Below are 115343 nucleotides of genomic sequence, written 5' to 3'. Positions count from 1 at the left end.
GGCGATGTAGTCCGAGTAGTTTACGGCAGGCAGCTCCTCCGAATAGTGGATCATCTCGATGATGAGGTTTTTGATCTTTTCGATGATGATGCTTTTTTTGTCTTCCAGTAGGATCAGACCCGACTTTTTGAGGTTTGCTTTCAGCTTCGAACGCTGGTCCTGACTGATCTCCGCCACCTCGGCAACGCCAAGCTCTATCCCCATGTCGGTGATCCCGAGTTTTTGCAACTCTTGCTTTACCAGCATTTTGCAGCGCAGGCTGACCATATATTTGATGTAGAGTTTCATTGGGAGCGTTGGGTTCTGAGGCTCCGGCGCCAATGCCGATCCCCGTTGCCTTATACTAGTTGATCGGATTTGCCGGGATCTTGTTCGGTTTACTTTCAGATTACCTTCAAAAGCAGTCTGAGCACGCCTACTCTAAACACGTCGAAGCAAACCGATGAACGCAACGCTGGTTGTGATGGGCGAGGAGGGAAGCGGCAGCAGCGGACCGGCGTCTGGCATGCGTGCTAAGAACTTTGCCGCATCTTGTCCCGATATCCGATCGAATTCGTTCTTTTTTTTGAGAAAAGGACAATAAAAGGGGAGGGTCAAAAAGTTTGGGCAGAATAGAAGAGTAAACTATCCCATTCTTTTCGTAATCAGGAGGTTTTGGCTTGGGGTCAGGTCGTGAAAACAGGATAGCCAAGCACAATTGGCGTCCTGTGCAATCGAATTAATGAAAGAGACATTCCTTGAGCTTCAAATGAAAAAGCATCTCAAACTGGCAGTTGAGATGCTTTTTGACGGGCTGGTGTTTTTCTGTTGCCTCACTAGTTTGCCACGATCACGGACTTTGCCAGTAGCCACTCGCTGCCCACTTTCTTCAAGGTGTTGGTGTAGCTTCCCGAGCCTACGATCGCCTCTCCGGTCCCCGCAGTTCCGTTGATGCTGTAGGTTCCTTTTGCCGTGGCTGTGCCATCAGCATTCATTTCCGCAGATCCGTGCTGTAAACTGAGCTCGACGGTATTGGCGGAGAATTCCTGGGTCATTGCTTCTTGAATTTCTGCAGAACCCTCGTTCATGCGACCGTCGCTGTAAGACCTGACCGCATCGGAGGTGTACATGGACACCAGCGTTTTTACATCCTTTTTGTTGTAGGCCTTCTCGTAACGCTTTGTGAGCGCGATCATCTCTTTGTCCAAATTTTGGGCGAGGAGGGGGGTGGTGAGCCAAGTGCAAACCAGCATCATCAACAGACCAAATTGCTTTGCCTTTTTCATGAAAGTGGAAATTAGTGCTTATGCCTACTCTATACAGTTTTCGGCTTCCCTGTTTGTTTTCAAAAGCAAAATCACGCTAACTCTCAACCCCAAAATCCAATTCATAAGTGACAAGGGAAAAAATATTGGATTCTTAGGGGTACTGGATATGGGAATCGTCAAAAATATCTCAATAAATTACCATAAACAGCCGGCATTTGCAATTTATTGGAGGCTTAAGTAGAGGGTTTTAACGAGTAGAGTCGCTAACTAAGCCGAAATTTTTTTTTCATCGCCAGTATTTTTTAAAACCGGATCTTCTGCTGTTTGGTCGCAATAATCTGCTTTTTACCACCAATGGATTTTTTTGCGTTTGCCTTGAACTTCGGCGAGTCGGTTGAATCCAATCCTGTTTTATATATTAGTCTTCAACTATGTTTCTTTTTGTTCCTTCTGCCTTAAAATGAATTTTTGTTCTGGTCAATTTTCCGGGGATTCTATGTTTTCCCAAGAACAATCCTTGGACCTTTTATCCACGCAAGAACTTGATCGGGCCTGCCAACTGGCAAGAGCCATCAGTGGATGTCCCGCGGTGCTGATGTTTTTTTACGGTGAAAACCAACCCTCCATGCAATCCAGTCTGGGGATCGGACGACCTGAGGATTTTATCCCGTTTCTCGCCTCTCTGGACAGCTCAGTGGCCAATTTTGCCGCGGTTAGTGATTCAATACTGCTGCCAGAAGGCTTCTCCTTTGCTGGCTGCCTGTGGTTGAGGGATAGGGATGGAACTGCATGGGGAGGACTTGCGCTTTTCGGTGAAAAAGGCTCGGCGCTAAACGAGACCCAGAAAAAGGCCTTGGAACTGTTGGGAGAAAACCTCTACGATTCCTTCTGCCAGAAATCGGCGATAAAAGAAATCCGAAGCTTTGAGAAGATCTTCAACCACTCCAATGACTTGGTCTGCATCGTAGATTTTGATGGCAGATTTGAAAAGATCAACCCTTCGTTCTCCACCGTTTTGGGGTGGAGCTGGGAACAGATTGGAGGCAAAAACTTTGAGGCTTTTATTTTTCCTGATGATCTGGAACTCACCAAAAAGGTGTTTGGGCAACTCCTACAGGGAGAGAAGGGGCAGCAAGTGGTCCACCGATTCCTCACGGCAAGTGGGGGCCACCGCGTCATCCAGTGGAAACCAACTTCCGATCTCGATTCGAACAGGATCTATGCGATTGGCAGGGATGTGACTGAGGAGAGGATATTGGAAGACAAGCTGAAAGAAAGCAAGCAAAGAATGAGGGAGTTTTTCGAAAACTCTCAGGGGCTCATGTGCACACACGATCTGAATGGGCGGTTTTTGACGGTGAATGCTTCGGGTGCGGCCATGGTGGGATATTCCAAGGAAGAGATTCTGGAAATGACCCTCTTTGACCTGGTACCCCAAGAACATCACGTCGGCATCCGCTATTATCTCGATCAAATCCAATCCCAAGGGAAGGCCGAGGGCAATATGTTGGTCCGTCACAGGGATGGCACGATCCGCACCTGGCTATTTAACAATATTCTTAAAACTCCCGCAGACGGAAGCGAACCCTACATCATCGGCAATGCCATCGACATCACGATCAGGGCCCGCCTCGAAAAGGACCTGAGGCTTACCAAAGCGCTTCTGGAAGAAACCGGAAAGGTAGCGAGGGTAGGTGGCTGGGAAGTGGACCTCAAGACCTACAGGGTGTCCTGGACCCCCGTCACCAAGCTGATCCATGAGGTTCCCGAGGATTTTGTGCCCAATCTTGACGAGGGCATCAATTTTTACAAAGAAGGGGAAAGCAGGGAAAAAATCAGCCAGGCGGTGAAAGAGGCGATTGAGGAGGGGACACCGTGGAATCTGGACCTACAGATTGTTACCGCTAAAGGCAATACCCTCTGGGTGAGGGCAATCGGAAATCCCGTCAGGGAGAATGGAAAAACTGTCCGCCTCGTCGGCACTTTTCAGGACATAGACCTGGCAAAGGAAGCCGAACTCGAGGCCGCCCGTGCCAAAAAGCTGCTCGTTGATGTCTTTAATGCATCTTCGGAAGTTTCCATCATCGCTATGGACGAGTGGGGAGTGATCACAGTATTCAACAAAGGAGCGGAAAAGATGCTCGGTTACTCGGCAGCGGAAATGGTCGGGAAGCAGAGTCCAACGATCATCCATCTCCCTGAGGAGATAGCCATCCATTCCCAAAAGGTTTCGGAGGAGTTTGGCTATCCGGTCACCGGAAATGACGTATTCTTTGCTCGGGCTGAGAAATACGGTTCAGAAAAGAAAAATTGGACCTATGTCTGCAAGGACGGACAGAGACGATTGGTTGAGCTGGTTGTGACCCCAATTAGGGATCTGGACCAGTCTACCATCGGCTATTTGGGCATAGCGATAGATATCACGGACAAGCGGGAAACTGAAATCGAATTGAATAACGAGAGAAGCAGGCTGACCGCTTTTGTAAAGCATACCCCCGCGGCGGTAGCTATGCTCGACCGGGATCTGGTCTACTTGGCGGTCAGCAACCGCTGGACTCAAGAATTCAAGCTCGCGGAGTCGGAGGTGATAGGCCATTCACACTACAAGTTGTTTGCCGACATCATTACCGATGAATCCTACGTCTGGCATGAGCAAGTAATGAGAGGCGAAGTGATCGGCAAGCAAGAAGAGAAAGTCATGATTGCGGGAGTCGAGGATCCCCAGTATCTCTCGTGGGAGATGCGCCCTTGGTTTCTCTACGATGGGGAAATCGGCGGCATGATGGTCCTCTCCCAAAATGTCACTGGCATGGTCAAACGCAGGGAAGAGCTACAGATTGCAAAAAACCAAGCGGAGGAAGCGAGCCGCGCCAAGTCCGAGTTTTTGGCCAACATGAGCCATGAGATAAGAACTCCACTGAACGGGGTAATAGGATTTACCGACTTGGTGCTCAAGACCAAGCTTACCGATACGCAAAACCAATACCTGACCATCGTCAACCAGTCAGCAAATGCTCTCCTCAGCATCATCAACGACATCCTGGACTTTTCAAAAATCGAGGCAGGGAAGCTGGAGCTTGACCTCGAAAAGACCGACCTCTACGAACTTGCCTCCCAGGCGACGGATATCATCACTTACCAGATCCAGAAAAAGGGGCTCGAACTGCTCCTCAACGTGGCGACGGAGCTGCCCAGATTTATCTACGCTGACTCTGTGAGACTCAAGCAGGTGTTGGTCAACTTACTTGGGAATGCTTCCAAGTTTACCGAAAAGGGGGAAATAGAATTGAAGATAAGCCCACTGGAGGGTGAGGAAAGCCGGACAACGATTCGTTTTGAGGTTCGGGACACCGGTATCGGGATCCATCCCGACAAGCAGGCGAAGATATTCGAGGCCTTTTCCCAGGAGGACAGTTCCACCACCAAGAAGTATGGAGGCACAGGATTGGGTTTGACCATCTCAAACAAACTTCTCGGATTGATGGACAGCGGGCTACAGCTCCGTTCCAAACTGGGTAAGGGAAGTACATTTTACTTTGACGTGACTTTCCCTTCGGAAAAAGGGGAGCCCATCGAGTGGGTTGGACTGGAGACTATACAGCGTGTATTAGTGGTGGACGACAACGAAAATAACCGAACGATAGTCAGCCAGATGCTTCGTCTCAAAAACATCAAAACGACCGAGGCCACCAACGGATTCGAGGCCCTTCAGCTTTTGGCGAATGGAAAACGATTTGACGTAGTCTTGATGGATTACCACATGCCTTTCATGGATGGGATAGAGACCATCCGCAAGATCCGGGAAACCTTCGATGGGCATCTTGAGGACATGCCCATTCTGTTGCTGCACAGCTCCTCGGATGATCAACGGATCATACAAGCCTGTCGGGAGTTTGGCATCAAGTTTCGCCTGATCAAGCCACTGAAGATACAGGAGCTTTACCATGCCTTGTCGCACCTCTCCGAGAAGCAGGAGGCGGTCGAAACTACAGTGGAGATTCCCACACCCAACACGAGACTGGCCAAGATTCTCATCGCCGAAGACAATCCCATCAACATGCTTTTGGCGGAGACTATCCTGAATAAGTGCCTGCCCAACGTAGTCTTGTCCAAAGTCGAAAATGGCCGACAAGCGGTGGACTTTTGCCAGAGTGAAGCGCCAGACTTGATTTTGATGGATATTCAAATGCCGGTCATGAATGGCTACGAAGCTACCAAACATATTCGTCTGATCCCCGGCTGTGCGGAGGTGCCGATCGTAGCGCTGACTGCCGGCAATGTCAAAGGGGAAAAGGAAAAATGCCTGGAGGCTGGGATGGATGATTTTGTGGTGAAGCCCGTGGTAGAACAAACCCTGAGCCTTGTTTTGGACAGATGGCTCACGACTAGTAGTGTTTCTTTGGAAGAAGGGGTCTTTCCCAAGGAGAAATCCAAGCACTTTGATCCAGAAAAGCTGGCTGCCTATGCGGACGGAAACGTGGATTTTCTGAAGAAAATCCTCATTATCGTCAAGGATGAACTAAAAGGCTCCTACGAGGATCTGGAAAGGCAGCTGAAGATGAAAAACTTGAACGAGTCCAACGAAGCTGGCCATAAGCTATATGGAACTTCCGTGAGCTCGGGATTTGATGTCTTGGCCACCTTGGCCAAAGAACTGGAGCTTGCTGAAAAGTGGGAAGAACCCTTGATGCCGGATCTGATAGCCAAGATCCTCAGGGAAATTGAGATCGTTTCCCAACTTATCCAAGGAGAGTAGCGGGAGATATCCTAGATTAGATTCAGCTTTTCCATCAGTGCTTGGCGCTTGGCCCTGCTAATGGGGATCACCGACTTGTCTATGAGTATCGTGTTGTCCTGGATATCAATGATCTGGTTAAGGTTGATGAGAAAGGACCGATGCACCTGGAAAAACACATCTTTCGGGAGCTTCTGGAAAATGTTGGAAAGGGTAGTGTGTACCTTGTGGTCAATTCCTTCGCCTTTAATGCTGATGTAGTCACCCTTGGCTTCTATATAAGATATCTTCCGCGCTTCTAGCTTGATCAGCTTTTTGTCGATGTTGATGTAAAGGTGCTGTGGGGAGGTATCCGACTCTGGGGCTCTTTTGTCTTTAGGCTTCCTGTCGACTTCCATGATCTTCCGAGCCTTGCTTACCGCCTTTTTAAACTTTTCAGGCTGTATGGGTTTTCTCAGAAAATCAATGATGCTTTCGTAATCAAAAACCTCCGCTGCCTGCTCGATATCGGAGCTGGTGATGATTATCAGGGGAGGGGATTTCAGAGTTTGGATAAACTCAAAGCCCGAAAATCCAGGCATGTGGATATCCAAGAAGATGAGGTCTACACTTCTCTGGTTTAAAAACTTAAAGGCTTCAATTGGGGAAGAAAAACTCTCCAACAGTTTGATGTCGGACTCCTTTTCACACAAAAATCTCACAATCTCCCTCGAGACGCTTTCATCGTCCAAAACAATACAATCCATGTACTACTCTTGGCTATTTTCGAGGAATTTAAGGATTTTATTAACAATTTCATTGAACTCATTCAGATAAGTGGTTTTGCCTTCCCTCAGCAGGTTTTCGTGCTTGTCTGCAAGTTTCAGGGATTCAGCCATTTGCAGAAAAGCGATTTTTTGATTGATGCGGTGTACGATCTCTGCCGCCCAATGATAGTTCTTGAGCTCTGTCGCATAATGATACAGATCAAAATCCTTCGGAAGCTCGTTCAGGATGATTTTGATGATCCTCTTCTTAAACTCCGGGTTTCCTCCGGATAGCTGGTCAAGATAGCTGAACGTAGGCTGCATGGTTGCTGGGATTAGGCACATAGGTAGACTGATAAGAAGCGTTGCCAAAGACGGACTGAACGGATCCTTTATAAAAGGAAAGGCTGTGAACCGGAAGGATGTCAACTGTAGAACTGTGGATCTGCAGCGTAAATATCCAGTGTGTCCTAGACTTGGTATGGGAGATCTGTACTGACTGGCGTCCAACGAGGCTGGCCTTTGAGTACAGACAGGCTGAAATAAACTCGGAAAAAAGCCTTTGGACCAAAGGACGCTTGCCGTAGATCAGGGGCAACGTGGTATCAAGCTTTGGGATGTAGGAAAAGAGTACCCCCGATTCTTTAAAAATGCCAGCGAAAAGCTCATAGGTGTCGATGAGTTCTTCCCGAACATTAATCTCGGTATGTGGATGGGAAGGAGGACGGCTTGCTGGTTTCATGTGCTTAGAATCGGGGGGTTATTTCTGGTGATTGAACAACTTTTTTCCCTTTATGTACCCAAAATTAACACCCCCCAATTTTAGAAAAGACAATCTGCGCTAGATGCAGTTTACCTATAGACGAAATGCGGATAGCTTGCGACGAAGCCGGAGGGGAACGGCACAAGTGTAGGTTAGACGAAACCATGCTCCGGCAAAAAATCCTATCTTATAGCCATGAAGCCCAAGCCTTATATCCGTCCAAAGGTTGCCGTCCCGCAGTTTAGCGAGGCAAATGGCTTCTATACCACGGCCCAACGCTCGCGGACCATGTCCCGCATCCGATCCAAGGGGACGCGACCGGAAAAACTTTTGAAAAAGGCCCTGTGGCAAGCGGGAATTAGGTACAAGACTTCAAAGAAGTCCCTCTTTGGCAAGCCCGACATCAGTCTGAAAAAGTATAAGCTTGTCGTCTTTGTGGATGGTTCCTTTTGGCATGGACACGACTGGGAAAGCCGCAAAAATGCCATCAAGGCAAATCGGGAATTTTGGATTGCCAAGATAGAGCGCAATATTCAGCGGGATCAGGAAGTCAACGCCTACTACCGCTACCGAGGTTGGACGATATTGAGGTTTTGGGATTTTGAGGTGAAGGAAGAATTGGGTGCTTGCTTGAAAAGTGTGCTCAATTGTTTTAGGGTTGCAGGCATCTAATCCCATTTTTGGCCACCTGTGCCAATATCGCCAGCCAGCTCATCAAACCGTACTGGTGAGCTTGTCGAACCTTCGTCAAGCCCCTGAATGAGGTTTGTAGACTTTTATTCAACAGCAAATCGGATTAAATTGATACTAGAACCATCGCCGGACAAATCATGGAACCTGTCGAGTATCTCACAAAAATGCTGAACCCCTCCCTTTCCAACGAACAAAGGATTGTTATCGCAAACCGACAACTGGAGAACCTCATTGAGCATTTCGACCGAAAGGCCGACAAAGCCAAGCGCTGGTTTCATATCTATAAATACACTAGCATTGTTTTGGTAGGAGCCACCTCGGTGATCGCATCCTTGGAATTGATTCTGAAAGATCAATTTCCTCTCTGGCTACTACCGGTAGTCAGCGCTGCCGCTACTATAGTGGTTGCATTTCTGGGAGCCACCAATGCACAGCGCTTATGGGTAAATTCTAAAACCACGGGTCAACGCCTGGTGGTGGAGCGATTTCTTTTCAATCAAAAAGCAGGAAAGTACAAAAAGCTCATGGAGGATGCAGAAAGGATTCGTCTGTTTTCAGAGCAAATGATACAGATTTGGAATGAGGGGCACGGGAAATGGGAACAGACCGTAAATGAGGGCTAGGAAAGGCTTGCCTAGCTTTCTCTGGCTATACCACGATTGAATTATCAGATTTGCCGGGACATTGGAGCTCGAATGGAACTCCATAAATTCTATGAATTCCAGCTCGCCAGATTTCCATTTCCTCAAAAACCTACTTTTTCACCACCGGTTGAATCCAAGCTTCTTCCATGTCCCCCGGACGGTATGGGTTCTCCTTGGATTTGGTTGAAGTCACCTTGGCGCGCACATAGAGGTCGTCCGCAGTCAAGGCATAACTTGCCTTGGTGCCCGCCTCTTCCTCTAACAGAATTCCCGCAGCTTCCGGGTTGGATTTTTTGGTTCCAAAAAATCGGATGGTGTAGCTGATCCCCTCCTCGGCTTTAACCGAAAGGCTCAGTCTATCTCCGTCAAAGTCCAATTCCTCCAGCATAACACCCGTACTGGCGTAAAAATCCCCGGTCTCCATGGATTCGATCAGATCCTCCGGACTCAGAGATTTGGCCCGTACTTCCACCCAACCTCTGCCGGGATTGCTTTGCTTTTCCCCAAATATGTGGTAATTGTGGGCATCATCCACGGCCAGGCCGTAGAGTAGAGGCTTGCCCGCTTGCAGGTAGGCCACCTGCACCCGGTCCCAAAGCGCCTCCATGCTCGGACGGAGGCTGTCACCATAGTTATGCACCTCCGGATGGCCATTGTACACCTCAAAGAACCGCTCTCCAGTCAGGGCCATTATGTCCTCAGGGGTGATAGCCCAGACGAAATTTGGATGGTTGATGTGCAAAAACATGGGGTGCCCCGTGTCCTCCCGCTGTTTTTTGACCAAATCCAGATTCTTCTGCAAGACCTCTGTCACGGAATTTCCCGTTGCCGGCTCGATGTATTCTTGGATATTCGTGACGTTCATGTGGAGGGGCTTCTGCTCAAACCTTGCCGAGACCTCCTCGGAGCGGATGATCAGAAATTTTCCCTTCTCCTCAAACAGCGGACGATATTCCTCCAGCGTTTTCAGCCGAACTTCAATCCTCCCCGCCGAGTCGGTACGGGACTCCACCCAGTCTTTCCCGTATTTTTCGAGGTAATTTTCAAAGGCTATCTCATGCATGGGCGCTTTTGGAAGAAGCTTCCACTTTTCTCCGGTTTGCAGGATGTTGTGGTCAGAGAGTACCGCAAAATCATAGCCTTGGGTCTTATACCAATCCATGATCATCTCCGGATAGTTGTCCCCATCGCTCCAATAGGAGTGGGTGTGCAGGTTGCCTTTATACCACTCCTTGGAGGAAGAGCAGGAAAACAGACCAAAAACAAGAAGGCTGAGGGTGGGGATGGCATATTTCATGGCTTATCGCTTGATCAGGGTGGACAGACTGAAAGCGTCAATTGCGCTCTGGATTTCAAGTTGGAATTTATGAAAATCCTCAGGCTCTTGGGTTAAAAAAATATTATCCTATGGAGGCAAAGGCAATTTTGTTGGAATCGATGGTGACGTGAATGAAAACCGAAGTACAAAGTGAGGCTAAGAGCATAAGCATGGTGAAACGTATTTCGACCCGTACAGCCTTCCGTATGAATAGGCATATTTTCAAATCTGTCCATTGTTCTATGGAGAGAGCTGAGCTTGAGGTTAAGCTTTTGGGAGAGAAAATGGACCATCTTCTCGTCCACCAAAACAACCGACTACCGGAAATTGAGGAGGTCCAGATCGACTATCTCGAAGATTTGATGAGGGAAGTCAAGAAGAAATAAGGCCAAATGGGACACTAAATTGTCATTCTTGGAAGACAGCCACTCCTGCTACTCTTCATCCGCACCGGTTCCTTTGGGAATGAGTGCCTTTAGATCCTCCAGGGTATTGGCCTCCGAGATGGTTTTATCCTGTCTCCACCTCAAGATTCTAGGAAACCTCACTGCCACGCCGCTCTTATGGCGTTTGGAAAAGGCAACACCTTCAAATGCCAGCTCGAATACCAAGGTAGGTTCCACGCTGCGCACTGGACCGAAGCGTTCGAGCGTAGTTCTCTTGATGATGGCATCTACCTGTGCAAATTCCCTGTCCGTCAACCCGGAATAGGCCTTTGCGAAAGTAACGAGCTCCCGATCGCCTAGTTCGTTTTCCTGCCAGAGTGCAAACGTATAATCGGTAAAGAGATTAGTCCGTCGACCATGGCCGCGCATGGCATAAGTCAAGACGGCGTCGATGGTCAGGGGAGATGTCTTCCATTTCCACCAGTCGCCCTTCTTGCGTCCCACTTTATAGGTGGCAGATTTTCGCTTCAGCATTAGGCCTTCGCTTCGTTTTTCCCTAGCCAGATCCCGCTCAGCCCTGACTTCATCCCAAGATGCAGGCTCGACTCGCTCTGAAAGCTGTAGGCTCGGGTGGCGAAGGGATTTGACCAAATCTTCCAGCAACGCTCTTCGAGTGAGGTAATCCTCGCCTCTCAAATCTTTTCCACTATGCTCGAGCAGGTCGTAGGCTTTGAAGATGACCGGCACCGTCTTGAGTATATTTCCGCTGACCGTCTTCCTGCCGATGCGGGTCTGCAGCTCGTTGAACAAGCCGATTTGCCCGCCGACAAAGGCCATGATCTCACCATCGATGACTGTCCCACCAGGAAGAGCGGTACCCAAGGATGCGATTTCCGGATACCTATCCGTCACCAACTCTTCACCTCGTGTCCAGATGAAGAGCTCTCCTCGGCGGTGGATGACCTGACCGCGGATGCCGTCCCACTTGTGCTCTATGCACCATTCGGAGACATCTCCCAGTTCTTCCAGATCTGTTTCCAGGGCATAGGCTAGATAGAATGGATAAGGCTTTGAGACATAGGCCTGCTCATTTCTGCCGAAAACCAGTTCGTCAAAGGTTATGCTGTCCGGACTCCAATGGCCCATCAGTCGGTACGCCAGCTCGTCCTCCGGCACTTGGGTGACCTGGGAAAGTGCCTTGGTCATCAGTTTTTGGCTGATGCCTATCCGGAAGGAACCCGTGAGCAGTTTGGTAAAAACATATCGGGAATAGTAGTCCAGCTGCATCCATATGCCCTGCACATAGGCTTTTTTCTCTTCTTCAGTCTTGGGCTTTAAGTCAATCAGTTCAACTAAGATTTCCCACAGCTGTTTCTTGCTGAGTAGCTCATCTTGGGGTACGATCAAGGCAATGGCTTCGGCTAGGTCACCCACGATGTGGTAGCTTTCTTCAAAGAGCCAAAGTGGAATGCCGGCAAGTTCGGCTGCATACTGTCGGAGCAAGGTCGTGTTTACTGGTCGGGGAGGCCTGCGGTGGGAAAGTATCGCGACGGTCCAGAGGCGGTCCAGGTCACTGGCCTCTACAAAATAGGCTGCCAACGCAGCGACCTTTTGGTTGGTTTTGGTCGTGCTGTCCAGTTGCTCGATCAGCGCTGCGAAGTCTTTCATGTGGATTCCGCCGCGCTGGCGCTGTTTAGATCCTCTTTTTCTCCCTCGTAGTCGGTGTTTTCCACGCTGGCATCATAGCCGAGTTCCCGGAGATACTTGCTGAAGATATCCGTGTAGCCGTGGGTACAGATCACCCGGCTGGCTCCGCTCTCCCGGATACTGCGGAGCAGTCCCAGCCAGTCGCAGTGGTCCGACAGCACATATCCCCTGTCGGTGGAGCGTCTCGCCCGAGCTCCCCGGAAAGCCATCCACCCGCTGCATGTCCCCGTCTCAAAGGGCACAAACCTCCGCATCCACGGGGAGCCGTGTGCGCTGGGAGGGGCGACGACCATGCTGCCGCGGATATCGGCGGTAAGCGTCTCCCGAGTGACCATAAGGGTAGGGGGCAGCTTGACCTGCGGTCTCAGCACCTCGGTCATATTCTCCACCGCTCCATGCGTGTAGATCCGACCGATCGAAGGGTCGAGGTATCGAAGGATGCGCTGGGCCTTACCCAGTGTGTATCCAAAAAGCACCGAGGTTTTTCCCTCAGCCTGATTTTGCTGCCACCAGGAGTTGATTTCCCCAAAGACCTGCTGCTGGGGCTTCCACTTGAACGCCGGTATTCCAAAGGTACATTCGGTGATCATCGTATGGCACCGAATGGGCACATAAGGTGTACAGACTCCATCGTCCTCATCCTTGTAGTCTCCAGTAAAAACCCAAACCTCGCCTTGGTATTCTACCCGTACCTGGGAGGAGCCCAGGATATGCCCCGCTGGATGAAGGCTAAAATTCACGCCGTTGATTCGGAAAACCTCCCCCCAAGCTACGCCTTGGACTTGGATGTCGCCGAGTCGATGCCGCAAAATAGGGACGTTGGAATGGTGGGTCAGGTAGTGTCGGTGCCCAAATCGTGCATGGTCCGAATGCCCATGAGTGATAATCGCCCGGTGTACGGGTTTCCAAGGGTCTAGGTACACCTGTGCCTGGGGGCAATAAATGCCTTTGGAGTTAAAAGTCAATAGATCCCTTTGCGCCATGGCCTTTTTTCAGGTTTGATGTCTTGGTTAATTGGCTTCTCCCAAAACCAAACCAAGCCACTTCTGTTGTCCCAAACTTGATTTATTTCTAGTCCGGAGAAAATGAATGTAGCCATTCGGCTAGCTGATCTTGGTTTTAAAGCGTTTTCCTACAAGAAAAAGCCCATGCTTCTTTTTCTGTTAATGCTCTCATGGTTTCGGAGAAAACAGGGTCATTGTGGCGCAGTGCCCTAAAATAGGGAAAATCACCTCAGCTATGAGATTGAATAGTCAAAAGAGGCGGGCCGATCTCAGCCCGCCTCCTGGCATACTTTTTCGCTATCCAATCGCTTACCTCCAGCCTAAGCCGGGGGCTACATGCTCCAGTATGGAGGAAAGGACGTGGATATTGTAGGATACTCCCAACGTATTGGGTATGGTGAGCAGCAGGGTGTCCGCCTCTTTTATAGCTTCGTCCTGTGCCAATTCCCGGATCAACTGGTCGGGTTCCGCGGCATAACTCCTGCCGAATATGGCCCGTCGCTCGTTTTCAATAAATCCTACTTTGTCTCTTCTGTCTGCTTCACGGCCAAAGAGATAGCGATCTTCGTCATTCACCAGCGCAAAAATGGACCGACTCACCGACACCCTCGGTTCTCGGGCGTGCCCGGCCTCTTTCCATGCCTTTTTGAACAGGCGTATTTGCTCGGCCTGTTGAATGTGAAAAGGCTTGCCGCTTTCGTCGAATTTCAGCGTGGAACTCTGGAGGTTCATCCCCATCTTTCCCGCCCAAATCGCCGTGGCATCGGAGCCGGAACCCCACCAGATCCGCTCACGCAGCCCTTGGGAAAAGGGCTCCAGCCGCAATAGGCCGGGAGGGTTGGGAAACATCGGATTGGGGTTCGGTTTGGCAAAGCCTTCTCCCTTCAGCAATTCAAAAAAACGCTGACCCTTTTTGCGCCCCATATCGGCGTCGCTTTCTCCCGGGTCAGGCTCATAGCCGAAGTGCCTCCAGCCATCGATCACCTGCTCGGGCGATCCCCTGCTGATTCCCAGCTGCAAACGGCCACCGGAGATCAGGTCGGCTGCGCTGGCATCCTCTACCATATAATGGGGATTCTCATACCGCATGTCAATCACTCCGGTACCGATCTCGATCTTGCTGGTCTTGGCGCCAATGGCGGATAACAGCGGAAAGGGGGAGGCTAGTTGCCGGGCAAAATGGTGAACCCGGAAATAAGCCCCGTCCATGCCAATCTCCTCCGCGGCCACCGCCAAATCTATGGATTGCAGCAGCGTGTCGCCGGCGGTTTTAGTATCGTAGGATGGGTGGTCAGCCCAGTGGCCAAATGACAAAAAACCTATTTTTTTCATACTCTCTCCTCTCGTTTTGTTTCGATAGTGCCACAGCGTCCTTTTTGGACTCGCCGTCCCAAAGCAACGCGTGACACCTCAAAAAAACACCGGAATAGAAAGTAAGTTCATTGTGTGCCTATTGAATGGGCTAGCTAGCAGGTAGCCAGAGGGATGGCTAGATCCTTCAAGGGGTCGATAGGGGTGAAGAGACTACGCATGCAAACGCCGGGTAAAGCGCTTTAAAAAAACACGGTGTGCACGATCAGCAATCGGGATGCAGCTTTTGAGTTTTTTAATGGGAATGGAAATCTGGCCGGTGGTAATTTCAAATTTCAAAAGCCGATCCGATTTGATCCCTACCTTAGATTTGACTATCCATAGTATTGGTTTTGTGGCCAGCCCTCCGGGGAATCTTCCCAAGATTCCTGCCGTCCATAGGGAGTCATATCCAGATAGTTGAAATGTGTGGCCACCATTTCTGTTCCTCTGGCGAACGCAGAGTAGGTATGATAGACTTTGTCTGCAACGCGGAGAAAGACGCTTTTGGCGGGAAGGTCGCCAGCATAGTCTTTTAGAGATTTCAGCTCGATTCCTTGGTAGTTGTACTCCATGTTTCTTTTGGGATCCACGGTAGCCTGGAAGTCATAGTTGAAATCACTTTTTTGGGAAGAGTAGAAGGGAAAGTCCCAGTGGTTTTTTGCTTTTTCCTCTTCTATTCTCTTTAGAGGTGCACGGCTGACGGCCGCTAGCGTCACGCTTTTTTTGTGGAGTTTCTCCTGGAGTATGAGGCTGTAGTTTTGGCTGGCTTCCAAGGAGCATCCCGGGCAAAACTTGGATGTGTCGTCGAAGTACATGAAGTGGTGTACGATAAGTTGCCTTCGTCCCTTGAACATCTCCAAAAGCGATAGCTCGCCCTCTGGACCCTCAAAAAGGTATTCCTTCTCCACCTTCACCATGGGCATCCTTCGCCGCGCGGCACGGGTGGCGTCTAGCAGCTTGGTTGCAGCCTTCTCCTTTTCCAGAAGAGATTTTCTCTCATCCAGCCATTGCGAACGGCTTACGATCTTCGGAATTGCCCAGTTCTCCATAGTTTTTGATGTTTGATTTGATATTTCACAAGCTGGAAGGTCATTTGGTTTTGGGAGACCTTATTCAGGAGTAGCTCATCGCGCTTTTGCCCAGTGCCCGCCTCAGCATTCCGATTTGGCCTATGTGATAGGCTTGATGATGGCTGACAAAAGCCCACAGCTCGCCCAGTGAATCAGAGACTGTATCAAAGGGTTGCGGCGCCTTGCCACGGAGCTGATCTGCGGTAAGTCTCAAGAGCCCTTCCCTTGTAGGGATATAAAGCTTGTTCCACTCCCCGATGATCTCCTCAATACTGGGGTAGTCGATGTGGTCCTTTGCCTTGGACATTCCCATCACGGCAAAAAGCTCGTTCCATCTGACTTCCGGTTTCAATCCGGCGATCATGGCGATGCCATACTGGGAGTTGAGCAGATGTCCTGCCAGATATTTGACGTGGTTGACTTGGGGAAAACCTTCAAGGCGGCTATTGGTCTCCTCATCTGAATACCCATCCAAAACGTTGTTGAACAGCCTTTGGTGGAGGTCAAACTGAATCACAAGTGGGTTGAATCCTTCCATGCAAGTTTTTTTTGTTCATCCCAAGTTATTCCTGAATAGCAAAAGAGACATGGTCAGAAAACGACAATGTGTGGGGTGTATTCCGACAGGGTGAACTCTGCCTTTTGACTTTCTCTCAAAAAATCCAGCTTTTCCCCCAAGCTAAAAAAAATTCGCTCCTCCGGAGCTTTTTTCATCTAGTTCAGTACTCGTAAGCCTTTTGGAGGATTCCTCTGCCACCTTCCTCCAATTCTGTTTCAGTTATTTTTTCGTTGCGATTTATCGCTTCTTCAAAAAGAGAACAGTTGAGTTCTTGGGGTGCATTTTGCCCAAAAAAATAACAAGGCAAAGATGAGACTTCTGGTACCTTTAGATTCCCAGCCAGCCCCTTCCCCAAGAAACCCCATAGCTTAAAAAAGGAACCCGCCTCAATTACTGGTCTCTAGGCCAGTCTTTCGGAGGGCTAGCAACAATCGGTTTATCAGCTCCTTGGAATGAAGAAAGGACCCGAGAATGTGGGCCAGTGAACTGGATAGATCGGGAACAATCCCGATTAGCTCTTTGGTCAACACTTGCGCCGCAGCGATATCTTCCATTTCGGCATAGGCGGCAGCTTTCAGAATGGAATCCCATACTAAGCTCTGTCTTTGGATTTTCTCCGCCCAATAGACAGCATCCGCATATTCATATCTTTGGAAATAGTATAGGCTTAAGCCCGCGTTAAACCACCAGGGATAATAGGGGTTTAGCTGGATTGACTCAGTGAGAAGCGAGTAGCCACGGTCATACTCTCCAGCACAGACCAGGCAAAACCCCAATCCTCCCGCGACTCCCATCGACTTCGATTTTAATTTCTCCCATTGGTCGATCGTCTGTAGACACTCCTTCCACTTGTGTTGGAAAACGTAGCCCAGACATAGGGTTTGATAGGTATGCTGGCAATGGGGATCCATGGCAAGTGCCTTTCGCCCACACTTGATTGCCTCAGCCAGAGGGTCTTCCGCATTACAGGTAAATCCATAGAAAAATCCAGCTACATAGGTCTCTCCAAGAATTGCCCAGCCCAAGGCATAGTTGGGATGTCGATGAACGGTGTGCTTCATGACCTCCAGTCCTTTCTCAAAGATGTCCTCATTGATATCGTTGAGCAGTTGGTAGTACCAAAAAACAGCGTCATATACCTTCACATCCAGCGGATGCTTCATTGGAGTGGGTTTGGCTGCTTCCCTGAAGATAATTCCATGGCTGCCCCCAATTTGATTGACGACATGCTTCACGATGTCGTCCTGGATCGAAAAATCATCCATTGCGGATTTTTCCCTTTCATAGGAGCAGGCCCAAATTTGATGCTGGTTATCGCTCCGACTGAGCTGGACACGGATTCTCACCTGATCCCTGCTGGATTGTATACTTCCTGTCAGCAGATACGAGGCATCCACCAGAAAACCGGCTTTCCTTGGATCGACTTCCTGCGAGCTTACTTTTCTTGAAGTATAATAAGACACCACGGCCAGTTCGCTGAAGTTTGTGAGCTCCGTACAGATCTGGTCACAAAGCCCATCGGCCAAGACTTGCAGCTGCTTTTCTTCTGGACAATGGAAAGGGATTACCGCCAACTTAGGTTTGTAGATGCCCATTTCAGGTTGGATCGCAGTGCCGTTTGTTTTGGGGGAGATTGACTCAAAACCCGGCACGTAGGTCCCTTTTGGCACTGATATAAATATAGCATCCCCGCTTCCTGGCCCTTTGTAATAGTCAACCAGCGCTTTTCTAAGCCTTCCCGCGTGGATTCGAACCGACGCATCAGCCTGAGGGTCGTAACTGGCCTTCTTTGACAAGACCTGGGTTCCGACGGTATATTCTTTCAGCATACCCGCTCTGCCTTCCAAGGTCTCCTCCACGATAAACCTTAGAAACCCCGACAATATCATCGAATTTGCAAAAGCAGGAGATAATAGAATCCTGTTCAGCTGATCAAATATTTCCTCTTTTCTGACGATGGCGCTCAGTTCCATTTTACTGTTAATTAACCGGATCGATTGTAACGGGATTCTGCAAATCTATAGTTTCGTCCTACTTATCAAATGTAAAATGACGGTCTCCCGAAATTAACATCCGAGAAAGACAATTTTCGGACTCAGATACCAAGATCACCCGGATTAGGCTGAGCACTTCAATTCCGAATTTACCTGTGGATGGACCTGTTGGGTTCGACCATTTGCCCAGCCATTCGGAAAGGAGATCCATCAGACCCAAATTGGGAAAGGGGCAGGCACTTGCGGGACAATCACGGAAATAAACTGAAAAAATGAATTAAAGCATGTCCATGAAAAAAGTAAAAACCATCCTTATTCTATCCCTATTACTGATCTCCATTTCGCAGTCGAGAGCCCAAATCGACAAAGAGAAGCTTTCGCTCGATATCTCGAAAGCAGACGAGGCCAGCCAGCTCAAGTTAAGGGAGTATGTCTGGAAGAGAAGGTCGGATGTGTTTGTAGAAAGCCAATTGAAATTGACCACGGTCACCGAATTCAGCTATTCCTCCGAGGGAAAATTGCAGACTAAAGTAGTCGACTCCGAAACATCCCTGGAGAAGAAACCCGGACTGAGGGGAAGAGCCCAAGCCAATGCCGCGGAAACCAAGCTCGAATACATCGACAAGGCCCTTAAGTTGGCCCTAGAATACATTTTTATGACCAAAGGCGAACTGCTTGACTTTTTTGACAAGGCAACGGTAACTGAAAAAGATGGGCTCATCGAAGCCGTCGCCGACAACGTCCATGTAGATGGAGACCGCTTGCTCGTACGCATAGACCCTCAAAGCTATCTCTTCACCTACAAAGAATTTACGAGCTTGTTGGACAACTACAAGGTGGAAGGGAAACTAAACTTTGAGAACTTCAGCGGCGGTACCAACCACATGTCCTCCTCTACCTTGAATTTGCCTGGCCAAAAGATGACGATTGACTCCAAAAACCAAGATTACTCCATCCGAGTGAAGTAAACCCATGCATAAAAATGATATGCAACCAACGATGAAAAACTTATACCTCATTATTCTCGCAGTATCAATGGCCTGTAGCCCCGAGGAAGCACGTGAGGCTTCCCCGCAAAGGCCTAACATCCTGCTGATTGTGGCGGACGATTTGGGATATTCTGATATCGCTCCGTTTGGGGGCGATATCCATACACCCTTTTTGAGCCAGTTTAGCAGGGAGGCAATACTATTTTCGAATTTCCATGTTTTGCCCACCTGTTCGCCTACCCGATCATCCTTGCTCACCGGACAGGACAACCATGTGGCTGGTGTGGGAATTATGAGCGAAGTGAGCTACCCGGCCGTGGCTAATCTCCCGGGCTATTCCGGCCATCTAATCGACCAGGTTGTTACGATTCCGGAAATCTTGGGCGCAAATGGCTATCATACCTACATGGCAGGCAAATGGCATCTCGGAGACGATGAGGGCCAGACTCCTTTTGACCGCGGATTTGAAGAGTCCTTCACGCTCCTACAAGGTGGGGGAAGTCACTATGCCGACCAAAAACCTTTGTCACCACCCCAGGTGATGGATTATCGGCGAAACGGGGAGAAAGTAGGCGTGCTTCCCGCTGATTTCTATTCTTCCAAAAATTACACCGATACGCTGATCCACTACATCGACAAGCACAAGGCAGATCAAAAGCCCTTCTTCATCTACGCATCCTATACCGCGCCACACGATCCGCTACAAGCACCCAAGGAATACATCGACAAGTACAAAGGCAAGTTTGATATGGGTTGGGATTCCCTGCGTACGATCCGCCTGGATAATCTGAAAGCCCTCGGCCTTGTCTCCGAGGAAGTAAACTCCTTCGCCCCAAATGGTATCCCCTCCTGGTCAACATTGACTTCTTCGCAGAGGGAGGAATTTGCCAGGGATATGGAAGTATACGCCGCCATGGTGGAATACCTCGACATGAGCATTGGGCGTCTGCTTGACCATTTGAAACAAGAAGGGCTGTATGACAATACCCTCATTGTCTTCATGTCCGACAACGGACCCAACGGGGTCATGGCGACTACCTATCCCGGGAATGACGACGGCGTGTATTTAGGCGGATTTGACAATTCGCTGGGCAACCGCGGTTTACCCAACTCATTTGTGGAAATGGGGCCGGGCTGGGCACAAGCCTCCTCCGCACCCTTCCGGCTGTTCAAGAGCTTTACCTCCGAGGGCGGTATCAAAGCCCCGCTGATGGTCAAGTTGCCACAGGCAATGCCGAATCAGGGACAGTGGAACCGCAGCTTCGTACACGTTACCGACCTGATGCCTACCGTCTTGGAGCTTTCCGGTATTTCCTACCCTCAGCAGTTTAAGGGGAAGGAGCTAAGAAAGCCGCTGGGAAAATCCCTGTTGCCCGTACTGACAGGAGCGGCACAGCAAGTCCACTCTTCTGAGGAGGGCATGGGCTGGGAGCTCTTTGAGCGCAAAGCCTATATCAAGGGCAAGTGGAAGATTTTGAGGTTGCCGCAACCCTTCAGCACCGGAGAGTGGCAGCTTTACGACTTGGAAAAGGACCCCGGTGAAGCCAATGACCTGTCGGGGCAGTTTCCTTCCATAAGGGATTCATTGATCATGGACTGGATGCAGTACGCCAAAGCGAATGACGTATTTGACCACCAGGGTCATTATGACTCGCTATTGAGCAGGAGCTTGACTGGAGAGCATTGAGGATTGGGACACAGACATTACAATATTCGGGATTTGGCTATGAATAGGATTCTCCAACTTGCGGTTTTGATTGTCTCCGCTACCATGTTTGCAAATTTCCTCTTCACTGCCAGTGTCGGAGTTTACAAGACCTTTCATGCGTATTCCATCCTCTTTTCCGAGGGGATATCAGGCAAGCCGGGACTGGAAATCGTGGAGTCGCTCGACTTGTTTTTGGTTTCGCTGGTGTTTCTGATCCTTTCGATAGGATTCATGAAGTTGTTTTATCCCCAATTCAGCGGAGTCGACAAGATCGTGTTGCCATGGCTCAAGATCGATGATTTCTTCCAATTGAAATCCCTGACCTGGAATGCCATCTTGCTAACCCTGCTGATCACATTCGGGACGCATGTGTTGCGAGCGGCAGGACCGCTCGACTGGACCATGCTGATCATACCGGCATCGGTTCTGCTTTTTTCCATCAGTGCCAAAATGCTCAAGCATTGAAGCGATAAAAGCTTTTTTCCAGATTGCCCATTGCGCTTGGGGACGAATATGCCAAGAATTCCCGCTTCCTGTCTGCCGCAGTCCCAAGCCCCTGCAAAGCCGAAAGTATACCCTTAGCCAATGCTTCACAGGAATATCCTTGCAACCTTTTTTGTTCTCTTGTCCATTTCCGCCAAGGGGCAGGAGTCAAGCATGCAGCTTTGGAACGAGTACATGTTCAATATTCCCTTTGCCAAAAAGTATAATCTGGAACTGGCCGGGACATACAGTACCGTATTGGAATCGCCAAAGTGGCGTTCCCTAGAGTTTCAGGCCACACCCGAGTGGTCCGTTTCTCCGCATCTTGATCTCATGGGGGCGGTGCTGGTCGGCAGCACCGTCCAAAATGAATCATTGACCACCTTCGAGGTACGCGAAATGCTTGGCGCAAGGGTTCACTTTACGCCAAGTCACAGGATATGGTTGAGGTTGCTTTTGCGTTTGGAACAGCGAAATCAACTGGACAGGGAAATCGATACCTGGGAAACCAGCCATCGTGCGAGGATTCGGGCGGAGACGATCGTTCCGATCAACAAAAGCTCCATGTCCGCCGGGGATAAGTTGCTGTACTCAATCCTGGATGCGGAGGGGTTTATTGTAACGGATCAAAATGTGATGGAGAGGTTTGCCAACCGGTATAAGCTGAGGGGTGGAATGGGATATCGATTCAACGCTCGTTTCCGTGGGGAAGTCATATACACACTACAGGAATCCAGAAATACCCTTGAGGGGGACGGAATCACAACCGACCATATTGTAAGGCTTAGGCTCAAGCATTATTTCGTTGCAAGATGACTTGTTGGATGATGCCATCATCAAGAAACTTCCCTAATCCGTTTCCATACCTCGGCATCATCGTTCGGATTCCCCCTGCTGTTACTGCGCCGAGGTGGATTGCCTTACCCACTTTTCACCTGGGGTTGACACACCAAGCTACAAAGATGTCGCTCCTCCGGAACTTTATTACCAAGGTGAGTTCGTCTGTTTACCTGCTTCTTTCCCGATTTTTATCGGGGCAGGATCGTTGGCGAGGCTTTGGCGCACAAAGAATAATCAGCTAAACCTGCTGAGGATCAACAAAAAAATCTTTATTTCAATCCCCACGCAACCTCATCCTAATAATCCTTGTACGGTCTAATGCAACACCGGCATTGTGAAATCAGAAGCTACTGAAAAGGAAATCTTGCAAGGACTGGCAGATGGGGATCCCAAAAGCCAGGAGGTACTGTATAAGCGATTTTACAGTTATGGGATGAGTATATGCCTTCGCTATACCGACAGACGGGAAGAAGCGGTCGAAATTCTTCACGACGGGTTTATGACGGTCTTTACCCACTTTGAACAATTTGATCAGGATAGGCCATTTAAACCTTGGTTTAGACGAACGCTGATCAATCTGTGTATCAATCACTATAAAAAGCACCAAAAAGGTATTGTAGATCCGGGACCTGAATATCCCGTGGATTCTCAGGACCCCAGCCCCGGTGTGCTGGGCGAACTCGAATATGCAGACCTGATCCGGGCAATTCAAAAACTTCCGGATGCCTACCGTACCGTATTCAACCTATTTGTAATCGAGGGCTTTGGCCATGAGGAAATCGCCGAAATGCTCGGGATTCAGATCGGGACTTCCAAATCCAACCTAGCAAGGGCGAGAATCAAGCTGAGAGAAATGTTAAATCCAAAAAGTCATGAGCAGGAAATTTTCCGATATGGATGATAAGGAATTCGACGATTTCATCAGGAATCTCAGCGAATCCCCTGAAATCCCTTTCAGAGAGGAGGACTGGGGGAAGATGAAAGCTCGGTTGGCTGGTCCGGAGAAACCCCTCGTCTTGGGCAAATGGTCCAAAGCCCGATGGATCGGCCTTGGAACGGTATTGCTCTTGGGACTCTTTATGGGAGGAAAGACGCTTTTGGAGCTCAAGTCCGGAGATCCTGAACCTCTCGTGCCGGTTGAGGAAAACGTAGCTGAGCCTGAAATCTCCCTTGACGACAAGCAAGAAAAAACAGGGAAATCAGACTCTGAAAGCGGTCCGAGCTCTTTGAATTCTGCTGCAGCTATACTCGACTTTGAAGGGAATACCTCATCCAATCGGACTGTTCAAATAAGAAGTGGGCGTCTCCAGCATTCTCCCATTTTCCTTTCCGAAGAAGTAAGTGCGCGTAGCGTAGCTTCAAATGATCGAAGCCGGGACTTTCAGTTTACTCACTTGATTTCGAGGTCGGATAGTTTCCTTCTGTCAGCCCCTGAATTCAGTTCAAAAGGGGTAGAGGTAGGATCCGTCTCAAAAATGGATGGCATGATGCCTGGAAACAGCAAGGTCAAAAAGTGGTTTGCGGGAAGGCTAAATCTATCCGCACAGCTTGCTCCTGATTTGAGCGGAGTCAAACTCAACCAAATGGGCAAAGCGGGCCAGGCCGTTGGATTGGGTGTGGAGTACTTCCTTTCTCCGCGATTCAGCATCAATTCGGGCCTGTTCTATTCCCATAAGCCCTATGAATCGGAAGGGCCTTTCGAAGTAAGCTACGGAGAGCAGGTGAATGGGGTCATTGGAGATTGCGCAATCCTCGATATCCCGCTCAATCTTCGGTTTTACCCGCTTGAGGGTCGGGTCCAAAGGGCATTTGTGGGCATGGGTCTCTCCAGCTACCTGATGCTCTCTGAGACCTATGAGATTTCTTACAAAGACCCGGGAACGGGATATGACTATACCTACACCCTTGAGAAAAAAGGGGAAAATCAACACCCCTTCGGAATTGTAAATCTGAGCTTGGGCTACGAGCGCAAACTCGCAGACCGGCTTTCCATTCAGGTGGAACCTTATTTCAAAGTTCCTGTCGACGGTATCGGAGAAGGTAATATTTCACTCAAAAGCACCGGAATATTTCTAGGCCTCAAATTTTATCCAGGCCACTAAAATCCAGATCCCATCTATAAAAGCGAATCCCCGGCACACCTGCGATTTGGGTGTGGATGAAAAATATTGTCCCAATCAAAACAAACCAATCCGCTATGAACACTTCAAAAAACAGTAATCCAATCTCCTGGACAGGCGCTTTGGCATTGACCATTGCCCTTGCAGTCTTCATTGCCTGCTCCTCTGAAAGTGAGGACACACTTCCCCAACCCCCTCCACCTACTCAGGATTGCGAAAGCAAGAATATCTCCCTGACCCAGGATGTGCTGCCGATTATCCAACAAAACTGTGCGGTGTCCGGATGCCATGTTGCCGGCACGGGGCGGGTGGATTTCACGGTAAGGGCAAACATTATCCAAAATGCCGCCCTCATCAGAACCAATACCCAGAGTGGGTTCATGCCACTGGCAGGTTCGGGCTTTTCCCTCACAAATCAGCAGAAAGAAACCATAGCCTGTTGGGTGCAAAACGGCGCCAAAGACAATTGAAAAACCAATTGCCCGCTGGAAAATTTCTCATTTAGAGAAAGACTATCTAGGCAGTCCATGTGGCAGCTAAAAATCAATAATCAACACATGGAATCGAGCATTACTAAAACTCTCAGGCTTGTCCCGGACTGCTTTCTGGGAAAGGCATGTCCCCCTTGTCATTAGCAAACAGGAGTGGCAGATAAAAATAAAATTACAATCAGATGAAAAGGTTAATCCTGTTTCTGTTTCTGCTCACGTATTCCGGGATAGCGGTGGCTCAGCAGATCCGGTCCGCTAATGGATATGTACGCTTCTTCAGCTCTGCCCCCATCGAGGATATCACGGCTACCAATGACAAGGCGGTCGGTATGTTTGATCCCGGCAGTGTCGAAGTGGCATTTCTTGTTCCTATCAGTGAATTTGTGTTTCGAAAATCCCTGATGAGTCAGCATTTCAATGAAAACTACATGGAAACGGACCGCTTTCCGGAGGCCACCTTTGTGGGAAAAATTGTAGGCTATAAACCTGGAGAAGGCATGGGACAGGCGCAGGCAATAGGGGAATTGCAAATCCATGGTGTCAGGCGGCAGGTAAGTCTTCCCGGAACTATCCGGCAGGAGGGAAATAAACTCTCGATGGAATCTGTATTCAAGGTCCGACTGGAGGACTATGGGATTGAGATCCCTTCCATCCTGTTTCAAAACATAGCGGAAGTGGTGGAAGTCACCGTCAAGTTTGAATTTAACCTCTAAGCCACATGATCAGAGTTTGTCTTTGTTTTTTCTTCAGCATCCTGTCCTTCACCCTGAATGCCCAAGATCTATTGGATCAGCTCAAAGAACCCGACGGCAAGCCAGAACCTGTAGGATCCATTTTTAAGGGTACGCGGATTATCAACGGACAATCGGTGGAAACCAGGGGCCAGGGCAATTTGGACGTGCTGATTTCACATAGGTTTGGCAGGTTGAATTCCGGGGCTTACAACTTGTTTGGTCTGGATGATTCCAATGTGCGTCTGGGTTTGGAATACGCTTTTACAGATCGGATTTCCATGGGCTTTGGCCGCAACTCACTGAACAAAGTGTACGACAGCTACCTGAAATACCGCTTTCTGGACCAGAAGAAGAACGGATTTCCCCTGACACTCGCCTGGGTTTTCGATTTCTCCGTCAACTCCCTCAAACGCCCGGAGCTACCCATGAATTTCCAAAGGAGGCTTTCCTTTGTGAATCAGCTTTTGATCGCCCGAAAGCTGAGTCCTACTGTTTCCCTCCAGTTGATGCCCTCAGTGCTCCACCGGAATCTGGTGCCTACCGAGGATGTTCCCAACACCCTTTGGCTGCTTGGAGTCGGAGGACGGGTGATGGTGTCCAAGCGGGTGGGGATCACCGGAGAATATTATTACAGCAGTCAGGATCAACTGGAGGGACAAAATTCCCTGGGGCTGGGCGTGGAGATCGATACCGGAGGACATATTTTCCAACTCCATTTCACCAATACCGCGGCCATGACCCCTTCGGCCTTTTTACCTCCAGTCCAGGGAGATTTCTTTGACGGGGATATCCATTTTGGTTTCAATGTTTTCCGGTCCTTTCAAACCGGAAAAAGCCAAAAGAAGAAATAGACCGGTTGGACGTCTTGTCCCGATCCCAGCGGGATTGGCCCATTTGCGTCAATGACTGCCCCGAATAGTTAGTTTATAAGGATTTGAAAATAGCTGTCAAGGCTCTCAAGTCCTCACCCAAAACCTCCCTTTTTCCCGCTTCTCAGCAATCCGTCCACGCACCATTGAGTCGATACCTGGATAAAAGTTCAATTTTTCGGGGATTATCGGAACAATTGGCGGAGAAAACCCCTTACTTAATTATGTGCTACGCACTGTTTAGACCTGCCCGTACAGGTTCTGCATCGTGGACACTTTCCCTTTGCCAAAAAGGGTACGCGTGGAAAGTGTCACCAATATAATCTCAAATCGGCCTTTTTAGCTGGTTTGGCGCTCGCGCCACCAGAAGTTTTCTTTTGCCACTAAACCTATAAAACTCATGGAATCACTATTGGAACAAGAGTACTTTGGAAACAGTGTCCAGTCCTACCTTATCGTCTTGGGTGTTATTTTGTTCGGCCTGCTGCTGGTAGCAGCCTTCAAAAGATTTGTCCTCAAACGTGTCCATGCCTGGGTCGCTTCTACTGACAATGCCTATGACGACTTTGCTGTCGAGACGGTCAGCAAGTTTCTCGTACCGATGGTGGACTTTGTAATCGTCTACGCCGCGCTGAAAACCCTAGTCTGGCCGGAGCGCCTTGCCAACATTCTGGAAGTGGTCTTTGTCGTCGTGCTGACCTACTATGCGATCAGGCTGGTGTCCAGTGTGATCCTGATGCTACTGCGCACTTACATAAGCCGGCAGGAGGGTGGAGCCGAGAAAGTCAAGCAGATGGGCGGGATCATATTGATCGTCAATATCGTGATCTGGATCATAGGCTTGGTCTTCATGTTTGGCAACCTCGGATACGATGTCACGGCAATCATCGCCGGGATGGGGATAGGGGGTATCGCTATCGCCTTGGCTGCGCAAAACATTATCGGTGACTTGTTCAACTACTTTGTGATCTTCTTCGACCGACCATTTGAGGTAGGGGATTTTTTGGTCGTGGGGGATAAAAACGGCATCGTCGAGAAGATCGGCATCAAGACCACGCGGATCGCAACCCTCTCAGGCGAGCAGCTGGTCTTTTCCAACAGTGACCTTACGAGTTCGCGCATCCACAACTACAAGAAGATGCAGAGGCGTAGGATCGTCTTTGGGGTTGGGGTTACCTACGAGACTTCCCCCGAGGATCTCAGGGCCATTCCTTCACTTCTTCGGGAGATCGTGTCCTCCCAAAAGGACGTCACCTTTGATCGGGCCCACTTCAAGGCTTTTGGGGACTCCAGCCTGGATTTCGAGATCGTGTATTTCGTGGAAAATGCCGAATACAATACCTACATGGACGTCCAGCAAGAAATCAACCTGCAGATCTACGAGCAGTTGGGTGATCGGGGCATATCTATCGCTTTCCCTACGCGCACCCTGTACATTCGCAACGAAAACGGGATGAAGTTTCACGTCAACCGAAGCGAGGCTACGGCCTCGGAAAATGGTTCCAGCCAAAACTGAGCAGGGTAGGTGCGAAGCAACCGAGCTTGAAGGATTAGCCCGGTGGACTTATCGAGCGAGAACCTGTCCCGATAGCGCAGCATATCGGGAGGCCAGCTTACAGGGCTGGGAACGTCTTGTTTCGAAAGCTTTCAGGAGCGTTCTTTTTCAGTAAGAAAAAAGGACATTGAAAAACTGCGATGAAGGTTCCCAAGGCCTCTTTGAAAGCCCTTAGCCAAAGCCCTCTAGCTCCAAATATTCCATCTCGGTACCTTGGCATCGACTTCTCGTTACCCATGATACCTGTGGGCCAAGGTTGAAATCATTTTACCACTTTATACCCAGGGCTATTCACGGTTGGACCCCTCCCGAAATCACTCCGTTCACCGGGACTATCGCTTCAGGGTCAAAGGGAGATTTCCGGTGAGATCGTGTTCCCAATTCCCACACTTGCACTTAAAAAGATTAAAGCACCGGAAATCAGCAACCTGCGCTGAACCGGTAGAAGCATCCGAAGTCCGAAATCTCCTAATTCCTGTTCTCCATCTTTCCGAGTTTTCAGCTTTCTCGCTTAAGCTTTCTGACTTTACCCAGCCCCTCCAATATCCCGCCACATGTACGGAGCTCGGTTGTTGAGCTTGCCGGGATACGTCGAAGTATCCGTGGCAGCACCGCTGGTGATTTCAAACTCCCCACTCCAATTCCAAACATGTCCCACGGGGCTGGATCTATTGGACGGAGGCTGTTTTTAGCAAATTATAGCGGGGGTTTGACTCGTCCGTCAGGTCAAGGATGAGGTCATAGACGCCGGCTTCTATCTTGATGTTTTCTCCATGCATGTCCAACAGGCCGTCACCTTTGGTGTCGCCGTAGTTGATATTCCAGTCATTGTTTAGCCTGAATTTGATTTCTCCCTTCTTGAGAGCAATTTTTTTCAATACCCACAGCCCTTTTCTGACACTGTCTTCGGAAAATTTGAGGTCTGGCAAGTCATCAACCCATCCCTTCTTTGTCGCACTTCCCAGCAGACCCCATGACGATTCTATCCTTTTTGCGAGCATCTTTCGGGATCCCAGATTGATGGTGATCTCGGAAAAGACGCCATTTTCGTCCGAGGAAAATTCCAGAATCGCATTGGCTTCTTCATGGAAAAAGACGGTCTCACCCGTAGAAAGGACGGTTTGCTTTCCCTGCCCTGACACTTCTACCGCCAGCCTGCCGTCTACTATAGAAGTATAGATCATCATCTGCGGCTCCTGAACTGAAAATGCACCGACAAATTTCTTCAAATCGGCATCTGTCAGCTTCACCTCGCTGATCGGTTCGAAAACCTTGCCGTCCAGGATGTCAATGATCCTTCCGGTGAGGAAATCCGTATTGGCATTTTCATGGTTGTTTAAGACGATGACGCAGATATCGTCTTTGGGGATCATGGCAAAATTGCTCCTGAAACCTGCCGCCCCACCACTGTGGGAAATCACCTTTCTTTTGAGAGAGTCCTGTCTCAGCTGCCAGCCGTAACCATATCCTTTGTTTGTCTTGCTGGGGCTGAAGGCTATATCCTGTGAAGTTTTGCTGATAAGCTGAGATGACCTAATACCCCTGTAATATTTGTACAGGTCGCCGACAGTCGAATAGATCGATCCGGCAGCATATGGGCCCGTTGAGTCGTATAAGACGGCTTTTTCTTTCCGGTCGTCGGTGAAGATATGATATGCGGATACCTTTTCAGGGCTCGGCAAATTCTTGAAATCAAATCCGCTGGCTGACATCCCCAGTGGATTGAAGATGTGTTTTCTAACGGCTTCCTCGTAACTCATCCCGGTGACCTTCGCAATGATATATCCGAGCAATTGATACCCCCCGTTGCAATAGGACCAGCCTTCACCTGGTGCAAAATTCACTGGGTTTTTCCCAAATCGCTCCACCCGATAGGCTTCGGTCTCCTGGGCATTGGGATCATCGGTAGTATCATTGATACCGGAAGTGTGGGTAAGTAGGTGTTCGATGGTGATGTTATCCCCATTGGGAAAGGAGGGGTAAAATTTGCTCAGGCGATCATCCAGTGATAATTTCCCCTGTTCGATCAGAATAAAGACCATCGAAGACGTAAAAGTCTTGGTGATGGAATAGATCTGAAAAATGCCGCTGGAATCATTCGATTTCTTATTCTCAAAGTCAGCGTAGCCATAACCTTTCTTAAGCAGAATCTGACCCTTTTGGGCTACCAAAACGGTACCGTTAAACTTGTTCATACCTTCCTGGCGGGTTAGTAAATAATCTATGTTCTGGATCTTTGAAGCCATGTCTTTTTGGGCACAAGAGTATAGGGCCAGCCCGGAAGCCAGCAGCATCAGCAGTAGAAATTTCATGATTTTAGCGGTTTATAGGGGGATGATGGTCTTTTCTACCTCAGGCAGAAATAAGGGACCGATGGGTAACTCAGTGTTCGTGATCCAGAGACTTTTTTTGTCAAACTTCAAGATCCTGTTCTTGGCAACGATATAAGAACGGTGGATCCGCAAAAAGCCCCGCGCAGAAAGCAGCACTTCCGCTTCACTCATGGTTAGACGGGTGATGATCTTTCGGTCTTCCAAGACCAGCTGGACGTAATTGCCCAAGGCTTCGGCATACAGCAGATCCTTGAACTCAACCCTGACATTCTCATAGCCGCTTTTTACAAAGATGAAGGGCTGCAGCGCTGGGGTAGAGGGTGGTGAGTTCTCCCGAAGTGAATGTTGTTCATAGGCCTTGTTGCAGGCCTTAAGGAAACGGGTCAGTGAAAAAGGCTTAAGCAGATAGTCGATGGCATCATGTTCAAATCCTTCGATCGCGTGCTCACTATAGGCCGTGGTGAAAACGATCATGGGCGGATTGGGGAAAGCTTTCAGAAATTCCAGGCCTGACATATCCGGCATCTTGATGTCAAGGAAAATCAGGTCTACGGCATTGGGCTTCATAAATTGCATCGCTTCCAACCCGCTGGAAAAATATCCGACCATCTCGACAAACGTGACCTTGTCGGTAAGGCCCTGTATCACCTCCAGAGCTATGGGCTCGTCATCTATGGCTATTGCTTTCAACATTGCAGTGACAGTTTAACGATAAACTCCCGATCGGCTTCCTGAACATCCAAGATATGCCGGTTTGGATATATCAGTTCCAGTCTCCCTGTTACATTTTTCAGCCCAATCCCGGACATCTCCTTTTCCGGATCGCTTTCATCTTTGTGGATACTGTTTCTCACCTCAAATTGCACCACATCTTCCCGACACTGCAATTCGATCTTAACCCATGATCTTTCTTTCAGGCTGATCCCGTGTTTGAAGGCGTTTTCCACAAAGGGGATCAACAGCATAGGCGGGATCTCGTGGTTGCAGTTCCTCTCTTCGATCTCATCTTCGATGCTGATGAGGGGAGAGTCGACTATCCGTAGTTTTTGAAGGGAAATGTAGTTTTTTAAGTAGTCTATTTCTTTGTCCATCGGGATCCGGTCCAGTGTGTTTTCGTGAAGCATAAACCGCATCATGTCCCCCAACTTTTGGATGCCTTCGGCGGTCTTGTCCGAATCGCCCTTGAGCGCAGTTCCATAGAGTGTATTAAGTGCGTTGAACAAAAAGTGCGGATTGATCTGCGACTTCAGAAACTGGAGGGATGCATCCGACTTGGCCAAAGCGGTTTCCATCCTGATGGCTTGCAGAATCCGGTCTTTCCGTTGGTTGTAAATGATCCAAAACACCTGTGTGGCAACAAAAACCAAGGATAACCAATAGAGTACTGGAACGATTAGGCGATGGTTGAAAAGCAGCAAGAACCCGGGTATGGCACAGATGAATGTTGAAATTAGGATGCGTAGAAGAACGGGCCGGGACAAAACCGCTTTCCCCTCCATAAATGGAAAGAGCCAGAAGGTCATGTACAAGTAGAGTAAGATCATGGGCAACAGGAAAAAAAGGTATTTGAGGAAGTCCTGGTAAAGCGGGTTGCTTACGATCACAAAGCACAAAAACACAATGAGCAGAGGTGTCGCGTTGTTGACTACCATGATCCAGTAGTCTCTTTTTACCCGTTTTCGCTCTATAAGCCAGATGATCAACTCTCTTACCCCTGCCAGTACGGTGACCAGCGCTACGGCAGCTAAGGCCCGTCCAAAACCAAAGAATAAATTGGCCAGCGGATGATCATTGTAGCCGGTAATTGCCAAGAGCTGGTACCCTCCATAATTGAAGAAGTGCGGCTGGGTGTAGAATGAAATAGCATTGATCCCGATGGCAAGCAGAGAGCCTACGCATAGTAGGGAAAAGAGCGCCAGCAAGATTCTTTTGGAAAGTAGCCGCTCAATGTCTTCCCCCTTTATTTTTTTGAAACAAGGTAGGACCCAAAGGTTAATCAGGAGGTAGACGGTAAATACCAATAGGGGAGCGCTCAACTGGGGGATCAGGACGTTTCTCCAAATGGAAAAAGGAATGCCATGCGCTCTGAATGGCGTTGAATAGTGCTCTTCCAATTCTGGGATCGGACGATCATTTACCGTCATCACCAAAAGGATGAGTTGCCACAGGACTAAGATGGCAATGCCTATCATTTCATGTTGTCTCCATCTGACTTTCATAGCGGGGATTTTCAGTAATATTAGACAGGGGCAGGGACTCTTTCCCCGATAAGTGACTAACCCTTTAAAAAATGTGACAAAAGTGCCTGGTCGAAAAAAGGCAGGGATCAACGAGGCTTGGAAAGGGTTGGTTTCATGCCTGACCGATTTGGCACGCTTTACTCCCCTATGATTTCCAAAAAACCATTATTTTGAAAGAAAAAGAATGCGCAACCTGATCACGAGATGGACTTTCAAAATCATGATGTCTAAAATTCCTCTCAAATGATTGACAAAAAAATCACTTCTCTGATAGGGAAAGCCATCCGGGAAGGGAAATTTCTAAACATTACCTACAAAAACAAGGAAGGGGAGATCACACCTTTTTGGATCAGCATTCTTGATATAAATGCAAAAGATGAACTGTGGGTCAACATGTTCAACGTGACAAAGGATGAACCCCTCCTAAACAGGAAAATCTCTATCTCAGCCATTCAGTCCGCCGAAATCCTGAAGTTTTCGCATTTTGAACCCTCCGAGAAACTGATCCATAAACTGGATGAGGATGATAGCCTGCAGGTCTATGAATTTGACCAGTATGATAATAATATCTTGAATTATTACCTGGAATGCTACAAAGCCAATAAAGACCCATTTTTGCACAAAGCCCATTTGATTCAGGGAGTGGATTTGACGGAGCTGGCAAAGGAAAATCCCTATTCCTTAAAAGACGATCAGCTGAAACAAATCATAAAAGAGATCTATCATAACGATTACCGCAGGTTTTATGAATATGAGCTCGCGATAAGTGAGTTTTCAATTGACCTACCCTCCAAGGGCAAATTTGTCATTGCCTACAGAAAGCTCACCCTTGATCCCGTAAACAAAAAATTACATGTAGGGACCAAAACACAGTTCAATTCCAATTTCTATATAAAAGATGTAAAGCACTCTTTGGCTTATTACACTGATTTAAATCCTACTGATTTTGAAGCGGTTTACACAAAGGATCAGTCGGAAGCGATTGAATTGTTGAGGGGCAATTTCAGAACCGGCGAATTAATCAATACAAGGCCGGAACTTGTAGTCTTAGGATATGCGCAGATCGATATAGCCGGGATTTATGACAACATCCATGCAGAATATAAGAGGGATGAAATGGAAGTTCCGCTAAAGGCCTTCTTTCAAAAACTGTCATTGCTGGATAGGAAAGACCGGAAGGAACCGCACATCGTGCTTTATGATCAGAATATAAATATCGATCAGATCCAAACCATCTATAATGCGCTGAAATACCCCATCACCTATGTGCAAGGACCACCGGGAACGGGCAAAACCCAAACCATATTAAATATCATTGTCAATTGTCTTACCAATGGCAAAACACTATTGATCTCCTCAAACAACAATGTGCCTATTGACGGGATTAAAGACAAGTTGTACCTGGGCAAATACCTGAATAAGGAAATAATGCTTCCGGTACTCAGGCTTGGGAACAACGAGTGCGTAGCACAGGCCATCCAGACGATAAAAGAACGGTATGCTTTTGAGACCAAGGATGTGCCCAAGGAAAAACTGCTGTACAATCTCAAAGAAAAATCGAAAGAGAAAAACCGACAATTGCTTGAGAAAATAAAAAATCATGAGACCAGAATAGAACAGACCCAAAACCTCGAGTTTGTAAGCAGCCTGCTGTCAAAAGCCGGGAATCACTTACTGGAAAAGGAAAAACTTGCCATTGAGGAGAAACTGAGTCAGATACCGGAGACCAGCAATGGCGATCTGGACAATTTGTATGAAGTCATCAAAGGCAATCACCAGCTTTTGCAGTTTTTCTACTATGAATCCCTAAGGTATGTAAAACGCCTCAAGTCCAAGGAATATGCTGATCTGATTGGAATACTTGACATTGAAGAATCCGAAAAACAAGTAAGAGAATTCAATAAGTGGCTTACCATTGATGAAAACTTGGAAAAGCTCACCAAAGTATTTCCCATTATCCTGACTACCAATATTTCGAGCCGCAAACTGGGCAGCAAGTATAAGTTCGATCTACTGGTGATCGATGAAGCTGGTCAATGCGATATTGCCACAGGCTTGATTCCCATTTCTAAGTGCAAAAGCATGGTTCTTATCGGTGACACCAACCAGCTAAAGCCGATCGTTGTCTTTGAAGAGAGTACAGGCCTTCAACTGATGCGGATGTTCAGTATGGATAGGACTTATGATTATCATACTAATTCTATCCTGTCACTATATAAAAGGATTGACAATATTTCCAGGGATATTTTGCTGAGCTATCATTATCGCTGTGGAGAAAAGATCATCAACTATTCAAACATGCGGTTTTATGAAAACAAGCTGAATCTTTCGAAGATTAAAACAAAAGGGGAACTGAAGCTGATTGATGTGAATAACGTAAATCAACCAAGTAGAAATGCCACGATTGAAGAAGCGATAGAGATTGTAAAATACATTGCAGACCATCAATTAAAGGATGTTTTCATCATCACTCCCTTCCGCAACCAGGAAGCGGTTTTGAATCAATACCTGGGAAGGGCAAAAGCAAATAATGAAATAGACAATTCGGTAAGCTGTGGAACGATTCACAAAATTCAAGGGCAGGAGAACAAAACCATTATCATATCCACATCCCTGTCAAGAAACACTTCTCCCAGAACGTATGATTGGATCAAGAACAACAGCCAGTTGATCAATGTCGGAGTCACCAGGGCCCAGGAGAATTTGATTGTGGTTGCCGATAAAAAAGCGATTGATATCCTGTCGAGAAAAGATGATGATCTATACGCCTTGGTTGATTATGTTCAAAAAAACGGCACCACAAAGATCCCGCAAAGCACCGCAAATCGATTTACCATAGGGTTTTCGAATGACTCAAAATTTGAGGACGAATTTTACAAAACGATGAGCCATTATTGCTCCGTCCAGGGAAGCCGGTTCGAACGAAATGTGAAGGTTTTGGATGTCTTGCCGGAAGAAATCGAAAATCATGCGGTCAACAAGAAGGAATTTGATGGGGTGATTTATCAGGGCCGGGTACCAAAGGTTGTCTTTGAAATCAACGGCACGGAACATTACAGAAACAAAAAACGGATTGAATCTGATAAAATCAAGATGCAGCTCCTCCGATCCAAAGGAATCAGCATGATAAGCATTCCCAATCCCTATGTCAAACATTACGAGTTCATCCGGGAATTGATGAACAAGATCAAAGGAGGTGTATACCAAAAATCATTGTTTGATGGATAGGATTTCGTTGTCCTTACTTGGCAATACAATCGAAACCAAAAATCTACATTCGGTCTACTGTTGGCGTCACCAAATTCTGCGAGGATAATGGCTCTCTGGAATTATTGGTCTAATAACTTTCCAGGCTAGAAACCCGGTTGCTATAGCGATTCGACCCCTGCAGGGTCTTTTTCACTATTACAATGTACTCTCAGATAAACGAGATTGCTTCGCTATGCTAGCAACGACGGTGATTATTGCCCACTGATAACAGCCCACTGCCACTTCAGCTTTCTACCCTCGGAATTCTGCTTTCCTACGCCAACTCCCTTAAATCCACCGGCACCACCCTCGAGACGCCCGCTTCGATCATGGTGACCCCATACATGATATCGGTACTGGCCATGGTGCGCTTGTTGTGCGTGACGATGATAAACTGGCTCTCGGAGCTGAACTTTTGGATGATCTGGTTGAACTTGTCGATGTTGGCATCGTCAAGCGGGGCGTCCACCTCGTCAAAAATACAGAAGGGGGCCGGCTTTAGCAGGTAGATGGAGAAGAGTAGGGAAGTGGCCGTGAGGGTCTTTTCCCCACCGCTGAGCTGGTTGATGGTGAGTGGACGCTTGCCCTTGGGCTTTGCCATGATCTCGATGGGGGACTCCAGGGGGTTCTCCGGATCCACCAAGGTTAGGTCGCAGTCGTCCTGCTCGGTAAAGAGGGAGCGGAAGACCTTGATGAAGTTTTCCTTGATCTTGGCAAAGGCATCCAAGAAGGTGTCTTTGGCTACCTGGTCGATCTCGGAGATGGTACTGAGCAGGCTTTCCTTGGCCTTGATCAGGTCTTCTTTCTGCGTGGTGATAAAGTCGTAGCGCACCTTGATCTCGTCGTAGGCCTCCATGGCCATGGGGTTGATGGGGCCGATCTTTTCCAGTCTTTCCTTTTGCTTGCGCACCAGCTCCCGGAGTTGATCCTCCGCAAAGTCCAGGAATTCGGGGTCCAGGTTGGGATTTTCCTCCATCAGCGCATCCAGATCCAGCTCAAACTCCACGCTCAGACGCTCCTTCATCCCACTCATCTTGAGCTTGATGTCGTTGATCGCATTTTGGAGTTCATGGAGTAGGGTATCGAAGCCTTCTTTGGACTTTTGAAGGCTACGGATCTTGGTGTCGGTCTCGTCGATCAAGCCACGTGCGCCGTAGTAGTCCTTTTCAGCCTCGGTCACGCCTTTTTCTATGCTTTCCTTTTCGGCATAGAGCTCGATCAGCTCGTCGTCCTTCACCTCGTTGTTGTCCAAGAGGGTTTTTACTTCGGCGTCCAGCTGGGAGAGCTCGGCCTGGGACTTTTCGATGCGCTCTCGAGAGCTGTCGAAGGCGTTTTGCTTAAACTCGATCTCCTGCTCCAGGCTGTTGACCCGGTTGACCTGTTGGATGTAGGTGATGTTTTCCTGGTTGAAGGTCTGGGACTTTTCCGCCAGTTTTTTGTTTTCAGATTCCAGTTCCTCGCTGAGTTGCGCGACCTGCTCAGACAGTCCCTCAAAGACGGCTTTTTCCTCGCCCAGCTGGGGCAGGATATCGGCCAAGCTTTCCTCCAAGTTGGCGATGCGCTCGAGGATGTCGTCCCGTTTGTTGGCATTGGAGCTGAGGAGCTCGGCCAGCTGTTCCTTCTTGGTGCGGACGGAGACGTAGCCCGAATTGAGCTCGTTGATTTGGGCTTGGCTTTCTTCCAGGGCCTTCTTGTGGCTGACTTCCTTGAGCTTAATCAGGTCGCCCAGCTTTTGGTCGAGGTTGGCGCGGGTAGTGCTGACCTTTTTGCCCAAGTCCTTGATTTCCTTGTCCAGCTTTTCGAGGTTTTTGGCCCGCCCGATACGCTTCCCTTCGAAGAGTCCTACGGAACCGCCCGAGATGGAAAACTTGCGCTTGGTGTACTTGCCCGACTCGGAAAGGAAGATGCAGTCCGGATCGGCGGGAAAGTCCCGGTGTTCGCCCTGCACGAGATAGACATTGTCCAGGACAAAGTTGATCAGGCGGCTGTACTTGAGGTCAAACTCGATGATCTCGGTGGCGGCGATGGCGTTGGCAAACAGCTTGCTCTGGCTGGGCTTGAAGCGCTCGAAGTGCTCCAACACAAAGAAGTTGGCCTTGCCTCGAGCGGCATCGCTGAGGAGCTGTATGGCGGCGATGGCCTGGGCCTCGGTGTCCACCACATAGTAGTTCATGTAGCTCTCCAGATAGTTTTCTATGGTCACTCGGTACTTTTCGTCCGTGGTGAGCAGGTCGGAGAGGAGGGGGATGTCCTTGCCCCAGCTTTGGTTTTTGCGGAGAAACTTGATGGCTTCGGGGAAGCCTTCCAGGTTTTCCACCAGGGACTTCGTCAAGTTATATTCGTTGGTCTTGGAGTCCAGCTTGCGCGCGGAGCTGGTGAGCTCTTCGCGGATCATCTCGATCACGCGGTTGGTCTCCTCGATCTTTTGGTCTTGGTCTTCCTGCTTGGACTTGAGCGCTGCATAGGCAGCCGTGGCCTCGTCCAGTTCGGCCTTCAATTCCACAAGCTTATCCTCAAAGTCCGCCAGGCTGGCCTCCTGGGAGGAGTCGTCAGAGGAGGTACGCTCCAGCTCCTGCTTCAAGGTGGAGAGCTGGATCTGTTTGATTTCGGCTTCCTTGCTTAGTTGGTAGACCCTTTCCTTCAGGCTGTCGTAGCGCAGGCTGAGTTCTTTTTGGCTCTGCTGCCTTTCGCCCGCCAGTAGCTTTTGGGAGTCGTACTGCTCCCGGAGTTCGGAGACGATGGCCTCCTTTTCGAGGAGGATCTTCTCGGCGGACTCCTTTTCCTGATGCAAAGAACGGATGGAGAATCCCGCCCGGTCGTTGGACTTGCGGTCGGTGTCAATCTGTTCACGCAGGGTACGGGACCTGTCCTCCAGGAAGCGCATGCGCTCATTTTTGATCTTCTTTTCCGACTCGAAAGCCCGGATCTTGTTCACGTGCTCGTTGAGGGTCTTTTGTCGGGAGGCAAGTAGTTTTTCCTTGTTGATTAGGTCGGCTTTGAGCTGGCTGAGTTGAGCTTCCCGATCGCTGATCTGCGCGGTGATCTCCAGCTTGCGGTCGGATTCGGACTGGATTCTGGCATTGGCGGCGATGAGCTCTTGCGCGTATTTTTCTATGGACTTTTTGGCCAGGTTGATGCTGGCCAATTTGTAGTCCTTTTTGATGGCAAAGTACTGGGCGGCCTGCTTGGCCTGCTTTTCCAGGGACTTGAGGTTTTTTTCGATCTCAAATAGCAGATCTTTCACCCGGTCCAGGTCGGCGTCGGTATCCTCCAGTTTGCGGAGCGTTTCCTTTTTACGGGTCTTAAACTTGGAGATGCCCGCAGCTTCCTCGAAGAGCTCACGACGGGAGTTGTTTTTGTCGTTGAGCAGCTCGTCGATCATCTTGAGCTCGATGATCGCGTAGGAGTTGGAGTTGATCCCCGTGTCCATGAATAGGTTGGTGATGTCCTTCAGGCGGCAGGTGACTCCGTTGATTTGGTATTCACTTTCCCCGCTGCGGTAGTAGCGCCGGGTGACGGTGACGTGCGTGTACTCGGTGGGGAGGAGGTTTTTGGTGTTTTCAAAAGTCAGGGACACCTCGGCCATGTTGGTTGGCTTGCGGTTTTTGGTGCCGTTGAAGATCACATTCTCCATCTTGTCTGAGCGGAGCATCCGGGTCTTTTGTTCCCCCAACACCCAGCGTATGGCGTCCACGACATTGGACTTTCCACAGCCATTGGGCCCCACGACACCAGTGATTCCCTTGTCGAAGTGGATGACCATCTTATCTCCAAAACTCTTAAAGCCCTTGATCTCCAGTTTACTGAGCAGCATGTACTATTTTCCTCCTTGTAAAGGGAACAAAATAAGCGCAATTGGGGGATTTGGCAAGGGGTATTGAAGTTTACAGTGTTCAGTAGGCAGACTGTAAGGTGTAAGGGTCTAAAATAGCTTGACCGTTTTTGGGAGGCTCGTCAATCCCAAATCAAAAACCGTAAATCCATTTCCCTGACTTCCAAAGCTAGTCCCTTTTTCAGCCTTGAAGGTATTCTACACAAAAGACCAGAGCATGACCCCAAAAATCCTCCCCATCCTTTTGACCGGAATGACACTCGGAACCGCCTGGGCTATACGCGGGCAGTTTGGACATGAGCAGGGAGCGGCTTGGGCTGGAGGCATTGCTTGTGTGTTGCTGCTGGTCTTTGCGAGGAAGAAGGAGTGGATATCTGGCGGCCTCAAGGCGGCTCTCCTCGGCGCCATAGGTTGGGGACTTGGAGGAATGATGAGCTACGGACAGCTCGTGGGCTATGGGCGGATGGATGACTTTCCCAATGTCGCCTATGCCATGCTCATGATGTTTATTGTCGGTGGGTTGTATGGGTTCCTTGGCGGGGGGCTTTTTGGTCTCGGTCTGCAGGAATCATGCACTGGTAAAAAGATTGCATGGCACCAGCTTTTGGTGGAGATGTTTGCCGGGGCGGTGATCTTCTACTATTTCGTAGTGGAGCAGTTGGGTGTCCTGATGACTCCTCCGCGATCGGAAGCTTGGGCGCTTTGCGCGGGAGCAGCGATTGCTTTGGCTTATTTTTGCAGCCGAAATGGCTTCCAGGGCCCACTCAAAGTGGCTGCCTACACCGGTCTCGGTGCGGGTTTTGGCTTTGGTTTTGGAGAGTTTCTGCTTGTAGTGGGCAATGTATCCGGCCTGAAATTCAACTTCTGGAATATGATGGAGTATTCCCTGGGCTTCTTCGGGGGGATAGGGATGGCCTATAGCGCTTTGAGAGCAGACTTCGGAATTCCAAAAACCGAATTCAATTCCCAGCCTTCGGGTATCTCCTGGCCGGTTTTCGGATTGCTGGGTTTGATACCCCTTATCGTCTGGCATCAGTCATTTTGGGAAAAAGACCTGCTTCCTGCTTACAGCAATGCCGCCCCCGGTAATCCCGAATATTGGGCGAGCTTGGCGGTTTTGTTGGCCTTTGTCGTTTTAATTGGCTTGGCTACGTTTGGTTTTTTTGCTTCGAAAAAATGGAAAAACAGCGCTATCGGGCAACAGGAGGTGATCCTGAAGCAGATAGGATTGACGCTGTTTGCGGGATACTTGGTGTATACTTTCCTGATAACCGGTTCATACCTGAGCTTCTACAGGCCTGAGCAGTTTTTGTACATAGTGAATTTCGTTCTCATCCTGGCTTTGCTACCCTACAGTAGGGCAAATTATGCCACTTCGCACTTTGCGGTCAAAAGATCCCTCTACCTTTTGTTTGGGATAGTTGCGGTGCTGGTGCTCCTCTCCGTCCTTGCAATCTCCACGCATGACGGACTGAAGGGTGCCAAAGGAAGGTTTGGTACCGACGCGGAATTAGTGACCGAATAGGTGGCTCAACAATCCCGGGCGGTGAAATGTCTTAAATCCGAAATTTTGTAACATAGCTATATTGGGTAAAAGAGCCTTCCATCTTGGAAGGTTTTTTTTGCGCTTATCGATGTGCCCAGCCGGGACTTTATGGGTCGGTTTGGATTGCCTGGATCTGGCGAAAGAAAACCCAGCCACTTATTGGCTGGGTTTTTACCTTTTTCTTTAGGCTCTTTGTCCGGCGTGTTTGCCCTCCCGGAATTCTTCGACCAATTTTTTATTGAAGGCGGGCAGGTCTTTGGGACTTCTTGATGTCACCAATCCCTGATCTACGACTACTTCCTCGTCCACCCATTTGGCTCCGCTGTTTTCCAGATCTTTCCTGATGGATTCGAAGGAAGTCAGTGTCCGTCCCTTAGTCACCTCTGCGTTGATCAACAACTGGGGGCCGTGGCAGATTGCTCCGACGGGTTTTTGCTCTTCGAAAAAAGCCCGTACAAACTCTATCGCCCCAATGTCGCGTCTGAGCAGATCGGGATTGATGACACCTCCGGGAATCAACAAAGCGTCGAAGTCCACGGGGCTTACTTGATCGATTCGGGCATTCACCGTGACGGGATCTGACCAATTGCCATCCTTCCAGCCTTTAATTTCTCCGTCCTGCGGCGAGATGATAAACGTTTCCGCACCTTCCTTTTCCAATGCCCTTTTTGGTTCAAGCAACTCGGATTCTTCAAATCCATTGGTGGCCAAAATTGCGACTCTGACATCTTTTAGTAAACTCATAATAAATAGTGGTTTAGTGAAAATTCGCCTGCTATGGCAGCTTTCTTTTGAAAACTGACCAATACTTTTCCAAAACCATTCCATCCGAGTAAAGTGGACAAGCAAGCACCCAAAGCGGCTTTCCATGAAAAGCGGGTAGGGACGGGAGTCCACAGACTGTGACACATCCTACATTCGAAGCTGAGCTTCAAAATTGGTGCGAGCTTCGGGATCGAGATTTTGAAGGCCGATGCTGGGATCGGTAAACGCATCGGGGGCGTTCCCCTCCAGCGCCGACAAAGCAGTCCTTCGTGCGACTCTTGTGATTGACAGTCTTAATGATTTGATAATACCGACTACAACCCTTTGTATTTCAGGTAGAAATGGAATCTTCAGCATTGTTTTCGGCCATTTTGTCCCAAAAAAACCGCATAGGGCCAACAAAAAAAAACAGGGACTAGTCTCTTTTTTCTACTCCGAGGTATTACCTGTGAATGAGCAAGCTATGGAAAATCCAACTGCATCCGAATTGATCAAAAAGCTGGCGGAAGGGAAGATCAGCCGAAAGGAATTTGACCTCTTTCTGTCTATGCTTGACGACAAGAAACAGACCGAAAACCTGGATGAGGGCTTCTGGACGGTGTTTGCTCAACTGGTAGACGGGAACGGCTCAGACCCGGACAAAGGCAATAACCTGAAGGAGTAAAAATCGGCGAAATCCCACATCGTGCATCCAAAATCAAGAATTCACTTTACCTAACCTAAAATGCTTATGAAACAAGTCATCTACTTAATCAGGCCCAAGATCTTCCGGGGAGCGTCCCTCGCATTGATTTTGGGTGCTGTGGCGCTTTCACCCATGGAGGGGAGAGCCTTGCCTGCCAGTTCCAATCTCCCCCTGGAGGAGCTTTTCCAAAGCCAGGTGGTGGTGAAGGGAAAGGTCACTTCCGAGACCGATGGCCTCGGTTTGCCAGGAGTCACCATTTTGGAAAAGGGGACTACCAACGGAACCGTCACCGACATCAATGGTGATTTTTCGCTTTCCGTCAATTCGGGCAGTGCCGTGTTGGTGTTTTCCTACATTGGTTTCAACACTGTGGAGATGCCTGTCAACAACCAGGCTACGCTTAATCTTGCCATGGTCGAGGACATCCAGTCGATGAACGAAGTGGTGGTGACCGCCTTAGGCATCGAGCGGGAAAAAAGATCCCTAGGATACTCTGTGGGCGAGGTGAAAGGGGATGACATGAGAACGGTAACCCAAGAAAACGCCTTGGGTTCTTTGGCGGGCCGAGTGGCCGGTGTGCAGATCAACCAGACCTCTGGCGTGGGTTCTTCTACCAGCGTAGTGATCCGCGGTGCTACCTCCCTGAGCAGCGACAACCAGCCCCTTTTCGTGATCGACGGGGTGCCGGTGGCAAACTCTCTCGGCAACGTGCGTACTATGGGCGACAGAAATCAAGTCGACTACGGTAACCCGATTGCCGACCTTAGCCCAGACGACATCGAAGACATGACCGTGCTGAAAGGCCCAAGTGCCGCAGCACTGTACGGCTCTAGAGCGGGCAACGGGGTAATCCTCATCACTACCAAAAAGGGGAAAAAGGGAGAGGCCATGCGAGTGAACTTCTCGACTTCAAACGTCTTCGAAACGCCAACCCGATTCTTGGACATGCACTATGACTATGCCAATGGCTCCAGAACAGATCTCTTGGATGAGCGCTCTGCCTATTGGGTAGGCCCTAAGCTGGACGTTGGCAACAAGGCGGTGCAATGGAATAGCCCACGAGACGAAAATGGAAACCAGATTGCTACGGAGCTCAGATCCTACCAGGACAACATGAAAAACTTTCTGGAGACTGGCATCACGTCGACCAACGCAATTTCTGTATCTGGAGCTACCGACAAAGCCGTGTACCGTTTGTCTTACTCCAACATGATCAACAAGGGCATGATCCCCAACACGGATCTCAATCGCCACAGCATCAATATTTCCAATACCTACAACCTGAACTCAAAGTTGGCGGTAAGCGCGGACATCAACATCTCACGCAACAAGTCTGACAATCGTCCGGCTACCGGTAACAGAGGTGCCAACCCACTCCAGGCAGTGTACGCCTGGTCCCATGTGGACGTTCGCGAGCTGAAGGACTACTGGGTGCCGGGCCAAGAGGAAATCCAGCAGCGCTCTGTCTCCACCAACGACGACAACCCGTACTTCATCGCCTACGGCATCAACAATGGCTTTGTCCGTGACCGAATCTTCGGTAACATCAAGGCGGAATACAAATTCTCCGACGCGATCAAGTCCCACGTGAAGATGACGATGGATACCTACAGCGAAAACCGGGAGACTAAGATTCCATACTCTTACACCAGAGAGCGTAAAGGTGCCTATCACCTGCAGAACCTCGGCGGCACAGAGACCAACGTGGAATTCCTGACTTCCTACAATAAGCGTTGGGAAGGTATCACTTTGAATGTAAGTGCCGGTGGTAATGTGATGCAGCAGCGCTTTGCCGACGACTACATCGGCAGCAAGACCAACGCTGGTCTGATCGTTCCGGGCCTTTATAGAGTGAGCAATATCCCGAACACCGGATTGAACTACAGCAACTACTCCTCTGAGAAGGCGATTTACTCTGTGTTTGGTGTGGCATCCTTGGGCTTCAAAGACCAATTGTATGCTGACATCACAGCCAGAAATGACTGGTCAAGTACTTTGCCTGCGGAAAACAGATCCTATTTCTATCCTTCTTTGTCCTTGAGCTGGCTGGCCAACTATACCTTCAACCTTCCAGAAAGCATCTCCATGCTGAAGTTGAGAGCGGGTATCGCCCAGGCGGGTAATGATACCTATCCTTACGCACTGGAGCAGCAGCTGGGTACTGGTAGCTGGGGTAGCTTGATTACCACCAACTATCCAGGCACGCTGCTCAACCCCAACCTGAAACCGGAGATCAACACTTCAAAGGAATTGGGCTTGGACATGAATTTCATGGACAACAGAATCCGTTTCGAGGCGACCTACTACTATCAGAAAAACGAGAACCAAATCCTGAACATCCCGACTCCTGAGTCCTCCGGATATTCTCAGAGACAGGTCAACGCAGGTTTAATCTCCAGCCAGGGCTGGGAAGTGCAGATCGGCGCTACGCCCATCCAAAAACCAAATGGTTTGACTTGGGATTTGAATTTGAACATCACCCGCAACAGAACCAAGCTGGAGTCTCTGACTGAAGGTATGGAGTACATCACCCTTTGGGAAGATAACGGCGGTGGTGCCAGCACTTATGTCGGTGGGCAGATCGGAGACCTTTGGAGCCGCGGCTTTGCCACAGTGGAAGACAAAAACTCTCCTTACTACGGATGGCCCATCCTTTCCAACAATGGGGAATGGATCAGCCAAAACGGAAGGGAGGACAGAAGAAAGGTGGGTAACTTCAACCCTGACGCCATGCTGGGTTTCCAAACCAGCCTGAGCTATGGCAGATTCGTGCTCTCCGCTAGCGTGGATACCCGTATCGGCGGCGACTTCATGTCCTTCACCTACCGATATGCGGAGTCTGACTGGAAGTCAGGAAGACAAAAGGATATGCTGATCCCTGGCGGAATGTACAGCGAGCAGGAATTGATCAACCTCCTGAAATCCAATCCAGGCAAATACATCATTCCACAAAACGGCATGTTCCCAAGAGTGGGCGGCTACTCCCAGGAAGAGGGCGGTATGCCGGTCAACCAAGGTCCAGATGGATACGACGGAGCCTTTGTTCCCGGGGTGATCATGGGTGAAAACGGCGAATACATCGAGCACCTCGGTGGAGAGGGAACCAACATCTATCCGATCTCCGACACTTATCCTTGGAGCTACAATGAGGCCATTACTTTCGATGCCTCATTCGTAAAACTACGCGAGCTTTCCCTGTCCTACACTTTGCCCAAACTGAAAGGTTTCCAGAATGCCAGCGTATCGGTGTTTACCCGTAACCTGATGCTTTGGACAAAAGCAGACATCGGTATCGACCCTGAGCGAGCGTTCCAGTTGCAGGCTTCCAAGCAGGGTGATTCTGCCAACCTGTTTAGACAGGGGATCGAGTTGCAAAACGTGAACCCTTGGACTATGCCTTTGGGCTTTAAGTTCAACGCCAACTTCTAATCCACCCGCTCAATTAAACAAAAGAGATTATGAAAAATTGGATAAAACATACCAAAGTACTTTCCCTGGTTGCCGTGTTTGCATTCGGTAGCTGCGAAAGCCTAGATGAAGTCAATACCAACCCCAATGGGGTGTCTCCGAGCGATGCCAACGTGAACATGCTCATGCCTACCGTGATGGTGGGTGCAGCCAAAAACATGCTCAACCTGGGTTATCAGGACGTTGCCGGGGTGGTACAGCACACGCAAAAGGACGGCTGGTTCAGCGGTCACAACAGCTACGACTGGGGACCCAGCGATTGGAGTGGGTACTACGCACTGCTGAGAACCAACGAGTTTCTGATCAAGAGATCGGAAGAAGTGGGATCGGAATTCCACAAGGCAATCGGCCTGACCATGAAGTCTTTCCTGTTTGGCATGGTGACCGACCTTTGGGGTGATGCGCCCTATACCTATGCGTTGCAGGGTTCCAAGGATGATTTGGACTATCAGTTTCCTGTCTACGATTCCCAAGAAATAATCTACAAAGGTGTCATTGAAGACTTGAAGACTGCCGCCACGATTTTTGGCAGCTCTTCCTCTTCCAACGTGATTCCCCAGTATGACATTTATTTCGCCGGTAATGCGACCCGCTGGCAGAAATTTGCCAACTCGCTTCTGTTGAGATATTACATGAGAATTTCGGATAAGCTTCCGGAGATCGCCAAGCCCGGCATCGAGGCCATTTACAATTCAGGCAACTACCTGACTGACGCTTCCGATGATGTGGTGATGGCTTACTTGGGCGCTTCGGCTGACGATTCTTGGCCTTCGGCAGCATCCTATGACGCGGGTTCCAACTTTAGACGATTGAAGCCAGCCAACACGCTGCTGGATCCTATGTTGGAGACCAATGACCCTCGTGTGACGGTTTGGTTCAGACCAGTGCACTGCCAGTGGGTAGAGGATAAGAGCCTTACGGTAGCCTATGATCCTTACATCCGTAAAAATGGCGTAATCCAGGACGGGATTGTTTCTCTTGGCGATGAGCAGTATTTGCAGGAAATTGCTGCGGGCAACAAGTTTACCCGTCACTACAATCCTGATTTGCTCGGCTACGAGTTGGATACCCGGGAATATGTGGGATTGCCAACCGGCCTGATCAACCCATCCGCGCACAACCTCAATCCGACTCCGGGTCAGCAGCTGGAAAACCAGCACGTTTCCCAAATCGGTGATGTGTACCGACTGGCCAAGCATGATCTACTGAAAGCAAGACTGATTTCCACTGCCGAAGTGAGCTTTATCCTAGCCGAAGCGGCGATCAAAGGATACGCGGTCGGAAGTGCCCAGACCCATTACGAAAACGGAATCAAGGCTTCGCTAAAGACTTGGGGCGTTTCCGACGGTTTCGATGACTTCATCGCCCAGCCAGGAGTAGCCTTCGACGGCACCGCCGAGCAGGTACTCACTCAAAAGTGGATCGCCAACTGGACTTCTGCTACCGAGGCTTGGTTTGACTACAAGCGAACCGGTCTACCGGACTTCCAGGTAGGACCTGCTTCCAGAGAGCCAGTGATGCCGGTAAGGTTCCCTTATGGCAACAACGAACTCAACTTCAATGCAGAGGAAGTGGAGACAGCCGTGGGCCGATTGGAGACTTCCCAGTACGGAGTCGAGATCGGACCAAACAACCAATGGTCCAAGCCTTGGATTATCCAGGGTACCAACAAGCCTTGGTAAAACCAGGATAAATTGGGACTAGCAACAGCCGGGGAGGACTTCTTCCCCGGTTTTTTTATTTCCGGGATTATCGGCCCACGGTGTATTCGTTCCGGCTTTTTCTGCGCCTGGCAGCTATTTTTTCCCCTGGCCATGTCTGGATATCTTCGGTTTTCGACCGATAAAAAGTGATCTGTCCACTCTATGGGTGTTTACGATTGACCAATTCCCCTTGAAAATTCCTTAAATTGAAAGTAATTGACTATCAATCAGAAGATCCAAGAACACGGGCTGAAATATGCCTCCTTCTGAGCGCCACACCAAAGGAAAACTCATACCAACTCATAGGCTTTTTCCAACCCAAAATCTATCCGTATGAGAGCTGTTGTTGTTTTATCGTTGGTATTCTCCTTTGCTTTTCAAGGTAAGGGACAGGCAAAGGAAGATCTTTCCCCCATCATTTTCATCTACGACGCCAGCGGATCGATGTGGGGCCAGTTGCAGGGGAAAAGCAAGATGGAGATCGCCGTGGAGGTATTGTCCTCTTCGGTCAATGCTCTGCCTGACGCCCAGAAAATCGGTTTGGTAGCCTATGGACACCGGAATAAAAGCGACTGTAAGGATGTGGAGTTTTTGGTGGAGGCCTCCCAGGGGACAAAAGGCGCTATCACCACCGCCCTGCAAACCATCAAACCGCTGGGTATGACGCCCTTGGCCTATTCGGCGACCCAGGTAATCGAGCAGTTGAGAACTTCGAAGACCAAGGCCACGATCATCCTGCTCACGGATGGGATAGAATCCTGCGACGGGGACATCTGTCGGGTGGTGGCTGAGGCCAAGGAAGAAGGTATTGATTTTCGGATGCACATCATCGGCTTTGGCTTGAAAGCCGACGAAACGGAGCAATTGAAATGCGCTGCCAATGCCGGAGAGGGACAGTATTACGATGCTTCGGACGCCGGAGCTTTGGGAACAGTCCTCAGCGAAGCAACTTCGGAAACGGTCGATAAGCCTAAAGGAAACGTGTCGGTATATGCCGTGAAAAACGGAGTGCCAATAGACGCTTTGGTGACAGCCTACGACCAAGTCGCCAAGCGGGAGCCGATCAGCGTGAGAACCTATCGGGACACCGCATTTTTCTACCTGCCTCCCAGCAAGTACAACCTGGAGGCAAAACCCCTGGAGGGAAGTGATGTGAATATGATTACCGTCTCCGGTGTCCAAAGTTTTGATGAAAAAATCATCCATCAAGATCTTGGTTTTGACGGGGGAAAGGTCAGGCTTACTACGACCAACAACGGAGCCAATTGGGACTGTCTGGTCAAAGTATTGGATCAAAGCGGAAAGGTGGCTGCAACCTTTCGGACCTACGATGCCCCCAAGGAAGCCGAAGTGAATCCCGGTATCTATAAGGTCACGATCCAGGCCATGAGGATCGAAGGAGTCAATACCTATGCGGAGATTGACAGCGTACAGATTGGAGGGGCGGCAGTTACGCCACTCGCCTATGAGTTTGATTCCGGGACGGCTTTTATCGATGCTCAAGTCAACGGTGGGTCCATCGATGCGGTGGTGACCGTGTCCGAAGTCAAGTCCGGGAAGAATGTCGCAGGCGGGCGAACCTACGACCGGGGTAAGGAATTCCTCCTCAATCCCGGTACCTATTCGGTGAAGATAGCACCGGTCGGAGTGCACAAGGACAAAAGTGCGCAGACGATCACCATTGAGGTCAAAAAGGGCGAGTCCACTTCCAAAACTTTGAACTTTTAGCCATGTCAAAGCTGCTAAAACCTGCCAGCATTGCCTTTTTCCTGCTGATGCCGCTGACCTTTCTAGTTGTGGGTTTGTTTCTTGGTGGCATGATCGAATCGGGAAAGGATCATGGGCTTGCCGGAGGTGCCGTCGTTCTGGGCTGGGGAATTTTGCTTGGAGGCATTGCTTTTTTGGCTTCGCTTTTTATCGCCTACTACTTGCCCGTAAAGACCCTCAGCAAAGCAAATTGGATACTCTTGATTTTGTTTTTGGCGGCTTGTGGCTATATCTACCTGGAGGCTCAGAGGAAACTTGAAATGCAGCAGGAAAAAGAACGGCAGTTTCAACCTGTACCCTCTAAGCCGACAGCGCTGCGATTCCAAGGCTATGCGACACTCGAAAGTTTTCAGTAAACTCCCGCCTGAGAAGCAAGACGGCTCATTTACCAAGCGAGCTGTGGACCTTTTTCCGATAGCTCGGACTGTGGACTGTGGACTTTTTTTACCTACCCTTTCAAAAACTAAAGCCTTTCCCTATTTTCGGAAATCACCTTCACCGAGCGCACTCTCGATCTTCAAAAGTGTTATGAAGAATCCACGCCCAAAGGGAGTATATTTTACCTTCAGAAGCTACACCTGTACCAAAATTAGGTGCCTGACTACCCTCGAAAGGTACAGCTGTACCAAAAAAGGCTCGACCTGTCTCTAAAAAAGGTACCGCTGTCACCAAAAAGGCTAAAGCTGTATCTAAAAAAGGTACCCGACTACCCTCAGAAGGTACAGCTGTCTCCAAAAAGGCTCGACCTGTCTCTAAAAAAGCTACCGCTGTCTCTAAATAAGCTCGACGGGTACCCAAATAAGGTACAGCACTACCTTCAGAAGCTACACCTGTACCAAAATTAGGTGTCTGACTACCCTCGGAAGGTACAGCTGTACCAAAATAAGGTACCTGACTAACCTCAGAAGGGGCAAGACGGCTCATTGACCAAGCGAGCTGTGGACCTTTGTCCGATAGCTCGGACTGTGGACTGTGGACTTTTTTTACCTACCTCTTTCAAAAACTAAAGCCTTTCCCTATTTTCAGAAATCAATGCGCACAGGATCGTACTAAAATCAGTTTATGAAGTGAGACGGATTTTTCTTGTTTTGGAAGGTGGGGGAGATCGGGATTAATCTCGGGGAATAGGAGAAGGAATAAAAAATAAAAGGAGACAAAACCTCCTCTATCGAACCGAATCTAGAGGTAACAGGTGTAAAAAGTGAAGCAATAAGCGAGTTGTGCGTCATACTGAAAGACATGAAAGTTAAATTAGATAATCAAAACATTTTTATACTTTTTTGGACATTGTTATTAGCTATAACTATCTCTTGCAATAGTCAAATTCAATCAAACAAAGAAAATAAGATAGTAAAAGCTAAAACGGACAACGAATTACTGAAATACACAAGCGGAATTCGTTCAATTTTAGAAGATAGTAAAGGAAATATCTGGTTTGGCAGTTACAACGAAGGAGCTTGTTTGCTGCAAAATGGAAAATTCCAATACTTTACCACAGAAAACGGATTAAGTGGTAACTCAGTGTGGAACATTTATGAAGATAAAAATGGTATCATTTGGTTTGAATGTGGACAAGGATTAAGTAGTTATAATGGTCAAAAAATGACTGTGTACAAAGAAAGAAATTACGGTGCAACGACACAATGGAAATTAACTGACGATGACCTTTGGTTTAAGGGTGATGAAGCAATGGGCTTCAACAAACTTGAACAGAATCCTGGAGTGTATCAGTATGACGGGAAAAACCTTTTTTATCGCTCATTTCCTGTTAAGGTAAAACAAGAGTTAGAGAAAGGCTATTCAATTTCAACAAATTTTGTCAGAAGCAAAAATGGGGCGGTTTGGTTTGGAACTTATAGCGCATTGATTGGGTATGATGGTTCAGATTTTAAAATAATGAACGACTCTTTAATGGGGTTAAATGGCGAGACAGGATATTTACACATCCGTAGCATTATGGAAGATAGTAAAGGAAATATTTGGATTGGTAATAATGGAATAGGCGTCCTTAAATATGACGGGAAAAAAGTAGTCAATTTTACAGACGAGCAAAATCTGAAAAAGGAGGATACCAAAGGTAATTCTCTTGAGCAAGTTTTTTCCATTGGAGAGGATGCTTTAGGGAATATTTGGTTCGGTACTGTATATGGTTCTGGTGTATGGAGATATGACGGTAATTCCATTAAAAATTTTACCAAAAAGGATGGACTTAAGAGTGAACAAATTTGGTTTATATATAAAAGCAAACAAGGAGTATTGTGGTTTGGGGGAAAAGACCCCAGTGGTGTATATAGTTTCAATGACCAGTCTTTTGAACGAAAATATTGAATAAAAGTACGAACGCACAACAATAGCTATAAGTAATTGCTTGATCTCGCCTACTTCTGAAAATCCTCGCGGATTTTCAGTTTGGTGTGTACTTGCAAAGTTAAGTGCTAACCCACGCAACTACTCATAGCCGAGACCGTTAGCTGCAACCTTAAGACGAAGCCTAAATAAATGAAATCGAAAGAAATAAAAGAGATAATAAGCCTTGAATTGCAAGTTGAACAAGACTTAAAAAATGTTTTTGGACTTGACTTGACAAAATGTTTAATCGAGCCAACAAAACAGAAGTATAAAAACTCAAATGACTCTACAGATATTTACGAACTATGGACAGTATTAGAAGAGACCGAAGACGGAAATGGTTATAAGATTTATTTTGACGAGGAAACCAATATTTTCGGACTTGCTATAAAATCAGACAAGGATGAGCTTATTGACATAGGAAACTATGGTACATTTTTGAAAACACTTTACTCAATGTAGGTCAATCTAATAACAATAAAATATGAAAGAAGTAGTACCAGAAAAAATAATTGAAGAATCGGGAAAGATTGATTGGGACGGTTGGGTTTTGTTAGTTGCGACCTTGACACTTATAGCTTCTGTAATTATTCCATTTGCACAAAAAAAATATGAGGAATTTCGCACCAAACGAAACTTTCAATATTATCTAAAAAAACAAATCGGCTTAGTTTTAAATCTATTGACATCTGTAAAGCTTGAATATATTGAACCAAGTGTTAAGAACGAACCTCAAAAAGAATTTTTATTAATTAAGGATTACATTACTAAACTGAAATTAGATTTTAAAGAACATAAGAACTCTGTTCAACCAAGGGTTATTTTTATGCTGTTAATGAATGTGCAGAAATTATGTCAATATTCTTTTCAATTAAGACAGACTATTTCAACAATCAATCTTCAATCGATTTCTGATAAAACTTTAGAACACGGAAGAGAATTATCAAAACAAGAACTAAACAAAATTTACGGACTTACACTTATCTATGAAAGCTTTTTAAGCATAAGTTCATTTCACGACAAGTTTGGCGAAATACAATCAATCAAAAGAATAATTGAAGGCAATCTGTGGGTTGGATTGTCTGTTGAAAAAGACTTACTTACCAATCAGAATAGACTAAATGATGACTTGTTAGTTTTAAATGATAATGAGAATAGTTTAGAAGAACTGCAAAATATAATTCTGATATTAAACCAAGAGACAAAAAAATATTTTGACTTTGACAAACTACAAGCAAAAAGGAAGAAAGGCAGCAGCTAACAGCACCTACAAGAAATTGGCGTTTCAGTGGTTATATGAAGCTTTGAGCTTCTTATCAAGTGCAGTGCTGGCGGACAGTTTTCGTCTCCGTAATCGCCAACTTCTTGTAGCTGCGAAACGTTGTGTGCGAAGCACAGCTTGCCCGCCGGCGGCGGGAACAATGAAAGCGCCGTTGCACTGCCTGTCCCGATTTTTTCGAGAAAACCAGTGAGGTGCCTATGGGGATTGAGTCGGGATTTCAGTTGGATTTTTAGGTCCTTTCAGCTGAAAAAGTTTCTTCAGAATTGTTCATTACGTTTAAAAGTCATCCAATCAAAGCATTTTCTGCCCTTCCAGACCTGTTTTGGATGGGCTTTTTCGTGGCATGGACATAGCTTCGTAAGGTCTAGTCCACCATAGCCATCGGGAGCATCTACACTTTTCTATTTTTTGAAATTGTAACTCAAGATATCTCGTTTAGCTATTGGTATTTTTCTCTCATCGCGCTGTAGTCTGTCTTCATAACCTTTGGGGTATCCTTCTGGTATCTTCCCGCATTTCCCCACAATACCCGACACCCCATGTGGGATAATACCTGAATTTCCAGTAGTTTGAGTTCAGATTGAGTCCCCGATGAAGTCCCGAGTCCTGTCCTTGCTTTGCCTGCTTTTCCTCTTTTTTTCCTGCAGCCCTGAGTTGCCGGAGGAGGTGCAGCTGGCCTATGAGGAACTCCCCGAAGCCCTTGATTTCAACATTCACGTCAAGCCGATCTTGTCCGACAAGTGCTTTGCCTGCCATGGTCCTGACCTCGCTGCACAGAAAGCGGGACTCAGCCTCCATGACCCCGAGATGGCTTTTGCCGGACTCAAGGAATCCCCGGGCAAGTTTGCCATCAAACCCGGTAACCTGAACAAAAGCGAACTCTTTCACCGGATTATTTCTGAAGATCCAGAATATAGGATGCCTTCCATTGAATCCAATCTGACCCTAAGTCCAAGGGAAAAGGCCATCCTGATCAAGTGGATCGAAGACGGGGCCGAATACAAACCACACTGGGCCTTTATCCCTCCCCAAGCGCGGGATTTGCCGAAAGTGAAGGCTCAGGCCTGGGCTAAGAATCCCATCGACCGCTTTGTACTCGCCAAACTGGAGGGGGAAAAAATCCAGCCTTCTCCCGAAGCAGACAAGGAAATCCTCTTGAGAAGACTGAGTCTGGATCTGACCGGTTTGCCACCGACATTGGCTGAAATGGACGCCTTTCTGGCTGACGCCTCTCCGGATGCCTACGAAAAGCAGGTGAATCGACTGCTCGATTCCCCGCACTATGGGGAAAAGATGGCGATGCATTGGATGGATATTGCGCGATTTGCAGATACCCATGGCTATACCGTGGACCGCTACCGGGATGCTTCCCCGTATCGGGACTGGATGATCAATGCCTATAACCAAAACCTGCCCTACGACCAGTTTATCAGGGATCAGTTGGCGGGCGACCTGCTTCCCAATCCAACCAAAGACCAGCTGATCGCCACGGCTTTCAACCGCATCCATCCCCAAAACATGGAAGGAGGGATCGTGGAGGAGGAGTTTCGGGTGGAGTATGTGGTGGACCGTACCAGTACCATGGGGCAGGCTTTTATGGCTTTGACCTTGGGTTGTGCCAGATGTCACGACCATAAGTATGACCCGATTTCCCAGAAGAATTTCTTTGAGTTGAGCAGCTTTTTCAACCAGGTGGATGAGGCCGGGCAGATTTCCTGGGACGATGCCATGCCTGCGCCGACGATGTTGTTGACCGATGCCGAAAAGGACAGGATGCTGGCTTATCTGCTTTCCCAGAAAGAAAGCCAAGAGGCAGCTTTGGAGCAAGTGGCAAAGGAACAAGAAGCGGCCTTTCAAGCTTGGCTGGATGCCAAAGCCTACCAAAAGGAAGCCAATCGGGAGTTTCCGGCAAGCCGCGTGGCCTTTTATTCTTTTGACCAAAACTCCATCCAAAACCAGCTCAATCCTGCTCAAAAGGGAACCATGGAAAGCAGCGAGGTAAAAAACCAAGTTCCAAGGTATGTGGAAGGGCTCAGGGGAAAGGGAGTGCGGCTCAACGGGGATATGTGGCTGGACTTGGGCGGAAGCGGGGTTTTCTCCAAAAGCGAACCCTTTTCTGTGAGCATTTGGGTGAATATTCCCGAAGCCCTGACCCACGGGGCGATCTTCCACAAGGGTTCGGGAGCGGTCCTCTACAACTGGCGGGGCTATCACCTCAGCCTGAAGGACAGCCGGCTGGAGTTGCTGATGGCCCATACCGCTCCCTACAATGCCATCACCAAAGTCACCGAGCAGGACATTCCACGGGATCAATGGGTGAATCTGGTCATGACCTATGACGGATCATCCAAAGCCAAAGGCCTGAAAGTCTACCTGAATGGCACCGAGATGCCCACCCAAACGACATACGACAACCTGTACAAGGACATCCTTTTCAAAGGAGCACAACCCGGTTTGCAGGTCGGTGCGGTCTGGAGGGGAAAAGGCCTGAAAGATGCGCTCGTGGATGAAGTCAGTGTGTACAATATGGAGCTTTCACCCTTGGAAATCCGGCAGATTTCCAGTCCGGAAGTTTACAAATCCACCCTCGGCAAGGGGGCGGATCAATTTACAGCCTCCGAAAAGCAGGACCTGAAAAAGCTGTTTCTCAACAACCATTCCTCGGCTTATCGGGAAAAGCTCAAAGCCGTTATTGCCCAGAGAAAGACCTATTCTGATTCGGTTGAAGTGATTCCTGAGATGATGATCATGCAGGACAAAGCCGAAAAGCGCCCCACCTATATCCTGACCCGGGGAGAATATAACCTGCACGGGGAGGAGGTTTTCCCGAATACCCCGGAAAGTGTCCTTCCCATGAAGGCGGAGCTTCCAAGAAACCGACTGGGCCTAGCTAAATGGCTGACTTCGCCGGAAAATCCCCTGACCGCGAGAGTGGCGGTCAACCGATTTTGGCAGAATTACTTTGGAAAAGGGCTGGTGGCTACTTCGGGAGATTTTGGGAATCAGGGCCAACTGCCTTCCCATCCGGAATTGCTGGATTGGCTGGCGCTGGAGTTTCAGCGATCGGGTTGGGATGTGAAAGCCATGCAAAGGCTGATCGTGACCTCGGCGACCTATCGCCAAGCTTCGAACAAAAGGCCGGAACTTGAGGAAAGAGATGCGGACAATACGCTCTTGGCCAGGGGACCGGCGGTTCGTTTGCCCGCCGAATTGATCCGCGACAATGCCCTGGCTGCTTCCGGTTTGTTGAATCCCGAGATCGGCGGTAAAAGTGTGTTTCCCTATCAGCCGGAGGGACTTTGGAGAGTGAACGGAGGAAATTACGTGCAAAGCAAGGGTGAAAATCTCTATCGCCGGAGCCTGTACACGATCTGGAAACGTTCGGTACATCATCCCACCATGGCTATTTTCGATGCTCCGGATCACAGTGTTTCGGTCAGCAAGCGTCAGGAAACCAATACACCACTCCAAGCTTTGGCTTTACTCAACGACCCGACTTTCGTGGAAGCTTCGAAGGTTTTGGGCGAGCAGATGATGGCCTATCCTGAAATTTCGGAAGCGATAAAGACGACCTTCCGAAAGCTGATCGGAAGAAATCCTCATCCGAAAGAACTTGAAATCCTGCTGGATTTGAGAGAAAATGAGTTTCGGAAATTCACGGCAGACGGCGAAAAACTGAAAGGTTGGCTGGAAACCGGAGAGTACACGATCAGCCCTGACCTTGATCCTGTGCAGGTAGCCGCCAATGCGGTCACTGCCAGTGTAATTATCAATTCGGACGCAGCCCTAACCAAGAGATAAGATGAATCCTCACCACGACGCCCCGCTGAGATCCGCGAATCGGGACCTTCAGGAGATCGAAAAGAAAATGGACCGAAGGCGTTTCCTGACCAAAACTTCCCTGGGGATTGGTTCCCTGGCTTTGGGTTCGCTGATGGGGATGGAGAAGATTTTCCCGGGAAATCCCCAAACTCCACCCCAGCTCAGCGAGTCGGCCAATGGCTTGGCGGGATTGCCCCATTTTATGCCCAAGGCCAAGCGGGTGATCTACCTGTTCCAGGCAGGTGGACCCTCTCAGCTGGACCTTTTTGATTACAAGCCCAAACTGGTCGATTTGCATGGACAGGAACTTCCGGAATCGGTGCGTGATGGGCAGCGACTGACGGGAATGAGTGCGGACCAGAGTTCTTTCCCGATGACTTCGTCTGCTTTCAAATTCCAGCAATATGGCCAAAGCAGGGCTTGGGTAAGCGAACTGATGCCGCATACGGCAGAGTTGGTGGATGAGCTTTGCTTCATCAAAAGCATGCAAACCGGGCAGATCAACCATGATCCGGCCATTACTTTTTTCCAAACCGGACATCAGCTTCCCGGCAGACCTTCGATGGGTGCCTGGCTGAGTTATGGTTTGGGTTCGGATAATCAAAATCTCCCCTCTTTTATTGTGTTGGTTTCTAAAGATGCCGTGTTGGATCAGCCGCTTTATGCGAGACTTTGGGGAAATGGCTTTTTGCCTTCCCAGCATCAGGGAATCCAGTTTCGGTCCGGAAAAGACCCCGTCCTTTACTTAGGAAATCCTGAAAACTACGAGGGAGAGGACCGAAGGGAGATGCTCGACTACCTGAAATCCCTGAATGAAGTGCAGCTGGATACTTATGGAGACCCGGAAATCAATGCCCGGATTACGCAGTATGAGATGGCTTTTCGCATGCAGACTTCCGTTCCGGAAGTGACGGACATGTCTTCCGAACCGGACTGGGTGTATGAGATGTATGGAGAAGAAAGCCGGGATCCGGGCACCTATGCGGCCAATTGCCTGATGGCGAGAAAGCTCATCGAGAAAGATGTGAAGTTTGTGCAGCTCTACCACCAGGGTTGGGATCAGCACGGCAACCTTCCCGGTGCTATCAAAAATCAATGCAAAAAGACCGATCAGGCGACTGCCGCACTGATCAAAGACCTAAAGCAGCGTGGACTTTTGGAGGATACCTTGGTCGTCTGGGGAGGGGAATTTGGCAGGACGGTTTACAGTCAAGGCACGCTTTCACCGGACAATTACGGCCGCGACCATCACCCACGCTGCTTCACCAAGTGGATGTGCGGGGCAGGAGTGAAGCCCGGAATTACCTATGGGGAAACGGATGAATTTGGCTACAACGTGGTCAAAGATACGGTTCATGTCCATGACCTGCAGGCGACGATTTTGCATCTGTTTGGCATCGATCACGAAAAACTCACCTACAAGCATCAGGGCCGCCGGTTTAGATTGACCGATGTGGAAGGTCATGTGGTCAAGGGGATTTTGACTTAGCAGCAAAGAGCATGAACCAGGATTTGATCACATTCATCGGCCGTTTTCACCCGCTTTGGGTGCATTTGCCCATCGGGTTTTTGATGATTGGCGTGTTGTTGAAAACCTATGTGGTTTTACTCAAAAAGCCGACGCTCCAGGAAGCGGTAAATTTCATTCTGTTTTTGGGAGCGGCCAGTGCTTTGATTGCAGCCTTGCTTGGATTTCTGCTTTCCCAAAGTGGGGGCTATGAAGGGAGTTTGCTGGATATCCATTTGGCTGCGGGATGGCTCACGGTCGTACTTTCCGTTGTGGCTTGGTGGGTGAATAAACACGAGGATCGCTTTTCCAAAAAAGTCAACTATTCAGTGTTGGGAACGCTCATGCTCAGCCTTTTTGTCACGGGACATTTTGGGGGAAGCCTTACCCATGGAGAGGACTATCTGACTGCTTATGCGCCTTTCGGGGAGAGGCAGGAGGATGGCAAGGGCAGGATTTTGGCGAGTGTGGAAGAAGCCGAGGTTTTCACGGATGTGGTTCAGCCGATTTTAAAGAGTAAGTGCCAAAGCTGCCACCGGGCCGGGAAATCCAAAGGGGAATTGGATATGAGTTCCTACGAATCCCTGCTGAAAGGTGGTGAAAACGGCCCGGTGATTTTGGCTGCAAATGCTGAAAAAAGCGAAGTTGTCCGTCGGGTGACTTTGCCATCAGATCATGAGGATTTTATGCCCGCCGAGGGAAAGAAGCCACTTTCAGAAGAGGAGATCCAGCTGATCACTTGGTGGATTGAAAAAGAAAATGCGGATCCGAAAGTTTTTTTAACCGAAGCCGATGAGGAATTGATCGAATGGGCAAAACCCAGACTGAACATCCTGGTATCCGAAAATGTGGCAGCAATCCAAATCGATACAGCCCAACTTCAGGGATTGGAGAAAATGGGATTTAGGGTCAGGGTATTGACCCGGGAAAACGGGGCTTTGGATGTGGTGTTGCCGGAAGAAGCCACCAATGGAAATGCTTCCGAACTTCTGAAAGCCCTGCTGCCCCTCAAGGATCAGATTTTATGGCTGACTTTGGCAGGAGCTGGTATTCAGGATTCTGATCTCAGTCTGATCGCCCAATTTTCCAATTTGCAGAGGCTTCGAATCGAAAACAACCCTATCACCGACCGTGGTATTTCGGATTTGAAAAGCCTTTCCCGGCTTGAAGTTCTAAATCTGAATGGGACAAAAGTAAGCGGTGAGGGCTTGGAACCCCTTTCTGAAATGAAGACTTTGAAATCCCTTTACCTCTGGAATACTGCCATTAACGAACAGAATGCCTGGGTGAAAAAGATGGCTTCAGCTGAGATCAAAGTGGTTTTTGGGAGTTGAGTTGGGAAGAGTTGCGAATGGAAAGCCAAGTCTAGTAGGTGGCAAAGTGCCAACGGCACGTCCTGTTACAGCGCAGCATGAAATGCTGGGTACTGATCGAACCGATTTAGGGTCCAGAGTGCTGAAGGCACGATCTGTATTAATCTTCACAATTTGAACAGATCGCCCCTTCAGGGCTCAGGATTTGTAATCCTTTTCAAAACCCCAAATTTCATTTGGGGCTGATACAGGACGCACTTTCAGTGCTATTCAGCCGGACGTTTGTGGCAAAGTACCAACGGCGCGTCCTGTGACAGTCTAGCATGAAATGCTGGGTTTTTGTTTGAAATCGTTATTTTTAAGAGTGCCAACGGCGCAATTAGTACTCCTTTTTTCAACCCAAAATTTTTCAAATCATGCCACAGTCACTAGCAAGAATATACCTCCACATCATTTTTTCAACCAAAAACCGCAAGCCGTTGATTTCAGAGGAGATTCGATCAAATGCCCAATCCTATTTTGTGGAAGTGGGAGCAACTTTAGGAAGTTTTACCGAAGAGATCTATTTGATGCCAGACCATCTTCATTGGCTTTGCACCTTGCCTAGAACTAGCTCGATTGCGTATTTGGTTAAAAATGTGAAAATCCCTTGCTCAGCAAGGATCAAAGAAATGGGTGTTCGGGGCTTTTCTTGGCAAAAAGGATATGGCGCATTTTCAGTTAGCCCATCCAAAATGGAAACTGTAAGAAAATACATTCAAAATCAGCCCGAGCATCATAGAAAATTTGATTTCCAGACGGAGTACCGGAGGTTTTTAAACGAATACCAAATTGAATTTGACGAACAATATGTCTGGGATTAGCATGATCTGGGATACAGATCGCCCCTTCAGTGCTCAGGATTTGTAATCCGTTTCAAAACCCCAAATTGCATTTGGAGCTGATACAGGACGCACCTTCAGTGCTTTTCAGCCGGACGTTTGTGGCAAAGTACCAACGGCACGTCCCGTGACAGTCTAGCATGAAATGCTGGGCAGTGATAGGAATTGTTAGTAAGTTATATTCAAACGCTATTGTATAGTTTATGTCCACTGACCGAAGAGAATTTCTAAAAAAATCCGGCCTGGCGGGCCTCGGAGTAATGGGTGGAAATCTCCTGAATCTGCAAGCGAACCCTCAATCAATAAACCCCGCGCTACCTGTGAACAATCAACAAGAACTCAATCTGATCGGAGCCTATGGCCCTTGGGCCAAAAGCCTGAATCTTGAAAAGTTGCCTAGTTATTCCTTTCGAAACTCAGAAATTACCGATCCCGATTCTTGGAGAGATGCTACCAGGAAACTTGTTGCCGAGCGTATGGGAGCGGTGGATTTGGGCTCGATTCCAAAAGTGACAGTCCATCAAACGGGGACCTTTGAGGGGGTGGATTTTGAAGAGATTACCTATCAGTTGCCAAGTGGAAATCCCACCAAAGCGGTGATCTTGAAACCCGAAAATGTCCAGGGAAAACTTCCTGCAATTCTGGGTTTGCATTGCCATGGGGGAAATAAATTCCTGGGTTTGGAAAAAATCAGCCGAACCAAGGATGACATTCCACCCTACGTCCAAGCCCATCACAACACCTATTACGAAGGAAGAGCTTGGGCCAATGAGGCCGCCAAACAGGGCTATGTGGTGATGGTGCACGATGCCTTTGCCTTTGGCAGCAGGAGAGTGAAAATTGAGGATGTACCAACTTCCATACGAAAGGGGATTACAGATTTCAGCCTGGAAACAGAAGAACAGATTGATGTCTACAACGACTGGGCATCCAACCACGAGCATATCCTAGCCAAGTCCCTGTTCTCCGCGGGCACTAGCTGGCCGGCTGTTTTTTTAGCTGAGGATCAAATGGCCTTGAACATTTTGGCGGATAGAGAAGATGTTGACGCATCCCGTCTCGGATGCGCTGGACTTTCAGGTGGTGGGCTCAGGACGGTGATGCTGGGCGGACTCGATCCGAGGATAGCCTGTGCGGTGGCTGTTGGTTTCATGACCACCTGGGCCGATCTGCTTTTGTACAAATCTTACACCCATACCTGGATGAGCTATGTGCCTATTTTGCCTCAGGAACTGGATTTTCCCGAAATATTGGGTTTGAGAGCACCTTTGCCGACTTTGGTGCTGAATGACATCGAAGACCAGCTCTTTACCCTCTCGGAAATGGAGAAGGCAGACAAAATTCTCCAGGAAGTCTATGCCAAAGCCAATGCCTCGGATCGATACAAATGCACCTTTCATCCCGGGCCGCACAAGTTTGACCAAGCGATGCAGGTGGAGGCTTTTGGGTGGTTTGACAGGTGGTTGAAGGGGTGATTTAGTAAGCAGTCGGCAGTAGCCGGACTGCCGCCCATTGCCCACTGCCAACTGAATAACTGAACACTGCTCACTGAAATCTTCACTCCACCCGCTTATTCGTCTTCAGATATCCCATCAGATTCACAATTTCCTCTTGGCTCAGGTTTTCAAACAGGCCGGAAGGCATCATGGATACGTCAGTCACTTCACGGGACAGAATGCCGGATTTGTTGATCAGCACCTGATCCTGACCCACGATCCTCAGGGTGACTTGGCGTTCGTTTTCTGAGATGACATTTCCGGAGTAGGTTCGTCCGTCCCGGGTATTGATCACGACCATCTTGTAGTCGTCCTGGATTTCTGCTGTGGGTTCGAGTACGTTCATCAGGACGTACTCCGGATCGGTTCGGTTTGAACCGGTTAGGTCTGGGCCGATGATCCCCCCTTCGCCATACATTTTGTGGCAGCTGCCGCAGGTTTTGGTAAAGACCGCTTTTCCGGTTTTGAGATTGGCCGAGGCCAAGGACTCAGGCTTGAGCATCGCGCGGTACTTGTCGTAAGCTGCTTTGTCTTTGGGCACGGATTCGATCGGCCCCCAAACTTCAATAAATCCGCTTCCCACCACCCGCAGGAGTTGGCGGGCGACGCTTGCCGGAACTTCTGATTTGGCGATTTTCTTACTCTTGAGTTCATTAGTCAGCATATTTCCATATCTCGCCCGGGAGGAGAGGGTCTGCATTGCTTCGAGTTTTTCCTCTGGGGAAAATTTGGGATAGCTTTCCAGCAGCAACTTGCCAAGGGATTCGTTGTCAAATGCTGCTATGGACCGGATGGCATCTTTTCGCATGGCAGGCTCCTGAAGCAACGCAGGGATTTCGGCGGGCAATCCTTTTTGCTGCTGGGCGGTGAGGGTTTGGAGGGATTTTTTTCGCTGGTCTAGGGGTAGGCCTTTATTTTTGAGCGTTGCAAAAGCCCGTTGGGTCGCCTCCGTGTCTCCGAAAAGTCCGGAGATTTCCATTGCCAGGGTTTGACTCTTTCCACCGGATTTTTGGAGTTTTTCGGCTACCATTTTCCAATTGGAAGGAGTTTTCAGATCTGTTCGTCCTTCCATTCCGCTCAGCATTCCCGACATCAGTAATTCTGTATTTGGGCCTTCATTGCCGATCAAGGCAACAAGTTTTTCCAACTGATTTCCATCTACCGCCCGTCTGGCTATATTTTGGGTGACAAAGCTGAGCTTGCAAGTAGGGGCAAGTTCGAGAACTTGATCCGGGTTACCGGCAAACCAAGGTTCGATTCCGTACCAAAGCATCTTCGGCAGGTTGTGATCTTTTTCGTCTTCGGTATGCTGGATCAGACTGGATGCGATGGCCCATCGGTCTGCGGTTGGAATCCGCTGCAAGGCCGCAGCGAGATATAAGCGGACCACCGGGGAAGGGTCGGATTTTGCCAGGGATTTAAATTTAGCCAAAGCCTCAGGAGTGGGTTTCATGTCCTCGCAGAGGAGTTGGATCGCCCAAGCCCGGACGTAGGGATCCTTGTCGGAAAGTGAGGCGACCAGTTCTTTCTCTGTAAATCCTCCGATCTGATGGAGCGTCCACATGGCCCGAAGCCTCCAGTCCGGGTTTTTGTCTGAGGAGAAAATTGCCTTCAAAGAGGGATTGGTTTGAGTGGCAAGCGTCTTGTTTACAGCCCGCTTGTGCAGGATTCCACGGGCCCGGCGCGCATGCCAATCGGAGGGATTGGTCTGCAGTGCGACAAGTTGCGCATCGGTCATTTTATTCAGGTCCGAGTATCTGCCGGGAAAGTTTTGGGCGAGTGATTTTTCAGGCATGATCCGAAAGATCCTTCCTGTTTCCTCATTCAGAACCTCCTTGCCGCAGATGTCCGCATCGTGCCAATCAAGAGCGTAGAGCCCTCCATCAGGACCGATTTCCATACTGAAACCCACCCATTGGGCATTGTTGGCCATCATAAATTCGTCTCCATGTTTGCCTTCAAAGCCCGAACCTTTGGGGATCAAAATATCAGAAAGAACTCCGTGTTCGTGGATATTGGCCATGAAGATGCGGCCTTTTTCCTCCTCAGGAAAAGCGTCAGACTGGTAGACCCTAGCTCCGCCGTGGGCCGATCGGTGGCTGTGGTTGGCGATGGTTTTGATGTCTTCGTAGACATAGGGGTTGAAGTGCTGCCCGCCCTGGCGATGGTAGATTCCTCCCGGGATCACATGCCACAGGTGCGGAATCACGCAGGCACTCATGAACAGCTGACCTTTGGCATCGTAGTCAATTCCCCAAGGATTGCTAAAGCCGTGAGCCACCACTTCAAACCTGTCCTTGACCGGATGGTAGCGCCAAACTCCTCCGTTAATATCCACCCCTTCTTTTTCCAGCAGATCCTCGGGAAAAGGATCCTTGTGATAGTATAGCTTGCTGGCTTCTTCACCCTTGGGTTTACGGATCTTCGATGGGGTGGCAAAACCCTGCAAACCATAGAGCCATCCGTCCGGGCCCCAATGGAGACTGTTCAGAGTTTCGTGTCGATCCCGGATTCCCCAACCGGTAAGGAGAATTTGGATGTCGTCCGAATCGGCCCTGTCGTCTCCGTCTTTGTCAGGGACGAAGATCAGGTTGGGTGGCGCGCCGATGAAAACTCCATCAAAGCCTACCGCGAGGGCAGCAGGAAAGGCCAACCCTTCCATGAAGACGGATTGTTTGTCCGCGGCTCCGTCTCCGTCGGTATCTTCCAAGATCAGGATTCGGCTGTCTCCAGAATTGGAAAATCCGTCGCCCCTGGACTCATAATCCTTGTTTTCGGCAATCCAAAGCCTTCCCCGGTCATCCCAGCAAAAAGCCATGGGTTGGGTCATCATGGGTTCGGAAGCCCAGACATTCACTTGGTAGCCGGGTTTGATGGTCATCGCATCAACGGCTTCCTGAGCAGTTAAGAATTTGGCGTTTCGGCCCTCTTCCTGAGCCAGTCCCCAGAGTTCGGTGGTATTGTACATTCCCTCCCGACCTGAAAATTTCCCCCAGGATTCGGTGATTTTGAGGTCGTTTGCTTCTCCGGTATAGACCAGCAAGCGGAGTTTGATCGTCTCGGTTTTCCCTTTTTCGATTACCCAGTCTCCATCCCTCGTAAATGCCGGACCCAAGCCCAATTGCCCATCCACGCGCCATTTGTTGGGATAGCCCCGGTTTTCGGGATGATCGAAGATTGCCACATTCGCTCGGTCGGTTCTGCCTTCAACCGTCATTCCGACATTGATCCACATGGCAGGTTGGCCTTCGGCCTGTTCGTTCTTCTGCCGGGCCGCGTTGACGATTTCCCCGTCAATTCCCTCTTTCCAGGGCATTCGGAGGAACAGGCTGCCATAGTCGTATTGCCCGATGGTTACCTCGGTTTTTGCCTCGCCTTTCCACTCCAGGTCCAGTGCATATTCTCCGTTCACCTCACTCAATGTCCAGTTTTGGGTCTCTTCCAAAACCGGATTTCCCAAGGAATCCAACAGCTGATAGATGGTCTGCCACTTCACCTGCTCTCCGGTTTCTTCGACAATGTTGAGGGCAACTTTTTTCCAATAGTCTCCTTCTGGATGGTGAAAGTAATCCCGACCATTGACTCTCGTCAGGCCCCAATATAGGCCGGTCTGATGCTTATGGTGGCCGGGGCTGTATTCGGTCAGTATCCCTTTTCTGTCAGGAGCGAGGATGGGGTGAAGGTAGGGGCGGAAGTCTTCCTTGGCGCTCTGCACGAGGAAAGGTTCGGTTTCTCCTTGCCGTATCACCGAGATGGTGCTTTCCGAGTTGTTTTGAACGAGTGTCAGGATCGTAGTCTGTGGAAGAGAGGTTTCGTCCTTCGATGACCTGGATTTGCACGCGAGGAAAACCAGAAGGATACATAGCCAAATTTGGCTGGAGGTTCTAAAAATCTGCATCATGTTGGGTTATTTGGGTGGGAGACCGTTTTGCAACGATTCTTTCCCATAATATAATAAAAGTGGTTTGGTAACCCGCAGTATACGAGGTAGGAATGAGTGGGAGCGGCTTTAGTAGACTATACTGCACCCCAAAGGTGGGTTTTCCCGGAGGATCTAAAGCTGCCGATCTGGGTAGTCAATCGGCCCTTGATGATTTTTAACAATTTTTTGCCACAAGGAGATTTGGATCGATTTTATTTTTTGTAATATTCCTTTGATTTTGAGCATATGAACAAGCGGATTCCCACCGGTATTCTACTGACCACTTGGATGGTTAGCTTGTTTTGTCTCCTGTTGCTCCCACGGACAGTTGAAGGAGCGACGATCTCCGATGGAAGATCGCATCTCCAGATTTCCAAAGTCTTCGTTTCCGACTTGGGAAACCTTCCGGAAAGCCCTTCACTGGAATTTGACCTTAAATATTTTGCCACTCCAGCCTTAACGTCGAGTCCATTCCTGTTTTGGAAGTCGTCGGTGGCAGGAGCCTGCGAAAGCAGGTATAGTACAGCTCCACTTTTCGACGTGAAGCAAACCTTCCGTCACTTCTTCTTCACGTGGTAGTTTGGGCGCACCCGGGACCAATTCCCGCTTCGTTCAAAAATTTTCACCACTAAAATCCTTTACCATGGAAATGAATTTCCCCGGAGGCCTTTGGCTTCCCTTAGTTGCTATGTTCGTAGTAAGCCTACCGTTTTTATTTCATCTTATCAATTCCCGTCGACAGGAAAAAAGTGGGCTGGAGTCCTTTCAGGAGTTTGCATCAACCCGAAAACTAGTCTTGGACAAAGTTCAGCGCTGGAGAAACCACTATATGCTTGGATTGGACCTCAAGCAAAACATATTGGTTTATTGCCGCTTTGGATACTATCCTGCCCAGATGACAATCCCGCTCGACGAGGTAGACCATACTTCGCTTGATGCACACTACGAAGAGGTGCCTGTTGGCAAGACCAAATTGAAAAAGCTGGATTACCTCGATATTTTGCTGCACTTCAAAGATCGAAGCAAGCCCGCAAAGAGCATCACCATCTTTGACCAAAGGCAGATCAGGACGATGACGGATGAGCATTTTATTGCGGAAAACTGGGTCTTGACACTGAATAGGCACCTGAAATCTTCCGAAGACAATTCTGGTCTCAGGCTTGCGATGTAGGATCTGATTCGTTTTTTGGTTGATATTGGCTTTGACTAAGTCCAATACCAAATTCTGATTGTAAAAAAAAAGGCCAATCCATCATGGATTGGCCCCCTTACAATAACTTGCCAGCACTTAGAGCAAAGGATCTCCTCCTCTGCGGTAGTCTGACTGTCTTTCGCCTCGATGATCTTTTTCCAGGAATCCATCTCCGTAAGAGCGGTCACGGATACGGTCTGTCTCTAGATCAAAGCGATCCTCGTCATTGTAATACCTTCTGTTTGCATGGTCATATCGTCCGAAAAGACTTCGAGGCTCTTCGCTATAATACGTTCGCATGGTATGGATAAACTCCGCCTGCGGTCCTGAAGGCCAATTGTCGCTGTCGAAGCCTGGCGCATTTTCAAGTGTTTCCTTCGTCTCCTTGACAATAACCACATCGTCTTGGGCGGTTTCAAAATTGAAAGACTCGAAGGGCAAAGCCAGAAGCTTTGAACCAAGGTTCAGAAAGCCTTCGTCCACTTTCAACACAACATAGTCCACCTGTCCTGTGACGGTGTTGATCATAAATTCCTTGATGGAGCCGACGGATTCGTCTCTTGCGGTTTTCACTTTGCTGGACATGGCCGTCGAGCAACTGATTTGATGTGAATTAATCATGGTAGTAGTTGGTTAAGTGAGTAAATTATTTGAATCATCTTTTACCAGTACCATGCCAAGGGCCAAATCACCGATAGGAGGGAGTTAGGATAGTTTTGAAATCCTCCCATTGTGTCAAGCTTCCACTATCCGTGGAAATGCATTCCGATAGCGGTCTTGTTGCCGTATTTAAACTGTTGACAATTTGGTCGTTTGGATGATCCGTTTCCCATGATAGACTATAGAACTTGCGGTGTTGATTCTTTTCGGTGAAGGGATATCGAATTTGCACGATAACAATCGAAACGGTTTCCTCAGTTTAATGGAGTCCTTCAAGGGCTTTCCTTCCCAAGGGGCTGAACGCCCCAACTTTATTTATAGCCGGTCTTAAGTTTAAAGGGTTTGGGCTGGAGTTTTGTTGACCGCGGAAAATCACAGTGGAGCGATTGGGAGCTAAACATTTTTTGGCAATTCGACTTTTTCTAAATGGACAACAATTTCCCCGCTTTGGTTTTTTCAAATGGGCACAGCAGAATTCATGACCGCAGTAGAATTGGATAGGATAATCGAAATGGCCTGGGAGGATCATACGCCGTTCGAAGCCATTAAATCCCAGTTTGGGATTTCTGAGGCCCAGGTGATCAGGTTGATGCGCAATGAGCTGAGGGAAAGTTCCTTCAAAATGTGGAGAAAGAGGGTGAATTCGGGAGTCAGCCAAAAGCACTCAAAGAAACGGGGCTTTGCAATTTCCCGCTTCAAAAGTCCTAGGCAAAAAAACATCTCCCAAAACAAAATATCCTGATGCACACCTTCCCAACGGATATCATTTCGATCGAGGAAAGGGTTCGGAATATCCAGCCTGCTGAATATGCCTCAACCAGAAATTTCAGAAATGGAATGGTCACCCGCTTGAGTCCCTACATCTCCCGTGGTCTGATTTCGACGCGACGTGTTTTGGAACACATTCTTTCTTTACAGTTGCCTTTTCACAAAATCGAAAAATTGGTTCAGGAATTGGCTTGGAGGGACTATTGGCAGCAAATCTGGATTTCAAAAAAGGGGGAAATTTTTCAGGACTTAAGGCAGCCTCAAGCTCCGGTATCAAATTTTGGAATACCCAAGGCGATCCTCGCCGCGCATACGGGAATTGCCGCGGTGGACGAGGCCATTCTTGAGTTGTATGAGACGGGATACATGCACAACCACATGCGGATGTATGTGGCTTCTATCTGCTGCAATATTGCCAATTCCCATTGGCGCGAGCCCGCCCGATGGATGTATAGCCATTTGTTGGATGGAGATCTTGGAAGCAACCATCTGAGCTGGCAATGGGTGGCTGGTACCAATTCCCACAAGAAATACTACGCCAACCAGCGCAATATCAACTACTACTTTCAAAATGATCAGGAGCATACTTTTTTGGATGCAGAGTACGAGCAGTTGGAGCATTTAGAGACTCCAAGCATCCTCAAGGAGAACATTCCACTCCGGGTCGATCTGACATTACCAAAAACTGAAGCTCCCCGGTTGGCAAATTCGAAAACCACGCTTGTTTACAATTACTACAATTTGGATCCCTATTGGCATCCAGGCGAGGACGTGCAGCGCGTATTCCTTTTGGAACCGTCATTTTTCGAAAAGTACCCGGTACAACAAAGATGCCTAGACTTTGCGGTGGCTTTAAGTCAAAATATCCAAGGAATCCAGCTCTTTGTGGGAGAGTTTTCGGATTTGATGGCCCAAATGGATCCCCAATTCCTGGTGTTTAAGGAGCATCCAACCAATTCCCACTACCGGGGCAGGGAAGAGGCGAGAGAATGGATGAGTGCTGTCCAGGGATATTATCCTTCTTTTTTTGCTTTTTGGAAAAAGTGCGAAAAGGACATTGTCAAAGCCTATGAACTTGCCATTTGACATTTCACCAAGCGACCTGAAACATGCGATTGCAAAAAGAAGAACTTGAAATTGGACCGGAAATACCGCTTGAATTTGATCAACTCTTTATTTGGGATAAAGCTAGTCAACTTTATTGCGACCAAACCCTTAGCTCAACAAGAGAACGTCGCGACCTTTTCCACTGTGGGCAATCTGGGTTCATTCCCGCCCAGCTGGGATTTGTCATGAGGCCACAGACCGAAACTCCCCTGGACACCTCTGGGCCATTCACAATCTGATCAGGAATGAAGAAAATCGAACTTCCCCAAAAAACCTGTCCAGTTTGCAACAGGACGTTTTCCTGGAGAAAAAAATGGGAAAAAAACTGGGATGGGGTGAAATATTGCAGCGAACGGTGTAAAAGAAACAAGCCACATGACAAAAGCCGTTAATCTTATTTTTCCCCATCAGCTTTTCTCAGTAAGCCCCCTGCTGGATAACGGGCATGAAATTTACCTGGTGGAAGAGCATTTGTTTTTTAGGCAATACCGCTTTCACAAACAAAAACTGGCCTTTCACAGAGCGTCGATGAAAGCCTATCAAGGGTTTTTGGAGGAAAAGGGGAGAACGGTCCGATACATAGAAAGCATGTCCGGGCTTTCCGATATCCGGAAATTCAGACAGGTAATTGATCAGGAAGGGATTACCGAGATCCATTGCGTAGACCCGGTCGATGATTGGTTGGAAAAAAGGCTCAGGGAAATGGCGGTTTCCCTTGAATTGAAATTCTATGACAGTCCCGCCTTCCTAAATAGCCGAGCTGAGCTTTCCGATTTTTTCAAGCCGGACAGAAAGTCTTTTTTTCAGACCACATTCTATAAGCAGGAGCGAATAAAAAGGAAGATTTTGTTGACTCGGCAAGGGGAGCCGGAAGGTGGGAACTGGACATTTGATTCTGAGAACAGGAAGAAATATCCTAAGGGGAAAACTCCTCCTTCTATCCGGTTTCCCGATTCTACACCCTATTGGGAGGAAGCGCTGGCCTATACAAAAAAACATTTTGGGGTCAATCCAGGTGAACTGACCAAAGGGCCCATCTATCCCATCGACCAGCTTCAAGCCAAGGCTTGGTTGGATCAGTTTTTTGAGCACAGGTTTCATCAGTTTGGTGACTATGAGGATGCCATAGTCAAAAACGCGTCTTTTTTACACCACAGCTTGCTTTCACCTTTACTCAACGTTGGCTTACTGGTCCCCGAATACGTTTTGAAAGAGTGTCTGGATTTTGCCAGAAGAGAGAAGGTTCCGATCAATTCCACGGAAGGCTTTGTTCGCCAAATCACCGGTTGGCGGGAGTTTATCCGGGGAGTTTACGTGTATAGGGGGAGCTATTCCCGCACCAAGAATTTTTGGGGTTTCAAAAGAAGGATTCCAGCCTGTTTTTATGACGGTACCACCGGCATACCACCGGTGGACCAGACGATCAAAAAGGTATTGAATACAGGGTATTGCCACCATATCGAAAGGCTGATGATACTTGGGAATTTCATGCTGCTATGCGAGTTTGATCCAGATGAGGTGTACCGCTGGTTTATGGAACTGTTTATTGATGCCTACGACTGGGTGATGGTGCCCAACGTGTATGGGATGAGCCAGTTTGCCGATGGGGGATTGTTTGCCACCAAACCCTATATCGGGGGATCCAATTACCTCAGGAAAATGAGCGACTACCCAAAAGGTGAATGGGAAGATGTTTGGGATGGTCTCTTCTGGAGATTTGTGGACAAACATTCCGATTTTTTCAAATCAAACCCCAGGCTCTCCATGATGCACCACACATGGAATCGAATGGAAAAGGGGAAGAAGCACGCTCACCTCAGCAATGCAAATAAGTTTCTCGAAAAGTGTATTTAAAGGAGGGATAGATTGCCTTTGGTGGTTGCCTCTTATCCAAGTCTGTGATATAGAACAACTGGTTCAATTTTTATGAATCATGGACAAAACCGCATTTACTTTTTTCAATGGCTGTTATCCGAATTTGCCTGTAACAGGTTTGTTACAAATTCACTAAACCACTCAATTCTGGAAGCCCAGGGGTTTGGGAAGCCCAGAATGAAATTCTTTTCGAGGATAATTATCGTCGTATGCATCATCCGGTTTTCGATGATGCCCCAAGCATTGCAGCTCCGCCTCAGCGATGATGTACTGTCCTAAAAAGAGGGGTATGATTAGAATTGAACAACGTCCCTCGGGCAGCAAGAATTGAGTTGGCTGTTTCATTATCAATGGTGAGTTCAAAAACGCTTATACCAGAAAGCCAAACATTCATCCACCAGAATACCACCTTTGTGATTGTATTTTTTGGACAAGACTCGTGGATTCTTTTTTCGATAAAAAAAGAAAAAGCATGGAAGTGTCCAATGAGAGAAATAGCCGAGTTCTCAGCGAGAAGATCGGCAAATTTGAAGAGCTAGATCGATGGCTGCCGGGTGTCAAAGTCATCCAGCGTATCGAACCGGCGGAAAATCTCTATCTCTGCCAAAGAGGAAGAGATCGATACGGTCTCAGTCAGTCTTTTTTCAAGCATTTGCCTATGGTGGAATTCCGTAGGCAGATCTTCGATGCTCAAGATCCCCACACTTGTCTTATTGGGACTTACAGCAGCCATGAGTTGTACATAAGATACAGCTCCGCCGACTCTCCGGGGGAGGCTGAGTTGATATCGGTTGAAATAGTGAAAGAAACAGAGGCAGGCCTAGGCCCTCTTCGAGTGATCCAGATATTTCCTTCCAGCCTGATGGGGTGGGTGCCGGCCAAGACAGCCAGGATAGTCAGCGAGATGGCCTTCTCTAAGATCCACAGGAGGAAGTTTCAGCAGCTGACCCGAAGAGGCAGGGAAGTACTTGCTTTTATGGTAAAGGGAATGAGTGCCGAAGAAATCGCCGATCGGCTGTTTATAGGTGTTAATACGGTCAATACCCACAAACGTCGGGTTCGGGAGGTTTTGGAAATCAAGAGCAACTACGAACTCTTGCAGTATGGATTGGCTTTTGATTTGATGTGATCTGGCACCTGGTGGCTCATTCAGTTTGCATCTGTCAATTTTATCGTCGAACTGAAATAGTCAAACTTGACAACAATTCTAACATACTAATGAAGAGTGAGTATACTCATCTGATAGATTTCGACTACTCCACCAAAATAATACTAAAAGAGTTTGTATAGTTTAGTGCAAGGCATGTACCATCTACAATCACCGAGGATCCTTTTCTTGTTAATACATTGGCGTCGGAATTTGTATATCTTTTTACATAAAATTTGCTTTGATCACCACTTACAAATTCAACCGAAATGGCATAGTTTTCCAAGTATTCATAGTCAAATTCCTTAGAGTTGTTTTTGGAGAGTTCCACAAATGATAGTTTCCATTTTACCGGTCGGTCTTTAATGAAATTTTCAAACCAGCGATCACCGGCAACTTTTGTAGCCGTATCAAAAAACAATGCGTTCACATTTAGATCTGTATAAAACCTACTTTGTGCTTTTCTTATTATAGCAGGATCTTGGAGGTTTTTCCTCAACTCCTCTGTAAATTGAGCCACTATCGCGCGCTCTCTTTTTTCTACCATGTAATCCATCCATCCTCCGTCTGCACTTGTGGTTTGAACATTGCTTGCATACACATCCAAAACGTTGTCGGAATCTATAGTGATCAGAAATTTGAACCTAAACTCTCCAAGAACCTTTCTGTAATTGTAGTTCATCGAAGTGATTTCCTTTTTGCCCCAATCCAATCCTGAAATAGATACACCGTAGTTGTCTTCCAGAATCATTAGCGCAACTGGAAATGCTTCTTCCACATTAGCCAGGGGTATTGGCTGATATTGCAATTCATCTTTTTTCTTCTGGGAAAATCCGTCCAAACAGTATGATAGCGAGATTACTATGACTAATGGTATTTTGAGTATAAATCTCATACTTAATTCAAATTGATTGTTTTATATGCTAGTTTAAATTGCTGATTACTTCAATTTACTTCGTTGTTGTAGAACCGAAATCACCAGATTGATCTTATGTAGAATTCCCGCTTCTTTAGTATTTAATTGCTGCGATTGGAATTTTTTGAAGCGTTTTTGCATGTTGGTAATTTTGGAACACATGGGGCTTACTACTTTCCACGAAGTAATCTATTTGTGATATAGACTAGTCGTTCCAATCATGCCAGTAATCGCAGTTGAAACTCTCCCAAGGGGAGGCAGTTGCTATGATCTCTAATTCGTCCGCGCAGCCTTTAGAGTTCGCCAAAAGCTTGGTAGCAGCCGCTTGGAGTCTGAAACAATCTTGCTTACTGGAAAGCACATCGAATGACTTGACCATAACTTCAAAATCTTTGAATTCCTTTCTCTCCTGGCATTGATCTCCGCCGGAAAGGGAGTCGCATCCGCTGGACAGAAGCATCACGACACCTATCAATACTAGGCTGGATAAATGAGGTGTGGTTTTTATTGTCGGCATATCCATTAGTTTACATTGATTTTGTTTTAAATACTTTGGTTGGCGAGAAGTGATGGGAGGAAACGTTCAGTGTCAGTTCAGAATACACCATTTACCGTAGTGCCGTTTCGGAGCTTTTTCTGGTTTCTGTTTTTGAGACTGCTATCGCCCGATAGCGGACTTACGCGAACTTTCCAATCCGGGAGCCAACCTGCCAGATGGAATAGAAAGAGTGGTTTTCTCGGCGATGTTGTCCAATTCTTTAAATACCCTCCCTGTATTGTTAGCTATATATTGACTGTCTCCTTTGTTGTCCAGCATGAAAAGCGCCCATTGAAAGTCTCTTATCCCCTCAGAAGTCATCTTTCCCGATATAACCATCACTAATTGTGCAGTGGCCGATCCGGTGCCGTGCGTTCCTTCGACCTTTAGTATGGCAGAAAACGAATCTTGGCTTCCAGCGATCAAAGCTCCTATACCCGTTCCTGATTCAATGGTTTGAGCATAGGAGAAGGTGACGGATAGGTCTTTGTTGTTCTGATTTTCAAATTTCATGACCGCATCTAAGAATCTTTTTCCCGGGACGTCACCTGCAACACTTGACGACATCAATACAGCCTCTGCCAAGTAATTTCCTTCGATGTTTGGAGGTGTGTTTCCTGTGTTGATTTCCAATCCTAGGTCTGTCATGATTTCAGTAAGCTCAGGAGTTAGAAACTCCTCTATTTCTTCCTGACTGCCTGTAAATTGATTTGGTTCCTCATCTTTTTGGCAGCTGCTGAAGAGGATTCCGAAAACTAGGGCGAGAATCGGATATGCTGCTGAAATTGGTTGACTTTTCATATCTTGTTTTGTTTATAAAGCTGGATCGTGGGATCGCCCTTACATTAGGATAAAAAGATTGTTGTTTATGGCGCTTATTGCCTTTTTGCTTTTTGGGGTGGGCAGGAAGGAGTTGGATAAGGTTTCATTATAAATGGTATAATCCCATGTTCCTTGTCCAAAGAGATGCCGCATGTCATTTAGACTGACTTTTGTCGTATACCTCGACACATACCCCCTTTTGCTCTTTTCATTGAATAACAGTTCAATTCTTTTGGTTGCGAAGGCGACCGAACTGCTGGAAATCACCAGACTGTCGATTTTTTTGTGAAGATCATCTCCTTCAATACTAAAATTCACCGTGACGGAATCAGTGGCTTCATTTTGGTGTCGGAAGGTGAAATCTGCCATCAGGTACTCCTCCTTCTCGATGTTTTTCAACAGAATGGGCTTTATGAAATACTGCATGCCATTTTCGCCAGCATAGAAAGACTCAAAATAGTTTTTACCTGAGTTCGTACTTGATTGCCTAGTCGGAACACAGCCTCCAAAAAAAAATGAAATCAAGAATAGGAGGCTCAGCTTCCGAATTGATATTGTTTTTGAAAATGGTTGAGACTTCATCTTATTGTTTGCTGAGATTCGTGAGATTCCATTGAATAGTCCCCCGTTGGTTGAAGTTCAATGGCTTTGGGTTTCGCTTTGCCCATAGTCTGGATTGGCGCGTTTTTCCTAGGCGTGTTTCTACCTAGGGGCCAACTAGTCGGGATTAGCTAATGCCAAGGTTCAAACCCTTGGCATTAGTGAAGCTTAGTCACCAGTGACAATAGCCTCATAGGTGACAATCAAGCCTAGGATACTTGTGTGCTTGATATCTACGGTTGAAATTTTGGTTATCCCTCCATTTTTTGCAGCCGTCCTGATGCTGGCGTCCCCGTCAAAGAAAATGATCCCCAAAAAGCCGGTGGCCTTTGCAGTTCCAACCTTGGGGCCTAATGGATTGCTTGTCGCATTGATTGGTGTGGTCAAAGCGCAGCCGGACATCATTGCAACTACTGCAAGCGATGCGAAAACAGTGTTGAGTTTTCTGTTCATATTGTTTTGGTTTGATTGTCCTACTCGTAAGGCTTTTCGGACACGCCCCGTTTTTGGTGGTTTCTGGACTCCACTGATTGATGTTGAAATGGATTGGACTTTTCTAGCAAACCCACATCTAAGCTTGGGCCTGCTAAGTCCAATGGCAATTGCCCCAGGGGGTTATGAGCAGGATTACTTGCTAGAGGTCTAAAAAATCTCCCCACACTTGTTGCAATGCCACTTTTTGGACTAGGCTTGCATCAAAACAGGATATTCGTTTTTGTTGTAGCTAAATCCCTTGTAGCCAAAGTAGACTGCTCCCCCGATTAAGCCTAAAATTGCCAGAGAGGCAATCCCTGCCATATCCATTTGAGCCAAGCCGTCAAATAAGAGAATTGCAGCGAGTGCAAATACAACCATAAGTGTAGGAGCTTTGAAGTTGTACTTATCCGGTGGAGCACATCGCTTGGCTAGGTCCGAGGATGTGGTGGTATTGACAGTTGATCTGGAGGTTCCGACACCGCCAAATCCACCAATACCTCCCGATCCGAAGCCTATCCCGCCTCCCGAGTGCGAAGAGTGGATGTTACCGATAGTTTTTGAGGTGCCGTTTTGATAAATGACACTGAGTTTTTGTACGTTGTCCGATTCGCAGGTTCCGCATTTCATGCCGTTGATGGTCTATGGTTTTGACAAAGTTCTGAGTAGAAATGGAGTCTGAAATCCAATTCTCTATACACCAAAACTATTCCGTGGAAGGAACTCCAGTCTCATTAGAATTGGTGATATTCAGTTCGATACGAAAAAAAGTTTACTAGTAAGCGGCTTGTTAGGACTGGCTTCCAGAAAGTATTTCCAACAGATTTTTTTTGCTGTCGCTATTTGCAGGGAAGGGGATTTTGAATTCGGCCTTTGTGCCGGATGGGGAGGTTTTTTGAATGAATATGTGGTTGTCCTTGATTCGGGATATCTGTGAAATGTTGACCACATGCTTGCGACTTACTTGGAAGAATCGCTCTTTGAAAAATGTCTGATGCTCCTCGAAAAAATTTTTTAGCCCGGGTGAGGTAAATACAATAGGGTAGGGGATGTGCTGGCAATGAGCCTTAATTACCTTGCCGTCTGCTTCCAGAAGCAGGAGCTGGTCCAGGTGAAGAGGAACCATTTCTCCCCGGTTGACGGTGACAAAAAGGGTATTTCTACCGTTTGATTTTGGTGTGGTTTCAGGCTCGAATTTCAGTCGACTTTCCATGCTATGTCGGACCATCAGCAGCTCGAGCTGGTCGGCCAAGTCTTGTTTGCGGTAGGGTTTTCTCAGAAAGGCGACGGGGAGAGTGTATTTCGCCCGATCAAAGCCCTGTGGCAGTCCCGAGATGAAAATGATCGGAATGGGATGGGTTCGGTTGAGAAATTCTGCGATGCGGATTCCCGACAAGTCGTTTGTTGAGCCAAGATTGATATCCAGCAGGGCCATATCTGGCTTTTCGGATTGGATCAGGGTGATGGCGTCCTGAAAGTTCTCGGCCGGGCCGATCAGTTTGAGTTCGCCATGGGGAAAAAGATCGCGGAGGTCAGACAACAACAGGTCGGCAAAAAATGGGTCGTCTTCTACTAACAGTAACTTGGTCATAAGCCGGACTAGATTGTTCTATCAAACCAAGCCGAGTTAGGGAAAGATGTGCTCATAGTATCGAGGGGCCGATGGTCAGGTTCAATTTACCAAGCGAAGGCTTTTGCTCAGTTGTTTTAGGAAAGTTTTTTTGGGAAAGGATTGAAAATACTTTTAGAAGCAGGCAAAACTTGGAGCTTTTTTTATGCCCAGAGAATCCATTCGTCGGAAAAGAATGCCCGACAAGGGGACAAGCTAGTCCAATTCCATTTTTAGCAAGCCTTGTCCCGTCACGGCCCAAATCGCGCCGACTTGATCATAGGAAATCCCTTCCACCTCAGTTTTTCCCACCCTTAGTGTCCTAGTCCATGTGATGCCACCATCTTTGGTCTCAAAAACCTCCCGGCCGTAGTTGGTGAAACCTCTCGACTGGTCTACCATGACAATTTTTTTGTTCAGGTAGTAGGTCTCTTGGAGCTCGGCGTTGTGTGGGAGTAGGATCTTTGACCAATTCTCCCCTCCGTCAGCGGTACGATACATGACATTGGAGTTGGTGAGCGCAAATCCCAACTCTGTGTTATAGAAAAACAATTCGACAAACTCCAGATCGTCCGGATCCTGCAAAATGCTTTCCCATGAATTGTTTCGGTCGCGGGTCATCAGAAGCTCCCCTTCATCTGAACCGACAAATCCAACCGAGTCCGAGGCAAAAACGAGGGTTTCAAATCGGGAATACCTATTTAGATTGTACTCTACCCAATCTTTCTTTCCTTTGATTGTGATTTTGCTTGACAAGTTGAGCGCATAGACATCGTCACCTCTTGATCCTACGTCCGCGATATAGCCATACCAGCCCTCGTAGTAAAAATTCCGATAGGTAGAATTGGGTAGGTCGTTGAAGTTTAGATTGTAGATAATGGCATTGTAGTTAGACTGGGAAAGCATAGGTGCATATCGACCGTAGAGGAATATGTTGTCATGGTCAATTACGTGCATCCAGTTGAATCCTCTAATGATGTTGTACTGGCTTGCATTCGGCAGCCAGGTATTTCCTCCATCATAGCTGACCTTGAATCCGGGAAAAGGGAAGAATATCCTGTTGATTAAATATACTGTGTCCGGGCTGGCGAATACAATTTCGTCACCGGCCAATTCCACCTCTCCAAAATCCACCCAAGTCCAGTTGCCAAGCGTATCCAAGCCTCCGTCGACTACTTCGATTATGGGGTCTTCAATAACAGGATCTGTATCTCCTTCTGACTCCAGTTCGCAGGAAAAAACTAAGGCGCTCAACAGAGGAAAAAGATACCAGAAAGGTTGGGAGCGGGGTTTCATGGCAGTTTATTAGAAGTGTTTTCCGACCAAGTTAGAATACTGGATTTTGATCACTATCACCAATACTGGTGATTCTTTCCCCAAAGGAGATGCCCGGTAGAAGGTTAGCTGAATTCTAAGGGTGTTCTGCCACCTTCAGCGCAATCAAGTATTGGGTTCCTGCCCCCGAATCCACCGAAAGCTCGGCTTTGATGTATTTGGCCAAGCGTTGGATCAGTACCGAACCCATTCCCTTCTTTTGGAGGTCGGCGATGCCTACGCCGTTGTCGCCGACCTGGATGGTGAGGATGTTTTCGGACTTTCGCACAGATATTCCAACTATGGGATCTGGGATATTTGAAGGGAAGGCATATTTCATGGAGTTGGTAATGATTTCCGAGATCATTAGTCCTAGATTCAATGCTGTCTGAACAGGCAATTTTGCGTCCTCCTTGACGAAAATCTGAAGTTTGGCAGTACTGCCGGTGAGTTCAAACATCTCCCGAAGCCGGTGGGTGAGCCCCTCCAGATACTTGCCCACTAGTATTTCCTCATTCTCGGTTTCCGAGTAGGTGAGCTGCTCCTGCAGTGCCGCTGCTGAGATAATTGCTGCCTCGGAATTTAGAAGGATCTCTCGAGAAGTCTGGTCCGGCACGTTTTCGGAAGCGGTGCGCAGCAGGCCTTGCAGGCGGGACAGGAAGTTGTAGATCCGGTGTTCGTTGTCCCGCTTTTGGTCTTGGATGATCGCGTTTTTGGTCTTGAGCTGTTTGTTGAGCCGGAAGAGCTGCATTCCGAAGATCAAGGACAACAATACAATGACGCCAAACAGCACTAGAAACTGCCTGGCAGCTTTCGCGTCGGCCTCAGCCAAGCCTGCCTGCTGCTCGGCTGCTTCCCGTAGCAGCGATTCTTCTCTGATCCGGTAGCTGGCTTCCACCTCCTGCACGTTCAGCTTTTCTTCTTGAAAGATCCGCTCGTTGATGGCTGTCAGATCCCGGTACACCGGTAAGGCGCGTTCATAGTCTTTCTTTCGCTCCAGAACAGCCAGTCGCAGCTCCAGATTGTCCCGCTTGAAAACCAGATCACTGACTTTCGGAAAGAGAAAAGCTCCCGAGTCGAGATAAGCTTGGGAATTTTCCAACTGGTTTCTTCTCAAGGCCAGGTCCCCGAGATTGTTATAGCTGGCCAAAAGACCGGGGATGTCCTTGATTTGCTTATACAGGCCATTGGACTCGATGAAATACTTTTCGGCTTCTGGGTAGTTTCCCTTCGCTAGATAGGAGGTTCCAATATTATTCAGCGTCGAGACCACAGTGTTAGGTTTATTTCCCATTCGCCTTTTTAGCTCTAGACTTTTCAGGTTGTAGTAAAGGCTGCTGTCCAACGCTTCCAAAGCTTTGTGGCTGATAGCTATATTGTTGAGAGCGACAGCAGCCGCTGTGGAGTCTTTTGCTTCTGTGGCCACTGCCCAAGATTTGTGATGGTAAGCAAGTGCCTCTTCTTTTCGTCCTAGATTTTGGTATACCAAGCCCAAATTGGTCAGTATTTGAGCCAAAATGTCCAGATTACCTTGTCGGAGAGCCAAATCATGGGCTTTTTGATAGTTTTCTAATGAGAGACCATATTGACCTAGTTTTCTATAATTCAATGCAACGGAGTTGAATGCAGAGACGATCTTAGCCGTGTCTTTTAGTAAGACCGAATAGTCATAGCTCTTTTTGTAGTAAAATACGCTGGAATCAAATTGATCGAGCTTGTAATAGGCAAAGCCAAGATTATTATAGGTCTTCCTCAGGTTTACTGCTTCTTCGGACCAGGCTCTGTTTTGTTCCAATGACTTTAAGTTAATGATCGCTTTTTGGTAATCACCTTGATCAAGGTAGCGGGATGCCTGTTTGTAGAGTGAGTCAGGAATAGGGTCAGACTTGCTACTAGCCGGAGAAGTAGTTCCAAAAACCAGCAGAGAGGCCAAGAGTAAAACAATCATAGTATATCAGTGAAAAATCAGCATGGAAAGGCCAATATCAAGCAGGAAAATGAACTCACCACTAATCATGTACTTAAAGTTTTCATAGCTAACCTGATGTGGACTTGTAACTTATCAAGTATAATTTAATTTGGCCGAAGCAAAAAGCCGTCGAAACAACTTATCGGAATTCCATGTCGAAAAATAGTAACGAAGAGGAATCAGAGTCAAAATACCATCGGTGCAGGAACTCGCCTACACCGATGGGAAAGTGGATATAGATTAAAGCAGATTCATTTGATTACCTTGATTGAACAAGTACCGTGGATGTGTCAGTCGTCTCGGCCAGGATCCTCCTCATCAGGATCTTCGGTTTCCATTACGACTTGGCTTTTTGAGGGTTTTAGATCATCTTTATCGTGTGAAAGCAGTCCACAGCCACTTACGGCTACACACACGAATACTCCAAGCAGGAAGATTTTTACCAGGTTTTTAAGAGAAGTTCTCATTTGGATGAGGGTTTAGGTTCATCGAAATTTCAAAACTCCTTATACCTTAGTTATACTGCTTGACGTCAAGCAAAACGTCAAGCAAAATTTTGCTCTACGCCTTAGTTTATGTTCATGGATTATTATTGATAAAGGGCCAAACAGACTTATCCAAGGCATCCAATTGGTGGTGACTTGCAGAAGTTCTTTTTTGGTTTTTTTTTGATTTTTTTTTCGTCAAGCAAGGGGATACCCTACTATTTTAAAAAAATAGACGAAAGAGGGGGGAGGAATACCAAGACCAGTAACCTGGATTCAGGTTTACTTCAGCTCTTCGCCGGGACCGGACAAGTCAGATTTTCGGTAAGAGCTAGCGGAGCGAATCAAAATTTAAAAAGTCAAAGCGGGTGCAGGTAATTGATTTTGGTGATTTTCTCCTGAAGCAAAAAAAAAAACCATCCAAAAAATCAGTTCAGTGTCGATTTCTATAAGAGTTAAGACAACCCAATGTCGTTGTCCTCCGCATCCTAAAAAAGGTTGAGGCGCTATAGGGTGATCAAGCGTTTCAGCCAAGTATCCATGATTGAGGGTTCTTATTCTTCCCTATTTCCATAGGCATCCTTCACTGCTGCTTCCCAGTCTGCCTTATCCTGATCATTAAAGATGGCACCGTATTTTCGCATGCGTTCTTTTTCTTCTTCGGTAAATACTGAATCGGGGTGGAGGTTGCGAAGGTCGAGTCCTTGAACGTAGAGGCCTGGATCATAGTCGAAACTAATCGTCTTCCTATGGAAAAAAGCACTATACTCAGTTAATGTCCCTTTATTATCAGCTTCAATAAATCTCTCATCTGACGAATTAAATGGATTAACTCTTAATGGGAGAAAGGTGTTACTTGCTTCAATAGCCCATAACTTAATTATTTTTTCAGATGCTAAATCCAATTCGATATTTTCGTTTTTTAACTTAATAATATCAACGCATTTTCCATTTTTTGCCGACCAAACATTAACTATATTATTATTCCAAATTGGAGATATTACCAGATTACTTTCCCTATTGTATAAAGAATCACTGCAAGACCTGTTATATATATCAAAAATCAAATCACTGTAACCTTTATCCAAATCAAGTATGGTTACACTTCCTAGTGAATTGGTTAATAGTAAATTTCTTCCAAAAGCAGCAAATTGTATTGATTTTACCTCATTTCCTAATATTTTTATTTTATTTTTGCAAGTTGTTTCACCTCTTTTCCATTCTCTAATAACTTTATCACTCGAATAAGTAATTATAGCTGTTTTAGAAATATCTGAAGAAACTATTTTATATTTTCCTGTAGAATACCTATTTACAATTTTATTTTTTTTGATTGACCATTCAATAATAGAATTTCCATTTACTACTAATGTAATCTTATTATTATCGTAAGAAAGAATTTTATCAATTGATACTTTTTCTAATTTCTTTTTAAATAATAATGCAAAATTAGTGACAGAGCGTATTTCAATTTCCTGGCTAGTATTAACCGATAAAATTGCTGTTTCATCATGGTTGAAAATCACGTTATTTGCCCCGCTCAGCTTATTCACTTCTTCAAAATCAAACAGTAATAACTTTTCTATATTTGAGTATACACTCACCAAGTTGTTTATTTTTGAATTAATTTTAGATTCTCTCTTCGGTTTATTTTCCTCTTCATTCAATTTATATTTTCTTTCTTTTTCTTTAAAATCTGGTTCCAAATAATAATTATTTGATTTTTGTGTGAAAGCGCCAAACCTAGTTATTAATTTTTCTTTTATTTGGACGTTTGACGGGTTGTCACCTAATCTTTTTTTTTCTTCTCGATCGAGCTTATATGTGTTTTCTGATTCTTCTGCTTCTATTAGGATCAAGCTCCCACTTAGATTAAATTTAGCGTTTTTAAATTTCTTAAATTTACTTTTTACTAAAATTACTACACTATCACTATTGACTTCCCATTCTCTTATTGTTCCATCATCAGATGCAGAAATAATTTTTCTGTTGTCACTATTATATTTTGCGGAATTCACTCTGTCATGGTGGCCTCTATACGTTTTGATACACTGCTTTGTGTCAATCAACCACTCCTTTATCGTCATGTCGTAGGATGAAGAGAGAATTTTTTTTCCATCCGAACTGTATGATATACAGCTAACTTTGTCAGAATGACCCATAAAAACAAACTGTTTCCCAGATACTTTTGCATGGTGAAAGTTAGTTTTACGATAATTCGAACTAATTTTCTGGGAAAACTGAATATTGTTGAAATTCAACCCAAATAGATCTAATTTGCTAAAATCCATATCTACAAGATTCCTTTTTTGCTCATAAATTAATGTAACCAAGTTCCAAACAGTATTATCTAACCCCATGCTTTTCCCTCGACAAGATTCCAATAGGGCCCTCAATTTGCCTTTGTTCGGTGAACTAGATTTTAAAAATGAATCACTCTGTCCCGCATTCGCATTAAATTCATGCTCTCCTTGCAATTGTCCTATCATTTTCCGTAAATAAATAGGTAATGCCCGCTCCTTCCACTCTTCGGGTCGTCTCTCTTCTGCTATGGAAACCTTGATACAATTAAGCAGATGACAGGCAGCATAAAAGTCCCGAAAGTTCTGATGTAGGAAACGAAGTTCTTTCCCTTCTTGAATTAACAGATGAAGCTGCTCTTTCAGAAAGTTGAGGATATGTTCAGTCGCTTTCCTCTTCTCTTTGGCCGTAATATCTTTTCCTCTATTCTTTGCAACTGCAAGTTCCATATCAGGCAATTCCCCAAAAGCATCCTTCACAACGCTGTCAAAGCTGAGTTCTTTATCGATATTTGATTCTAGGGAAATAAAAAACAATCCTTCTTTTTCCATCCTCCAAGCCAGATAGGGAAACAGTTTCCGCACTATGTATTTTTTTAGACTGTTTTTCTCATTCTCATTTTGGTCATCGGCATCTCCCGCATTATCCATTGCTTTGGCCAACAAGGCCTCATTAAAATTCCATAAGATTTCAGCCTCAGTTTTCGCTTCGTAGAAGAAGTATGGACTGTGTTCCCCTCCATAGATTTTCGCTAAATGTTCTGTTTTGGCGTAGCTTGCCAGCATCATCGGATTAGTAAGAACTGACTTCAGCCGTCTGTCTTCGGGATAGTCCAAGTGGATAGTAGCCAAATATTGCCTTATTAGATCTTCCTCCAAAGGAAGGAGTCGGACTTCCTCCATATGCTGCACCCAGATAAACCGCTGGGTCTCCACATAACGTGAAGTCAATACTATCTGAACGTTCTTAGCTTTACTCGCCCAAGACAACTCCTCAAGCAGCTCGGTTTGGTCGGAAGAAACCTCGTTAAACCCATCCAACAGGAGAATTATTTCCGGTTGCTCACCAGTTGGATTTACTTGAAGCAGTTTCCACAACTGATCTTCGACTAAATAGGGGTCAGGGTCTTTGACACCCAAATAGTGCCTTGCGATATACCAAGTAAGGTAGTTTTTTTGTTCCCCTTTTCTGGCATGGTTGTATTCGTTTAACGCTATAAAAACTGGGATTGGGTCCTCTTGGCAGGTCAGCATGCTTTCCCAGAGATGTAACAAAGAGGTTGTTTTTCCCATACCGCCGTCGCCAAGTAACAGGACGTGCGGCTTACCCGTATCTTTTCTTTTTTCTCTGACCGCCGTTGTCAACAGCATTCTCTTTTTCGCTACTTCCACTTCTGTTGACATGAGTTTTCCGGAGTCGGTGCCCGGTAAGAGTTCCTCTATCCGTGCGTAGCAGAATCGTTCCTGGCTCAATTTCTCCAGATATTTGGATGATCCCTCCCGAAGCGCTTCCAAAAACTCCAAATGGCTTTTTTTCGGATAGGGCTCCGGCATTTTTCTAGAAAAAACAAAGTCTCCAGTTAGTTTGTCGTCCGTTACAAGGTCCTTGGACATAGGAAGATCTTGCTTGAAATTCTGTAAATCCGTCGATAGTTCTCCATCCAATTTCTTTAGAAGTAGCTGCTCTTCCTCATTCCTGTCCAGCAACCCGGCAATCCCCCGCATAAAACGGCTGTAATCCGGTGCCTCCCCATCCCGAGAAGAACTCAGAGTCCAGCGACCCGGCCTGAATTCCTTTTTAAGGGTGAGCTTCCCAGAATCAGGCAGGCTATCTACCTGTACTTTAGAAAACTGTAGTCCATAGCAGGTATCAACTATAAGCAATATTCGCCAAGCAGACATTTGCTTAAACTGGTTAAAGAGCCAAGTCGGATTGATCATCTTATCTCGTTCCTGAGGTTTGTCTGCATCTCCCGAGTCGTGCATCACAAAACCTCCAACACCGTGGTCGGAACGGTAGCTATGACCTGAAAACAGAATAATCAGGTCATCTTCTGGCCCCAATTCTTTAGCTCCTCCTGTAGTGAGTTCTAAAATATCCCTTTTAACTTTTTCGAATGTCGCATCCTTATCGTATAGCTCGACGACGCATTCTGCGCCATACCGATCTTTCAGCACAACGAGCAGCCGCTCACAATCGGTAACTGGATATTCCAGTTTAGGCCAATAATTGGCGTGTTCGTACTCATCAATTGCTACTGCAAAAATCTTCAGATTTTGCCGCGGAAGCGCAGTAATTTCGTCTTGAATACCTTTTTCAACTCCCGGCCCTCTTTTTCCATCTTTACCTTTTTGCATATACTATCTTTTTTGTTTTCGAACAGAAAATCAAACTTTTTCCTGCTCTCTGCGACATAGTCGGATTGGAAAATGAAATATTGCGAACGATTCCAGGAAGATTATAGGTTTGGATTCTTTCGTTTCCTTACTAGATATCCTGTCTTTTCCAGCGCGCATTGCTTCGCTTTTGTCGAGTGGTAAGTCGGGCTGACTTATTGTACTCAAGTCAATAGGTCTGTCTGCGACAATAATCTTCAAGTATTCGTCAACACATTCGATTTCCTTTTTCGAAAAAGTGGGGTGAACTTTTAGTGGAATAGCGTGGATCAATGAATTTTCAGTCTTATGGTAATTTAGATGAGCCCGTGGGTTTTCTGCAGAAAGACGGACATTGGTTAAAAAATTGTCATAGATCCCAAACTCACTTCCAAAATAAAGTGCGGCTACATAGCATTCTTCCTGGTTCAGGTTTTTGCACATCCTGATCGAAAATCGGAATGCCGGCTGATGGTTATTGACGTAGTTTAGGTAGATACTCGTGTTAGGACTAATAGTAGTGATTTTTCCTCGAACCCAGTCTAGTGATTTCGAATTGCTGATCGGCTGTCCCTCAATCCTCTCGACTGTAAATTCAAAATCCTCAGCCTTGAAGTAGGACGGCTTGCCATCTAAGCTCTTGAAATAGGTCCAGCGGGCCACAGATTCAATATCGTCAAGGAATTCTTCGGCGTTTTTCTTAGAAGGTAGAAAAGGATATCCCTCCAAGGAAAATTCTTTTTCTTTTTCGATCGCTTGAAAGCTGAAAAATCTGGAATCGTCAATAATGTTCAGGTAGAGACACCTTTTTTTATCGTAAGCTTGGATTAATTCCCTCTTCATGTCCTTATCCAATCGTGATATATCCATTGTCATCGGTTCGGCAGCCAACTCGACCAATGTCACAGCGTAGGAATCATTGCCTACATCCAGTAGCTTCAGATCATCACCTACGACCAATGATCGAATCAATTCGACCGTTGCTAATTCTATTTCGATTCTTGTACCGTCCACTCTGACTATCGACCTACCAAATTCTCCGGAAGGCACCAATCCATGAATGGATCCTGCATTTAGTTGCCAGCGGCTTCTTTCCCTGTTATATACGAGCTGGTAAGACCGTTTGAGGGGAGCTAATCCCTCTCCTAGAAATTTCCGGTCGAGCTTCCAATCTTCTCGACAAAGTGCAAGTGGTGTTTGCCTATAATGGGACACCGTCATGGCATCACTTAGGCGCCCGGCAATTTGACGGTAACTTGTTCTGCCTTCCTTTCGCAACAGATCCACCAGACCTTTGGTAAAGTATCCTCCAGCTTCAGAGTCTATGGCTTTTTGGTCTGCGGTACAAGCAGCGAGGTGCACATAGTCGGCAAAGGGATAAACTAGCTGGCCGCCGAAGTCTTTATAGAAACCTTTCCCGTAACCTAAGTATTCTTGGAGTGTTGCACCGGAGTCTTCATTCTCTATCGATCGATAGCCTAGATAAGCCGCTCTAGTTAGCCCTCCGGCGTGACAACAATCTGTAATCACCAGACAATGTATGTTGGGTTTTGTGTCCAGAACTTTATGGAGCAAAAAAGCGATTTCTTTGTCCCGGAGGTCTCTAGCTCCATATCTACTGTCTTTGCAGACCAGAGTTTCCAGTTTTTTAGTCCCAAACCCGATGGGGACATCTGAGGTAATGGCTCCATGGCCGCTGAAATAAAATAAACAGATGTCTTTCCGGCTATTATCAGCTTGTTCCAAATGTGAAAATGCCGAATGAGACACGTTTTGAAATGTCGGTGAACGATGATTAAGCGGTGTACCCAGGCTTTTTTGATAGATTTCCACCTCCTTGCTATTTTCTTTTGGTGAAAGCAGAAAAAGTGGCTTGTATTCAATCGGAGGGTGTTGCTGGTCACAAAAATCCCGAAGAAAAGCATCGACAAGCAGGACATCCTTCACACATCCCTTCAAAGGTTTTACGTTTCCGTCATATTCGTTGATACCGATCAAAGAAGCGTAAAGTGTCCGGCCACATTCTGGCATTTGAAGTATAAAATTGAAAGGTGGATGATATCGGCCCCTGTGTGGGAATCACTTCCTTTTAAACATACTCGATACGTTGAAAAAGTACAAGTGGTATTTTCGGATATAAAGACCGTGAGGGATTTTTGAATGCAGAGTAAAGCTTTTTGATGCCTTTATTAAGTAATTCAAGAAAATCAAGTCAGCTTCGATCCGAAAGGTTTTCTCTCTTATATTGGAAAGAAAACTGGTCCTGGAACAAACTGATCTGCTCATGCCCGCTCAAAAAATCGATATTAGCATTGAAGAGAATTTTAAGTATTGCTATGTCCTAATTCGCAGTTTGTTTGCCAAATATTTCCCTGATGGATACCTGTCTAAGCGAGGAATCGGGGCTATTCTGGAGACGTTTCTTGAAGGCAGGACAGAAGTTTCCATTCAAAAATTTGCAGATTGGATCGCTGCAAAATCTCTGGAGCAATCCAATTCTCAGGCTGAGAGTGTGGGGTCGTCTACGGTCAAAGACCTAGTCAATAGGCTCTCTGGACAGGTCATCGATAACAGTAGCAAGGAAGATCCTAATAATTTCTACGAGTTGAAATTTGATGCAATGTGCCAATTAATTGGCCATACGTCCTGGAAGGATTTTACCTTGAACTCCAATGTCAAAGCAGAATCAAAGAAAATCCCCAAATCACAGCTTGATAAAATCAATGCCATAACGAGCTCAAAAAAAACAAAGATTCTAATCAGTATTAGTACTCACGATTACAAGAATGGTGATCCAAATCAATTAAAAAGTCAAATTGAAGATGAGTTTCGTTGGCGTCTAGCCCAAATTAAGCCACGAGACCAATTCATTTTGGAATTTGACGAAATTGAAGAAGGAATAACCGACGAATCCGAAGCCAAGGAAAGAGCACTAAAAAAGAATGCAGATTTGATTATTTGGGGACATTTCAGTAATGAGCATAGTAGGCTTTTGGCCGTAATGAATTATCTGGTAACCAGAGTCAAACTAAATAAAAGAATAGCCAGAAGTAGTCATGGGTATGATCGGATGCCTTTAGAGATGATAGACCTTCGATTTGGTAAAGTGTACCAAAAAATTGAATATTTGATTTTTTTAATTTTGGCTATATCCGCGCTGATCGAGGACGAGATAGAGGTAGCTGACAACTATTTGACTAAAATTCCATTTGAAGAAAGATGTGATGAAACCTACTTTGTTTTGGGGAATTGCCGATACCTGGCCGGAGAATATTCGGAAGGTCTGGAATTGTGGCAAGAGGCTGCAGAAAGGAACCAAAAACACCTTCGAGCAAAAATCAACCTAACTAGACATGATCTGTCTATTAGACTTCGTAAGGGAGAAAGCTTGAAAGGCAAAACCTTGAAGGAGGCCAAAGAGCGTCTGGCAGATTATGATCCTCAAGATGCTTCGATAGAAGAGTCGGCACTCATAGGTGTCCTTTTTGCCGAATTGGGTGAAAAGGAGATGGCGATAAAGGCGCTTGAGGCCGCATTGAAAGGGAAGAAGAAGCTGGAAGAAGGTTCCTACTATCACATTCGGCTGGGGCAGCTGAAAAATGATCCCAGAGAGTACGCTAAAGCGGCCCTAGCTACAGAACATTTTGCAATCCACAAGCTTTGTATCAGACTCATTACCAACAGTGGTTTGTCGGAGGAGGAAAAAGTTAAGCTGCGTGCAAAGGTTCATGAAAATGTAAAGTCAAATCCCGAACTAAGGCGATTGTACAGTGAGAATGCGGGATCTATTAAAGAGGATAATTTAACTAAAACGACTGATTTTACTGTTTATGATATCAGCGGTCTTTTAAGAAAACTCAAAACAGAAGACCTGCTGAAAAATGGGGATGGACTGAACTTTGATGATTGGGTATTCGCGGATAACAAGGCAGCAAAAGCGGTGCTCTTGAAATGGGATAGGAATGGAGGAGATTTGGCCCTTAGAAGATTATACCTGCCCAAACCGAATGTGCCTACAAAGATCGAAGAGTCGATTTATGAGTATGCAGAATCCTTGCGAAGCTCCAATTCCGATGATAAAATCCTTTTACTGTGTTTGCGGGAGTTGAAACTCAACAAAAGAGTTGAGTCGAAAAAGGTAGGGCTCGTCTGTCAGGAGATCGGCCTAAAACTCAGTTTGGTCTATGATAATGTTGGACGATTAATGCTGGATAGGAGGATGTTTGATCCATTTTCCGAACAAATGGCCGGAAAGCATACCACGATCGAGATTCAACAAGATACTGGAGACTTCACGACTATCCAGAAGCTTCGAATATTGATTCCGGATGATGATGAGGTCATGGATCGTGTCGACAAATTTTCTGAATTGATCGACTATTCCGATGATAAGTACTACGCCAAACTTGCGACTTATCTAAGTGACTTCTACGCCCCAGCTGATGAAACGGATGTTGAGCTTTGGTCAGTGGCCCAACATCTGAATCGGATGGAATTATTGTGATTTTATCACAGCCTCTTACACTTCATCCCATCGGTGTCTTCGGCTACTCTCAGATCGTCTCCGCAGAGCTCGCCGATGTAGTCTCCGTCGAGGGAGCAGTTTTTACAATCAGAATCTCCGCAGGAGACCAGTAGGAGGGTGAGAGCCACAAGGGCAAAAATGGATTTGATGGTTTTCATAGAAGCTTGAATTTTATGTGATTTGATTTTATGTCAGCTGCCAAATTAGGGTTCAGATGCTGGAGCAGAGCCATAAGTATTGGTGATATTAAGACTGACCATTGACTTCTTCTGGCGGCGAGGAGGCAGTCCGGTTTGATCCCAGCTACCGTTGCCTCGCTTACCGTTCAAAATAGATCGTGTCTCTGGAGAACATCTCTTTGACTACCAGTATCATTTCGTCTGAGGTCAATTTTTCGATCTTAAATCTAGAAGGAAATCCTCCGTTGATAGGACTCATCGAAATATATCGGACACTGTCCTCGAAAGCATAATTTGCGAAAATCACCTTGCCAGGCCCAGCGTTCATCTCTACTACGCCATCGTTCCGGAAGTCCCAGAAAACAGGTTCTTTGCTTGGGTTTTCCTTTTGATTGATACTCACCATTTCCCACTTGTTCAAGATCACTTTTTCGGGATCCGCCGCGCAGGAAACCGCAAAGACTAAAATCAGTGCAATGGTAGGTAGTACTCTGGGTTTCTTTTGTTGCTTGTTCATAAGCCGTTTTCGTTTAAAATTTGGGTCTTTCATGAGCCTTGACTCGAATGGCAACTGTCAAAACAGAGCCGGTAGATTACTCGGGATCTATTGTCCAGTAGCATTGACGATGATAAATGAGCTCTATCCAAAGGATTGGGTTACAACTTGCGCTCGAAGAAAAATCCAGAGATGTCCTCGCCTTCCCAGATTTCATACATGGTAAAGCCTTCCTCAGACAATTCATCGATCAGGATGCCTTCGGAGTTATCATTCGGTGCCTGGTCTTTTTCTCCGTAGATGAAAATCTCGTCGCTGCTGGGCTTCCATTTCCAATACAGAAGTTCGTTCATATACAGTTTGCCATTTACCAAGAACATATTGTAGTTCACGCCCGAGGGCATAAATCCGATCAGGATACTCTCGATTACGCCCTCGTCAATCGGCTCGCCCTTTCGGTTATGGACTGTAATTTCCTGACCGAGGAAAAGACTACCTCCGATTTCTTCCACCATGTACCATTCCCCCATCAGCTTTTTGGTCTTCTCGTCGATGACGGACAGGTCGATCTTGACAGCGTCGATCTCGAAGCTTTCCCCGGATTCCGTTTTTTTGATTGTGGCGGTGAGTTTGTCGTTTTCGACAGAATAGCCATCTAGGCTGCCAAACCCTTCAAGGTCGATTTGATCCTCATTCACGGTATACTTCCCTCTGTAGCCATTTTCCGCAGCATCTATGATCAGGAAGGTGCTGTCGGCAAGGAACTCTATAAATGGATCAAAGTACTCTCCGCTCGTTTTTGCCTTGATTCTGTACTCGGCTGTAAAAGTTACCTCGCCCAGTCCCCAGGTGCCTTGAAGTTCGCTGAAGACCTGATCCAGCGAAGTGGTCGGATTTGGAAGTGTACTTGGTTCCGGTGACTCGGAGCATCCGATGGTTAAGGAGGCGATGAGTAAAAAGTAGAATATCTGAAAAATCGGATTTTTGGTTTTGTTGAAAAAGGTCATGAGATACGAGGTTTCATTAATTGGTTGTTGATTTTGTACTTCGTGTTAAAAACTGTTGAGAAGTCTTTGGAATTGAGAATAGCTGGAAGACTGTTTTCCAAAGAAATGCGATGTCCAATCATTTTTTTTCACAACAATTGGTGAATTGTTATGCTGCGGTTGTTCTAATCGACTTTTTTAGAAATCTGAGGCAAGACTTTGAACCAAGGCCCAATCAGGGTTTGAAAAGAGGTTTGTATCTCGATACGTAAGAGCAATTCTTAGTTTAAGGAGGCTCGAGGAAAAGTTTACGCCTGATTTAGACGGAGTAAAAAACAGCCAAAGCCCATTTTTCAGGAGTTTGGCTTGGGCAGTGGGCCTATTTGGGATCTTCCGAGGCTTTCGGGACAAGCACCTACTGCCACCAAAACCTTCGGGGAAGTCAGTTGCCCTGATATTTAGCGAGGAGCTTCTGTGCCAATTCGGGATATTTCCCAAGGTTTTGGATATAGTCCTTCGACTTCATTTTCTTGATGTGAAGTTCGATTAGTCTGGCTTGGGAAAGTGATTCGCAGGGGATCGAGAAGAACAACTCCCAGTCGTGGGCTTTTTAGGTAAAGTTTTGCTTCCCGTACTTTTTGGAGAAGTGGCAGCGCAGTCATTCCTGTAAAAAACCGTCCAAGCGACGTTGATTGGAGGATGTAGACAAAAAAGGTCTGCATGGCAAAAAAAGAAAAAAGCCATCCAGATTCTGAATGGCTTAGTGGGCCCACTTGGAATCGAACCAAGCACCTACTGATTATGAGTCAGTTGCTCTAACCGAATGAGCTATAGGCCCTTTTTTGCTTTCGGATTGTGGCTTCTATTGCCTCCAAACCTTGGTTTTGGGAGTGCAATGTTACATATTTGAGTCCAATTACACAACCTGGAATGCGAATGAAAAATGCCCCCGATGCCGATTTTTTGATCTTTGATTTGGGTAACGTGATTATTGATTTGGACTACAATCGTGCCTTTGAATCGATCAACCTTCTCGTACCCAAAGAATATCAGCCCAGAGTAAGCGAATTTTATCGCGCTGATTTTCACAAAGCTTATGAAAGAGGCGAAATAGATTCAGCAGCCTTCCGAAGTGAGGTGAATGCCTATTTTGGCCAGGATTGGGAAGATGAAAAAGTGGATGAACTATGGAATGGCATTTTGGGAAAAATCCCCAAAAAAAGATTGGAACTGCTGGCGCAACTCAAAAATCGGTATCAGTTGGGGGTGTTAAGCAACACCAATTCGATCCATATTGATGCTGTCTATAGGATGCTTGAAAGCGAGCATGGGATGGCTAACTTTGAACCGCTTTTTGACCGGGTTTTTTATAGCCATGAAATGGGCCTTGCCAAGCCCTCACCTGAAATCTATGAAAAGATGATCGGTGAACTGGGCACAAAGGCAGATCGGGTTATATTTTTTGACGATTTGGAAGCAAATGTGAAAGGAGCTGCCTCGGTAGGGATACAGGCTGTGCATGTAACAGGTCCGAATGTCATTTTTGACTTTTTCGGATATGTATAAACCCAAAGAATACGTCATCCATGGTTTGTTATTACTATTGACATTGGTCACCACCACGCTGGCGGGAGGAGAGTGGGTGTACAGCAAATCCGTCATGGCGAAGGGGGACTCATTTTTGACTGGGGAATATTTCCTGAAGTCCATGGCTTTTTCAGTTCCGTTTATAGGAATCCTTTTGGTCCATGAGCTGGGGCACTTGCTGACTTCCCTCCATCATAAGGTCAAGTGCAGTTTGCCTTATTTTATTCCGGCTTGGTTTGGGTTCATTGGAGGTCCTTCGATAGGCACTTTCGGCGCAATTATCAGGATGAAGGGCTTCGTGAACAGCCGAAGGAAATTCTTCGATATCGGCGTAGCCGGGCCGATTGCCGGTTTCATATTGGCTATAGGCGTACTTTGGTACGGCTTCGTGACCTTGCCTCCCGCCGACTACATCTATTCCGTACATCCGGAATATGCCGACCCGGAGTTCGAAGGATATGGAGAGGATGCGATAAATTTCGAGTTGGGAAACAACCTGCTATTTTGGGGAATGGGCGAGTTGTTGGCCGAGCCGGATAGGCTTCCGGCTATGTCGGAAGTTATCCACTTTCCGGTACTGTTTGCCGGTTACCTCGCGCTGTTTTTCACTGCACTCAACCTACTCCCAATCGGACAATTGGACGGAGGACATGTGGTTTTCGGATTGTTTCCAAGACACCACAGGCAAATATCCATTGTTGTATTTACGCTGTTTTTGGCTTATGCCGGTTTGGGTACCATACGTCCTGAAATGGCTGTGGAAGACCTTTTGATACGTATACCGCTCTATGTGGGATTCCTATATATCTGTTACTCCAGGACCGATTTTTCTACCCAAACCAAACTGTCGATAGCGCTCTCTCTGGCAGCCGCACAGTACCTTTTTGCCTTTGTCAGACCTGAATGGGACGGGTACCAAGGATGGCTGTTATTTGCGTTCCTTCTGGGAAGGGTGATGGGCCTCAAGCATCCGGAAGTTTCAGGATTGAGACAACTAGATTGGAAGAGAAAATGCATCGGCTGGCTGGCAATCTTAATCTTCGCTTTATGTTTCTCCCCAAGGCCGTTTATTTTCTCTTGATGAATTGATAGGAGAGGCTTAGAACTGATTTGAGAGCTCTTCTGAACGGTATTACTCCGAAGCCAAAGGAAAAGGCAGGTTTTAGGCCTGCCTTTTTACTCGTTGATTGTGGTAGTTGGTTTCTTTATAGCATCGCAAAGAACATGTCCAAATCAGGTATCAATACAATGCGGGTTCGGCGGTTTAGCGCCATATTTTCTTTTGAGTCATTCTCCACGAGTGGCATGTAAGAAGCTCTCCCTGCGGCTATCATTTTTTCAGGAGCGACTTGGTACTGTAGCTGTAGTTTTCTCACGATGGATGTGGCTCTCTTTACTGACAGATCCCAATTGTCCTCCAATACTCCGTTGGAAATCGTTCGCGGATCAGTATGCCCTTCGATCATCACCTGCAGACTTGGTTCTGAATTGATCACCTCTGCTAGTTTTTCAAGTAGGGGATCTGCCTTGGAATTGATTCGGTAGCTTCCTGTATTAAACAACAGTTTGTCGGACACGGAAATCATCACAACCGTTTTGTCGATGTCTATGGTCACATCGTCCTCGCTCTCTGTCTGCGCGGTGATGTTTTTCTTCAGGTTATATTCTACAGCAAGATTTACGGAGTCCTCCAATGTCTGTGCAGTGGCAAGCTTTGAGGGATCAACGTTGGCGAGGGTCTCTCTCATCTTAGCCTTGGAGTTTTTGGACATCACAGCAGCGCCTTCGATGCTGAGCATTTCGCTGTTGGTTTCGTTCAGCTGATCGTTCATGTCTCTGAGCGAGTTTATCCGCGCATTGTATTCAGCCACACGAGCTTCGATAGCAGTCATTTTCTCCTCGAGCTCAGCCTTTTCTTGGTTGGTGGCAGCGAGTTCTGATTGGGTTTTAAAAAGGCTGCTTTCAAGTTCAGTGTACTTCTTTTTCGATACACAGGAAACAGTAAGGGAAAGTCCTAGGACACCTGCGAGAATAAGTGAGTTTTTCATGGTTTTGTTTTCTTGATTTCCTCATCTTATCCAAAATGACCGCCAGAAGCGCCAACTTGGTCGAGGAAGGAAAAACAGAATGACTCGAAAAGTGGCTCCCGTGGGCATTTATTCATGTTTTGAATCCCACGCATCACGATTGGTCAAAAAAAAATGCCCCGAGGGAACCGGGACATTGCAAGGAAAAATGTAGAAAATCTCCCCGAATTGAGGATTTGAATTGGCTATTCCATGAGCCTATTGACGATTTTGAATTCGTTCATCACCCGGTAGGCGGCCCGCGTGATGTCAGAGTGGAAATTAGGGGACTGGAGGTCAAAGTTAGCGGCAGTGTATCCCTGCCAAATGGTATTCCCTTTCTTGGAGTCGATCACATAGATGACCAACATGCCGTTGTTTTGGGAATATCTTACTTGATTGTAGGTTTCGTCTTTTTCCTGCTCCCGCTCTATTTCACCTTCGTCATTACGGTAAGTCTGTCCGGTGCGGTTTAGCCAATAGTCAAACTCTGGCTGCACATAGCCTCTGTACCTGATGGAGTCAGAAAAAATCTTGTAGCTGACCAGCATGTCTGGTTTGGAAACTTGCTCTCTAAAGCCTTGGGAACCAAGCCTGGCTCCTATGGTGGCATTGAGTACGCTGACCAAAGTTGAGGAATCTTGGCTGGTGGCTTCTACGAAAGCAAAGGTCTTGTATTTCTTAAAAGAGCCTGTGTAATTATAATCGTAGTCTGTAACGTAGTCCTTTGAGGAGAAACAAGAAGCAGTAAGCACCGCCAGTAAAATCAGCGAGACTGAGGAAACTTTCATAGCAGTAATATTTAGGTTGACCGATGATTTGCAAACGAGTAAAGAACCTAACCAGCAGCTCGAAATTTTGTTTGGTCAAGCTCTTCAGTTTGAGGGTAATAGACAACCTAATTTATCAATATCTTATTTAATATGCGCGTGCTTCGCAAAATTTGATTGATAATAAATTCCAAAAAATAAACTTGAAGATGATTTTTTTGCTCCAAATGCCCTTTCCAAGCCAAATGCCTTTATGCTGGAAAGAGAGATTTACACGAGTACCGCCGTTGTTTTGTCAATGTAGGATGATTGCGGAGCGTTTTGAAGTTTGCCAATCCATTAACATTTTTTTCGGCGGAATTTGAAAAATGAGACTGCTAAATTTTCTATTGACAAGCCAGTCTATATCTTTGAACTAATTGTGTAAATTGATTTAAGCCTTCTGCCATGGATCAGGAAAAAAGAATTTGCGTCAATTGTGGCAAAGCGATACAGGGTCGCTTGGACAAGAAGTTCTGTGATGATAGCTGTAGAAATACCTATAACAACAAGCAAAACGCCGACACGGTAAACCTGGTCAGAAACATTAACTATACCTTGAAAAAGAACCGAAATATTCTTGAAGCGCTAGTCAGGGAACATGGCGAACTAGTAAAAACCAACAGGGATAAATTGACCAGAGCCGGCTTTAATTTCAGATATTTTACACATACCTATCAGAACAAGAAAGGAAGTTGCTATCGTTATTGCTACGATTTTGGATACTTGGAGTTGGAAGGGGACTGGTTTTTGATCGTTAGAGAAAAGGACTTTTAATTTTTGTGCCAGCGAGTCTCAAGGGTGCGAAATTGAAGAATATGCAGGCAAGTGTGTCTCAAATTACAAAAAATCAAAAATTTGAAGGAAAATTTCTAAGTTTGCGACGCGTTGGCGAAATGTGAATTAATTTAAGTTTATGAGAAAACTCTTTAGAGTATCCATTTTTGGACTCGTTTTTTGGACAGCTATGTCCTGTGTTTCAAATGAAAAAATTATCTACCTACAAAATCTCGAGGACAATGAACCGATCCCGGAAGGGGAGTTGATTTCCTACGAAATTCCAGAATACAAATTGCAGTACAATGACATCATCGATGTCAACGTACAGACAATTGAAGAGTTGATCCAAACTGGTTTTAACAGTAGGCCAGCAATGGCTAACAACCAACAGATGCAGGTAGCTGGCCAAAGCGGCGGAGATATCTATTACATGACTGGATATACCGTAGATAGAAATGGAAATGTTAGGCTTCCGATTATCGGGGAAGTAAACGTACAGAACAAGACATTGGAGGAAGCCAGATTGCAAATAGAAGAGCAATTGAGGGCCTATGTTACATCGGAACTGTATGTGAAGGTGAAGCTGGGCGGCATCAGGTACTCAGCATTGGGAGAATTCAGAAGGCCCGGGAAATTCGTGGTCTTGCAGGATAGAATGACGATTTTTGAGGCCATTGCAAACGCTGGAGATTTGACCACCATCGCCAAAAGAAATGAGATCCTTTTGATCAGACAGTATCCTGAAGGGACTAAACTCCATAGGCTTAACCTAGTTGACAGGCATTTGGTTGGGTCCCCCTTTTATTTCATTCAGCCCAATGATCAGATCTATGCCGAACCAATGAAGGTTCGCGAAGTAGGGGCTGGCGAAAATGCAGCCCAATCATTGACGCTTTTGATTTCTGCCATCACTGCGGCGGTTCTGATTATTAATGTTGCTACCCAATAAAGATGTATCCCAATTCTCCCCAAGTAAATTCCAGTGCACAATCACCCTTCATGGTCAACCAGGAGGATGAGATTGATTTGAAGGTGATCATATTTAATTATCTTCAGTATTGGCCAATAATCTTGATTTTCATGGCGGTAGGCGTTATTGCCGCTTTCCTTTTTAATCGTTATACCACGCCGGTCTACAAAGTCGAGTCAAGTATACTAGTCGCAGACGATAAACCAAGTTTGGGTACGGACCTCTTTGAATCCAGCGGATTGGGCATGTTGCAGGGCAAAAACAACATTGAAAATGAAATCGGGATTCTAAAGTCGTATTCTTTGGCTGAGCAGACTATTAACGCGCTCGGCCTCAATGTCCAATATTTTCAGGAAGATTTATTCACGAGCACCCAGCTGTATGGTCGCGTTCCGGTCCTGGTGACCGTGGATTGGACTCAGCCCCAACTTGTAGGGGGGATGTTTAAGATTGAGGTTATTGACGACAGGTCCTTTCATTTGACGGTCGCAGACGATGAATTTGCCGTCTTTTCTCCCTCTGATAAATTTTTCAAATCTACCTTTGAAGGCAAGCTCGAACTTCAGGAAGTCTATTCTTTTGGAGAGGTGGTTTCCGGTGAGAATTATTCGTTTAAGGTTGACTTGATCAATGCCCTAGCGGGAGACGAGATTCTGTTTAAAGTCTCCGATACGCCATCATTGGCACTCAAATTCCGTGAAGACCTCGCCGTGACTCCCATCAATAAACAAGCTTCCATCCTTACGCTGAGTTTGGAAACCCCTGTACGCCGACTTGGCCAGGATTATGTGAACAAGCTGATGGATATGTACCTTCAGCGCGAGCTTGACGAAAAGAACAGAGCATCCGAGAATACGGTCCTTTTTATAGATCAACAACTTAGTGGAATCACTGACTCACTGAGATTTTCCGAAAATAGGCTGCAGCAATATAGGACGGAGAACCGCGTATTTAATCTTTCTGAAGAGGGTGCCGTTATATTTGAGCGACTTCAGGAATTGGAGAAGGAGAAAGCGCAGACTGAGGTTACCCTGAAATATTACAAAACCCTTCAGACCTATTTGGCGAACAATCAGGAAGCGGAGCTGGTAGCGCCTTCGGTTATTGGAATCACGGATCCTCTTTTGAACTCGTTGGTGCAGTCCCTTAGTGAACTGCAGGCGGAGCAATCTCGATTAAAGGCAAATTTCACCGACCAAACCCCCGTAGTGCGAGAGAACGCCAGCAGGGTACAGAATGCGAAAAGGGCGTTGGAGGAAAACGTCAACCTTGCTGCGCAGAACACCCAAGATGTGCTAGCTGATTTGAACAATCGCATCAGCATGATTGAGCGGGACGTGAACTCACTGCCTCAGACGGAGAGAAACCTCCTCTCGATTCAGCGCCAGTTTTCGATCAACGAGAATATCTACGTCTATCTACTCCAGAAAAAAGCAGAGGCGGAGATCACCAAGGCCGCGAATATGCCAAAAAATAGTGTTTTGGATTATGCTAAATCGGGACAGCTCCCAGTCGCACCTAAACGTTCGCTCAATTTGTTGATTGGTCTTATTATCGGGATGATACTGCCGATTGGCTTTATCACAGCAAAGGACTTTTTGAATACCAAGATAGAGGACCCGAAAGAACTGGAAAAACAGCTCAAGGTTCCTTTGATCGGAATGATCGGAAGAAACAATTCGGACGATGCGTTGCCGGTATTCAATAATCCCAGGTCTACCGTTACAGAGTCTTTTCGATCTTTGCGGGCAGATCTGGCTTACCTGAGTCCGCAAAAAAACAATCTTACCCTCTTGTTTACCTCATCGATATCAGGCGAAGGAAAGACCTTCGTTTCCATGAATATGGCTTCGGTGTTCGCACTGATGGGCAAAAAGACCATTTTGATAGGCCTTGATCTTAGGAAGCCAAGAATTGCAGACGATTTTAACATGGTCAACGACAAAGGCATGAGTACATGTCTGAGCAGCAATGTATCTTGGAAAGACGTGGTCAAACCATCCGGCTATGAAAATCTGGACGTGATTCTCTCTGGACCGATTCCGCCAAACCCCGCTGAATTGCTACTGCAGGATAAATTCAGGATGATCGTCAGCGAATTAAAGGAAGAGTACGATGTCGTTGTTTTTGACTGCCCTCCTGTAGGGTTGGTGTCGGAGACAAAGGAGCTATTCGGATTTGCAGACGTGAATTTCTACGTGTTCCGTCAGGGATATTCCATGAAGGGAAATAGCCAAATTCTCAACAACCTTGTTGAAAAAGGTGGGGTATCCAAAATATATGGGGTTTTGAATGATCTTCATATCGACAAGGGCTACGGATATGGCTACGGATACGGCTACGGCTACGGCTACGGCACAAATTCTTATGGCTATCACGAAGAGGTTCAATTACCTTGGTGGAAAAGAGCCCTAAGGCGTCATAAATAATCGAAACCTCGGGATCCTTCCCGAGGTTTTTTTTAAACTCAAGTTTCGACTAGTTCTGGTTTAGGTCAGTACCTTTTTTTACTGATAGAATCCCAATTCGGCCACGTTTTAAAATGTCTTTGGGCGGTGCGAAGAGTTGTGACCCCTAAAGGAAAATGCTTGTAATCTAGTTTGGTTGCGTTCTCTGTGCTATAGAATAGTAATGCCACTGTTCGAAAAGCCTTTCATTTGCAGGTTCCGAACATAGCTCGTTGGCTTTTTGGTGCCTTACTAAAATGGAATGCGCTTGTATTGCTGATTCAAACCTTTGTGTCCGAAGCGGCAGGTTAAGTATTTTTTTTTCACTCAATGATTTTGGAATAAATCCCTTGAAAATGAGGGACTATCATCAATTAGATAAGGGCGAATCGTCCATTTATTTTGAAAATACATCGCAATAGCTAATTTTATGGAATTATATTCGGTAAAATTAGATAAAAAGAAATAAAATTCTATTATATGTATTTGAACTTCAAGAATGGCTATTCGAAAGAAAATGCGATAAAAGGTATTGGCCTCGGCCTGGCACTTTCTGCTTTACTGCTGACTTCCTGCGAAGACTCGGGCTCAGATCCCCAGTCAATTTTGATCCGGACCGACAGTGAGACGCTAAGTGAGCGCATCAAACTTGATGGTAGTGGAGTCGTGACGCTGATCGATCCAGAGGCAGCAGCGGGTAGGGTTTTGGAAAGTTCTTCGGAGCTGCCTATTGTATTGATTTCACAGGTAGAAGCTCCTGAATATCAAGGGGTGAAACTAAGGGCTACCCATGTGGACATTGATGGGAACTATGCTTACGTTGGATACAATGTGGAAGGGGAAACGTATTTGGGCGCCGTGGAGATATTCGATATTTCCGATGCTTACAAACCAAAAATTGTTTCTCAAGCCCTTTTTACGGACGCCGAAGTAAGTTCCTTGCAATATTCGAATGGTACCCTACAGATGGCAATGGCAGTTGACGTGGATGGGGACTTTGGAGTAAGTTCTCCGGCCAACCTCGCTAGGGTTTCTGTTTCTAACGGAAAGTTTACCTCTGATTTTTCATTTGTGTCACTTCCGGGTTTCGTTGCAAACGATGTGACGGGACTTGGTAGCTCTACAGCGGTAACTACTGGAAATCCCGGCATATTGGGAGTAGTGGACATTGCCGGAAATGTAAGCCAAGAGGTTGAAGTAGAAGATTTGAGGAGTGTTGCCTACGGTAGTGATAAACTGGCTGTGCTTAGTGGAACCGAAGGAGCGATTGTCTATACTCCTTCGAATTTGGCCGAACTGTTGAAAATAAACCTAGACGATGCCACACCGGAAGCGAAGAGGACCATTGCCATAGCGGACGGCAACCTCTATGTATCCGAGGGCGCCAATGGCGCGGGTATCTACAGTCTGGGCAGTGGGCAATTGGTCAGCAAGCTTCCAATTCCTATCAACCCTGATGATACCGATCCGGGAGACGTTGTCACCAACGCAGTTTCTGTCGACAATTCCCTGCTGTTCATGGCTAATGGAGCTGCAGGAATCTCTGTCTCCAACGTCGAAAACACCTCGGATATTAAGAGCTTGGGGATCCTAGATCTTGATGGTTCGTCCAATTTCGTCAGAAATGAAGAGAACTTCGTTTTTGTAGCCACTGGTGCGGGAGGGCTACAGGTCCTTAAGATAAACGTTACCAAGGAAGATATCGCCGATCAACTTTGTAAGGATCTTCCTGCGTATAGCGGAAACAGTAACCTGAATGTCAACTCAAACGAGCGAATGGCTTTTGCCGGAGCGGCTTCTCTTAAAAATGTCAATGTAGGTGGAGAACTCCTCTACTGTGGATCTTTGGCGGTGGAGAGCAGTTTAAATGTCAACAGCAACGGTGTCATGCAGGTAGTCGGAAGCTTTGCTTTTGGACAGTATAAAAAGAACACCGCCATCAACGTCAACAGCAAATCTTATCTAAAGCTCTCTGGCAGCACCGTAATCTACGGCGACTTGAGGTTGAATAGTGGCGCCACACTCGAGTTTGTCGGAGAGGGAAATACGATCACCGTCTATGGCGATGTGACGATCAATAGTGGGGCCCAGATTATCGGCAACTATACCGATACGGAGGGGAAATTGAAATAGACAGGCCCATAAGACTAGTTAGGTTAAAGTTAAGTTTTAGATGTTGAAAAGGAGGATTGGTATCGATCCTCTTTTTTTTTTAGGTATGGGCTTAGATCTGTTCGAGTTGCTTAAGAAACAGCCTTTGGTAGTGGGAATCTTCTTGATCGTTGACAAAAAGTACTCTGGAAGCTCCCATGGGATTGATTCCTTGAGGTAGGGTAAGCATCCCAGTTTCGCTTTTTGTTTTTTTGACGAGTCGCTCGACAGACCTAAGTTTGCCGGACAGCCTAGGGAATTGGACTTGGGTATTGATATCTAGCTGGTTTATTCGAAAATCGGTTCCCAGCCGAGCTTTGATCCTATTTTCAAGTGAAAGAAGATGACCAATAGGAGAGGAGGCTGTGATTCTGGGATTTACTTCGATGATCGTCTCGCCAACAAGATCAAATTCAATCAAACCGGTATATTCAAAAGGCTCGTATTCTGACAGTTTCGAAAATAGGGATTCTGCAAATGCCAGTTTTTCCCTTTGAAATGAAAGGCACCATCTGCCTCCGGTAAACCTTCCCCGTTCGTCTATACACTGGCTATGTACTTGTAGAATTTTCCATTTTTTGCCAGGCAAAAAAAGTCCCGACACACCCCATACTGGCCCTGGGATAAATTCTTGGATCTGAAAGTTGGCGGGTAGAGTGCCTTGTTGTTCTAAATCAGCCAAATGTTTCTTTAAAAGTGCAGTGTTAGCTCCCGTATTTCCTTTTGGAAATAATCCCAGTCCAGCTGCTCCGCCGGCGGGTTTGAACACGTATTCCTGCGTTTCAAGACCTTTGAGTTGGGATAAAGAAAACTTGGACCTGTTGAAAATGTAAGTATTTGCCGTGCTTAATCCAGCTGCTTTTAAAAATGGCATTGCGGAATTTTTGTTCATCAAAAAGTCCGTCTGGGCTGCCAAAAGAGCCAATCCTGCGGGAAGAGGGATTTTGTTTTGTAGTGACTGTTGGAATCCTGAGGAAAAAATGAATCCAACTAGTGACTGCTGGCTATCGGCTGATTTTTCAATGCATGCCTCGAGTAGACTTCCTTTCCTTAGTTCAATATTCAAGACTTTTAATTCAGGCATTTTTTCACACGAATCAAAAGCAAGCAATGTCTTTTTCGGATGGATGTTGATTCCAGTCAAATCATTCCATATTGAGGAGTTGACTTTTAGGTTTTGCGAAAGACTTGCCGCTAGTTTTTCGTCGACGTGGGGGTAAAATACCACCAGCGTATCTTCTGGGCCTGCATAAATTTGGGCCTGAATTCCGTTGTCCAAATGGTGTTTTGGAACTTGGAGTAGCTGATGGATCAAATGCGGATCAGCGTACACCTCGGAAGTGGGCATGCCAATTACCTTTCCGGATTTCTCACCAGAAATCAAAATCCCGAGATGGGTGAAAAAGTACGAAGTGGCACTTTCGATTATCATTGAAATTCACCTCCGCGACACGCCGAGACAAGGAATGGGTTTGCACTAGTTTAAATGGCCAACTTCAAACGACGGAATTTAAATAGCAGGCATTTAAAAGCCACCTGGATCTTCAGATTTCGGCTTGAGGTAGGCACTCTCAACCCAGTCCTCAGCTTTCAGGGCTTCGAGTAATCTTGTAGGGTCTCCAGAATGGAAAATTTGATAATATTCGGTTGCAGGAGGGGACTCTTTTGGGATTGGGATTTCTATTTTGCGAACCTCACTTCCATATTCTTTCAACAAGCGATTGATGTTATCCACTCGATTACTTTCTCTCGAGCTGAAGCTTCCCATCTTTACGCTCACTCCACTGCTTGGCTGGAGCACAACTATGATTTCATTTCTGTTTTCTTTAATAGCTCCGGCACTCATCGTTTTGGTGTTTTGGGAATAAATTAATGCGATACCGCCGCAGATAAGACCTACGACGACAATGCTAAGCGCAAGGACTCTATGATACATAGTGTTAATGGCAATCAAACGAGGATAGGCTTGAACGGTGTTTTCAGCTCAAGCCTATCCATTCGCCAGATTCGATTCAGGATCTGATTTCTCTAGGATATCCCTTCTCCATGGTCCAATTGTTATTTGGTAAGATCTTCAAGTACTGAGAGCCTTTGAAGAAATAAATGTTGGAGGATTTGCCGTTCCACAGGGCAGCGTTGATGCCGCTGTTGAACGTGGATGGCATTCCCTTCCACGCTGAATTAATGTTTTTGGGATATCCACTATCCATGTTCCATCCATTCAGCGGGTCTATTCTCACATATTGGTTGCCTTTGAAGAAATAGATCTTATTGTTTGTCCCAGACCATAGAGCGGCTTCGATTCCTGAAGAGAATGAAGCAGGGAGTCCAGGCCAATTGCCTGCAATTTGTTTCGGATACCCTGGTTCCACAGCCCAGCCGTTTGCCGGATTTACCTTGATGTACTGGCTTCCCTTAAAGAAGTAGATCCTATCGTTGGTTTTGGTCCAAATGGCAGCATCAACCCCAGAGGCGAAAGTGCTGGGGAATCCCGGCCAGCCTGAAGAGATGGATTTTGGATATCCAGATTCCATTTCCCAGTCGTTGAAAGGATCGACTTTGATGTATTGGCTTCCCTTGAAAAAATAAACTTTTTTGTTTGGGTCGCTCCAAAGAGATGCGTCGAGATCTTGTCCGAAACTTTGGGGGAAACCCGGCCAATTGGAATCCAGGTTCAGGTTTTGGAATACTTGTTTCAAATTTGGCCGATTGCCGATCCGTTGTCTGGCAATGATCTGAGGATACCCGGACTCTACGTCCCAGCTCGTTTGGGGAGAAATCCTAACATACTTTTCACCTTTGAAAAAGTAGATCTTGTTGTTGGTCCCGCTCCAAGTAGCCGCGTCCAGGCCTGAAGCAAAATCTGCAGGCATTCCTGGCCAGTTTCCGGCGATCGGCTTAGGATAACCTGCCTCGACATTCCAGCTTACCGATGGGTTGATTCGAATGTATTCACTTCCTTTGAAGAAATAGATTTTGTCGTTGGTTTTGCTGTAAAGAGCTGCGTTCACCCCGGACGCGAAAGAAGCAGGAAAACCAGGCCAACTTCCAGCGATTGGTTTTGGATATCCGGGTTCGACATTCCATCCATTGAAAGGATCTATGCGGATAAACTCACTGCCCTTGAACATGTATACTTTTTTGTTTGTTTCACTCCAAAGCGCTGCGTTGATCCCCGAAAGGAAGCTGGATGGCATGCCGGGCCAGTTATCTTCAATCGGCTTGGGATAGCCGGGTTCTATGTTCCAGTTGTTGGCTGGATCGACCTTCGCGTATTGGCCGCCTTTGAAGAAATAGATGTTGTTTGACTTTCCGTTCCAAAGGGATGCATCGAAGCCGCTGCCAAAGGAGGCATTGATGCCCCTCCAGTTGGAGTCGGCGTTGGTTTCATTGCTGCCGCTCAGTCGCTGCTGTGGGGATCCGGTGTTTCGGAGCAGATTTCTCATCCCATCCGAGGTCAAAAGCGATTTTCCACGGGCTTTTAGTCTGCCCTGTATACAGGCCACAGATCCAGTGACGACAGGGGAGGCACTGGAGGTACCGCTGAAAGAGGATGTGTACCAGAGATCTTCTGTTTTAAGGAAGAATACTTTATCTGTCGTTTTGTCCCAAAGTGCCGCATCGACTCCCCTGTTAAATTCTGATGGCATGTTGCGCCAACTTGAGCTGATTGTCTTTGGATATCCCGCCTCCATATTCCATGATACGGAGGGATTGATTCTCAGATATTTGTTTCCTTTGAAGAAGTAGATTTTGTTGTTGACATAGCTGTAGATAGCTGCATCGACGCCGCTGGCAAAAGAGGAGGGGAATCCCGGCCAGTTGCCAGCAATTGGCTTTGGATATCCAGCTTCCACATTCCAGCTTACCGACGGATTTATCTTGACATATTGGTTTCCTTTGAAAAAGTAAATCCTTTTGTTGGTGTCGCTCCATAAAGCCGCGTCTATCCCGTTAGCAAAGTCGGCCGGCATGCCTGGCCAGTTGCCAGCAATGGGCTTTGGATAGCCGGGCTCGACCGTCCATCCATTGTTTGGGTCTGCGCGATAGTACTCGTCTTTTTTAAAGAAATAGACCTTTTGGTTGTGGTCACACCAAAACGAAGCGCTGATTCCATTGCCCATGGCGCTGAGGAAACCTGGACCAACACCTATTGGAGATTTCGGATAGCCAGCTTCCACGGTCCAATTATTCGCAGGATTAAGGCATACAAACTTGTCCCCCTGCATATTGCCATAGCCCGTCGTGGCGACATTGTGCCCCCAGCCTTGGACATCCACACGTTTTCCCCAATTGGAGAAGCTCAAGATGCTTCGGTCCATGGAGGAGGAAGGTGAGGCGCCGGCCCCGACTATGATAGCCCCGGACTGGGGATTGGAGAGATTGAATGGGTTTTTCCAGCTATTTGGCCAGCCCGAAGGCCTTTTATTGTAGATCTCCAGATCAAAATTTTCCATTCCATTGCCAGCCGCTTCTACTACGATGATTCCTTTGGCTGTCGCGTAAGTGACCGCTGCAAAATCGTCTGGCCACCATTCGATGGCGATGTAGCCGCGCTGATCATCCCGTCCCTGAAAATTGAACGCCGGCCCGGCTCGATGTACTTCCAGCAAAATGATATCTCCAGCTTTGCTGGCATTTGCCGCGTTGATGATTGCTTGGGCGGTTCCCTGCCCGTTGTGAGAGATGGCCCGGAGTTGGACATCGGAGCTTATTCCCGTCACCCCTATTGAACTTTCAGCGCCTGCGATGACACCCAAGACGGCCGTTCCATGGTTGCGGGAGGAGGCCACATTGTTTCCTCCCAAGATGCTGGAGATCTTGGCTCGAAGGTCCTCATGGGTCAGATTAAAGCCTTGCTCGACATCAACAACACCGATTCCATTTCCTCGACCTCCAACCAGCTTCCATGAAAACTTTGCATCGACACCACCCGGAGCGGCATCGAGATAGCCCTGATTTCCAGTGAAATCCGGACTTTTCCAGGCACTGTTTGGATCTTCTGCAGGTGGCTTGATGTAGGCTCCCTCTACCAAAGGATCTTTCAGGAACTCATCCAGCAAGCCTTCAAGGTTGGATTCGCTCTGCACAGTGAAAAAAGAAGCGGGGTTCAGACGTGTCGATCGGGCAAAAGACTTGAATTCCGTCGGCATATCATTCAGCGCAATGTTGGGATTGAAGATGGGCTGAACCCTGCTTTTTAGCCTTTTTATAGAGGTGTTCAGCGTGCTAATAGCGGTACTTTTCGCCGTTCTGAATGTGTTTTTACTGGTTTCGATTTGAGCGTCATCTTTAAATATGACTACCAATTCATGAAGTTCTGGTTGATTTTGGGATTTGATTTTTGTTGCCATGATAACAAATGGTTAAAAGTGAAAAATTAAAAGTTCAGCTGTTCGATTTGCTGTGAGCAGAGTTTCAAAAAATACTCTGATGAAGATCTATACAAGATCTTGTTGGATCAATTGCTGAATTTATTGAAATTATATTGTTTATCCAAGTGATTGATTGTTAAGTTATTGTATTTGGCTATTCTGAGTGGTATAAGCTTGTTTTATGGAGTTTTGACTTGGCACTTTGTCTTTAACTATAAATATGTAACGTGTCTTATTTTTGTATATAAGCTTTTTTATTAAGTTTTTTGGTTGATAAATTATTTAGGTGATTTAGGTTTGCTATTGCCTCGTTAATTAGTGGAATGTTGAGTTTGAAGGTACAACAAGGATTAGTAGATGAATGATTTGGTAAGTTTCAGGTTGAAAATGCGAAAGACCTGCGAAACCAAGATATGGCTCAGCGCAGGTCTTTCTTTTGTTGGAGCAATGATATTCTTTGCTAGGTTCGGCGCGATGTTGTTATCACCAAGTTGGATGTTTCTTCATCCAGTTGTCAATCGAGAATTTTCCAGATCCGTAAATCAAAAAAACAATAAGCAGGATGAGTACTATCACAGAAATAGGGAATTCCAAATTGTTGGAAACGGTAAGGAATCCCTGCTGGGAGTTGACCAGAAAAACTGCCACTAGCAATATGGGAAGCTGAAAAAGGATAGCGAAGCGAGTGACAAGGCCCAGTGCTATCAGCAGCCCCCCGACTAAGTGCGCGAAAGCCACGTAATGCGCAAGCCCGAGGTTAACAAATTGCAAGTCCGCCGACTTCATAATCGAGAGAAGTGCATTCGTATCAGAAATAAATAGTATTCCCTTGTAAAGAATAAACAGTCCAAGAATGATCCGGACAAAGTCTATCCATTGTGGATGGTGGGTGTCGGCCCAATGTTCGATTTTAGTGAGGGTATTCATGGTTTTTTGGGTTTTGTCTTCGAATAATTTACGAATAAAATTCTTAAAAGCATTGATATTCAGGGGTGTGAAATTTGTTGTTTGGCTGAGTCATTGGCTCAGTTGGATGCAATTCTCAAATCTTGCCCAATACCCATGAAAGGAAACAGCAGCTTGGCTCGGTCGTTTGTTTTGGATTTTGCCAGAGTTTCAGATGTTGCGGAATCAACTTTAATTGTTTGCTTTGGAGTAGGTTCTGAAAAATTATGGCAGCCGAATTCGGTACACATCCGCATCAACAATTGGTCATGGAGCTGTCCAAAGGCAATGAAAAGGCTTTTGAGAAGCTTTACATGCTATTTTCCGAGAAGATTTACCACGTGTCTAGGAGAATGAACCTCGGGCACGAAGATGCAGAGGGTATCGTTCAGGAGGTTTTTCTTAAGATCTGGAAGAAAAGACACAAACTAGATCCACAGCTTTCCATCAATGCCTACATGATCTCGATCGTCAGGTCTTTGGTTATCAAGAAAGCCAAGAAGGAAGCCCGATTTTTTGCTTTTCAGAATTACAAGATCCCTCTCTATGAGGTCGAAAGAAATAATAGTCCCGAAGAAGAATTCATCTTTTCGGAGTTTCACAACATCTCCAAGGAGATCATCGAACAGCTACCAGCAGCGCAAAAGCAGATTTTCGTTCTTCGGCATTTTGAAAACCTGTCAGTAGAGGAGATCGCCGAGCGGTTGAATATTTCGAGAAGAACAGTCGAAAACCAGATTTTTCGCTCGACCAAAGCCGTGAGGGAAAAGCTCGTCAAGCTGAAAATCATCTCGGTGGGTGTTTTCGTGATCACGCTCAATTCCGTATTGATGCAGGTATTGGACTGAATCTCCAGTAGGTTCTATCGTGTTTTTGAAAAAAGTGCAAATTATTTTCAAAAGCTCGTGAGTATTTTTCCCGACTTGGGGCTATATGTACTAGTAAATAGCTCCAAATGGATCACAAGAAACGTTTAGATGATTTTTTTGACGGAAAACTGAGCCGCGAACAGGCTCAGGAACTCCTGGATTGGCTAGACTCCTCGGAGGCGGAAGAATTTTTGTCCGCGGAGATTCTACAGGCTTGGTCTGAAAAGATCCGAAGCCATCAGGTTGAAGATTGGGATCCCAAGCCGCTTTGGAATAAGATCAAGCAAGCCAAGGACGGCCACCCAAAGCCATATCTCGCAGTAGATTCGAAGCCGGTCAGGAGGCTTATTCCATCCTGGCTCAAGGCGGCCGTGGTGTTGGTACTTTTGGGGATTTCGGCTCTATTCTATTTTGAGCTTGGCAGACAGGGGGAGTCGCCAGCGATGCTTTCTCAAACTGACCCCAAGATGATCGTCCGCGAAAATCCGGCGGGACAAAAAACAAGAATCAACCTCCCGGATGGATCCACTGTTTTTCTCAATTCGGAAAGCAAAATCACCTACCCCGAAGACTTCCTCGGGAATCGACAGATCGAACTCGAGGGAGAAGGCTTTTTCAAGGTCGCGAGGGATGAAGCCCATCCGTTTACGGTGGAGGCCAAGGGGGTCTTAACCACCGCTTTGGGCACGTCTTTCAATATTTCGACTTTTCAGGAAGAGGAAAAGGTCGCCGTGACTTTGGTGACAGGAAAAGTTAGGCTCGCACAAAAGGACGCAAAAAATTCCATAGTACTCAATCCCGGCGAAGAGTCCCTGCTATCAGCGCAACAATCCCAGCTGAGCAAATATACAGTGGAGGTGTTTGACAAAGTGAGTTGGACGGAAGGGGTCTTAAGGTTTGACGAGACGCCCTTTGACCGGATGATTCCTATGCTGGAACGCTGGTATGGGGTCAAAATGCAAGTCAGGGGAGATCCTGGTGCGATCAAGGCTACAGGTACATTTGACAGCAATGAGAGTCTGCGAAACGTGCTGCATGTCCTGGGCGCTTCGATGGATTTCGAGTACGAATTGAAAGAAAAAGAAGTAATAATCACATTCAATTAAGCTGCCTATGTGAAATCCAAACGACATAAAAAAGAACAGGAACGTACTGCGAATACGCTCCTGTGAAAACCAAAACACGGCACCCAAGGACTAAAGCTTAGCGGTCTGTCATCCGAGGGTATTTCTATGTTTCAACTTACAACCCTAAAATATGAAAAAAACGATACCACTAATAGTCATGTCTATTAAGTTACTGGTCAGAGGAGTGGCGATCCTTTGTCTCACATTGAGTCCCCTGATGGCCAGCACGACCTCGGCCCAGGTGAAAAGCATAGACGAGGTACACCTCAAACTGGACAGGAAAAGTTATTCCCTGAAGGAGCTCTTTCGAGAGATTGAAAGCAAGACCGACTTTAGTTTTTTCTACACAGATGCCGTCATCAGCGGACAGTCGGGATTAAGCTTTGCCAAGACGGCTGGGACGGTGGAACAGCATCTCTATCAGATCGCTACGCAGACCAATCTCAGGTTTAAGCAGGTCAACAACACCATCAGCGTGATCGCACACAAGGCGGGAGAATCCCTCGTGGAAGCCGAGTCTCGGCAGGCGAAGATATCGGGAACCGTCACGGATGAATCAGGGGCGCCACTTCCCGGGGTCACAGTCTTGGTGGAGGGTACCACCAACGGAACGGTGACGGACATTGACGGGAATTTTTCCATCGAGGCTTCCGAGGGTGACGCTTTGATATTTTCCTTCATTGGCTTGCAGCGCCAGAGAATCATCGTTGGTTCGGCTACGCTTTTGGAAGTGGTAATGAAGACCGAGGAAAACAACTTGGAAGAGTTTGTAGTCGTCGGCTACGGCACTTTGCAGAAAAAGGACATTACGGGCGCAGTGAGCGCTATAAGTAGCGAAGAGCTTAAAGATCAGCCCGTAGCGAGTATTGACCAAGCGATTGCGGGTCGACTGGCAGGCGTGGTAGTGACCCAAGCTACTGGGGCACCGGGTGGAGGGGCATCGGTCAGAATCCGAGGTGCTGGCTCGCTGAGTGCTGGCAATGAACCGCTGTATGTGGTTGACGGGTTTCCGGTGACCAACGACTTTGACCAGCGAAACAATCCGCTCAATACGATCAACCCCAATGATATCGACAATATCCAAGTGCTGAAGGACGCCTCTGCCACGGCTATCTATGGCTCGAGGGGCTCGAATGGCGTGATCTTGATCACGACAAAATCCGGTAAGTCCGGTATGTCAAAAATAGACTTCAGTATCAGCACCGGAGTGCAGCAAGTCGAGAAGACCTTGGATGTTCTCAATGCGACCGACTTTGCTTACTATGTCAACGAATCCCGCAACAACGCTTGGGTAAACTCTGGACCGGGCAGGTCGGCCTCCGATCCCAATTCGGTCCGACTGAACAACGTGATGTATCTCCTGCCGGAGGTCTTTAGTGATCCAGAGTCGTTGGGTGAGGGAACCAATTGGCAGGATGAAATCTTCCGAACCGCAGCCATGAGCAATTACCAGCTGAATTTTTCCGGAGGAAATGATAAGACGAAGTACTTTGTCTCAGGCGGTTATCTCAGCCAGGATGGTGTGATCATCAATTCCGACTTGAAGCGCTATTCTTTCAGAGTCAATGTAGAATCCCAGATGAACAAGCGGGTGAACGTTGGAGCCAACATTACGCCTTCTTACACTTTCTCCAACCAATCCCTTGCGGAAGGCAACTGGCAGGGAGGGGGGATTATCCAGTCGGCGATCACTGCGGCTCCCCACCTGTCGCCCTACGATGAGTTTGGCAACTATACCAAGATCACCGGCCAGGGAATAGGCCTTTCCGAAGTGGACAACCCGGTAAAAATCGCCAAAGAGTACTTTCACCAGCAGCAAAACCTCAGACTTTTGGGTACGTCCTTCGCAGAGTTTTTATTGGTGGACAACCTGAAGTTTAAGGCCCTAGTGGGCGCGGATATCCGTAATTTCCGCGAGGACATCTTCAGCTCCTCCATCATCAACCCCAATAGCGTCAATCCGACTAAGCCTGCCGTTGGCACCAATGGCACTTCACAGATCAGAAACTGGCTTTCCGAGTTTACGCTCAGCTACAACAAGAGCATAGGCAAACACAACTTTGACGCAGTACTGGGATATACTGTACAGCAGGAGTCGCTGGATATCAATCGAATGACCGGTACCAACTTTGCCAATGACAACATCAAGACCATCAACGCTGCGGGTTTGATCTCCAGTGCGACATCTACCAAGGAGGAATGGTCCTTGATTTCCTACCTCGCCCGGGTCAACTACAATTACGATGACAGATACCTCCTCACGGCAACTTTTCGTCGGGACGGCTCTTCCAGATTTGGGGAGGATAACCGATGGGGATCTTTCCCTTCGATTTCTTTGGGCTGGAGGATTTCTGAGGAGGAGTTCATGGGCGACGTGTCCTGGCTGTCGGAGTTGAGGCTGCGCGCCAGCTATGGCTTGACGGGCAACAACTTTATCACCAACTACGGCTCCATCGGCCTGACGAGCATTGAAAACTATCCTTTGGGACTCAACGGCGGCACTGTCAGCAACGGAATCCGTCTGTCCAATATTCCAAACAGCAAGTTGGGCTGGGAGAAAAACAGCCAAGCGGACTTGGGGATAGAGATAGGCTTGCTGCAAAACAGGATCTATGCTTCCGCCGACTATTACAACAAACGGACTTCCGACCTCCTGCTCAACGTACCTGTTCCGACTCTGACGGGATATTCTACTGCCTTGCAAAATATAGGCGAGATTCAAAACAAGGGCTTCGAATTTACCCTTACCAGCCGAAACACGGTCGGCAAGCTGAAGTGGACCACGGACTTGAACTTTTCCACCAACAACATCGAGGTAGTAGCCTTGGGTCCCGACGGCTCACCGATCATCTCCAGACAGGCGACATCTGCCAGTGCGCCTACCCATATCACGGAAATAGGATCGGCTCCAGGCAGCTTCTATGGATACAATGTGATCGGGATCTATCAAAATCAGGAGGAGATTGACAGCAGCCCCGTTATCCTGAACGGCAACGGCACAGTGCAGTCCAAACCCGGCCAGCTAAGGTTCGAGGATGTCAATGGAGATGGCGTAATCAATGCAGACGACAGGACCATTCTGGGCAGTCCATTCCCTGACTTCACGTGGGGCATGACTAATACCTTTACTTACAAAAACATTGATTTTGCCTTTACACTTCAGGGCGTCCAGGGATTTGAAGTCTTGAACGCGGCTAGACGCTACTATGGCAACTACGCCGGATCGTACAATGTGCTCTCCAGCGCCTCCAATGGCTGGATGTCCGAGACGGATCGGGGTGACGGTGTTTCGCCGATGATCGACCGCAACTTCAACGGCTATGCCGGAAGTAACGTCGTCAACAATATCACCTCCCTATTTGTCGAGGATGGATCTTTCCTTAGAATTAGGAATGTTACCCTGGGCTACAATCTGCCGACTTCCCTTTTGGAAAAAGCCAAACTTTCCAGTGCAAGGCTCAGCTTCACCGTTCAAAATGCTTACACCTTTACCGACTACGAAGGCTACAATCCCGAGGTGAGTGCCCAGGGTGGCAGCCCGCTGGTGCCCGGTGTGGATGCCGGCGGCTACCCGCTCGCGCGTACGTTTATGTTTGGTTTAAATGTTGGCTTCTAATCTGAAATGGTTATGAAATCGAGTATGAAGAAAACTTCACCAAGAGAGTTGATTTTCGAGATACGAGATTCCATGTGGCCTTTTAAAAAAAAAAA

88 protein-coding genes and 1 tRNA gene (1 of these 89 cut by a window edge) are annotated in these 115343 nt (G+C 47.0%); 47 read left to right on the top strand and 42 right to left on the bottom strand.

The window, feature by feature from the left end:
• Window positions 1-288, bottom strand: partial view of a helix-turn-helix domain-containing protein gene (locus tag J0A67_RS10245; RefSeq protein WP_206569215.1) — the 5' portion only. Its footprint begins 270 nt before the window's first position; only the first 288 of its 558 coding nucleotides appear in the window; it begins with the start codon at window positions 286-288; the stop codon falls past the left edge of the window.
• Window positions 289-442: 154 nt separating this feature from the next.
• Here J0A67_RS10245 and J0A67_RS10240 point away from each other — a divergent pair, with 154 nt between their 5' ends.
• Window positions 443-583, top strand: coding sequence for a hypothetical protein (locus tag J0A67_RS10240; protein ID WP_206569214.1), 141 nt, complete (start codon window positions 443-445; stop codon window positions 581-583).
• 232 nt (window positions 584-815) lie between these two features.
• Here J0A67_RS10240 and J0A67_RS10235 read toward each other — a convergent pair whose 3' ends face one another.
• The gene (locus J0A67_RS10235) at window positions 816-1265 is read right to left on the bottom strand and encodes a YybH family protein (protein WP_206569213.1); all 450 of its coding nucleotides are present in this window, start codon (window positions 1263-1265) and stop codon (window positions 816-818) included.
• Window positions 1266-1872: 607 nt separating this feature from the next.
• Here J0A67_RS10235 and J0A67_RS10230 point away from each other — a divergent pair.
• Complete coding sequence (locus J0A67_RS10230; protein ID WP_206569212.1) at window positions 1873-6003, top strand: PAS domain-containing hybrid sensor histidine kinase/response regulator; 4131 nt, start codon at window positions 1873-1875, stop codon at window positions 6001-6003.
• An 11-nt stretch (window positions 6004-6014) separates the two neighbouring features.
• Here the strand turns inward: J0A67_RS10230 and J0A67_RS10225 are convergent, their stop codons facing one another.
• Genes J0A67_RS10225 through J0A67_RS10215 form a run of 3 tightly spaced genes read right to left on the bottom strand, consistent with a single transcriptional unit; the run spans window position 6015 to window position 7470 of the window.
• Window positions 6015-6728: a LytR/AlgR family response regulator transcription factor gene (locus tag J0A67_RS10225; RefSeq protein ID WP_206569211.1), complete on the bottom strand. Its 714-nt coding sequence runs from the start codon at window positions 6726-6728 to the stop codon at window positions 6015-6017.
• Between the two features lie 3 nt (window positions 6729-6731).
• Window positions 6732-7052, bottom strand: a complete 321-nt coding sequence (locus tag J0A67_RS10220; RefSeq protein WP_206569210.1) for a hypothetical protein — start codon at window positions 7050-7052, stop codon at window positions 6732-6734.
• Window positions 7027-7470, bottom strand: coding sequence for a hypothetical protein (locus tag J0A67_RS10215; RefSeq protein WP_206569209.1), 444 nt, complete (start codon window positions 7468-7470; stop codon window positions 7027-7029). Before J0A67_RS10215 ends, J0A67_RS10220 begins: the two co-directional genes overlap by 26 nt.
• 216 nt (window positions 7471-7686) lie before the next feature.
• Between J0A67_RS10215 and J0A67_RS10210 the strand changes: the two genes are divergently transcribed.
• Together J0A67_RS10210 and J0A67_RS10205 are read left to right on the top strand one after the other, a co-directional pair.
• Window positions 7687-8163, top strand: a complete 477-nt coding sequence (locus J0A67_RS10210) for a very short patch repair endonuclease (RefSeq protein ID WP_206569208.1) — start codon at window positions 7687-7689, stop codon at window positions 8161-8163.
• Between the two features lie 158 nt (window positions 8164-8321).
• Window positions 8322-8807, top strand: coding sequence for a DUF4231 domain-containing protein (locus J0A67_RS10205; RefSeq protein WP_206569207.1), 486 nt, complete (start codon window positions 8322-8324; stop codon window positions 8805-8807).
• A 130-nt stretch (window positions 8808-8937) separates the two neighbouring features.
• Here the strand turns inward: J0A67_RS10205 and J0A67_RS10200 are convergent, their stop codons facing one another.
• Window positions 8938-10125, bottom strand: a complete 1188-nt coding sequence (locus tag J0A67_RS10200) for a CehA/McbA family metallohydrolase domain-containing protein (RefSeq protein WP_206569206.1) — start codon at window positions 10123-10125, stop codon at window positions 8938-8940.
• Between the two features lie 263 nt (window positions 10126-10388).
• Between J0A67_RS10200 and J0A67_RS10195 the strand changes: the two genes are divergently transcribed.
• Window positions 10389-10532 (top strand): hypothetical protein, encoded by a 144-nt coding sequence (locus J0A67_RS10195; RefSeq protein WP_206569205.1) that lies wholly within the window; start codon window positions 10389-10391, stop codon window positions 10530-10532.
• 48 nt (window positions 10533-10580) lie between these two features.
• On the opposite strand, the gene J0A67_RS10190 is transcribed toward J0A67_RS10195, so the two are convergent.
• The 6 genes from J0A67_RS10190 to J0A67_RS10165 form a co-directional block, all read right to left on the bottom strand.
• Window positions 10581-12200 carry an ATP-dependent DNA ligase gene (locus J0A67_RS10190; RefSeq protein WP_206569204.1) on the bottom strand — a complete coding sequence of 540 codons (1620 nt, stop codon included), beginning with the start codon at window positions 12198-12200 and terminating at the stop codon, window positions 10581-10583.
• A complete protein-coding gene (locus J0A67_RS10185; protein ID WP_206569203.1) occupies window positions 12197-13222 on the bottom strand; it encodes a ligase-associated DNA damage response exonuclease in 1026 nt (341 codons plus the stop codon). The genes J0A67_RS10190 and J0A67_RS10185 overlap by 4 nt, the downstream gene beginning before the upstream one ends.
• Window positions 13223-13552: 330 nt before the next feature.
• Window positions 13553-14575: an LLM class flavin-dependent oxidoreductase gene (locus J0A67_RS10180; protein ID WP_206569202.1), complete on the bottom strand. Its 1023-nt coding sequence runs from the start codon at window positions 14573-14575 to the stop codon at window positions 13553-13555.
• Window positions 14576-14928: 353 nt separating this feature from the next.
• Entirely contained in the window at window positions 14929-15645 is a 717-nt protein-coding gene (locus J0A67_RS10175) for a DUF899 domain-containing protein (RefSeq protein WP_206569201.1), read from the bottom strand.
• 64 nt (window positions 15646-15709) lie between these two features.
• The gene (locus J0A67_RS10170) at window positions 15710-16204 is read right to left on the bottom strand and encodes a DinB family protein (RefSeq protein ID WP_206569200.1); all 495 of its coding nucleotides are present in this window, start codon (window positions 16202-16204) and stop codon (window positions 15710-15712) included.
• 407 nt (window positions 16205-16611) lie between these two features.
• On the bottom strand, window positions 16612-18198 hold the full coding sequence (locus J0A67_RS10165; protein WP_206569199.1) for a tetratricopeptide repeat protein: 1587 nt from the start codon (window positions 18196-18198) through the stop codon (window positions 16612-16614).
• Between the two features lie 311 nt (window positions 18199-18509).
• Between J0A67_RS10165 and J0A67_RS10160 the strand changes: the two genes are divergently transcribed.
• From J0A67_RS10160 to J0A67_RS10115, 10 genes are all read left to right on the top strand, one after another.
• Window positions 18510-19187: a hypothetical protein gene (locus tag J0A67_RS10160; protein WP_206569198.1), complete on the top strand. Its 678-nt coding sequence runs from the start codon at window positions 18510-18512 to the stop codon at window positions 19185-19187.
• A gap of 31 nt (window positions 19188-19218) precedes the next feature.
• Entirely contained in the window at window positions 19219-20895 is a 1677-nt protein-coding gene (locus J0A67_RS10155) for an arylsulfatase (protein ID WP_206569197.1), read from the top strand.
• 39 nt (window positions 20896-20934) lie between these two features.
• Window positions 20935-21381, top strand: a complete 447-nt coding sequence (locus tag J0A67_RS10150) for a YqhA family protein (RefSeq protein ID WP_206569196.1) — start codon at window positions 20935-20937, stop codon at window positions 21379-21381.
• A gap of 120 nt (window positions 21382-21501) precedes the next feature.
• Window positions 21502-22215 carry a DUF2490 domain-containing protein gene (locus tag J0A67_RS10145; RefSeq protein ID WP_206569195.1) on the top strand — a complete coding sequence of 238 codons (714 nt, stop codon included), beginning with the start codon at window positions 21502-21504 and terminating at the stop codon, window positions 22213-22215.
• Window positions 22216-22573: 358 nt separating this feature from the next.
• A complete protein-coding gene (locus tag J0A67_RS10140; RefSeq protein WP_206569194.1) occupies window positions 22574-23140 on the top strand; it encodes an RNA polymerase sigma factor in 567 nt (188 codons plus the stop codon).
• Entirely contained in the window at window positions 23112-24341 is a 1230-nt protein-coding gene (locus J0A67_RS10135) for a putative outer membrane beta-barrel protein (protein WP_206569193.1), read from the top strand. Before J0A67_RS10140 ends, J0A67_RS10135 begins: the two co-directional genes overlap by 29 nt.
• A 95-nt stretch (window positions 24342-24436) precedes the next feature.
• Window positions 24437-24829: a 2-polyprenyl-6-methoxyphenol hydroxylase gene (locus J0A67_RS10130; RefSeq protein ID WP_206569192.1), complete on the top strand. Its 393-nt coding sequence runs from the start codon at window positions 24437-24439 to the stop codon at window positions 24827-24829.
• A gap of 203 nt (window positions 24830-25032) precedes the next feature.
• Window positions 25033-25563, top strand: coding sequence for a YceI family protein (locus J0A67_RS10125; protein ID WP_206569191.1), 531 nt, complete (start codon window positions 25033-25035; stop codon window positions 25561-25563).
• 5 nt (window positions 25564-25568) lie between these two features.
• Window positions 25569-26435: a DUF5777 family beta-barrel protein gene (locus J0A67_RS10120; protein WP_206569190.1), complete on the top strand. Its 867-nt coding sequence runs from the start codon at window positions 25569-25571 to the stop codon at window positions 26433-26435.
• Between the two features lie 418 nt (window positions 26436-26853).
• Window positions 26854-27969: a mechanosensitive ion channel family protein gene (locus J0A67_RS10115; RefSeq protein ID WP_206569189.1), complete on the top strand. Its 1116-nt coding sequence runs from the start codon at window positions 26854-26856 to the stop codon at window positions 27967-27969.
• Window positions 27970-28676: 707 nt separating this feature from the next.
• Here the strand turns inward: J0A67_RS10115 and J0A67_RS10110 are convergent.
• From J0A67_RS10110 to J0A67_RS23065, 3 genes are read right to left on the bottom strand one after another with little or no spacing between them, the layout of a single operon-like run.
• Window positions 28677-30320, bottom strand: coding sequence for a serine hydrolase (locus tag J0A67_RS10110; protein WP_206569188.1), 1644 nt, complete (start codon window positions 30318-30320; stop codon window positions 28677-28679).
• Window positions 30321-30332: 12 nt separating this feature from the next.
• On the bottom strand, window positions 30333-31034 hold the full coding sequence (locus J0A67_RS10105) for a LytR/AlgR family response regulator transcription factor (protein WP_241265134.1): 702 nt from the start codon (window positions 31032-31034) through the stop codon (window positions 30333-30335).
• Window positions 31028-32560: a sensor histidine kinase gene (locus tag J0A67_RS23065; protein ID WP_241265133.1), complete on the bottom strand. Its 1533-nt coding sequence runs from the start codon at window positions 32558-32560 to the stop codon at window positions 31028-31030. The genes J0A67_RS10105 and J0A67_RS23065 overlap by 7 nt, the downstream gene beginning before the upstream one ends.
• 264 nt (window positions 32561-32824) lie before the next feature.
• Between J0A67_RS23065 and J0A67_RS10095 the strand changes: the two genes are divergently transcribed.
• Window positions 32825-35809, top strand: coding sequence for a DEAD/DEAH box helicase (locus J0A67_RS10095; protein WP_206569187.1), 2985 nt, complete (start codon window positions 32825-32827; stop codon window positions 35807-35809).
• Between the two features lie 295 nt (window positions 35810-36104).
• Here J0A67_RS10095 and smc read toward each other — a convergent pair whose 3' ends face one another.
• Window positions 36105-39644: a chromosome segregation protein SMC gene (gene smc / locus J0A67_RS10090; protein WP_206569186.1), complete on the bottom strand. Its 3540-nt coding sequence runs from the start codon at window positions 39642-39644 to the stop codon at window positions 36105-36107.
• 235 nt (window positions 39645-39879) lie between these two features.
• On the opposite strand from smc, the gene J0A67_RS10085 reads away from it, so the two are divergent.
• On the top strand, window positions 39880-41187 hold the full coding sequence (locus J0A67_RS10085) for a hypothetical protein (protein WP_206569185.1): 1308 nt from the start codon (window positions 39880-39882) through the stop codon (window positions 41185-41187).
• 204 nt (window positions 41188-41391) lie between these two features.
• On the opposite strand, the gene J0A67_RS10080 is transcribed toward J0A67_RS10085, so the two are convergent.
• Window positions 41392-41952, bottom strand: a complete 561-nt coding sequence (locus J0A67_RS10080; RefSeq protein ID WP_206569184.1) for a type 1 glutamine amidotransferase domain-containing protein — start codon at window positions 41950-41952, stop codon at window positions 41392-41394.
• Window positions 41953-42436: 484 nt separating this feature from the next.
• Between J0A67_RS10080 and J0A67_RS10075 the strand changes: the two genes are divergently transcribed.
• The 5 genes from J0A67_RS10075 to J0A67_RS10055 all read left to right on the top strand — a co-directional run bounded on the left by J0A67_RS10075 (window position 42437) and on the right by J0A67_RS10055 (window position 49952).
• Entirely contained in the window at window positions 42437-42637 is a 201-nt protein-coding gene (locus J0A67_RS10075) for a hypothetical protein (protein WP_206569183.1), read from the top strand.
• A 66-nt stretch (window positions 42638-42703) separates the two neighbouring features.
• A complete protein-coding gene (locus J0A67_RS10070) occupies window positions 42704-46087 on the top strand; it encodes a SusC/RagA family TonB-linked outer membrane protein (protein WP_241265132.1) in 3384 nt (1127 codons plus the stop codon).
• 29 nt (window positions 46088-46116) lie between these two features.
• Window positions 46117-47808 carry a SusD/RagB family nutrient-binding outer membrane lipoprotein gene (locus J0A67_RS10065; protein ID WP_206569182.1) on the top strand — a complete coding sequence of 564 codons (1692 nt, stop codon included), beginning with the start codon at window positions 46117-46119 and terminating at the stop codon, window positions 47806-47808.
• A 354-nt stretch (window positions 47809-48162) separates the two neighbouring features.
• Entirely contained in the window at window positions 48163-49557 is a 1395-nt protein-coding gene (locus J0A67_RS10060) for a vWA domain-containing protein (protein WP_206569181.1), read from the top strand.
• Between the two features lie 2 nt (window positions 49558-49559).
• Window positions 49560-49952 (top strand): hypothetical protein, encoded by a 393-nt coding sequence (locus tag J0A67_RS10055; RefSeq protein ID WP_206569180.1) that lies wholly within the window; start codon window positions 49560-49562, stop codon window positions 49950-49952.
• A 139-nt stretch (window positions 49953-50091) separates the two neighbouring features.
• Here the strand turns inward: J0A67_RS10055 and J0A67_RS10050 are convergent, their stop codons facing one another.
• Window positions 50092-50520, bottom strand: coding sequence for a hypothetical protein (locus J0A67_RS10050; protein WP_206569179.1), 429 nt, complete (start codon window positions 50518-50520; stop codon window positions 50092-50094).
• A 315-nt stretch (window positions 50521-50835) separates the two neighbouring features.
• Between J0A67_RS10050 and J0A67_RS10045 the strand changes: the two genes are divergently transcribed.
• The 8 genes from J0A67_RS10045 to J0A67_RS10010 all read left to right on the top strand — a co-directional run bounded on the left by J0A67_RS10045 (window position 50836) and on the right by J0A67_RS10010 (window position 62225).
• Complete coding sequence (locus tag J0A67_RS10045) at window positions 50836-51924, top strand: ligand-binding sensor domain-containing protein (protein ID WP_206569178.1); 1089 nt, start codon at window positions 50836-50838, stop codon at window positions 51922-51924.
• Window positions 51925-52095: 171 nt separating this feature from the next.
• Window positions 52096-52407: a hypothetical protein gene (locus J0A67_RS10040; RefSeq protein WP_206569177.1), complete on the top strand. Its 312-nt coding sequence runs from the start codon at window positions 52096-52098 to the stop codon at window positions 52405-52407.
• Window positions 52408-52429: 22 nt separating this feature from the next.
• Window positions 52430-53206 (top strand): hypothetical protein, encoded by a 777-nt coding sequence (locus J0A67_RS10035; protein WP_206569176.1) that lies wholly within the window; start codon window positions 52430-52432, stop codon window positions 53204-53206.
• Window positions 53207-53818: 612 nt separating this feature from the next.
• Entirely contained in the window at window positions 53819-57028 is a 3210-nt protein-coding gene (locus J0A67_RS10030; RefSeq protein ID WP_206569175.1) for a DUF1553 domain-containing protein, read from the top strand.
• 1 nt (window position 57029) lies between these two features.
• Window positions 57030-58538: a DUF1501 domain-containing protein gene (locus J0A67_RS10025; protein ID WP_206569174.1), complete on the top strand. Its 1509-nt coding sequence runs from the start codon at window positions 57030-57032 to the stop codon at window positions 58536-58538.
• Window positions 58539-58549: 11 nt separating this feature from the next.
• Window positions 58550-59890, top strand: coding sequence for a DUF2231 domain-containing protein (locus tag J0A67_RS10020; protein WP_206569173.1), 1341 nt, complete (start codon window positions 58550-58552; stop codon window positions 59888-59890).
• 395 nt (window positions 59891-60285) lie between these two features.
• Window positions 60286-60732, top strand: coding sequence for an IS200/IS605 family transposase (gene tnpA, locus J0A67_RS10015; protein WP_206569172.1), 447 nt, complete (start codon window positions 60286-60288; stop codon window positions 60730-60732).
• Between the two features lie 338 nt (window positions 60733-61070).
• Entirely contained in the window at window positions 61071-62225 is a 1155-nt protein-coding gene (locus J0A67_RS10010; protein WP_317195058.1) for an alpha/beta hydrolase family protein, read from the top strand.
• Window positions 62226-62307: 82 nt separating this feature from the next.
• Here J0A67_RS10010 and J0A67_RS10005 read toward each other — a convergent pair whose 3' ends face one another.
• Window positions 62308-66147, bottom strand: a complete 3840-nt coding sequence (locus J0A67_RS10005) for a PVC-type heme-binding CxxCH protein (protein ID WP_241265131.1) — start codon at window positions 66145-66147, stop codon at window positions 62308-62310.
• A 267-nt stretch (window positions 66148-66414) separates the two neighbouring features.
• Here J0A67_RS10005 and J0A67_RS10000 point away from each other — a divergent pair, with 267 nt between their 5' ends.
• Together J0A67_RS10000 and J0A67_RS09995 are read left to right on the top strand one after the other, a co-directional pair.
• A complete protein-coding gene (locus J0A67_RS10000) occupies window positions 66415-66747 on the top strand; it encodes a hypothetical protein (RefSeq protein ID WP_206569170.1) in 333 nt (110 codons plus the stop codon).
• A gap of 64 nt (window positions 66748-66811) precedes the next feature.
• Window positions 66812-67339, top strand: a complete 528-nt coding sequence (locus tag J0A67_RS09995) for a hypothetical protein (RefSeq protein WP_206569169.1) — start codon at window positions 66812-66814, stop codon at window positions 67337-67339.
• A 117-nt stretch (window positions 67340-67456) separates the two neighbouring features.
• On the opposite strand, the gene J0A67_RS09990 is transcribed toward J0A67_RS09995, so the two are convergent.
• Window positions 67457-67981, bottom strand: coding sequence for a PRC-barrel domain-containing protein (locus J0A67_RS09990; RefSeq protein WP_206569168.1), 525 nt, complete (start codon window positions 67979-67981; stop codon window positions 67457-67459).
• A 517-nt stretch (window positions 67982-68498) separates the two neighbouring features.
• Here J0A67_RS09990 and J0A67_RS09985 point away from each other — a divergent pair.
• The 5 genes from J0A67_RS09985 to J0A67_RS09965 all read left to right on the top strand — a co-directional run bounded on the left by J0A67_RS09985 (window position 68499) and on the right by J0A67_RS09965 (window position 72899).
• Entirely contained in the window at window positions 68499-68762 is a 264-nt protein-coding gene (locus J0A67_RS09985; RefSeq protein ID WP_206569167.1) for a TIGR03643 family protein, read from the top strand.
• Window positions 68762-69874 carry an FAD-binding domain-containing protein gene (locus J0A67_RS09980; protein ID WP_206569166.1) on the top strand — a complete coding sequence of 371 codons (1113 nt, stop codon included), beginning with the start codon at window positions 68762-68764 and terminating at the stop codon, window positions 69872-69874. The genes J0A67_RS09985 and J0A67_RS09980 overlap by 1 nt, the downstream gene beginning before the upstream one ends.
• Before the next feature lie 266 nt (window positions 69875-70140).
• Window positions 70141-70287 (top strand): DUF2256 domain-containing protein, encoded by a 147-nt coding sequence (locus J0A67_RS09975; RefSeq protein WP_206569165.1) that lies wholly within the window; start codon window positions 70141-70143, stop codon window positions 70285-70287.
• Window positions 70271-71749 carry a cryptochrome/photolyase family protein gene (locus tag J0A67_RS09970; protein ID WP_206569164.1) on the top strand — a complete coding sequence of 493 codons (1479 nt, stop codon included), beginning with the start codon at window positions 70271-70273 and terminating at the stop codon, window positions 71747-71749. The genes J0A67_RS09975 and J0A67_RS09970 overlap by 17 nt, the downstream gene beginning before the upstream one ends.
• Window positions 71750-72242: 493 nt before the next feature.
• Window positions 72243-72899 (top strand): helix-turn-helix domain-containing protein, encoded by a 657-nt coding sequence (locus J0A67_RS09965; protein ID WP_206569163.1) that lies wholly within the window; start codon window positions 72243-72245, stop codon window positions 72897-72899.
• A 124-nt stretch (window positions 72900-73023) separates the two neighbouring features.
• On the opposite strand, the gene J0A67_RS09960 is transcribed toward J0A67_RS09965, so the two are convergent.
• The 12 genes from J0A67_RS09960 to J0A67_RS09905 all read right to left on the bottom strand — a co-directional run bounded on the left by J0A67_RS09960 (window position 73024) and on the right by J0A67_RS09905 (window position 88351).
• Window positions 73024-73812: a hypothetical protein gene (locus J0A67_RS09960; RefSeq protein WP_206569162.1), complete on the bottom strand. Its 789-nt coding sequence runs from the start codon at window positions 73810-73812 to the stop codon at window positions 73024-73026.
• 226 nt (window positions 73813-74038) lie between these two features.
• Complete coding sequence (locus tag J0A67_RS09955; protein ID WP_206569161.1) at window positions 74039-74350, bottom strand: hypothetical protein; 312 nt, start codon at window positions 74348-74350, stop codon at window positions 74039-74041.
• 141 nt (window positions 74351-74491) lie between these two features.
• Window positions 74492-75172 carry a hypothetical protein gene (locus J0A67_RS09950; RefSeq protein ID WP_206569160.1) on the bottom strand — a complete coding sequence of 227 codons (681 nt, stop codon included), beginning with the start codon at window positions 75170-75172 and terminating at the stop codon, window positions 74492-74494.
• 39 nt (window positions 75173-75211) lie between these two features.
• Window positions 75212-75619 (bottom strand): hypothetical protein, encoded by a 408-nt coding sequence (locus J0A67_RS09945; protein WP_206569159.1) that lies wholly within the window; start codon window positions 75617-75619, stop codon window positions 75212-75214.
• Between the two features lie 342 nt (window positions 75620-75961).
• Entirely contained in the window at window positions 75962-76246 is a 285-nt protein-coding gene (locus tag J0A67_RS09940) for a TRL-like family protein (protein ID WP_206569158.1), read from the bottom strand.
• Between the two features lie 231 nt (window positions 76247-76477).
• Window positions 76478-76897 (bottom strand): hypothetical protein, encoded by a 420-nt coding sequence (locus J0A67_RS09935; protein ID WP_206569157.1) that lies wholly within the window; start codon window positions 76895-76897, stop codon window positions 76478-76480.
• Between the two features lie 160 nt (window positions 76898-77057).
• Window positions 77058-77858, bottom strand: coding sequence for a response regulator (locus J0A67_RS09930; RefSeq protein WP_206569156.1), 801 nt, complete (start codon window positions 77856-77858; stop codon window positions 77058-77060).
• A gap of 234 nt (window positions 77859-78092) precedes the next feature.
• Window positions 78093-79172 carry a WD40/YVTN/BNR-like repeat-containing protein gene (locus J0A67_RS09925; RefSeq protein WP_206569155.1) on the bottom strand — a complete coding sequence of 360 codons (1080 nt, stop codon included), beginning with the start codon at window positions 79170-79172 and terminating at the stop codon, window positions 78093-78095.
• Window positions 79173-79287: 115 nt separating this feature from the next.
• The gene (locus J0A67_RS09920) at window positions 79288-81138 is read right to left on the bottom strand and encodes a tetratricopeptide repeat protein (RefSeq protein ID WP_206569154.1); all 1851 of its coding nucleotides are present in this window, start codon (window positions 81136-81138) and stop codon (window positions 79288-79290) included.
• Window positions 81139-81449: 311 nt separating this feature from the next.
• Complete coding sequence (locus J0A67_RS09915) at window positions 81450-81626, bottom strand: hypothetical protein (RefSeq protein WP_206569153.1); 177 nt, start codon at window positions 81624-81626, stop codon at window positions 81450-81452.
• Window positions 81627-82198: 572 nt separating this feature from the next.
• Entirely contained in the window at window positions 82199-86302 is a 4104-nt protein-coding gene (locus J0A67_RS09910; RefSeq protein WP_206569152.1) for an NACHT domain-containing protein, read from the bottom strand.
• Window positions 86303-86332: 30 nt separating this feature from the next.
• On the bottom strand, window positions 86333-88351 hold the full coding sequence (locus tag J0A67_RS09905) for a caspase family protein (RefSeq protein ID WP_206569151.1): 2019 nt from the start codon (window positions 88349-88351) through the stop codon (window positions 86333-86335).
• A 253-nt stretch (window positions 88352-88604) separates the two neighbouring features.
• Here J0A67_RS09905 and J0A67_RS09900 point away from each other — a divergent pair, with 253 nt between their 5' ends.
• The gene (locus tag J0A67_RS09900) at window positions 88605-90824 is read left to right on the top strand and encodes a tetratricopeptide repeat protein (protein ID WP_206569150.1); all 2220 of its coding nucleotides are present in this window, start codon (window positions 88605-88607) and stop codon (window positions 90822-90824) included.
• A 5-nt stretch (window positions 90825-90829) separates the two neighbouring features.
• Here the strand turns inward: J0A67_RS09900 and J0A67_RS09895 are convergent, their stop codons facing one another.
• From J0A67_RS09895 to J0A67_RS09880, 4 genes are all read right to left on the bottom strand, one after another.
• Window positions 90830-91003, bottom strand: a complete 174-nt coding sequence (locus J0A67_RS09895) for a hypothetical protein (RefSeq protein WP_206569149.1) — start codon at window positions 91001-91003, stop codon at window positions 90830-90832.
• 160 nt (window positions 91004-91163) lie between these two features.
• Entirely contained in the window at window positions 91164-91541 is a 378-nt protein-coding gene (locus J0A67_RS09890; protein ID WP_206569148.1) for a lipocalin-like domain-containing protein, read from the bottom strand.
• 140 nt (window positions 91542-91681) lie between these two features.
• A complete protein-coding gene (locus J0A67_RS09885) occupies window positions 91682-92527 on the bottom strand; it encodes a hypothetical protein (protein WP_206569147.1) in 846 nt (281 codons plus the stop codon).
• A 743-nt stretch (window positions 92528-93270) separates the two neighbouring features.
• Window positions 93271-93344: transfer RNA gene (locus J0A67_RS09880), tRNA-Ile, on the bottom strand.
• A 98-nt stretch (window positions 93345-93442) separates the two neighbouring features.
• Between J0A67_RS09880 and J0A67_RS09875 the strand changes: the two genes are divergently transcribed.
• A complete protein-coding gene (locus J0A67_RS09875) occupies window positions 93443-94072 on the top strand; it encodes an HAD family hydrolase (protein WP_206569146.1) in 630 nt (209 codons plus the stop codon).
• Entirely contained in the window at window positions 94065-95174 is a 1110-nt protein-coding gene (locus J0A67_RS09870; protein ID WP_206569145.1) for a site-2 protease family protein, read from the top strand. The genes J0A67_RS09875 and J0A67_RS09870 overlap by 8 nt, the downstream gene beginning before the upstream one ends.
• Window positions 95175-95298: 124 nt before the next feature.
• Here the strand turns inward: J0A67_RS09870 and J0A67_RS09865 are convergent, their stop codons facing one another.
• Window positions 95299-96141, bottom strand: coding sequence for an OmpA family protein (locus J0A67_RS09865; RefSeq protein ID WP_206569144.1), 843 nt, complete (start codon window positions 96139-96141; stop codon window positions 95299-95301).
• Between the two features lie 224 nt (window positions 96142-96365).
• The gene (locus J0A67_RS09860; protein ID WP_206569143.1) at window positions 96366-96950 is read right to left on the bottom strand and encodes a DUF4136 domain-containing protein; all 585 of its coding nucleotides are present in this window, start codon (window positions 96948-96950) and stop codon (window positions 96366-96368) included.
• A 426-nt stretch (window positions 96951-97376) separates the two neighbouring features.
• Here J0A67_RS09860 and J0A67_RS09855 point away from each other — a divergent pair, with 426 nt between their 5' ends.
• The 4 genes from J0A67_RS09855 to J0A67_RS09840 all read left to right on the top strand — a co-directional run bounded on the left by J0A67_RS09855 (window position 97377) and on the right by J0A67_RS09840 (window position 103298).
• On the top strand, window positions 97377-97745 hold the full coding sequence (locus tag J0A67_RS09855) for a DUF2116 family Zn-ribbon domain-containing protein (RefSeq protein ID WP_206569142.1): 369 nt from the start codon (window positions 97377-97379) through the stop codon (window positions 97743-97745).
• A 139-nt stretch (window positions 97746-97884) separates the two neighbouring features.
• Window positions 97885-98697: a polysaccharide biosynthesis/export family protein gene (locus tag J0A67_RS09850; protein ID WP_206569141.1), complete on the top strand. Its 813-nt coding sequence runs from the start codon at window positions 97885-97887 to the stop codon at window positions 98695-98697.
• Between the two features lie 2 nt (window positions 98698-98699).
• Entirely contained in the window at window positions 98700-101147 is a 2448-nt protein-coding gene (locus tag J0A67_RS09845; protein WP_206569140.1) for a GumC family protein, read from the top strand.
• Between the two features lie 498 nt (window positions 101148-101645).
• The gene (locus J0A67_RS09840) at window positions 101646-103298 is read left to right on the top strand and encodes an LVIVD repeat-containing protein (RefSeq protein ID WP_206569139.1); all 1653 of its coding nucleotides are present in this window, start codon (window positions 101646-101648) and stop codon (window positions 103296-103298) included.
• A 91-nt stretch (window positions 103299-103389) separates the two neighbouring features.
• Here J0A67_RS09840 and J0A67_RS09835 read toward each other — a convergent pair whose 3' ends face one another.
• The 4 genes from J0A67_RS09835 to J0A67_RS09820 form a co-directional block, all read right to left on the bottom strand.
• Entirely contained in the window at window positions 103390-104748 is a 1359-nt protein-coding gene (locus J0A67_RS09835) for an ATP-grasp domain-containing protein (RefSeq protein WP_206569138.1), read from the bottom strand.
• Between the two features lie 93 nt (window positions 104749-104841).
• Window positions 104842-105270 carry a hypothetical protein gene (locus J0A67_RS09830; protein ID WP_206569137.1) on the bottom strand — a complete coding sequence of 143 codons (429 nt, stop codon included), beginning with the start codon at window positions 105268-105270 and terminating at the stop codon, window positions 104842-104844.
• Between the two features lie 58 nt (window positions 105271-105328).
• Entirely contained in the window at window positions 105329-108670 is a 3342-nt protein-coding gene (locus tag J0A67_RS09825; protein ID WP_206569136.1) for a hemopexin repeat-containing protein, read from the bottom strand.
• A gap of 504 nt (window positions 108671-109174) precedes the next feature.
• Complete coding sequence (locus tag J0A67_RS09820) at window positions 109175-109618, bottom strand: DoxX family protein (RefSeq protein WP_206569135.1); 444 nt, start codon at window positions 109616-109618, stop codon at window positions 109175-109177.
• Between the two features lie 245 nt (window positions 109619-109863).
• Between J0A67_RS09820 and J0A67_RS09815 the strand changes: the two genes are divergently transcribed.
• From J0A67_RS09815 to J0A67_RS09805, 3 genes are all read left to right on the top strand, one after another.
• On the top strand, window positions 109864-110484 hold the full coding sequence (locus tag J0A67_RS09815) for an RNA polymerase sigma factor (RefSeq protein WP_206569134.1): 621 nt from the start codon (window positions 109864-109866) through the stop codon (window positions 110482-110484).
• Window positions 110485-110591: 107 nt separating this feature from the next.
• Window positions 110592-111611, top strand: coding sequence for a FecR family protein (locus J0A67_RS09810; protein ID WP_206569133.1), 1020 nt, complete (start codon window positions 110592-110594; stop codon window positions 111609-111611).
• 178 nt (window positions 111612-111789) lie between these two features.
• Window positions 111790-115248, top strand: a complete 3459-nt coding sequence (locus J0A67_RS09805; RefSeq protein ID WP_241265130.1) for a SusC/RagA family TonB-linked outer membrane protein — start codon at window positions 111790-111792, stop codon at window positions 115246-115248.
• Window positions 115249-115343 lie beyond the last annotated feature (95 nt).

Source organism: Algoriphagus aestuariicola (assembly GCF_017254835.1).
In the GTDB taxonomy this organism is placed as follows: domain Bacteria; phylum Bacteroidota; class Bacteroidia; order Cytophagales; family Cyclobacteriaceae; genus Algoriphagus; species Algoriphagus aestuariicola.
The sequence above is the reverse complement of the archived record's forward strand: the minus strand, read 5'-3'. Positions and strand labels throughout refer to the sequence as shown.

Excerpts from the sequence above, each read along its gene's own strand:
- J0A67_RS10240 (WP_206569214.1), top strand. The coding sequence starts at position 443 with ATGAACGCAACGCTGGTTGTGATGGGCGAGGAGGGAAGCGGCAGCAGC.
- J0A67_RS10235 (WP_206569213.1), bottom strand. The coding sequence starts at position 1,265 with ATGAAAAAGGCAAAGCAATTTGGTCTGTTGATGATGCTGGTTTGCACT.
- J0A67_RS10230 (WP_206569212.1), top strand. The coding sequence starts at position 1,873 with ATGCAATCCAGTCTGGGGATCGGACGACCTGAGGATTTTATCCCGTTT.
- J0A67_RS10225 (WP_206569211.1), bottom strand. The coding sequence starts at position 6,728 with ATGGATTGTATTGTTTTGGACGATGAAAGCGTCTCGAGGGAGATTGTG.
- J0A67_RS10220 (WP_206569210.1), bottom strand. The coding sequence starts at position 7,052 with ATGCAGCCTACGTTCAGCTATCTTGACCAGCTATCCGGAGGAAACCCG.
- J0A67_RS10215 (WP_206569209.1), bottom strand. The coding sequence starts at position 7,470 with ATGAAACCAGCAAGCCGTCCTCCTTCCCATCCACATACCGAGATTAAT.
- J0A67_RS10210 (WP_206569208.1), top strand. The coding sequence starts at position 7,687 with ATGAAGCCCAAGCCTTATATCCGTCCAAAGGTTGCCGTCCCGCAGTTT.
- J0A67_RS10205 (WP_206569207.1), top strand. The coding sequence starts at position 8,322 with ATGGAACCTGTCGAGTATCTCACAAAAATGCTGAACCCCTCCCTTTCC.
- J0A67_RS10200 (WP_206569206.1), bottom strand. The coding sequence starts at position 10,125 with ATGAAATATGCCATCCCCACCCTCAGCCTTCTTGTTTTTGGTCTGTTT.
- J0A67_RS10195 (WP_206569205.1), top strand. The coding sequence starts at position 10,389 with ATGGAGAGAGCTGAGCTTGAGGTTAAGCTTTTGGGAGAGAAAATGGAC.
- J0A67_RS10190 (WP_206569204.1), bottom strand. The coding sequence starts at position 12,200 with ATGAAAGACTTCGCAGCGCTGATCGAGCAACTGGACAGCACGACCAAA.
- J0A67_RS10185 (WP_206569203.1), bottom strand. The coding sequence starts at position 13,222 with ATGGCGCAAAGGGATCTATTGACTTTTAACTCCAAAGGCATTTATTGC.
- J0A67_RS10180 (WP_206569202.1), bottom strand. The coding sequence starts at position 14,575 with ATGAAAAAAATAGGTTTTTTGTCATTTGGCCACTGGGCTGACCACCCA.
- J0A67_RS10175 (WP_206569201.1), bottom strand. The coding sequence starts at position 15,645 with ATGGAGAACTGGGCAATTCCGAAGATCGTAAGCCGTTCGCAATGGCTG.
- J0A67_RS10170 (WP_206569200.1), bottom strand. The coding sequence starts at position 16,204 with ATGGAAGGATTCAACCCACTTGTGATTCAGTTTGACCTCCACCAAAGG.
- J0A67_RS10165 (WP_206569199.1), bottom strand. The coding sequence starts at position 18,198 with ATGGAACTGAGCGCCATCGTCAGAAAAGAGGAAATATTTGATCAGCTG.
- J0A67_RS10160 (WP_206569198.1), top strand. The coding sequence starts at position 18,510 with ATGAAAAAAGTAAAAACCATCCTTATTCTATCCCTATTACTGATCTCC.
- J0A67_RS10155 (WP_206569197.1), top strand. The coding sequence starts at position 19,219 with ATGAAAAACTTATACCTCATTATTCTCGCAGTATCAATGGCCTGTAGC.
- J0A67_RS10150 (WP_206569196.1), top strand. The coding sequence starts at position 20,935 with ATGAATAGGATTCTCCAACTTGCGGTTTTGATTGTCTCCGCTACCATG.
- J0A67_RS10145 (WP_206569195.1), top strand. The coding sequence starts at position 21,502 with ATGCTTCACAGGAATATCCTTGCAACCTTTTTTGTTCTCTTGTCCATT.
- J0A67_RS10135 (WP_206569193.1), top strand. The coding sequence starts at position 23,112 with ATGAGCAGGAAATTTTCCGATATGGATGATAAGGAATTCGACGATTTC.
- J0A67_RS10130 (WP_206569192.1), top strand. The coding sequence starts at position 24,437 with ATGAACACTTCAAAAAACAGTAATCCAATCTCCTGGACAGGCGCTTTG.
- J0A67_RS10125 (WP_206569191.1), top strand. The coding sequence starts at position 25,033 with ATGAAAAGGTTAATCCTGTTTCTGTTTCTGCTCACGTATTCCGGGATA.
- J0A67_RS10120 (WP_206569190.1), top strand. The coding sequence starts at position 25,569 with ATGATCAGAGTTTGTCTTTGTTTTTTCTTCAGCATCCTGTCCTTCACC.
- J0A67_RS10115 (WP_206569189.1), top strand. The coding sequence starts at position 26,854 with ATGGAATCACTATTGGAACAAGAGTACTTTGGAAACAGTGTCCAGTCC.
- J0A67_RS10110 (WP_206569188.1), bottom strand. The coding sequence starts at position 30,320 with ATGAAATTTCTACTGCTGATGCTGCTGGCTTCCGGGCTGGCCCTATAC.
- J0A67_RS10105 (WP_241265134.1), bottom strand. The coding sequence starts at position 31,034 with ATGTTGAAAGCAATAGCCATAGATGACGAGCCCATAGCTCTGGAGGTG.
- J0A67_RS23065 (WP_241265133.1), bottom strand. The coding sequence starts at position 32,560 with ATGAAAGTCAGATGGAGACAACATGAAATGATAGGCATTGCCATCTTA.
- J0A67_RS10095 (WP_206569187.1), top strand. The coding sequence starts at position 32,825 with ATGATTGACAAAAAAATCACTTCTCTGATAGGGAAAGCCATCCGGGAA.
- smc (WP_206569186.1), bottom strand. The coding sequence starts at position 39,644 with ATGCTGCTCAGTAAACTGGAGATCAAGGGCTTTAAGAGTTTTGGAGAT.
- J0A67_RS10085 (WP_206569185.1), top strand. The coding sequence starts at position 39,880 with ATGACCCCAAAAATCCTCCCCATCCTTTTGACCGGAATGACACTCGGA.
- J0A67_RS10080 (WP_206569184.1), bottom strand. The coding sequence starts at position 41,952 with ATGAGTTTACTAAAAGATGTCAGAGTCGCAATTTTGGCCACCAATGGA.
- J0A67_RS10075 (WP_206569183.1), top strand. The coding sequence starts at position 42,437 with ATGGAAAATCCAACTGCATCCGAATTGATCAAAAAGCTGGCGGAAGGG.
- J0A67_RS10070 (WP_241265132.1), top strand. The coding sequence starts at position 42,704 with ATGAAACAAGTCATCTACTTAATCAGGCCCAAGATCTTCCGGGGAGCG.
- J0A67_RS10065 (WP_206569182.1), top strand. The coding sequence starts at position 46,117 with ATGAAAAATTGGATAAAACATACCAAAGTACTTTCCCTGGTTGCCGTG.
- J0A67_RS10060 (WP_206569181.1), top strand. The coding sequence starts at position 48,163 with ATGAGAGCTGTTGTTGTTTTATCGTTGGTATTCTCCTTTGCTTTTCAA.
- J0A67_RS10055 (WP_206569180.1), top strand. The coding sequence starts at position 49,560 with ATGTCAAAGCTGCTAAAACCTGCCAGCATTGCCTTTTTCCTGCTGATG.
- J0A67_RS10050 (WP_206569179.1), bottom strand. The coding sequence starts at position 50,520 with ATGAGCCGTCTTGCCCCTTCTGAGGTTAGTCAGGTACCTTATTTTGGT.
- J0A67_RS10045 (WP_206569178.1), top strand. The coding sequence starts at position 50,836 with ATGAAAGTTAAATTAGATAATCAAAACATTTTTATACTTTTTTGGACA.
- J0A67_RS10040 (WP_206569177.1), top strand. The coding sequence starts at position 52,096 with ATGAAATCGAAAGAAATAAAAGAGATAATAAGCCTTGAATTGCAAGTT.
- J0A67_RS10035 (WP_206569176.1), top strand. The coding sequence starts at position 52,430 with ATGAAAGAAGTAGTACCAGAAAAAATAATTGAAGAATCGGGAAAGATT.
- J0A67_RS10030 (WP_206569175.1), top strand. The coding sequence starts at position 53,819 with ATGAAGTCCCGAGTCCTGTCCTTGCTTTGCCTGCTTTTCCTCTTTTTT.
- J0A67_RS10025 (WP_206569174.1), top strand. The coding sequence starts at position 57,030 with ATGAATCCTCACCACGACGCCCCGCTGAGATCCGCGAATCGGGACCTT.
- J0A67_RS10020 (WP_206569173.1), top strand. The coding sequence starts at position 58,550 with ATGAACCAGGATTTGATCACATTCATCGGCCGTTTTCACCCGCTTTGG.
- tnpA (WP_206569172.1), top strand. The coding sequence starts at position 60,286 with ATGCCACAGTCACTAGCAAGAATATACCTCCACATCATTTTTTCAACC.
- J0A67_RS10005 (WP_241265131.1), bottom strand. The coding sequence starts at position 66,147 with ATGATGCAGATTTTTAGAACCTCCAGCCAAATTTGGCTATGTATCCTT.
- J0A67_RS10000 (WP_206569170.1), top strand. The coding sequence starts at position 66,415 with ATGAACAAGCGGATTCCCACCGGTATTCTACTGACCACTTGGATGGTT.
- J0A67_RS09995 (WP_206569169.1), top strand. The coding sequence starts at position 66,812 with ATGGAAATGAATTTCCCCGGAGGCCTTTGGCTTCCCTTAGTTGCTATG.
- J0A67_RS09990 (WP_206569168.1), bottom strand. The coding sequence starts at position 67,981 with ATGATTAATTCACATCAAATCAGTTGCTCGACGGCCATGTCCAGCAAA.
- J0A67_RS09985 (WP_206569167.1), top strand. The coding sequence starts at position 68,499 with ATGACCGCAGTAGAATTGGATAGGATAATCGAAATGGCCTGGGAGGAT.
- J0A67_RS09980 (WP_206569166.1), top strand. The coding sequence starts at position 68,762 with ATGCACACCTTCCCAACGGATATCATTTCGATCGAGGAAAGGGTTCGG.
- J0A67_RS09975 (WP_206569165.1), top strand. The coding sequence starts at position 70,141 with ATGAAGAAAATCGAACTTCCCCAAAAAACCTGTCCAGTTTGCAACAGG.
- J0A67_RS09970 (WP_206569164.1), top strand. The coding sequence starts at position 70,271 with ATGACAAAAGCCGTTAATCTTATTTTTCCCCATCAGCTTTTCTCAGTA.
- J0A67_RS09965 (WP_206569163.1), top strand. The coding sequence starts at position 72,243 with ATGGAAGTGTCCAATGAGAGAAATAGCCGAGTTCTCAGCGAGAAGATC.
- J0A67_RS09960 (WP_206569162.1), bottom strand. The coding sequence starts at position 73,812 with ATGAGATTTATACTCAAAATACCATTAGTCATAGTAATCTCGCTATCA.
- J0A67_RS09955 (WP_206569161.1), bottom strand. The coding sequence starts at position 74,350 with ATGCCGACAATAAAAACCACACCTCATTTATCCAGCCTAGTATTGATA.
- J0A67_RS09950 (WP_206569160.1), bottom strand. The coding sequence starts at position 75,172 with ATGAAAAGTCAACCAATTTCAGCAGCATATCCGATTCTCGCCCTAGTT.
- J0A67_RS09945 (WP_206569159.1), bottom strand. The coding sequence starts at position 75,619 with ATGCAGTATTTCATAAAGCCCATTCTGTTGAAAAACATCGAGAAGGAG.
- J0A67_RS09940 (WP_206569158.1), bottom strand. The coding sequence starts at position 76,246 with ATGAACAGAAAACTCAACACTGTTTTCGCATCGCTTGCAGTAGTTGCA.
- J0A67_RS09935 (WP_206569157.1), bottom strand. The coding sequence starts at position 76,897 with ATGAAATGCGGAACCTGCGAATCGGACAACGTACAAAAACTCAGTGTC.
- J0A67_RS09930 (WP_206569156.1), bottom strand. The coding sequence starts at position 77,858 with ATGACCAAGTTACTGTTAGTAGAAGACGACCCATTTTTTGCCGACCTG.
- J0A67_RS09925 (WP_206569155.1), bottom strand. The coding sequence starts at position 79,172 with ATGAAACCCCGCTCCCAACCTTTCTGGTATCTTTTTCCTCTGTTGAGC.
- J0A67_RS09920 (WP_206569154.1), bottom strand. The coding sequence starts at position 81,138 with ATGATTGTTTTACTCTTGGCCTCTCTGCTGGTTTTTGGAACTACTTCT.
- J0A67_RS09915 (WP_206569153.1), bottom strand. The coding sequence starts at position 81,626 with ATGAGAACTTCTCTTAAAAACCTGGTAAAAATCTTCCTGCTTGGAGTA.
- J0A67_RS09910 (WP_206569152.1), bottom strand. The coding sequence starts at position 86,302 with ATGCAAAAAGGTAAAGATGGAAAAAGAGGGCCGGGAGTTGAAAAAGGT.
- J0A67_RS09905 (WP_206569151.1), bottom strand. The coding sequence starts at position 88,351 with ATGCCAGAATGTGGCCGGACACTTTACGCTTCTTTGATCGGTATCAAC.
- J0A67_RS09900 (WP_206569150.1), top strand. The coding sequence starts at position 88,605 with ATGCCCGCTCAAAAAATCGATATTAGCATTGAAGAGAATTTTAAGTAT.
- J0A67_RS09895 (WP_206569149.1), bottom strand. The coding sequence starts at position 91,003 with ATGAAAACCATCAAATCCATTTTTGCCCTTGTGGCTCTCACCCTCCTA.
- J0A67_RS09890 (WP_206569148.1), bottom strand. The coding sequence starts at position 91,541 with ATGAACAAGCAACAAAAGAAACCCAGAGTACTACCTACCATTGCACTG.
- J0A67_RS09885 (WP_206569147.1), bottom strand. The coding sequence starts at position 92,527 with ATGACCTTTTTCAACAAAACCAAAAATCCGATTTTTCAGATATTCTAC.
- J0A67_RS09875 (WP_206569146.1), top strand. The coding sequence starts at position 93,443 with ATGAAAAATGCCCCCGATGCCGATTTTTTGATCTTTGATTTGGGTAAC.
- J0A67_RS09870 (WP_206569145.1), top strand. The coding sequence starts at position 94,065 with ATGTATAAACCCAAAGAATACGTCATCCATGGTTTGTTATTACTATTG.
- J0A67_RS09865 (WP_206569144.1), bottom strand. The coding sequence starts at position 96,141 with ATGAAAAACTCACTTATTCTCGCAGGTGTCCTAGGACTTTCCCTTACT.
- J0A67_RS09860 (WP_206569143.1), bottom strand. The coding sequence starts at position 96,950 with ATGAAAGTTTCCTCAGTCTCGCTGATTTTACTGGCGGTGCTTACTGCT.
- J0A67_RS09855 (WP_206569142.1), top strand. The coding sequence starts at position 97,377 with ATGGATCAGGAAAAAAGAATTTGCGTCAATTGTGGCAAAGCGATACAG.
- J0A67_RS09850 (WP_206569141.1), top strand. The coding sequence starts at position 97,885 with ATGAGAAAACTCTTTAGAGTATCCATTTTTGGACTCGTTTTTTGGACA.
- J0A67_RS09845 (WP_206569140.1), top strand. The coding sequence starts at position 98,700 with ATGTATCCCAATTCTCCCCAAGTAAATTCCAGTGCACAATCACCCTTC.
- J0A67_RS09840 (WP_206569139.1), top strand. The coding sequence starts at position 101,646 with ATGTATTTGAACTTCAAGAATGGCTATTCGAAAGAAAATGCGATAAAA.
- J0A67_RS09835 (WP_206569138.1), bottom strand. The coding sequence starts at position 104,748 with ATGATAATCGAAAGTGCCACTTCGTACTTTTTCACCCATCTCGGGATT.
- J0A67_RS09825 (WP_206569136.1), bottom strand. The coding sequence starts at position 108,670 with ATGGCAACAAAAATCAAATCCCAAAATCAACCAGAACTTCATGAATTG.
- J0A67_RS09820 (WP_206569135.1), bottom strand. The coding sequence starts at position 109,618 with ATGAATACCCTCACTAAAATCGAACATTGGGCCGACACCCACCATCCA.
- J0A67_RS09815 (WP_206569134.1), top strand. The coding sequence starts at position 109,864 with ATGGCAGCCGAATTCGGTACACATCCGCATCAACAATTGGTCATGGAG.
- J0A67_RS09810 (WP_206569133.1), top strand. The coding sequence starts at position 110,592 with ATGGATCACAAGAAACGTTTAGATGATTTTTTTGACGGAAAACTGAGC.
- J0A67_RS09805 (WP_241265130.1), top strand. The coding sequence starts at position 111,790 with ATGTCTATTAAGTTACTGGTCAGAGGAGTGGCGATCCTTTGTCTCACA.